Genomic DNA, 115,343 nt, shown 5'->3' on the forward strand with positions numbered 1-115,343 from the left:
TGTTGATCCTCATTAAAAGCTGTTATATAACTGTAACTTTTAATAAAGTTTTCAACGTTTTGATCAAAAATTTCCAACCCTATTGCTCGCTCAGCTTCGTAAATTTTATAAAGCATCTTGCTCTGAAAGTTCATAAATTCAAATGCTCTTTTATAAAAATCAATTTTCTCTCCCTCTGATCTTTTCAAAAATTGATGCTCAGCAAATCTTCCAATTATTGATTGTAACTTAATAAAACCCTTGTTGATTTCAATTAACGATTTGTTCTCTAGTGAGTTAATTTCACGATCAGTGATCTTTTTCGAATCCAGTTTATAATAAGTTTGCGAGAAAAACTTTTTTATATTATTCATGTGGATACCATCAGGAAATAAACATAGCAACTCGAACAATAGCTTTTCATTAACTTTCAATCTTTTATAGGAATATGCTATCGACTGGTAAAGTGATTTAGAACGTTCAATGTTAACATCAGTTTCGTCATCAAAAATATCCTCGTAGCCGTCCTTCGTGATATTGAAGAAATCCTCCTCCAAATCAGTTTTAAGAATGAACATGTTCTTGGACTTAGGAAGATTCCTTGCTGTAATTTTGATTGCTAGAGGATTATTATTTAATAAGTTCCCCAGTATGTCTTCTTTGAGGATTTTGATTTCTTCTGATTTTAATACAGATTTATAATATTTTCCAAAAAGTTGAAAAGCCTCTTCGTTCGTAAAAGCCCTCATCTCATGACGCTCCTCAAATTCCAACTGTACCCACTCTCTAGAGGTTATAACAACATTTACTTGATCACACATAAAAGTCACGAGAGACTTTATTTCATCTATTTCATCGATATAAAGTAATGTCTCAAAATTATCTAAAATAATAATAGCATTGAGTTCAATGTTATTTTGCAAAATATGTTCCTTCAGATTAATTGTGCTCTCAACGCCAAAGCATTGCGCGACCTTGTACTCAAAAGATTTATAGTTTGTAATGAATTCACAATCAATAAAGTAAATTCCATCTATGTAGTATCCTCTCTCGAATAGCTCCACCGCAACTTTTTTTACTGTGGTAGTTTTGCCAATACCCCCTGAGCCTTTTATGGTTAAAACTCGTTTATTTGTATCAATAATTTTCCTAGTAATATCCTCTAAATCTGTTTTGCGACCAACGAAATTGACAAGATTCTTAACATCAATACTCTCTGATAGCCATTGTTTAGAATCGTCATTTCGCGTTACATTTTTAGAAATCCCCTTCTCCACTTGGTTTAAGTCAAACATTTCCTGATTTAAAATGAGTCCGTTTTCGAAATTATCTAATGCTTTCTTTTGGAACAACTTGAAAAACACGCCATTTAAATCTTTTTCCCAAAAGACTGCAAGTGGAATAGAAATGGACGATGATGATATTCGAATTAGCTTGTCTGTAAAAATAAATATCCCATTGAGATTGTCTGTAATTAAATTTTCTTCTATCTCCTGCGGTGTAATTAATTTACTCTTTAGATATTGATCCTCAATGATCAATTTATCCTTCACCGTGTGAGTGAGAATGAAAATATAATTAAACCCCTCTAGACTTCTTAAAACTTCAGTAGAGAAGTAGAAACACTTAATGGTGACCTTGAATTTAGCAAGGTGTTTAGTCACCTTATCAAAATATGGATTATTCTCTTGGTCAATAGGGGCAGCTATTAACAACGCAATTGATACCTCTTTGACTATTGAAGGTGAACGCACTGGAGTTACATTGACTATATTTTTTGATGCTTTTCCACTATTTTGGTCTGAATCTTCTTTAATTTCAATTAGACTATCTAGAAAAGGGCTAAGTTCATTCCAATCCTTCAAATGGATAGGATAAACCCCATGTTGCTCACTTGCTGAGCTTTCTACCGTCAAATAATAATGTTGTTTAGAGAAACCTTTATAAATTGTATGAATATATTCAAGCTGCTTATTGACATAATCGTCAGACATACTGAATCCAATGAAAAGAATTGTATGATCTGCTATTAAATTTTTAAGCTTTTCAATCGCAGCGGTCTCCTTGTACAATTGGTCATAATCGTCCTGAAACAAAATACATTTTTCTGGATTCTCTATACATCCATGTAACTTAAGAAGAAAATTATCTTTTTCATGTAAATTTGCGATATGGAAAGTATTATCAAAAACAACCTTTCTAAAATTTGTCGCTGTTTCAAGCAATCGGTCATAATTAGTTGTTATAATTTTAGCGGAGATTTTACCTACTTTTTGATGCAGGTCGAGATTTAGTCCTTCTAATGACTTATCAATTTCATGATATAATACCTCATATACCTGTTTCTTTTTGTCTTTGATTTTATCTAATACTTCTAAAGAGGTAAACAAACCAGTACTTAAAACCTCTTCTAATCTCTTATATTTGTCGTCCTCTAATGCTAACTCATTCAGTACTAAGCTTATAAGTCCATTCCAACTCGGAAAATCTAATGGCTGGGAAAATCCTGCACCTATGAACAATAATAATTTATTTTCTTTAATGGCTTCAATAATTTGCTGGTTCATAATGCCCCCTGTAAATTGAAGATAAATTAATTTTATGCTTTCCTTATACTATCCTATTTATTATCTTATGAACAAAAAAATTATAAAACAACACCCAAAACCTTTTCCTGTGTACAACTCAATTGATGAAGTCTTTATACTGGTCTTATGTATTGATTGAATTATGGATTCACTCTGCACTGGGTAGTCCCCCTCAAACTGTAACATGACTGATAACTGATCTATCCTATAAAAACAACAGCATCTTTGCGCTGAAATGCCAGTGGTAATTTATTTTGAATACTCGTTATTCTTTCGAACATTTTATTTCTTTGTTCCTCAGTTAAGTTTTTTACCGCCCAATCTTTGATTTGAATTAGTTCCTCAATAATTGACGGTACATCTTCCTCCTCTACATCAACACCTGATGAGAAGAGGTCTGTCCATTGTAACCCTAGTGCTTCGATCGCAGGTTGCCAACATTCTTTAAAAAACGATTCCGTAGCAATGGGAACAAAGAAACTCTGTTCAAAATCATTTTGTGGTTCATATATTACAGCACTGATTGACATGCACTTATTCACCTCCAAAAGCAGCACTAAATTTGTAGTCTGGAAACTCTTCTTTTAATTTATTAATGCTTTTTCTAAAGTAAAAAAACTGGAGAGACGCACCCCTTCAAGGTCAATTCCAAATAATAATTAAGACACAATGAAATCTTCTATTGGAACTATATTCCCATTATCATCATCAATATAGATGCCACGCGGAAAATTCTCTTGGGACAATATTTGTCTCATCAATTTTTCATTCGTATACGTCATCATTATAAATTGAGGGTTTGAAAAAGGAATTCGTTTTATATCATTTTCTTCATAATCATTAATGATATCTGCTGCACTTTCATAAAAAACATGATCGTAACCGTAATCTACAACAAATCTATTCTCAGTAAGATTAGTAGATTTATTTTCACCGTAATGTTTCAGATTACGAATACGGTTCAGAGTGAAACTTTCATTGCCAATAAGAATTATCCATTGCATGCAGCATTCTCCCCTTTTTATTACCTACCAACATAATTAATTAAGTCCGTTTCACTTGTAAACACTTGGAACCCTTCTTTTTGAAGCCCTTTTACAACAGCAGAATTTGAAATTTGATTAGGTAAATATACAATAACTTCTTTATTTGTACTTGAGGCAGTATTTATTGCTTGTCGCGTCGCACCTTTTCCACCACCTTGTTTAACTTGAATTATTGCGTTATCAAGTTCAATATCATAATCTGTCAATGGTGTTCCATCTGCTCTATATACTTTTTTATTTACATCTACCACTTTACCTGGATATCTTGCTTCAATAGCATTAGCAGTTTCACCTACATATTTATCGGTTGAAATAAACGTCCTGACGTTAATCGTGCGCTCAGTACTCCTAGTTTTCCCCGCTTCAGCCGCTTCCAAATTCTTTTTAATCTTCGCCACCGCCGGATCAGAAGCAGGCAAGCGAAACGGCCCTTTGCGACCAGGCATACTTCCGCGAACCATCTGGAATGCCATAAAGATCTGGCTGAACTTCAGAGAAGTCAGCATCATCTGAGCATACTTATCGGATACAGGCTCGCCTGTGAAGGGATGGATTCTATTTTCCAAAGATTTAACCTGCATTTTGAAAATATCTTCCTCTGGCGCTTCCACATGAACTCCTTGCATCCGGTCGATATTCACATTCCCCTGATCCTTCGCATAAGCCTGTACGGCCGTATAATCCAGCTCACCATTCTCGTTCACCGGTACCCACACATACCTACCATAGACATCGACTTTCTTCATCCGGTAGCCCTTATTACCCGAACCCGCATCACTTGCTGAACTCTTCATCATTGCTGCCGCACCAACAGCACCAATAACACTACCCAGACTCCCTTTCTCCGCATCTGCATTCTCAAACCGAATCGCAATATCCTTTAACTCTTTCGTAGTATACACCATACTCTCCAGTGCTTTCTGTAGTACGGGGCGTGACCGCGCAAAATCATCATAAAAGCGCTCCTGTGTCACACCCATCCACATGGCTTGAAGGAACATAATCTGCCTGGAGAGATTATCTTGGATATGCTCCAATTGTTGCCTCGCCTGATCCACCTGATTCGATACGTGATGTAACTGCTCAGGGGTAACTTTAATTGTACTCATCCGTTTTCACCGCTCATTTAATATGGGATAAAACTATGTTAGCAGAAGTTTAATGGCAATTTCATCCGGCTAACCTCCTGATTTCAATTCATTAATCCACTCTCTCAATGTTGAGCTTCCATACTATGGTCCTACAGTTTAATGGGAACACTGTTTCCGTCCAGATTAATGCTAATGATCCCCGGATTTTCTAGTCCCTGGCATGTTCGATTCGTCTTAGTTTCTCCGTATCTCGAGCTGGAGATAAACCGAAGAAGCGGGAATATTCGCGATTAAACTGCGAGGCACTCTGATAGCCAACCTGATATGCAGCACTGGCTACTGCATAACCCTCAAATGCAATGAGATTTCTAGCCTCCAAAAGCCTTAATTGCTTTTGAAATTGAATAGGACTTAATCCCGTTGCACTTTTAAACTGACGGTGAAAGGTATTTATAGCCATACCCGATTTGGATGCCATCTCACCGATGTCTATGGGCCTCATAAAATTATCGCGAATCCATTTTACAATTTGAGAAATCTTGGAAAAATTACTTTCCCTCATACCCAGTTGTTTCAGATACCATCCTTGCGGTCCCATCAAAACGCGATAAAGAATTTCACGTTCATAAGCCGGTGCAAGAGCCGGAATATCTCTGGTTGACTTAGTTAATCGCAATAAGCGTAGCCATGCCTCCATGAATTCAAGATCCATCTCACAAGCTGCGAACTGTGCAGAAGAAGTTGGGATTAGATTTTCAGGCAGATCTCTTAATAAGCGTTGGAGAACATTCTGATTTATCGCAAGACCAAGAGACATATAAGGGCCGCCATTCCTATCTGGATGCACACTCGCCGTTGCAGGAACATGTACCGGCAGAACATAATATGAGGGGCCTCCCAGTGTAGTTCTGCGCTCCCCGATTGAAAGCATTTTTGTACCTTGAACCGTAAAACCAATCATCGGCTCGTAGAGTGCTGCAAGCTGATGAGCAGGAATATCTCCCTTAATCATGCTCAGCCCTGGAACTTCGGTTTCAATCGGTCGAGTGCCTGCACATTTCATTAATTCGATAATTTCATCCATAATTTTTTTCATGCACCTATTTTATCAGATGAATGTGTATCCCTCAACACAGCTCTGAAATGAAGCAGCATTTTTAGGCTCTTCTGATTTTATAAAATAACGATATTCTCTGCTCATTACAATTACATGTGGTGGTTTTAGGCAATTTAAAGGTGTGATTAGATCTATATAATTTCCGCAGAGAAGACTAAAATAAAGTCCAGATCGATCACAAGAAAGGGTGGATATGATGAAAATTGCAATCGTAACAGGTGGAAGTAATGGCATTGGAAAAGCGACGGCCCTGGAGCTAGGCAAGCGCGGAATTAGCGTGATTCTCACATACAATTCCTATAAGGACAGAGCAGAAGCGGTCGTTAAGGAAGTGGAGCAAAATACAGGAGTTCGGGCTGTAGCACTGAAGTTAAATCTGACCCAAATATCAACATTCGAAGGTTTCGCCTTAGAAGTCAAACAGTACCTAAACGATATCTGGGACAGAACGACTTTTGATTACTTAGTTAATAATGGTGGTATTGGCGGACCTATGATGTTCAATGAGATGACCGAAGAATATTTCGACAACATTCTTAATACGAACTTTAAAGGACCCGTTTTTTTAACACAACACCTTGTGCGATTTATGGATGATCATGGAGCCATCGTTAATACTACGAGTTCTTCCAAGAACCAATCATTCCCAGGTTACTCTGCCTACGGCTCGTTAAAAGCAGCCTTCTCCACATGGACTCGTTATATCGCCAAAGAACTTGCACCTCGCAACATACGGGTCAACGCCGTTTCTCCCGGCCCTACGCACAGCAATTTCGGCGATGGCGTATTCGATAAACATCCCGAATTCATCAAACCACTGGCTGAGCAATCTGTATTTGGCAGAATAGGCCAACCTGAAGATCTTGCGAAGGTCATTGTGAACGTATTGTCCGATGATTTCGGCTGGGTCACTGCCCAAGACATCGAAGTGTCTGGCGGACACTTGCTCTAAGGTGTGAGTACAACATGGGGGTCGGTAGCTTAAAGAAATGACAGATGCTGAGCACTGACCCCTAACCAGATATGGATTAGCCAATAGCTTTTCAATATAGCCTTTTTCTGTTCATCTGCACTTGCAGATTTACTCATAAACGCACTAATGTCTGAAAAACTCTACGTCCCCCAGTATATGCATATCCTGTTGGCATGTCCCATAGCATTTCGAAGCATATCTTACTCAGATCATCTTTTTAAAATACATAAATCTCTAATCTACAATCAATTATCGGGCTTTACCTAATATATAATTCTGAACCTGCTAGAGCGCTCCAGCCTGCAGCTTTCTTCCCTCTTCGTGCTATCAACAGAAACAGAAAATATGGGAAGGATCATTCTCACAACAGTACTTATACTTAACGAAGAATTCCATTTCCTTATTATAATGCCTATTGAAATCATATTAATTATGATAGATGGAATACCACAAATAAGCATGATCGGCATGCCGACCAAATCGAGTGATTTTTGAAAATTAGAAGTAGCACCAACTAAAAACCAAATAAATACGGCTAGATTAACGAGAACCGTTGTACCCCAAATCCATTTGATCCACTTCGACACACGCTCACCTCCATACTCAGCAGAATTCTATTCCTTTCGTTTGCCTCACTTTCATGAAAAATACTTTCCTGTGTGCAAATCTTCTATTTCTACTGAGAGCTTTTTAGTACGGTGCCCCATATATTGGTACACTTTATGTAAAACATCAATATCCCCTCCAAGGTTGTACAATATCGTTGTAGATAACACTTGTACAATGTAAAGGTCCGAGTGTAATGCCATCCATTCAAAAAAACGGAAGAACTTTTCTATTTGTTCAAAATCACTTTGCTCCTGAAGCAATCTTTCCACATGAGTAGACACTTCATCTCCGAAGAATACATGTCCTAGAAACTCTTGATTGAATTCCACATGCTCGATATATCGATCATTGAATTCCGGAAACAGTTTTAGAAATTGACTTATTAAGATGTCTTTCTCCATTCTATTTCTCTCCTCTGATTGATAAAAGATCATGCTTCCACCACATCGTTTATATATCACCTACATAATATATAAATCCAAATCAAACTCTGCATTCAACTCATATGCTGTATGTATAGCTTTTTGCTCAATAGTAATCGCCGGAGTTTCATTATCTAATACTCTGATCGAGAAGCTGAATAGAAAATTTAGATGATGCTTGATTTTTAAAGTCTTTAGAGTTTCAATATGGGGTTCCAACAGCAGCAATACTTCATTTAATTGATGATTAATATCATATGACTCCTGATAACCCGTATCCCAGAACCAGCAGGTTTCTTTTCGATATAACTCTTTATGACCGACCTTTTCTCCTTTTACATACCATCCTGTTGGATTGAATCCAAGACGTTCCGTAATTAAACTTGGTTCAAAGTGATCTCCTGTGATAATAAACTCTACCATAATATTGGTTTTTTCCATTTACCATTCTCGCTCCTTCTTTTAGTAGACTTCTTCAGACTCAAGGATTATTCTAAAAATGTCTAACCGCTCAACAAGGCTAATGATTCATCTAACAATTCATTAGTGTGCATATTTTTACACTTCAATAAGGCCTCTTTGCAAACCTGTTTCTGCTGCTCGCTTAATTTCTCCGCCACCTTTTCAAATAATAGAAATGACTGCAGCCTCACTTCCAAACTCGCATCTCCGATCAATGCCACAATGATCTCGATATAAGGCTCATAATGCATTTCTTCCATTGCGTATAGCAGAGTGCCCCTGCTCCTTCTCAACTGAGCGTTGGAAAGAGCCTCAATTAGCGGATAAACCGCTCTATTGTCTCCAATATCCCTTAGTGCGATGGCGACTTCATTTCTGACAAGAGTATTCTGGGTTCCGGTCAAAATTCCAATGAGGAACTCAACTGAAGATTGATCTCTTTTTTCTCCTAACTCAGCAATCAGAGTCATCGCTTCCTCGAACCTCTCTGCATCTAATAAATCCTTGATGGTAGTGTGTATTGGATGCAACCTCCCTTATATAAATTCTATTACGAATCGAATCCATTTATAGTAGTTCAATGTTATGATTCCAATGGTCTAAATAAAAGGTAATATTGGATCTGATATTTAACTTGTTCCAATCCTTTTTATCAATCGGAAAGGTTTCTTTGCCAAAAACAGGAGATATAACGTGAATATAAAATCTCCCATCATGTTCAATCATTTTAGTGATCACTCCTGTCAAAGGGTCTTTTGTCGATTCTTTATTAATTGAAACGATGTATAGATATTTCCCCTCGTTAAGATACCTATAGGTTAGTTCATCCTCTCCTTTTAATTTGCTGCATGATGGGCTTTCAAAGGTTTCTGTCTTCGTTCTGTTGTGCCCTTTTGACGAATCGCTAACAGTTACCTTACATGATGAATCACCCTCTAGTTCAACTGAAATAATGTGCGTGGTCGATGATATAGGTGTAAGGTCATTCATTGAATACCATATCCAACCTATTGTTGCAATGATCAAGAAGCTACCGGTGAATACTGCTTTTTTCAAATAATCACACCTTCTATAACCTTAATAAAGTAACGAATGCACAACTTTCTTTAATATTGTAACCATCTGTAAATAGTATGTTAAAACACTTTATTAAAAAAATGAATAAACCAGCCTTTTGACGGGCTGGCTAACATTTAAACATTGTTCACAATTCTCACTTAATTTCCTGTGATTGTCCTTTTACAACATCAATCATATAGACTTTATGCATGCCCAACTTTTCAGTGGTAGTGAGTTTGTATTTTTCAGGTGTTTCTGTAGGTTGCAAGACAGCCCACTGCCAGTCAGATCCTGGACCAGTAGTTAATGCAACGATTTCTTTAGCATCCAGATCTAGGGGAATCGTTCTCTTCTGAGTTTGACCAGAAACCTCTTTTATAATTAAATTTACCTGATTATTTCTATGAGACATGTTGATTAATTCGAGATTATACTCGTACTTCTGATCAGATGTGCGGCTGACTGGATCACTTTCAACTCGCTCGGGTACCACTGTATTATCTATGGCGTTAAGAAATGCCGGTATACAGAAGAGTAATATGAGAATAAACACTCCTCCTACAATCATGGTACTTACACTTAACTGGGAATTCCATTTTCTGATAAGAATTACTATTGAAATAATACTAATCACTAGAGAAGGTATACCACAGAGAAGCATAATCGGCATACCGACTAAATCCAGAGATCTTTGAAAATTAGACGTTGCCCCAATTAAAAACCAAATAAATACTGATAAATTAATTAATGTAGTAGCAATCCAGATAAATTTCATCAAAGTTGACATTCTCTCACCTCCAAATCAGGTATGAATCTACAACTATCACAATAGTTTTAATTTAGTCTCATCTCAATATATTTCTTCCATACATTTACATTACTATGCATTGAAGAATGATTTGTAACTCCTTGAAGCTTCCAGTAAAACTCTCTATCCTTTTTGGGAAGAATAACCTCAATATTCAGAGCACCTTCAAACGTTCTTCTTGCTTTCCCACTTTTTTTCATTTGACCACCATTATTCTGAATAATGTCGTAATTATTATATACTTGTATATGTTGACCCACTTCTGTTGTAAGTTTATATTCACGTACTGGAGTAGCAATTGTTATCAGTGTTTCTACATGAACCCCTAACTTAGCCAAATTGTTGGCTACCATTATGGCCACATTCCCTCCATGGCTATGACCTACTAATCGGATTGGTTCTTTTGAATTAGATAAATAATATTTATATATTCTTTCTGTTATATCTTTCGCTGCTTCTTCCCGAGCAGGAACCTTATTCTTACCGCTCCAACTAAGTCTTGTAATCGATTCATCTAGAACACCTTCAAGATAACTTCGAAAATCTTTTGTCCATGTCTCCTTGTCACTCCAAGTTCCATGAATTAACCAAGCCACATGCCCACTCGGATCCACATATTTCAACGGATTGTTATGAACATAAGAATACAGATTCAAACTCAGTGGATCGTTGAGTTCCCCTTCATACGTATCCTCACCGATGAAACGGGCCATGCCTGGGTCGTACCAGCGAGCTCTCAAGTATTGCAGACCTACGGTGTCATCCCAGTATTCTCCTGCGTATCGAAGTACATTCGGTACCGTTTCTTCTTTGGTTAACGGTCCGCCCCAGATATCGTATGTGTAACTGTTTAGAACTTCGCCTGCATCGTCCACAAGGCCAACAACGTCACCATGTCCGTTCAACTGGTAGTACTCCAGTTTGCCCGTCTTTTTATCCTGCCGGGCCCATAGCTGCCCATACAAGTCATAGATATAAACGTAAGTAAGCTCTGCTTTTCCTGATGTTACTATAGCCTCAGCCATCAATTTAGCTTCTTCGTCATAGTAATAACGGATCGTTTGCTCGCCTTCGGTACGTTCGTACAACAATCCATCGCCATTATAGCTATAGTTTACGGTTTTACCTTCTCCAGTAGCTTTAACCATACGATTCTGGCTGTCATACGTATACTGTGCATCCTTCAGACCGTATATTTTTCCGCTTCCGGTACTGTATCGGTTACCGTTCTGGTCGTAGGTGTACGTTTCTTTTTGCGTGCCCGTTTCAGTCTGAATCCGGCTCAATTCATCGTACGTGTACTGATCCGTTTTTCCGTTCTGTGTACGGGTCGTAATGTTTTTGTTACCGTCGTACTCATAGCTAAACTGCTGGACTGCGGAAGTTCCTTGAGAGATCGTAACCCCCGAAAGGTCATATCCGTTAAATTGGTAGCTTGTACTGAGCCCTTTACCAAAAGATAATTTTTCGAGTGAACTATTCGGTTTGTAACTAAATGTCATACGATCTACCGGTGTTGTTCCCGATGAAGCAAGAGCAGAAGCTCCTCCTGTACCCGAGGTAATATCCATGGAAGTGACCCGATTCATCACATCGAGCTCTCCGTGAATACGAAGGGCTTGTCCCTTTACATCAGTCAACGTGTATCCCAGACGTTGCTGTGTATTATTTTCATAACTCAACTGTGTTCCATCTGGAAATGTTAATCCGTCCAATATTCCATCTGATTGCTGATAGCTGTACGTCGTTTTGCCATGGTCGTCGGTCATGGATGTTCTGCGCCCAACAGCATCATACGTATACGATACGCTCGTATCTGGTGCCTTCATGTTTGTGAGCATGTCGTCACTGTTGTACGTGTATTCGGTGACTTTTCCAAGTCGATCCTGCTTTTTGATCAGATTGCTTCGTTTATCATAGTAGTAGCTGGTTGCCGAGCCATCCTGAATAGGGGGTGTCTGTTTAATCAGCCTGCCCAGTTCATCATACTGTTTGGTTACCGTCTGACCATTCGCTGATACGACCTGAGTCGTCTGACCTTGATAGCTGTAGAAATAACGGCTTGTCTCTTGCTTCGGTGTGGTGGCCGTTGCAATCTGACCAATAGCATCATACGTATACGTTGTCCGTTCGCCGTTACCATCAATAGATGCCGTCACATTGCCATCCAGATCATACTCCTTCTGCTGCAATGGAACGTAAGAACCGTTCTTATATTCCTCTAACAATGTCACGCGACCCAATACATCTCTTTTTTCTCGGGTTTTGTTGCCAGCGGCATCTTCATACATTACCGTACGATCTACAGCGCTATAAGCTGTGTTGGCTGTAGTCGTATCAGGGTATTGAGTCTTTGTCGTTCGGCCCAACGCATCTACGACAAAACGGGTTACATTTCCTTCAGCATCTTCAACCGCAGTGACATTCCCTTCACCATCGTAGGCATACTTATAGGTAGCCTCTGCCGTCTGTTCTTCTGCCAAAAGACCTAACGGATTATACCGCTCTTTGGTAACCATACCGTCCGGGGCGGTGTTGGTAATTATATTTTTTACATCATCATATGCAGTGATTGATTTGGTGCCATCCGCATGGGTGACTTGAAGAACCCGTCCGGCTTGGTCATACTGATACGTTTCTTCTTCACCGGAAGCATCGGTTACTTTTTTCAGTTCACTAGCACCATTATATTCGTATGAATCAACGTAAGGAATTGCCTTCCCGGCAATATCATTGACAATGGTTGATTTCGATTGAACCAAATGTCCTGCATTCGCATCATAACTCAGCGTCACAACGCGGTCTTTAGCCAGATAACCGCCTTTATCCGTTGTCGTGACAACTCTGCCTTTCGCGTCGAGTTTGATTTCGGAGTCAGATAATATCTGTCCTCCGTATCCGTTTTTGGTTACACTTCGTAATACAGATCCTTGTCCATTATAAGTCGTTTCTGTGTATCTTTCTAACCTGTCATTAATCTTAGTCGTTGTACGAATGGGTTGGATCCAAAAGTACGGAGACTTCCCGGTTTCATAGGCATAAGTGGATTCTTGTCCCGTACTTTGCTTCTCGGAAGTAACCATTCCATTCGTATCATAGATCACCGTAGTGGTCAGTTTATCTCCTGTGCGACCGTTCTCACTAGTCCATTCGGATTGTTCTGTAGGCAGATTCCGTTTATTTTGGCTATCGTACTTGTACTCCGTGTTATAGACGACACCATCTCCACTTAATTCATGCTTATCCACCCGGATTAAATCCGGCTGTGCAGCTGCACCGAATGATTTGGAGAACTTCCACGTATCCACTGTATTTCCTGATTTCACTTTGGTCGTCCATGAAGCGGATTGACCGTATGACTCCAGATCCTCTCCAGAGTATTCGAAATTAACTTTGTCCAGATTACCTTCGGCATCTGTTGAACTAAAATGACTTTTGCGCTCTCTGACTTTGTATACAAAATGTACGGAAGACGTTCCAACCTGCTTCAAAGCCGGTATGTAGGCATAATCTGTTATCGCTGAGGATGGGCTTGTAATACGCGACAGCAATGCCGTATGCATCACACCATGTGCACTCTGATTTTGTTGAAGCTCTGGTAAAAAGTTGAATTTGGATTCTGGATAATAGTACGTATAGGTCGTTGTTCGATCCAGCGCATCCGTAAACTCTCTCAGAATACGAATATCTCCGTCCTCACGCTGAGTATAGGTCACTTTCCGATCCGTTCCAGCAAGCTGAACAGTCATTTTCAGATCGCTATACGTAAATGTCAGCGCTTGACCTTCGCTGTTTTCAATCCGAGAGATAACACGGTTACCGTTTGAATTCGTATATTTGAAATTCACCGCGTTTCGGTAGGCATCCGTAATCTGCAACAATTCTCCTGTTTGTGTAAACAAATACTCGTACCCGTTGCGGATGGACAAACGATAACTGCTGGCTGCTCCATCCACCGTTACAGTTGCATCTTTTTTAAGTGAAATATCATTCCATACATAACCTTCTAGTTCCAAATTTGCGTTTAAACGATAATAACCCACACCTGGAACATAAATGTACTGGTTCTCTCCACGTTGTTCCATAAAAGGTAGATCCCAACGCCAGCCCTGTCCAAGGCCTGCAGCTGTTTCTTTACGCGGTGTTACCGCATTAGAATACGTTTGAGTCGCTTCGTCATACTCCACACCAAGTTGTCCATTGGCTCTAGCTGTATCATAAATACGTGTCAGATCGAAGGGAATCAAACCCGGAAGTGACAGGTCGGCACTTTGAATCGTCATCTCTCCTGTAGCAGTTGAGATGGACTCAGCTCCATAAGACGTCATATACCGGGATGCTTCATCCCGAAGATCGACATGATCAAGCCCTGTTTGATCCACGGTTGTTCCTGTACCTGGAACTTCATCGTCAGCTGCAAGGATTGAAAAGGGTTTGAGCTGAGATGAATCAGACGGTGTGGATGAGGAAGGGCGTAGCCCCTCCATTGTAATCGGTTCGCTGACTTCCTGGGTTTGAAGCCAGTTCTCAGCAGCCGCACCGCCTGAGCGATCTGTCTGTAACGCCTTATACAACTGATACAAGGAGTAACCTTGATCGAGTTTCGCTCTGATCCATTTCTCTTGAATACCAAACTGCTCTTGTAAACTATGAATTGTAATATAGGTAGCAGAAGGAAGAGAATCTCTTCCTTCTGACGACGATGCCGCCGCAGCCTGCCCTTCATACGCAAAAGAGCCAAGCCCACTAAAAACTAATATCGCACATAACCATATCAATGTTATTTTCCTAAACACTTCATCACCTCAACCTAGTTTTAACAATCATTAATTAAATGGGAAAATTTTCTTTGTTCTTTTCGTTAAATTACCGTTACGGTCATACTCAAAAACAATCTGATCTCCTGTATACAGCACTACTTTAAGCAATTGATTGGCATAACCGTATTCGTAGCTGTTATCGTTGCGAATGTTCATCCAGGCCGCTTTAATGGCTCCTTTTATCGGTTTGCCTTCCTTTTCACTCAGTTTGAGATAGTACGTTTTTCCACCCTGCAGATCCCATTCAAGCACGGTATATTGCTCGCCGTACACCTGCTCCTGATCTACGGAAGACACCAGAGGCATACTGAGTTCCTTGTCTTCATACAACTCCATTCGAGGTTCGATGGAAAAATCTCCTGATTCTTTGATCGCAATTCGATATTTATCAGAGCTATAGGGACTGAAACGGTAGTAGATATTACCTTTTTGCTCTTTCGGAAGTTCGGTTTCCGTATTCTCATACAACGTCAAAAACTCAACTTCCACTTGTTTGACCGTAAAATTACGGTATGGAGCTACGAATTTCAACGTTTGGTCTGACACATTATGCACCTGAATATCAGATCTTCCAGGTACATGTTGCGGTCCTACTGCATCTTTCCCTTCCTTAACAATGACTTGGTTCTGATTACGGATTACGTAATCGTAGACCAATCCTTCTACTTGAGATGTAAAGAGCACGGATGAGAAAGAAGATGTATTAGAGAATATCGCCGTGGTGTTCGGCTCCAAATTTCGTTTAAGGAGTGCAGGCTCCTGACTAGGGCTAGCTGTCACAGGTGCACTATATTGAATCGTTACCGGCTCAGCAGATATTGCAGTCATAACGAGTGTTCCGCCAGCAGGTATTTCCCAAGCATCCAAGTCTGAACCTGCCGTTAGATGCAAGAATTTATCGGTTCCTTCGTAAACTACAAAATCAACAATGGAACTGTTTGTTCCTACCCGATTGATTAGAGCCGTTGTTGCACCCGGATTCGTGAAGACTGCACTCTGTCCCTGCTTCACCGTAATTTCCGTTTCAGGTGATGGGACTTCGTCGTCTTGTCCACGGAAAATACGATAAATTCCTCCATACGTTATCGCTTGCTCGGAAATATTCGTAACGACAATTTTTTTACTCCCCAAGACAAGTGGATCAAATGCTACTGCCGTTCTCTTGGATGATTCCGTTCCATCTGAATTGAAGATGATATAATCAAAAAATTTCTGTTGATTACTAGAGGCATCCGTCCTGATTCTCTTGGAATCGGAGCTTATATTTGTAAAGGCATAACTCTCTCCTTTGTTTAACGTTACACGCAGATATGCCGGTTCCTTGCTATCTACTACAGAAAAATCATCTGTGTATTCAAACAGGATAGGTGTGCTTCCTACTACAGTAACAATGGCTTCACCGCCAGATGGAATATTAGCGAGACTACCATAATTATTGAATTTGTCACTATATGCTTTGCCATCTGATTTATATACAACTACGTCATAAAGTGAACCTACCGATTTCGCATTACTCCGAATTGGATTCCAAAGTGAACCTCCGTTTTGAAATTTCACGGATTGACCCGGTTCAACAGTAATTTTACTCAAGGCTTCATTAGGTCGATCCTCTACATCAAAAATGGTATAGATAGCCCCCATCGTAACAGGTTGTGCAGATACGCTTGTAATTACAGCTTTATTTCCGTAATACACAACTGGAGCAGTCGCTGTTGATTTTTTAGTACTGCGTTCTGTACCATCCGGGTAATAGGTTACATAATCAAATAAACGAGCTTTGTTAGTCGATGAAGCATCACTGTCGAGATATTCTCGACTGCTACCATAGTTCCAGAAAGTCACACTCTCTCCTTGGTTCAAGGTTACACGGTGATGGGAAGGTTCCATGCTGTATTCAAAGGAAAAATCATCCGTGTAACTAAATTCAATCGGAACTTGCCCTACAACGGATACAATGGCGTAACCTTGGGATCGGATCATCGGATTGACATTTTTGTTAAAGCCGTCAGAATGCACAACATTTTCCGAGGTATACAAGGTGTAATCAAAAACAGCTCCGTTGGCGCTGCTCGCATTGTTTTTAATTGGGTTGGCTAATGATCCATTATTCCGAAAAATAACGGATTCTCCAGGATATACAGTCACTCTTGTTATCGCATCCCCGCCAGCTTTCTGAACATCGAAAGTTCTGTATGGCACACCGTATGTCACAGGTGTTGAGGTTACCAGTGTCACCACAGCTGTTCTACCCGCAGCGATAGTCGGCTTTGTGGTTGAATTGGTCCCGGTCGTACTTTCTGTACCATCGGGAAGATAAACAACGTAATCATGTTTATCTTTAGAGGTTCCATCACTCTGAAGCGCATCCGATTTGGAACTAATATTCGTAAACTGATAACTCTCTCCTTGATTCAAAGTTACTCGTGTATACGCCGGCTCGTCACTCCAGTCACCCGTGTATACTTCATAGGGAAAACCAACACTAACAGGCTGTGAACCTGCACCTGTAATAATAACTTCATTTCCTCCAGCAACTGAAGGCTTGCCTGTAGTTTGGAAATTTGAACTTACAAGACTCCCATCCTCTTTGTAAACAGCATAGTCTATCTTCTTATCTTGAGCTGTGGAAGTACCCGCACTTAAAACTCTTGACTGTGATCCTTCATTGAAGAAGCGGTAACTTTCTCCTTTGGATAAAGTCACACGGTGCATCGCAGGGTTTGTGGACACACCATAGGAAAACTCCGGTCGAACCGTAACGGTGAAAGGATTTTCCCCGCTTGATGTAATGACGATCGTGTAGCCTGAATTTACCGTTATACTTCCGGTAAAGTCTAAATTATCACCTGAAATACTTCCGTCCGGTCTATAATTGGCATAATCATATGCACTGCCTCTTGAGGTTGATGCATTGATACTTAAACTCCTGGCAACGGTCCCGGTATTGGTGAATGTATATGATTCTCCCGGATTCATGACTAGTGTTTCGTTCGCCAAAGCCGCTGCTTGGGTAGTGAACATGTGCTCTCCGTATGTATCATCCGTCACCGTAAACGGGTCTGATTCCTTCATATGTTCTTCACCTTCATTTACATCCTCAGGTTCTTCATAGAAATCAGGGTCCCAACCCTCTACATCCACCTGCCCTATCAGCACTGCATCCTCCGCAGAACGGTTAACATCAACACCCGTGCTTTCGGACGTTATTATTGAAGCTGATGGATCTGAAAGTGCATAACCGCTAGTTGGAAGCATGGTTCCAATAGCAAGCCAGAAAACTAGAAAAATAATAAAGCCTCTTCGTAAATTCATGAAATTTCTTTTCCTCCTTTATATTCATCTTCCAGTTCATCCCTTAAAAGAGATAAAGATGGTCGAATTATAAGTATCGTCATTTTCCTTAATTTAGGTAATAGTTAATTAGTCCTTTATTTTAGGGACTTTTTTCCTTTTAAGGGTGTGGATAAAACAAAAAAGCCGCCAGATGGCGACTCTTTAATGGAATAAAACAGCTTGTTATTCTCTTACATATTAAATAAGCTTCACTACTACTTTTCCTCTGAATAGATAAACACATAAGTACTCTCATCTGACTGTTCTTCCGAGAAAACAAAATCTAACCGATCGAATCCCTTAATATCGTGCACATCCGAAATCTTCCGCTCTGCCATATAACGTACCATCTCACCTCTGGCCATTTTGGCGCGGGTTGCCTTTTCAACCAGCTTCCCACCAACCATCTGTCCGAATACACATGTGATAAAGCGGGTCTCCTCTTTTAGAAAAGGGGTGATGTTCTTGCTATACTCTTTGGAAGCCAGATTGAGTACGCAGTTGCTTTCCGCCTGAAGCTGATCAGCCAGCTTGCTGCCCCAGAACTGATAAAGGGATTTGAATCCCGGCCCTTGCAACTTGCCCTGCATTTCTAACCGATAAGGGGTTACTCCATCCAAAGGACGTAAGATGCCATAAAATCCGGATAATATGCGCAAATGTTGCTCCAGATACGCCAGCTCTTCCTGCTGAAAAACGCCAGGCGCCATATATTGATACTGAATGCCTTCATACGAATAGATGGCTGGCGTCAGATTATTCTTTATATTCATGTTCTGAATCCGCTGCACATTCTGTTCGGCAATGGCATCGTTACACTTCCAGAGCGCTTTAAGCTCGTCATAGGATAAGGTTTGAAGCAGACTTAATAACTGTTCTGATTCATTTATAAATTGCGGTATCGCGGCGCTAGCCATCAGATCGGTGTCGACCTTCATCTTCTTGGCTGGTGATATAATAATCCTCATCGTTCTAATCCATCCTTAATCTACCGTTGTTATGTCGTTATTCATTGTACAGGATTAGGCAGATGAATCCAATCGTGAGGCGTATTAAGCTTGCGTCTTCAATAGTTTACGAATTCGGATCAGGCGCAAGCTGAATCCATTCATCTTCTCTATAGTAGTAGATATGCTCCTCCGGATTGTCCTTAAATCGGACAACAACAGGATACATCGGCATTTTACTACGGCGAGCTGTGATACTTGTGATCGTCTGCTCATCTATTCCTTTTTCAACCGTTAAATACGTCCTCAACTCATCCTCAAGTTGCTTCATATCACTCTTATAGGACCCATACCATGCCAAAGAAGCAATGATCACGAGTGTTACTAGAACCAATGAGGTCTTTAGTAATTTCATCTCTATTCACCCGACTCTTTTAATTTTTCTTCTTTTAATTCTCGAATTCATCCATTTCAAAGCGATCATATAATCTGTACGGATTCCATTAATCCTTACCGCTCGCTGATACAAGACACATGGAATATATTTTACCGGAAAGAACCATTTCAACTATCCGTCTATGGACCTGATTCAAATGCATGCCATTGATATTAAACATATTTGTAGCACACAGTATGCCTCGAACTCAACTTTAGCAATCCGGAACACCAGACTTTATATCAATGGGTCTTTGCTACCAATCCGAATCAATCACTCGTCAATATGTTATTATCTGAATTTAGTCCGATATTCTCATGGTCTCCCTAAATTGTTTTGTTATGATGATTAATAAAAGTATTTACATCAATGGATCAAGAGAAAGGGTGTCGCTTCTTCATGTTTATTATTCAATTACTGGTTACGCTCGTACTTTTGAGTGGTTCAGGCAATGCAGATTATGCCTCATCTACAAACCTAGAGAACACATCATTACACACGCGAACTGCTTCGCCTGAACTTGTATTAGAATCCGGTTTGAAGCCTTTCCGGTCGGAATTAACATACAAAGATCTTAAGCCAGATTACAATGCATTCGAGCAGGCCGCGAGCAATCTTAGTGATAAACTTTTTGAAAACACATCATCACCGATCTTATCTAAAGCTGGGGATACGGGCATATTCGAATACGGTGGACAGCTGAAATTGTTAAAAACAGTTTCTCTAGATCAAAGTATTGCAGTTGGACCATTAACTATTCATCTGATGGATGTCCAATTACTAGAGGCTAATGATATTCCCGAGGACACCCGCAAAAACATTTCGGTTCTCAATCAACAGGATATCGCTTCTAAAATGACTTATATCAAAATCCTATACAGTGTCGAAAATACAACGGATCAAAATATCGGATTTTACGGTCTGAATTCTGTTCATCTGAACACGGGCAACCCTACTTCAGCAGATCGTAATTTCATGAGGAAACCTTATATCTATCATCAATATAATGGTGTAGTCATGGATAATATAGCGGCTGGTTTCGTGTACACTGGTGATCCCGACAAACTGGAATCCATCGAACTGGTTTTTAACAAGATCTATGACTATGACACGGGAAAAACAATTGTAGAGCCGACTTCATTGACGATCCCATTCGAAACTAAAGATTAACATTGAATCTGCGCTGTCCCACTACTCCATATATTCCTTATCCGCAATAACAACATATAAATAAAACAAGCCCCGGTGAAATATCTGCGAATCATCTGCAGCGTTCAACCAGGGTTTGTTGTTGGATCAAAAAATTAGTTACCACTCTTTCCGCCTAATTAGCTGGCTTCTTGCAATCCTACCTCATCTCGTAAAATCATGCTGCCCAATGGTCAGCAGTGTGGGCCTGCTCTTACTCCACTCGGACGTGGCAATCTTCGGATTGTAATAAAATAGCGCACCATGCGTTGGGTCGGCACCATTGAGAGCTTGACGGGCAGCCTTGAACGAGGTTGCGGTTGGCTTCAGATTAAACTGACCATCGTCTACAGCTGTGAACTGACCTTTTTGGAAAATGACTTCGGAGATGGATGACGGGAATTCTCCCGATTGCACCCGATTTAAGACAACTGCCCCTACAGCGACCTGTCCTTCAAAAGATTCCCCGCGCGCTTCCCCATGGATCAACTTCGCCAGTTGACGCAGCGTTTCACCTTCGGCTTTAACCTTTTGGTTCAGCCTGTTCAGCGTCACAGGCCCTGCTACACCATCGGCGCTCAGCCCCTGCGCTTGTTGGAACTCGCGAACAGCGCTTTGGGTAATCGAACCATAATAACCTGTTACTCCAGCGTCAAAATACCCGAGCTCACTTAATTGCTCCTGCAATTGCACCACGTGTTCACTGCGAATGCCCTGCTCCAGCTTCTGGGCTCCAGCCGAAGGCGCGGCAACAGTAAGTCCAAGCGTCATTGCACAGGCGCCAAGAAGCATACTCACTCGTCCTGCTCTCTTGCCATTTTTTCTGCCCCTGCGATGGGTGACTTTACGACTCACGGTGATAGGCTCCATATCTTCTGCACTCGGGCGCTGATCATGAAGTTCAACCTTTCTTCCATTGATCTCCAACTTAGCTTCTTTATCGGAGATGCCGATGGCGCTTGTCATCTTAAGTTCATATACATCTTGCCTCTCTTTTGCAGGAGTAAGATCGATCACGCTCCATCCACCGTAAGCACGTTCCATCTCACTCACTTTCACGTTGCCATTATAACTGTTGTGCACCTCTCTTATCCCTGCCTCTTCATCAACTCGCACCATTTCGTACACGCTATGCTGTTCACTCGTCATATGCATTTCGCTCATTGTATTCTTCTTATTCGTCATTTCCTTAACCTCCATTTTTCTGAATCCAGTTATACGGCTTCCCCCTGAATCCTCTCGGATGGACATCCCGAGTGTCATTATAGGATATCAAAAATTGCCCGTCTATCGGACCGATGGAGCATGAAAAAATGAGTCCTGCACATATCAAAAAGAGGCATGAGCCCATGGTCGTATCAGGGTCACACCTCTTCTTATATCAACCTTGTACCGCTAATTCAGCCTCCACTTCCGTAGGCAAACAGACCCGCACAAAAGTTGCGCTAAAATTTTCTCACCATTACTCGGCGAGTTCCTGCCCTTTCGTTTCCCGGCCCCAGAACAGCACAGCAGCTGCTCCAATGAGAATTGTCACGAAGAAAATGGTGAAAATCAGGCTGATTGGAACTGCCTTCTGAACAAGCATACCTACCATAAATGGTGCAAGTACGCCGCCGATCCGGCCTACCGATGTAGCCAGTCCAACGCCTGTGGAACGCACGGATGTTGGATACAATTCCGGGCTGTACGCGTAGAGTCCGCCCCACGCGCCCAGATTGAAGAACGATAGGCAGATTCCGGCAGCCAAAATCGTTGCTTCCGTCGTAGCCAGTCCAAAGGCGATCGCGCTAATCGCGGTCAGTGTCAGATATACGACAAGTACGAACTTCCGGCCAAAGCGTTCAATGAAATACGCCGCGGTGAAGTAACCTGGCAGCTGTGCAATCGTCATGATTAGCACGTATTGAAAGCTTTTCACCAATGTAAAACCTTTCGCCATCACAACCGAAGGCAGCCACAAGAACATACCATAATAAGAGAAAATAACGGTAAACCACAAAATCCACAGCATTAATGTTGTTCGGCGATGCGGTGCAGACCAGACCGTGGCAACCTTCTCGCGGAACGTGATTTTTTGCAATTTCGTGTGGTTCTTATACCTTGGAGGATCTTGAATGGCACGACGTAGATACAGCGCGTAGAACGCCGGAAGCGCACCGATCGCAAAGGCAATTCTCCACCCATACTCGGGGATAACAAAATTGGCAATGAGCGCCGATACGATCCAGCCCCCTGCCCAGAAGCTTTCTAACAAAACAACTGCACGTCCACGTTCCGCTGTAGGCATCGATTCCGATACCAGCGTAGATGCCACGGGCAACTCACCGCCAAGACCAATACCCGCAACCAGACGCAGTGCACACAATACCGCAAACCCGGTAGCGAGTGCAGATAGACCGCTTGCAATGGTGAAGATCAACAGTGTCCACATCAGAATAGCTTTTCGTCCAAAACGGTCTGCAAGTGCACCTGCGAGCAAGGCACCGAGGGCCATACCGATCGAGTTTATACTCGTCAGCACACCGACTTGTCCGGGACTAAGACTCCACTCCTTCGCGAGTGCAGCTACGATGAATGAGATCATGCCGACCTCCATTGCATCAAACAGCCAGCTCATACCGGCACTGAACAGCAGCTTGCGCTGCTTGGGATTCCGCAACACTTCCAATTTACTCATCAGATTATAGCTCCCTTGATCTCTATGTAGTCATCCTGACACTAAACCATTATTATGCAGAATGAACCAGAAATCAATGTAAAATACGAGGTGACGTCAATTTACAACGAATATAAAACGAATTCGATTTTGCGAACAATCTTTCAGTCTCCTTCTCGCCCCTCAACCCTTAAGCGAACCTGCGGTTAGACCTGCGACAAAATAACGCTGAAGCAACAAGAACAGCACAATCATCGGGATCGCTGTCACAAGAACGCCGGTCAGCATCATCGGATAATTCGTCACGTACTCCCCGCGGAATTGCATCAGGGCAAGTGGCAAGGTCAGTTTGGACTTACTGGTAAGCATAAGCATCGGAATGAGCAAGTCATTCCACACCATCACCAGCAGGAACGTTGCGGTTGCCGCCAGTGAAGGTGCCGCCAGAGGCAGAGCGATCCGGGTAAAGAGTCTCCACTCGTTTGCCCCATCCATACTACCTGCTTCCAAAATTTCCGAATTCAACATACGCATGAAACCCGTCAGCATAAACACGGAGACCGGCATCAACATCGCAGCTGATACGATAATCAAACCCGTCAGACTATCCGACCATCCGAGCGTACGTGTGAGGGAATAGATCGGCAACATGCTGACCTGAGACGGCACGATCAAACCTGCTACAAATAGGGCAAACACAATTTTGCCTACGCTGCCGCCCCAGCGGACAATGGCATAAGCAATCATGCTGCTGAGCAGCAGCTCAATCGCTACTGTACCCAGTGTCACAATCAGACTGTTTCCGAAGTATTGCCACATCGGCTGATTACGGAACAAACCCGTCACATTATCCCACGTAAACGGGTCCGGCCAGCTGAATGGACTGGTGAAGAAGTTGCTGCTTGTTTTGAACGAAGATACAAATACAAAATACAGCGGCACGAGGATCAGCAGTGCGTACACAAACAGAATCAGCCGATTGAACCATTTGAAAACCATATAATTTCCCTCCTTCCTCTCAACCTCACACTTAAAATTCATCCTTCACATTCAAAAATCAAATTACTTCGCATTCCTCGAACACGCTCTCGATACTTAACCGTGACTCTTTCTCATACTCTTGTATACATTCTTGACTTGCCATTCTCGCCGCTAACGATTACGAAAAGAAGCCATCATCTATCCGTTAATAGCTCACCCGGTCGGCACGTAGCGCCTTGAACTGTAATAGCGTCAGCAGCGCGAGCAGCACCAGGAAGATCATCGAACCCGCAGATGCCAGACCAAATGAATAACTGCCGAAAGCCGTATGATAAATATAGGTGGTCAAAATTTCAGTGGCGTAGTTCGGGCCTCCGTCCGTCATCGTGAAAATGAGGTCAAAGGCCTTGAACGACTGTATAGTCGTATAGGCTACCACAATCGTTGCGGATGGAGCCAGCAGCGGCCAGGTCACGGTACGGAATACCTGCCATTTGCTGCCGCCGTCCATGCGTGCCGCTTCGTACAGTTCTACTGGAATGCCTTGCAGACCGGCGATAAACACAATCATCATCTGTCCTGCGTGAGCCCAAACCTGCACCGCAGCGATGGAGAAGATCGCAATCTTCGGATCACCGATCCAATTACGAGCAATACTGCCCATGCCCGCCTCGTTTAATCCGTAATTGATCAGTCCAATGGACGGGTCATACATGAACGCCCAGATCAGACCAACGGATACCGACGACAGAATCGCGGGCAGGAAATACAACGCGCGAAGCACCACTTTGGTCTTGGTATTACGAACCAAAAGCAGAGCTAGAACAAGTGAAATAAAGGTTTGTGCGATGACAACCGTTAACATAAACTCCACGTTGTTCCCAAAAGCTTTGCGAAATACGATGCTGCTGAGACTGTCCTTGTAATTATCCAGCCCTACAAATGCATACGACGGGGATACCCCGTCCCAATCCGTAAAGGAGTAGAACAGCCCCGTCAATGTAGGAAATACGAACAATCCAACGTACAGCAGCAATCCAGGTAACAGAAACAGGGATAGCTGAATACGGTTTTTCATCGTTTATTTCCCGATATGCTGATCAATGATCGCTTGTGCTTGCTGTGCGGCTTCTTCTGGAGAAGTACCGCTTAGCACGGCCTGAATGGAGTTGGTTACCGCCTTCTGGTTGTCTCCGTTCAGGATGGTGAACCGTGGCTGGAACACGGTCTTTTTGTTCGCCCATTCTCCCGCAACCTGAAGCTCAGGTGTATCATACTTCACGTCATTCACCGTTACATTTTGTCCTGTCTGGTTGGCGTATGCGCCAGCTACATCCGGTTTGCTCAGGAATTCAAGGAATTTCTTCGCTTCTTCCGGGTGTTTCGATTTGCTGTTTACCGCAAGCATGAATGTGGTCGTGTGCACCCCTTCATACTTGGCTTGGTCCGCACTTACCGTAATCGGTGCGAGCAACTTTTGCTCCAGATTCGGGTTTTGCTGTTTGTTCTGAGCAAGTTGATACGATCCACTTGCAAGCATCGCTGCTTTTTCCTGAATAAACAGTGCGCCTGCTGCCGGGTCTTTCGTACCCAGTGCATCTTGCTGGAAGTACCCTTTATCGTTCAGTTCCTTGATTTGCGTCAACGTTTTCACCCAGAATTCATCTGTCAGTTTGGCTTCGCCCGCTTCGACTTTGGTAAAAATGTCGTCACTCGGCGCATTGTTCATTACCATCGTATTCATGAATTGGCCCGGACCAATGTCCGCACCGGCAAAGGCAATCGGAATGATGCCATTATCTTTCAGCTTCTGGCACAATGCCAGGAAGCCTTCCCAATCCTTCGGTGGTGTCAGACCGTACTTTTCAAACAGTTTGACGTTATAGATTGGATCGTTATATACGAGTTGGTACGGAATGGCATATTGTTTGCCATCATGCTGCCCAGCTTCGATCAGCTTCGGATTGTAGGCCGACAGGAACGATGATCCCGTCAGATCGGTAAACAATCCAGCTTTGCTGAACGCTTGGAACTGAGCACCCGGGAAAGACGCAAACACATCCCCTGTGGAGCCGTCGCTGATTTTGGATTGCACGGTGGATTGGTATTGATCCGATGGGAGCGTCTGCATCTCCACATGAATGTTCGGATTTTCTTTTTCAAATGCGTCAATCGTCTTGTTGAATGCTTCGGAATCCTCGCCGCGCCAGTGCATGAAGCTAATGGTCACTTTACCTGAACCTGAGGAGCCGTTCTCGCCGGATGATGCGCTATCTCCACCGCCGCAAGCGGACAGCAGGATGGACATCACCAGCATACTGACAAGCGGCAGGATCATTTTTTTACTTTTTCTCATGAAAGACGACCTCCTAAGGATAATAAACGTAAGTTAAACGACTAAATTTACACTGAACACTACGTATTCATAACAATCTTCCAATCGCTGTTACCCCCGGATTTTTTCAATTTTAATATAAGGAGAAATCCGGGGATAAAGGCGAGCGCTACGCTTTTCCAGATTTGTTTTGAATACTTCGTTATCGTGTAAAAACACGTTTAACTTATTTAGTGGGCAGTAAAATTGAATGCTGTTTCTGTCTTGTTTTCCATTTTTCGCGGATGATCGGCATTACCGTTTTGCCGAAGATTTCGGCCTCTTCCAAGTGCGGATAACCGGACAAAATGAAAGTCGTTACGCCCAGGTCTCCGTATTCCATCAACCGTTCTGCCACCTGCTCTGCTGTACCCACGATGAGGATGGCTCCCCCGGAGCGTACGACCGACAAACCTGTCCACAGGTTCGGCCCAACCACAAACTGCTGTTTCTCGGACAATTCACGGAGCTCATTCTGTCTGCGCTGGTTGGTGGCATCCGTCTCGGCAAATGCAACTTTGGCCTTTTCAATCGCTTCTGGCGGCACTTTGCTGATGATCTCCCATGCTGCAGCCCATGCCTCTTCTTCGGTATCCCGAATGAGCACCTGTGCACGCATGCCATAACGGAGCTGACGATCTTGTCCCGTCTCCTCTTTCACCTGCTCCCGAATGACTTCGATCTCTTCGATCTGCTCCTGAATCCAGTCATGCGGCTCACCCCACATCAGGAACGTATCCGCATGTTCAACCGCCACTCGCTTCGCAATCGGAGAACTTCCTCCAAGATAGAATGGTGGATATGGCTTCTGTACCGTCTCAGGCATACCTACCGGACCTTTGAAGTTGTAATATTGGCCGTTGAATTCGGGATTCGATTCGCTGGATGCATCTGCACCTGATTGTGCACCACTTCCGGCGAATTCCGTCAGATTCAAGCCTGTCGACTGTGTCCACGAACGCTTCATGACTTCCATATACTCGCTTGCGCGAACATACCGTTCATCATGCGCATGTGCCAGCGGATCACCGAGTTCTTCCAGATCTCGAACCGAACTGCCTGTAACTACGTTAATCATGGCACGACCACCAGAGAGCTGATCCAGTGCCGCACCCATGCGAGCCGCGAGTACGGGTGTCACCAGACCTGGGCGAATCGCTACAAGGGGACGCAATGTCTTGGTGTGACTCATTACCGCCGAGCCGACCACCCATGCGTCCAGACAGGCTCCCCCTGTCGGAATCAGTACAAATTCGAATCCGGCCGTCTCTGCCGTCTGTGCCACCTGCACCAGATAATCCAGACTTGGCTCACGTTCCGGCTCTACACCTACATACTTCCCATCTCCAGCCGTTGGTAAAAACCATCCAAACTTCATGTCTTCTTGTTCGCTCACCATCGTCATTCCCTTCTATGGATAAATAAAGTCTCATGTTAAAAATAAGATTGGTGTCGTGCAACATGGCCGTTCTGGGTGCGAATCGTTCTTTCGCCCGCTGTTATCTCCAGATTTTTTTTGATTCCCTTTTCCAAAGGGAAAATCCGGAGATAAAGGCGAACACTACGTTTCTTCAGAATCGATTTCGTCCCCTCCACTACGTTCGCACTCGTTAAACCCCACTTTTAAAGTGCGCCTAATTTCTAATTATTTTGTAAAGTATACATCCAAATGCCGATTAATTAACTTGGTTTAATAGGTATGGACATCATATCAATTGATTTGTCTGTGATCAATGTCATTTCGCGGCAATTTATTTTTATCATTTTGTGGTCGTTTTTCGAATTCAGGTTTACCTGATCTTGAATTTATATAAAACCCACCTGTATAATGGGTTATAAATGAACCTTTTAGATGCCATCGACGATACTTATATAATAAAGAGGTGTTCCTGGTGACCGAGCTTGAGCGCATGAAGGAGGACCACCACGAGTTTTTGGATATTCTATTCTTCACTCCGTCTGAATTTGAGAGAGCCAGCGGTGCCTGGCCGTTACGCATTGGTCGTAACATTGCTAAAAGTAACTATCACATTGGTCCTCGTACTACGCCTTATCATTATTTGTTATTTGTACTGGAGGGTGAGGGTACCTTCATTCAGAACGGACAGCGGTATTCCCTGCGAGCCAGAGATGCCTTCTGTTTGTTTCCGCATGTGACGCATGAGTACTGGACTGATCCAGAGCAACCATTGCAAAAAATATTTATTGCCTTTGACGGAGCATATGCCGCTGAACTGCTCTCCCGAATTGGCTTAAGTTCTGACAACCCGTACCGTTCAGGTGTACTCACACCCGAAACAGCTAGCAACATGCGTTCATTTATGGAAGACGTTCGTAAACCGCAGGACAGTGCCAGTGATTTGGGGCGACTGATCCGGTTTCTCGGCCTTTTCGACCGCATTGCGCGTTCTCCGGCGACCAAAGACTTGCAACCGGATGTAGCCACCCCCTGGCTTCAGAAAGGTAAAGAGTACATTGAACTTCATTTCGCAGGCGGCATTTCGGTGGAGGGTGTGTCTGCCCATGCAGGCGTGGATCGAACCCACTTTGCCAAACAGTTTCGCAAAGCCTACGGCTTGTCCCCAGTGCAATATATTCAGCAACTCAAAATGAATCAAGCCAAGCTTCTGCTCGTGCAGACCACGCTCAGCTTAACGGAGGTGGCTCATTCCGTAGGTTATCCGGATTTATTTTCGTTCTCCAAAGCTTTTAAAAAGCAAGTCGGTCTACCTCCCAACCGTTACCGAACAACATCAACGGAACAGAAGAGAGATTAATTGAGCTGGTTAAGAGAACCGGCGCTAACGAAGCGCTTTCCTGTTCTCAAGCACTAAAATAACCTGAATAAGGCAAGCCCCTCGCTCAGCGAACGGGACTTGCCTTATTCAGGTTTCCATATTAAATGAGTTAGAATCAGCATCTGCTGTCTCTGACGAATCGAATTTTTTTCATATATCACAAGTTAAAGTACCAAAAAAAAGATCTTGCGCTTCTTAAAACTTACTCCCAACATATGTAACTTATGTACCGGTTCTTACGTTAATCCTAATGAATATATCAAAGGAGTGGTTGATCATGCGTCTTTCCAAGTTTCTAGTGGTGACTGTACTAACTTTGGCTATGGCTGGTTTTGGTTCCTCCATAAACGCTGCTTCTTCCCCCGCCTCAGGCTCAACTGTGAACATCAAATCCAATGTGTTGGATGAAAAATCATTTACAGGTCTGATTATTAAAGGGCACACCTACGTTGATCTCGACGGATTTGTGAGTTGCCTTCCGTTCCAGATCAATTCCAAAGCGTTATCTTTCCAATCGGAGACTAAAACGTTCAGAGTTCTCAATGAAGATTTTGCAATTCCTACCCCACTATTGCAGTTCAAAGTTGGAAGTGATACGTTCCAGCACAATGACGAGCCGTTTCAAATGAACAGCTCTGTTCTTTTGATTCAAAACCGCATTTATTTTCCGCTAAAAGATATCGTTTCGATTTACGACATTAACGTTTCTTATGACTCGCAGACGAAAACGGTTCAAGTTAGTAAAGAATAGAGGCAGACTAAACCTTTTTTAGAAAGGTAGGATATTGCCAATACGAGAACAACGGGAACAAGTGGAGACTCCTTTTATCTAATCGGAGACTCCAGATGTATAGGATTATCGCTCGTGTAACTGTACTGTTCAATGTGCCCGCCCTTGAAAAGACCGTAATGATACTTATCATTAGGCTGGTCAGCGAATGTTACGGAAGCACCGTAAGGAGCCTCTGAGCTTGTGAAGGAATAGTTACCTGTTATATCTATAATTTCCTCAGGTGAATACCCTTTTTGTTGAATTAAGTAGGCCCTTACTTTCTCTTCAGCATCATTCATTTTGATCGGATTACCAAATAAACTCAAGTAGCCCCATCCTGATAGGATTACAACAAGCGCAAGGATAGAAAACAAACTGATTTTTACTTTTTTTGTCATAAAACAACCTCCATTACACTTCTACATTCTGTATGTAATATAAAAATCCCTTCTGAGCTGCAAAGCAGCAGGAACCAAAGCCTGCTGCTTTGCTCAGAAGGGATCATTAACTTAACGTTGAAACTTGTACTATTTCGTATGTGATTCCTCTTTCTTCTCCTCGGTCTTGCGGGCAAGCGGAATGCCGTTTTGCTTCGCATACCACGCCTCATAATGGTGCACAGCCACACCTGCAAACGATGAATGTGAGGCACCGAGTTCAAACACCTTCTGCATCTCTTCGTCCATGTTGCTGATTGGTTTGCGGAAAAAGGTCAGGTGATCTCCCTCGTGTGTATCCGCGAGTTCTGCTCCAATCCAGACCTTCTTGCCCAGATCATCGGCTTCAGCCAGCTCTTCCTTGGACAGATCGTACATCTGCTGCCCGCTGTCCCGATATGCCATAATGGCCACCGCATCAAAACGGGAGATGACCCAGCGACTGAACGTCTCCTTGCCTCCAGCAGACTGCCGGGCATCCAGCCAGAATGGAATCGCTGCACTCATATACAGTCCTGCAGCCTTTCCGGCTTCCGTCCAGACCTCCATATTGTTCTGCCATTCGGCAATGACACTACTCTCCTCGTTCTCCCAGCGTTTTAACTGGTATGGCTCGACATCGAGCTGAATGCCCGTAAAACGTTCATTCTTCGCCGAGGAAGAATTGTATGTCCGCACGCGTTCAATAAAAGCAAGTCCTTCTGCCCGCTTTTCCCGATACGCCCAGTCGGCATGACCATTCAGCGCGTGTACTTCGATCTCGGCATTGGTCGCAGCCGCAATGAACTTGCGATAAGCCGCATCGGGCACCTCATCCTGAACTTGCAGGAAAATGGTATCCACGCCCTGTTCCTTGGAGAACGCGATAATCTCAGGTGTCTGCTTCGTAATGATCGACGTATCCCACAGCCAGGTCGCCTTGTGTTCCTCATGCGAAAACCATTTGAACAGCCAGGACAGGAGCAGCAGGCAGAACACCACAGCCACAATAGCCCATTTAGCCTTACCTGCCCACTTGCCCTGTATCCTCATCAGTCGCCTCAGACGAGAACCGCTTCACTTGGCTCCAGCACGGGATGCTGTACCGAATGACCGATCTTGTAGATGTGGGAGTGATTGTACGTACGGAATGCATTACGTGTATCCAGAATCGGTACACCCAGTTCCGCAATATCATAATAAGGCAAGTCGCTGTGGTTGGTGATCAGCACGATGCAATCATACGTTTTGAACTGCTCCAGGTTAAAGGCTTGGCTATGCACAGTTACGCCATGTTTGTCCTTGAAGGATTCGGCATGCGGGTCATAATAGTTAACGTTGGCGCCGCTTTCCTTGAACAGCTCGTATACTTCCAGTCCTGGTGATTCACGCAGATCAGCAATGTTCGGTTTGTACGACATGCCGAGCAGGAGAATGTTTGATTTGCGAACAGACTTTGCGTATTCATTCAGGATCGTTGACGTTTTATTCAGTACATAGTACGGCATATTGTCATTGGTGGATTGCGCCAGTTCAATAAATTTGCTGTAAAAACGGAATCCTTTGGCCTTCCACGACAGATACATCGGGTCGAGCGGGATGCAGTGTCCGCCAATGCCTGGTCCTGGATAGAATGGCATGAAGCCAAACGGTTTTGTTGCAGCCGCGTCAATAACCTCCCAAATATCGATGCCCATGCGGTCACACATCATTGCCATTTCATTCACGAAGGCAATGTTGACACTGCGGAATGTGTTTTCCAGCAATTTGGACATTTCCGCTACTTTAGGTGAAGATACCGGAACTACAGTCTCTACATATTTGCTGTACAGCGCCGTGCCTAGTTTCAGACAAGCTTCAGTTGTACCGCCGATGACTTTCGGTGTATTAAATGTAGTGAAACGACCGTTGGATGGGTCCACTCGCTCAGGTGAGAAGCACAGGAAATAGTCTTTGCCCGCTTCATGCCCAATCTTGTCCAGCTCTTGCTCGATTAACTCTTCCGTTGTACCTGGATACGTCGTGCTTTCCAGTGTGATTAACATGCCTGGTTTCATATGCAGCTTAATCTGATCAACAACCGTCTCGATGTAAGAGGTATCCGGGTCCTGGTTTTCGCTGAGCGGCGTCGGTACGCAAATACTCAGTGCATCAATGACACGCAGCATGCTGTAGTCTGTTGTTGGCTGAAAACGGCCGCTTTGCATCACTTTTTTCAATTCGTCGGACGAAATATCGTGAATATAGGAATCTCCATTGTAGATGCTGTCGACTTTGGAAGCATCCAGGTCGATGCCAATGACGGTAAACCCTTGGTTGACCATCTCCACCGCAAGGGGAAGGCCGACGTAACCGAGGCCGACAACGCCCAGTACTGCTTCTTTATTTTCGATCGCGTTCAGTAAAGTGTGAAATTGTTGATTCTCCATGATATTCCCTCCGCGCAATATATTTGATGTTTAAGTGTAAAAAATAGTCCAAATCATATAGATGTGGTTGTAACTGTACTCGTTGTTACTTTAATTCTGCTCATCTGTTAGTGCAGGCAGCGTCTGATCCGGGCGTCCAGCTCCACAGGAGAGAACGGCTTGGTCATATAGTCGTCTACCCCGCTGCTAAAGCATTGGCTGATCGTCTGCTCCACCCGCTGTTCCGTCAACACGACGATTTTAGGCGGCTGCTCCATCTCCAACTTCTGGATGTGGTGAATGAATGGGAGCCCATCGATGCCATACAGATTCAGCTCGGTCAGCACCAGGTCAGGTGTCACTTTCTCGATTAGGTCTAGTGCAGCGAGTCCATCCACCGCTTCGTAGGTTTCGTATCCTTGCATTTTTAAACGCAGCTGCAAAAATTCACGAACCGTCGGATCATTATCTACGATCAAAATCCGTTCCGGGTCATCCGCTGTGTGTTCCAGCGTATAGATATGAATTTCTGATGAATCCACAAGCTTCGAAGATTCGGCCATATGCTGAATCGTTGCCTTCGAAGGGCGCTCCCCTGGTGGGAAACTGGCCAGTGTGATCTGCGGATCAGCACCAGGAGCACGCTCTTGCAACTCATGCTTGATGCGAAGTCCTTCATAGTGAACCTCATCGAGCGTAAGTCCTGGAAGCAGGACAGCAATGGTCTGTGTATGACTATCTTGCCATACCTGGAACGACGTATATCCCGCCTGCTCCAGATGTGTCCTGACCTGTTGCTCCGGCTGAACCTGACCTGCACAGTGAATGAACATTAAGCCACAAGCTTCGGCACCCGTTTCCTTCAATCCCTGTTCTACATTGCGGTACACATTAACGGCAGCCTCACGCTGCAATGTCGCCGTATTTGGCATGTTCTTTTCCACCCTTCTCCTTCATGATCTATACAAGTTCAACAAGTCGTTTACACGAATGCTAAGGTGACAGAACAATCTTCCAATCACTGTTATCCCCGGATTTTTTTGATCCCCTTTTCTCAAGGGGAAAATCCGGTGATAAAGGTGAAGATTATGCTTCCGATGCAGCTTTCTTTCAGAAAGCTTTTAGCTTCGCTTTTTCAGATTTTTTCTGTCCTCTCCGTCATCGTGTAAAAATGGAGTTGAACATCTATACTGTTTTTACTGTACTACTTAAGCCGCTTTGCTCGTGTCCTTGGACTCCTCAGACCAGCTTTGGCGGGTCATCGTGCCCCATGAATTGTTGTTTTGCAAAAACTGAATGTGTCCCTGCAATCTCCACAGCACGCCGAGTTGATGATATCCCACAAATTTCAGGACAGAGTAGACAAGCATTTTGACTAAATCGGACAGCTTGTTATACCGTTTGAACGCAATCTCCTCTAGAATCAATGCCCCTACACTCAGCAAATATCCACTCACAAAGTTCAGCAATCCAAAGAGAACGAGGATCGGCCACTGGGTCATGTCCAGAAACACATAACCAGCCAAAGCGATCAGTCCGGTAATGCGGAAGTACGGATTCAGTGCTTCAAAAATGACGTTATACGGCATGGTAATCATACCCATCACCTTATATTTCGGGTTGAACAGCATGCCGCGATTCTCCAGCATGTTTTTCAGATTCCCGCGGCCCCAGCGCTTGCGCTGACTGGACAAAATGCGGTAGGAATCTGGTGCTTGCGTCCAGCACACCGCTTCAGGACAGAAGGCGACGCGGTATTTGAGTTTATTTTCTAACATATAACGGTGAAGTTTGATAATGATGTTCATATCCTCACCTGGATAACCATCGCGGTATCCACCTACCGCAATGACCGCATCCTTACGGAACATACCGAATGCGCCTGAGACGATAATCAGACCGTTCATGTGGCTCCAGCCGATCCGCCCGCCGAGGAAAGCTTTCAAATACTCGATAGATTGGAACATCGGCCAAATCTTGCGCGGCAAAGATACGTCCTGGACCGCACCGTTTTCGATTTTGCAGCCGTTGGCAATCCGCACATCCCCACCAATCGCAACAGTCTCTTCCGGATTCTCCATATACATGCGTGCCATGCGGATCAAAGCGTCTTTCTCCAAAAGTGAATCCGCATCAATGGAAGAGATCAGTGGATAGTGGGACAAATTGATCCCTGCATTGAGGGAATCGGCCTTACCCCCATTTTCCTTGTCGATGACATAAAGATCTGGGAAATCCGGGTTATGATAGATGCCGCGAATCTTCTGACAGGAGATTTTTCCGCGAATCTGCGTATTCGGCACCGGCTTCAGCCGGTATTCTTCCAATAACACCTTCAAGGTGGAGTCGCTCGAACCATCATTAATGACAATGACTTCATATGTTGGATAGTTCAGTGTCATGAGACAGTTTACATTTTCAATAATCGTCAATTCCTCATTGTACGCGGGCACCAGCAGGGAAACCGAAGGAACCAGTTCAGAGCCGGATAACGTGTTGTACTTGGAGTAATGTGACCTCCGGAAGATCGTCCAGATGTTACGAAATGATAAGGCCAGTATGGAAAAATAAAGCGTATTAACAAAAACCACATAATAGATGGCGACCATACCGTAGATGAGTAATAAATCTCTAAGCAGTGTAATCCCCTCCTACTGTTGCAACGCCTGTGCGTTTCTTGGTTGTACGGTTTTCGCCGCCGTGAACCGGGCCAAAATAACGTTCGTACAGCAGTCTTTTTTTGTTATGCGCAATCATCTGCTCTACCGCCTTGTCGTCAGCTCTCGATTGCTGCATCGTGCTCTCAATCTGCTGCATGGCAATCTCGCGCTCCGCACCCGTTCCTTGCACCGCTGCTTGGCACAAAGCTTCAAAACCGGGTTCGCCCAGCTTACTCAAGCTTTCTGCACTGTTGTAGCGGACTCTCCAGTCTTCGTCACGGAGTGCCTTACGCAGCAACGGAATGCTACCAGATGCATGCTTCGAGCCAAGCGCTTGTACCACTTCCGCCCGGACTTCCGGATCGGTATCCTGAATCAGCTTCAGAATCGTCTCATCCTTGAGCGCCGGACTTGCACTGAGATACAGCTTCACCGCTTCGGCACGTACATCCTGATGCTCTGCTCCAACAAGTCTATGGAGTGCAGGCATGACTTCTGGCACCGCTTGTCCCCACATCGCCACAAGTCCGACTTTGACAAAATCAGGATTGCGATCCTCCAGCAGCTCAAGCAGAATGCGGCTTGTATCCAGATTAGCTTCCAGCAGAATATCCGCGGCCAGATGATGAATCGATTTTCCTTTGGTCAAAAGCAGTGCAAGCATGTCTTTCAGCTCGCCATGCCGGGTTGTGCATCTCGCAATCGAACGGCCAATCATGATGGCCATCGGTCCCGGCTTCTCATCCTTTAGAAGTTCCATTAAACCCGGAACCGCTTCGGGACAGCGCATGCCTCCGAGGCGATATGCTGCATCGATCTGACGTCCGTAACGCAGACGGCCCAGCTCTTTCAGATCGTGTTCGACGAATCCGGCCTCGCGGCACAGTTCGATCAGCTTGTCACGATACTCTCCCTTGAACTGGTCAATCCATTCAATCAGCTTGTCCTGAACAACCCGGCGTTCTAGCGGGGCCAACTTGCCTGGCGGCAGCTTGAGCGGACTATTCTCCGTCAACGCGGTCTGCAAATACGTGAAATAGTCTCGTTGCTTCATTTCATACATAGCGGTTTTGCGTCGTTTGCCGTTGTGGGACATTTTCATGGCAAACAGAACGATGACGCCTACAATCACAAGTGCAATGCAGGCGATCAAAAACCAATAGGCCAAAGCTAAACTCTGGAACATGTGAAAAAGTCCTCCTTTTATACTCGCTTATGATGTTCTATGCTGTTGGTTCCATCAAGGGATTGGCTAATTTAGCCCACCTATATCCCTTGCTAAATCTTATTTATTCAATCTGAAAACTAGGCATTTTTTCGTAACTCTGCCGCATTTTCTCATAACTTAACTTTAGTCTTTCGCTATATTCGACCTGCTCCCAAGGTTTCCAGCGGTAGACGGGTAAAGTTTTCAAATCCAGCGTGGATTGCTCGCCTCCAGGCCAGGATATCTGTTTCGTGGAACGATCCGTCAACCACGGAACCAGCGTGATACCTTCAACGGTAGTTGTAGAAAACTTCCTGCCGTTTTTCAGTGGTCCGTATTCGATCGCCTGCAAGGAGCTCGGATCGCCGAAACCAAGCAACATCCACGGAATTCGCATCTCCACCTGATTGCCGTTATACTGCCAAGCTGTTAACGAATCGCTGTCTGCCTGTCCTGGAGCTGTCGTGCCTCGCTTTAACGTTCCCACGTTCTCAGCCATGAATGGATGCGCTGAGCGGGTATCCGGCGGGGTCATCTTCAGACTGACAGCCAGTTCCCACGGATGGAACGGATCGGTCGACTTGAGTTGCTCCTCTGGAATCATGTTATATCCGTCCTTGCCGTACAGACGCTGGTTAAAATCATAATCCTTGGCAATCCGTACCTGGGACTCGTTATCCTTACCCAATGTGATGACCGTTTCCAGTCCATCACTTAGCGTTTTTCCTGGCAACATGCTGCTTGGTTGACTGCCTCCGGCAAGGGTATCTGTTCCAAAGCGAAGTACAGTCTTTTCCGGGTCAAATGGCTGATCCAGCGTCAGTCCTACATACAGATAAGCTTCATCATGGGTCATCTTCATCTCCTGAATACCATTCACTTGTCCCTGCCAGACCGTGACTTCTTCATCCTGCAGCTTGTCCCAATCATCCAGCTTGCCATCAATCGTCAGCTGTTCCTGTTTCCCTGGATCCATGGCTAGCAAACCAAACATCTTTTCGTTGGTTAACACGTTTAGCCAGTAGGCTCGGCGATCGGCCGGAATTTCCAGCGGCATCGTGTTCCAGGTCTTTTTAAACCACTCATCCTGCCACATAAACAGAATTGCTCCTGCGTAGCCTTCATCATAGATATCCTGCGTAAGCGAAGCATCGATGTCCCCCTGCTGTACCTCGTTATGCCCGCCTTGATTTCGACCGCCCATGCCCAGATGAGAAATACCAAGCGAGGACGGCACACCATACTCTGTAATCATTACAGGCATATCGGAAAACTCGGCTTTTAGCTTTTGCAGATAGCTTTTGTACGTGTTGTACTCGCCCTTTTCATCCTTGATGGTTTGCAGTGTCTTATCAATGTGGAACAGATCCGGGTAATACGGGTACACGTGGTAGGCAGCAAAATAACCTCCATCCCATGCTTCCGGCTTAATATGCCGTGCATCCACACTAACCAGATCCTCTTCATAGAGCGGCTCGCCTGGATGATCCAGCACATCGGTTGTGACCCAGTTGGTAAACGTCATTGGATGTTCCCATCCATACTTTTTCTCCTGAACCGCCGTGTAGTCCAGCAGCTCTGCTAACCAATTTTCAAACGGTGATGCTTCTGCACTCCCGGAAAAGTGAACGCCTTTGTACTGCGGCACGTCCGCATGCACCTTGTTGGTGTTATCCACCATCCCCGGATCCCACTCGGTACCTACATGCCAAGCCATCAAGTATTTCCCGGCATTGGTTCTGTACTTGCCGCTGGACTCCCCATTCTTGGCAGGAATGTCTGCATCGCCATATACGGCGGATACCGCTTTTTCAATCTCCTGCTTGAACCTCTGTTCAATATGATCGGCATAGGCATCCTGCTTCTCAATCAATTCTTCCTCAGGTGACCATATGCCTTGTATAAAATATAACGGTTGCTCCCGGCCACGATTATAATCGACCAGTGCGGAGTAAAAAATGGGCTGGTGGACGGTATAGACCCGAATCACATTCGCGCCCAAATCCTGAATCTGCTTAAACCAGCGCAGGTAATCCTCCTCCGTGAGCGGAAACTCTCCGGGATAATGTCCCGGCGAAGTTGCCCCCAGGTTCACCCCTTTGACGAACATTTCCTTCCATGTTCCATCTGGCCCGTATTGCATGAACCGCTCTCCATCGGTCTTGAATTTCATTTCTGTGCCGTTCTCCGCTGTATACGTAACAAGCTTTGGCTGCATGTAATGCCATCCGGCAAATATTCCGCCAGTCACCACCAAAGCGCCTGTCAAAGCTGTCAGTAACCAGCGTCTTCGTCGTTGTCTGCTCATGACTTCTGATTGCTCACCTCTCTAGTATGCATCCTGCTTCCCTATAGATCAGGTTCATGCACTGCACAAACCCATGCAGGAAACATACGATCATTCCGCTTCGGATGTCCGCTTGGTAGAGATGTCAGCGGTGTAGTTCTCACTATAGCGCTAAGCCTCTGCATTGTAACTAGGCTGATGGAAGCAAACATGATATGGAACGTTCTGCCCATACTCAGCCAGTTGCGCCATCCGCCAGCACACCAAGGCAACGATTCCGTTTGCGGTCTTTTTACATTCATGATCTGCCGAAAAGCACAGATGAATGCACTGCTTATCCTGCACATCTTCACGTAATATTGTTATGTGCAACGCGGATGCAGGCACTCTTCCCCCGAAAAACATATACCCCATTAAACGCGAGTAACATTTTAAAGTTGCGCGTTTTTTACAGTATTAACCATAAAGATTACAAAATTGATACTATAGTCCGATAACGCATCACTGACAATCCGCGTCCTATCAAGGTTTTCTGAAAAGTGCTGAAAATGAAAAAAGGACATCAGTCCCCCTATCTAGGACTCTGTCCATTAACGACCCTTTTACAAAAATCAAAATGAACTACCGGTCATCACCCGGAGGTCACAGATCTCTCACATTAAATGTAAAAAGCCACATCTTATTTCCTATTTCAAGCCTCTAGTCTGCCCAGCGTATAATTGTGTCCAATTTGCAAAATAATTCCGGTTGCCGCATTTTGAATTGTCCTTTATGCTTATAAAACAAGAACACTTGTTCCATACTGTAAATAAACTGTAAATAAACAGCTCTCTGCACGGATTAGACGACAGGAGCAACATCAAGAATTGCAGATAAGGAGAGGAAACATCATGCCCCGCCAAGACAGACGCGTCATCATGCTGGCAGACTGCCAGTCATTCTATGCCAGTGTGGAGAAGTCTGCACATCCCGAGTACAAGGATCGCCCTCTCGTTGTAGCTGGTGATCCGGCGAGGCGCTCGGGTATCATTCTGGCAGCGTGTCCTCTCGCCAAGTCCTATGGTATTACAACTGCAGAACGACTGGGAGAGGCGCTTGCCAAATGTCCAGATGTTGTCGTTATTCGCCCAAGAATGGCCGAATACATCCGCGTATCCCTTCATATTACACGTATTCTTCAGTCCTATACCGATCTGGTGGAGCCCTACAGCATCGACGAGCAATTTCTCGATGTCACGGGAAGCCTCGATCTGTTCGGCAGTCCCGAAACGATTGCACGCAGCATTCAATCCAAAGTGATGGAAGAAACAGGCGTTTACATCCGGATCGGCATTAGCGATACCAAGGTCGTCAGCAAAATGGCTTGTGACCTGTATGCCAAAAAGGTTCCCGGAGGCATTTACACCCTGCCACGTAAGGATATGCCCTCCACGATCTGGGAAAAACCTGTACGCGATATGTTCATGGTTGGTTCACGCATGGCACAGCATCTCTACAAAATGGGCGTTCATACGATTGGGGATTTGGCGAATACACCGCTATCCCGGCTCAAGGAGCGCTGGGGTATAAATGGTGAAGTGTTATGGCGTATCGCCCGTGGCATAGATGATTCTCCGGTAAAACCCGGAACCTACACGCACCAGCAACAGGGCATCGGACATCAGATGACGCTACCACGGGATTACGAGACTTGGGAAGAGATTAAGGTTGTGTTGCTGGAGCTTGCAGAACTAGTCAGCCGACGTTCCCGGGACAAATCACTCATGGGGCATGTCGTTTCGGTCGGGTGTCGAGGACAGGATTACGACCGGCCAACCGGTTTCTCCCGTCAGATGAAGGTGAATGAACCGACCAATATCACAGATGAAGTATATGATGCGGCGGCAGCTCTGTTCCTGCGCCATTGGGACGGATTACCCATAAGGCGCATCCATGTGTCGCTGAGCGGACTTGTACCCGATTCAGAAGTACAACTGTCCTGGTTTGACGACCGCGAACGCAAGAGAGAACTGGAGCGAGCCACGGATGATATCAAGCGCAAGTTCGGAGATACCGCCATTATGCGTGCATCGTCCCTTTGCTCGTCCGCTCAGGCGCAGGATCGTTCTCATAAAATTGGAGGTCACTATAAATGAGTAAAAAATTGCAGCAAAACGGACTTTTTGAATCCTCACGCATGATGCTTCCCGAACATCGGGAGGCCTATATTCTTCATCAGGAACAGCTCTCCCCTCGCACTCGTCCCTCCCTGGATGCCCAGGCCGCAGATGAAATGTCCCGTTTGCTGAGCAACTCCATGGTACTTGGCGACCGCATTACGATTACGCTGTTCCACGAGCATGATGACGTTTCTTATACCGGACGTGTGCTCAGATTGGATCTCCCTGCCCGTACACTCAGACTGCGAACCGATGACGGGAATCGGGATCTTCAGATGAATCTCATTACAGGCGTGACTCCAGCAGGTGAATGGATGGATGAATAGAAATGTGAGTCGTATAGCAAAATGAGCATTTCTTCACATATGGACATGGTGAGAACTCCTTGATAGATGTAGCAGCTTCACGTTGTGCAGGACTGTATCCCTACAATATTTTAATATCATTAAAAAAGCAGTCGATAAAACCGATGTCCATGCATCCTGCCTCGTTCGAAAGAAGCAAAATGCCCGGAATCCGAGTCATCCACTGCATGCAAGGATAAATATGATGTTGGCTTTTCAAGCCCGATTTGCACAATAATAAAACACTAGCATTTATATAAGTTGAACTTAGAAGAAACTCCAGTCAAACTCCTTGGACAGACGCTCAAGCAAATGTACACCAGCCAAGCTGTTGCCTTTACGATTAAGTGCCGGGCCAACTACACCGATGCCGAACTGTCCCGGAACCAGCGTCAGTATTCCACCGGAAACACCACTTTTGGCGGGCAAACCGACCTCGATGGCAAATTCACCAGAAGCATTGTACATCCCGCAGGTAGTCATAAAGGTCTTGGCAATCTGCACATAACGACGGGGAATGAGTTCTTCGCCAGTAATTGGATCGGTCCCATCATGAGCGAGAACAAGCGCCATGCGAGCTAGGTCAGCACAGGTGACTTCAATAGAACAATGACGGAAATAAACAGCCAGCACATCTTCTACATCATCTTTGATCACACCGTTATGTTTGAGAAAATAGGCGAGAGAGCGGTTCAGATGGCCACTTTCCGATTCGGAACGAAAAACGTCCTCGTTATAACCCAGTCGTTCATTTTGAGACAACTTGCGGAAAAATTCGAGAATACGGCGGGACTTCTCTTCCTTACAGTCCCCACCTACAAGAGAGGATACGGTAATCGCACCCGCATTAATAAGAGGATTAAACGGAATACCTGGTTCAACCAGTTCCAGCTTGATCATGGAGTCGTAATCATCACCAGTTGGTTCTTTTCCTACGTTAAAGAAGACCGCTTCTTCCCCGTGATCCATCAGGGCCAGAATGAGGGTGAACACTTTGGAGATACTTTGCATCGTAAAAGGAACACCGCAATCCCCGGCGGACACATGGTTTCCCTCCGCGTCCATAATATGTATACCCAGATCATCCTGCGATGCTTTGACCAGCTCCGGAATATAGGAAGCTACTTTCCCCTGTCCCGTATGCAGTCGGCTGGTCTCCAGCCACTCGGGCAACAGGGCATTCAGTCGTTCCATCGTTGAATCACTCATATATCGTCTCCTCCACGTTTATCTTTGGAAGCATCTTGCACGAGATACCAGCTTGCAATACTACACAACGCTGTACTCATGTAAAATACTTTATACTCCTTATTCTATCCTATGCATTACCCTGTGGCACGTGAAGTTACACGAATTTCTACCGAAAAAAAAGTCGCTAGAGTAAGTTGGACTAGAAATTTCACACAGTCCACTCCGATGACAGAATAACCTTACAATCGCTGTTATCCCCAGATTTTTTTGGATACTCTTTTCCCAAATCATATTTCAGTCTTATTTCCTCGCTGGTTAACAAAATCTTCTGCTCTTTCAGCCATAAGCTCCGAATCAATATTGTTAATGCCAATTCTGGCCAGTTTGTGCACGACCTGACTCGCGGATTGTGCATTTTCAATAATGATGTTTACGGCTTCATCAGCATCATCGACAACGCGAATATAACGTTTGAATTCCTCTTCTGTCATATTTTTCGTACCGACAAAAAGTTGATAAAGCAAACCCATCACCGGCATGTGCAGCCTTCCATCCGGGGTTTCTGAATTTGTCCAGAACTGGCTGTCAAGAAACAGCATTGAAGTAATTGGAGCCTTATTATACGCGTCATTCTCACGGTAATAGACTTGAGCAGCGTCCTGGAATACTTCCTGGATTGTGCCTCCCCGCCCCTCCGAAAAAATGATACCGCATGAAGCCAGTGTAAGAAGCACATCTTCCCGTATGCTGTTGAGGAAGTATTTCGCAACGTGGGTAGCAAACGGAGTAAACGGCTCGTGGCCATAATGCCAGGTCGGCAGTGCCAAACTGCAATTGAGTGGGCTGAGTTGATCCTTGAGTTCATTTGCTATTTCCCATGCGGGAAGCATCCATTTATGGAGCTTACTTAACAATTCTTCATTAAAGCTCTGCCCATCTTTACCGATAATATCGCTCATGTTTTGCGGGAATTCAACGAACGGTTCCTCTTCCAAACGATTGATTGCAGATTCAAGGCACTCTGCAGACCGTCCAGCGTGAAGAGCACCAAGATGTGTTGCTTCCATACAACCAGGTCCACCGCCGCTAACGACAATAAAACCAGATTCTGATAGCTTCTGGGCAATTCGTGCTACTTTACGATATGTTTCGCTTCCACGTTTCTCCCGATGTCCTCCCATAATTGCAACAGGACGACGGCCTGCCTGTAACTCCGTTGCCAGAAATCCGTTCATTTCGCGTACAACGGATGTATCATGTACAGCCTCCATCATCGCAGCATAAGGATCTGAGACGGTTGTACCCCCTTGTTGATGAAAATATGTAAAACACCGGAAATCTGGCGTGACTAATAGACTCCGTGCATCATCCGCATTAAAACCCTTAAGCAACTCAAACGGAGTATAAAGCTTGTCATGAATGGGGTTAAACGGAGGATGTGTAATGAATTCCAATGATTTGATCATTGTGCTCTCCTTATAAAGGTTATTTAGGACCGCTCTATCTTATATAGATTGCACAGAAAAAAGCCGCTTTATAAGCGGCTCCAGCATTTAAATGAAACTATATACTTTATCTCTGTAATGGTTAAGAATAGCCGTTAAATCATTTTCAAGCACATGTTTGACCATGTACTTTCATGTGTATCTAACGTCTTTATCTGTTGGGACGCAGATTCAGCTCCAATATCTCCCCAGGCAAACCGTCGTAATCTCCCGTCCACGTCGATTCAAAGTTTTGTCTCAGCAAAATCTGACGGGATGCCGCATTGGAAGGATCAATAACGGCATATAGAACCTCAATGCCTGCGGCTTGAGCCTGAATAATCAAGCGGGACGCGATAGCTGTACCCTGACCTTTGCCCCAATGCTCCGGCAGAATCATATACCCCATCTCTGCCCGGCTTGGATTATCTTCATCCAGAATCAATTTGGCGTAGGCCACACCTGCATCATCCTGCGTGGTCACAAGGTAGTGCCCGCATATCGAACGAAGATTGTAATCCAGCATGGCATCGAACTGTGTTCTCGCTTCCGCCTCGGGGATCGCACGCTCGGTAATCTGCTTCATGACGTCCTCATTGGAAACGAGTGCATAATAATGTTCAAAGTCCGGTTCTGTGTATTTTACAAAGTTCATGAGTATGCCTCCTTGGGATAGATCATTTCAATGTCATCGTGTCGCATCCGTATATCATTTTATATCGCGTCATCGAGTACAGTTTTCCTTTGATTCACCTTGAGTATAACAGAAGCAAAGGTATCAATGCACATATCGGGATTCACGTTAGCATGGTTACGGTATGTACTACACTCGGCAGCGAGGCTTGGGGGATTTGTGAAGCTTTCGAAAAAGGTAAAAACGGCCTCATCCGAGACCGCTTGTCATTCATCTGATATGACGGGATAACGATAACTTAACTTGCCCGCGAAGACGGGTTGAACTGCATCTGTTTTTTATGGGAATCACGTGCCCGCAGGCTTGTACCTGGAGGTGTGATGATCAGTGCCATCAGCAGTGATACTGCACAGAGTACCGCAATGACGATAAAGGTAAGATGGAAACCACCCAGCAACGCGCTGATGAATGATCCGGCCAGAGCACCAAATCCGAACCCTTGGTAGATCACGCCGTAGTTTTTGCTTTGATTTTTCAAACCAAAGTAATCGGCCACAATCGCTGGGAACACGGTAATGTTACCACCAAAGCAGAAAGCAATCGCTGCCACACAAGCGAAGAAAATCCCAAAGTTTAGCGGCACCAGACTGAGCGTCATGACAGCCACGGCTGTAACAAGCAGCGCTCCGGCGATGACCTTCATCCGCCCTACTTTATCCGACAACGCACCTAGAATAATACGACCTGCCGTGTTAAAAATAGCGACCATCGCAACCGCATTTGCAGCCGTTGTCACGTTAAGACCTGCGAGCTGTACGCCAATGTCTTTGACAATGCCGATCAGATACAGACCGCTCATACATGCTGTGAAGAAAATACCGAAAAGCATATACGCCTCTTTAGTACGAAGCATTTCTTTAACTGTATATTCATGACGAACTTCTGCCGGTTTCGCTCCCTCTTTGACACTCGCCGAAGACTGTTCACGAACCACCGCTTCACGGATTAGGAATGATCCGGCAACAACCAGCACAAGAACGATCATCCCCCAATACATAAAGGCTTGGGCTGGGCCAACCGCACTAATCAGGGCGGAGTTCACATATTTGAACAATAGACTGCCGGTACCAAAAGCACCTACCGAAATACCCGAAATCAGACCTTTACGTTCAGGGAACCATTTGATCAGATTGGATAGAGAAGTGATATACGCTGTGCCGTCCGCAAAACCGACCACAAACCCAGCCAATAGGTACAGCAGCGTTAACGAGCTCACCTGAGAACTCAGAATGAGTCCAAGCCCCAGCACAATCCCGGCTACACGGATTAAACGCCGAAGACCCCAGCGCTCCTGCAAGCGACCTGCAAACAACGTAGCAAATGCCAAAGCAAAACTCGTAATCGAAAAAGTTATCGCGACCGAGCTGACGTCCCATCCGAAACGGTCAGACAATGGTTGATTAAATAAACTCCAAGTGTAAATGGTGCCGAGCCCCATTTGTACAATAATCGTACCCAATACAATAAGCCAGCGATTCATGGATAAAGATGATGTCGTTGTTGAATTAGATGCTGATGAAGCGGATGAAATAGCTGCTTTCATCGTAATCTCCCCTTTGCCGATGTCTGTGACATGTTGAACATTCTCTGTACCATTCAAACATACTTGAATGCGTTCACAAGACCATCATACATGAAAGGGGATTCATAGAGCCGTTTTGAGCATGAGTTGCATCAGAAGCGGAATGAAATGCCGTTATATGCGCATGAGTTGCCTGAATTCTTTGACTTTGCCACGACTGACGGGCACTTCGGCTTCCAGATCACGCAAACGAAGCAGATACGTATTATTAAACCAAGGCACAATCTCACGAATTTGGGCAAGGTTCACGAGATAGGAACGATGGCACCGGAAGAAGGCATCTTGCGGCAAGCGGCTGTGAAAATCGGAAATGCTCACCGGCATGGTGAACTCTCCATTTTTGGTATATACCTTGGTGACCTTCTCCTGAGCCTCCGCATAATAGATATCTGCCGAATCGGTAACAATGATGTTGTCGTTACGCAGCAAGTTGATCCGTGTTCCTGTCAGATTATCCGTAGTGTGGGTTGGAGAACTAGAAGATACCGCTCGTTGCTCCAGCCCTTGCTGTGCCTGCCGTGTGCCAGAGCGAACCTGATCTTCTCTTGTGTCATATCCTCGCTGAGCCCCATGATCATTGGCTGATAGATGTCCCTCGGCACGTCGATATGCCTGATTCTCCATCTGCATTCGGTTGTCCATGTTCTCCGTTTGCTCCTGATCCCGCTTGAAGGTCAGCTCCAGCTTGTGCAGCATGGCTGCGATCCGTTTCTCATCGTAGGGTTTCAAAATATAATCAAATGCTTCCAGTTCAAAAGCCTCAGCCGCATGCTCCTTATACGCTGTCGTAAATACGATGTAAGGTTTTCGAGCAAACTTGCCAATATGATGTGCCAGCATCATACCGTCCAGCGAAGGAATGTTAATATCGAGAAATAGAACATCCACTTCCTGCTCCTGCAAAAACTTAAGCACATCCAAGCCATCTTCCAAACAATCTACGACCTCGATCCGGCTATGCTCCTGAATCAGATAACTCAGTTCCTCGCTTGCCGGAATTTCATCTTCTACAATTAATGCTCTCATCCTTCTTTTGTCTAACCCATTCAACATGCCTTCATCTAACGCTCTCATCGCTTCATCACCTTGGTATGACATCTCCTTTGGGTACATCAAATAAAATATCTGTTCCTTGCTCTAGCCTTCTAATTGTCAGGCCTTGTCCGTAAATCAACTTCACACGCCGATGAACGTTATATAGCCCGATCTGATTGCCCGGCATGCGATCATGGTAGACTTTTTCAATAATATCCGCGCTGATGCCTGCCCCGGTATCACTAACGCTGATTCGCACAAAATCCAGATGATCCTGTACCCGAATTCTCACGGTTCCCGGGCCTTTAACCTTCAGGATGCCGTGTATAATCGCGTTTTCCACGAGCGGCTGAATGACCAGGCTTGGAATATGCACCGCCACTTCATCAATCTCATAGATCACCGTGAGTCTGCTGCCAAAGCGCGCTTTTTCAATCTCGACATAATTACGGACTTGCTCCAGCTCTTTATGAATATCAATTAACTCATCCGACAGCTCCAAGTTGTAACGCATGTAACCTGAAAGGTTAACAATCAATTCGCGCGCACGATCCGGCTTGGTGCGTATGGACGAAGCGATAGCGTTCAGCGCATTGAACAAAAAATGAGGATGAATCGTTGTCTGCAAAGCGCGCAGTTCAGCCTTGTTCGCCGCTGCCTTAATCTCCTCTACACGTGAAACCTCCATCTGCGTGGAGATAATCTGAGAAAGTCCCACAGCCATCGTTTGCAGCGGATACGTTATTTTGTAGGCTTTCCGATAATAAATTTTAAGTGCGCCCGTCACATCGCTTCGTTCTTTCAAGGGAATGATCAGCAGCGAGTGGATATCAGGGGTTTTCTCATCCGTTACATCGTTACTAATCATAATTTCCCCGCTGGAGATCGTCTTCTTGGTCATTTCACTAATAATTTCATTGCCAATGTGATACCGTTCCTCACCAAAACCAACATAAGCCAAAACATTCCGTGTATCGGTGATCGCTACCGCGTCCGCTTGGATATCCTCTTGAATGATTTTGCATATTTTGCGCAGGGAATCCTCATCAATCGAGCGGAAATACGGCAATGTTTTATTCGCAATCTCCAAAGCCAGTTTGGCCTGACGACCTGCAATTAACTCCTTTTCCCCTTCCACACTTTGCACCAATAGCACGATTAGCCCAATGTTCACCTCACCCAGAATCATCGGCAGTGCAATCTTCGAAACAATATCTGCTCCAAGCGGGTCAGGATAAGAATACAGCAAGATTAACAGCATCGTGAGCGCTTCAATGATCATGCCCGCCCCAATACCGATGATCCAGTGTTTCGATTTCGGGGTGTATTTGTGAATGTAACCTGACACCACCCCTGCAAGAATACTTGTGATCAGGCACGGAATCGCGGTTATGCCATCCATATCGATCAGATAACGGTGCACCCCGGACACAAGTCCTGTAATAATGCCCACCGGTGCTCCAAACAAGATTCCACCCGATAGAATCGCGATGATCCGTACATTAACAAGCGAGCCTTCAACGTTGATGCCTGTATATGTACCAAAGATGGCAAACGCACAGAATAACAAAGTTACCGCAGCATACTCCTGCCATCTTAACTTGCCCTTTTGCAAAATCTGCCTGAACCGCGGCACCCGCGATAGAAAAAACAAAAATATAATCAACAGCGCCGCCCGCTCAAACAGCCCCAGTAACATCGTAAACATTTCCAACCCATCTTCCTCCACATCTATCTGAAAAAATAGCAATAACAGCGCCAGATCACCCTCATGCATCCCGCACTGCGACATTGTACCTGTACTACTCGTATGCAACAGTTTACCCTCCCCCTTGGAGGAAAGCAAAGGATATCCTGTGAATATCAAAAATGCTTGCCATTCTACTCTTTGGTTCGCTTCTGCTATTTAGTCTTATATTCTATATCTTAAAATGGGTCTTCAGACGATCCAGCAATGCTGAACGGTCCACAGGACGAGTACTTCAGGTCGTTTTATGTATTTCAATTCTGGTACTAGCCATACAAGATTACATACTCGCAGAGCTTCCTCATAATGGAATAATCATCGCCACATTCATCGCAATGTGGTTTGCAACTATGGCCCCGGAGCGTGCACCCGTATCCAGTAAGGCCAAAGAGGTCAACCGAAAATCCGGTTGACCTCGTTCTACTGCATTTGGATCAGCTAACAATTGAAGTGAAAATTCGTCTTATAAAATAACTTGGTGTACAACTCCAGGCATGGCAATAACTATTGATTAGATTACTGCCATACGGAGAATATGTCTTGTCGTCGGGATTATATAGCTCCCAGAACGTATCTGCTCCATCCTTTACCATGCCGCCCCAGTATGTGCGAATCTGCGCCAAAGCCTCTTCTTTTTGTCCACACTGTAGCAGCGACTCCACATAATGATGCATCATATAAGGCGTGTTCATTTGAATTGCTTCGTTATGCTTCATCAGTCGTTGCAACAATGGCCACGCCGCGTCTGCATCTATCACTTCAGCAAGAATCATCCAGACCTGCGATGCCCACGAAACCTGACGCTCCTTACCACTAATGAAGAAACCTTGTTCCTCATCCCATAAATATTGAAGGGCAGCCTGCTCCGCCTGCTGAACCTGCAGCTCAATTTGCTTCTCCTCCACGGACAGACCCAGTTCTCGGGCAATCCATTGCCCTCTTTTCATGCCATAGATCAGTATCGCCTGCGCACCTGCCTGTTTGTTCAACTGCTCATGCCAATCGAGGAAGCAATACCATGTGTCATCATCCTGCACAATGCCGCGTTCATCCAGCCTTTTCAAGGCAATGTCGATCTGCTCTTTGGCAACAGGCCACAACACCTCCAGTGTCTCTCGATCCTTCGTTGCCTCGTAATAGTCCCATAATGTAGTGATGAAAAATAGGGCATAGTCATACAAGTAGATATCATCTACATAAGGCTCCGGTTTTTCGTACAGACACGCACCTACCTGCCCACCTTCCAGCCTGGCTCCGGCAAATAGATATAAACAGCGCTTCACCAGATCATTACAGCCAAATGTCTCATAATTGACCAAGGCTTGCAAACGCAGATCGCCAATCCACAACCTTCGATCCCGCTTCGGTCCATCCTCAAATACCGTTTGCATACAATCCCGAAGAGTACGAATGGATACTAGATCAAGCTGGGCCAGTTCCTCATCGATATTTTCCGGTAATGGTGATACAGCATCCATCGATGCGGAAGTCACCGTTGTACAATAGATATCCTTGATTTGAATATCATACCGAATCGATGTTTCCAGTACTTCAATCTTCAGATAACGAAAGGCATATCGACGGTTCAACGTAACTGTGCCCGGCAACACATCCACATTAAACACCTCATCCTGCAACCATGAACGACTAAGCCAACCCTCATATGTGGAAAAGTCTTCCGCAACCTCACATGGCATCTCGCCAAATGTTAATTTTAATCTCAAAGGTGCATCTGCATTGCTTCGGACATTCAGTAGTGACAACGTTACATAGCCAACGAGATGCTGGCCAAAATCCAGTGTTATCTCGTCTCCCTTGCGCAGCGTTTGCTCAGACAAAACCGAAGCCGGGCCTATCGTCTCCATCCGCCAACCTTGAAATGCCTGTGAATCTGACATGGAACGAACGATCTGCTCCGGATATACCGTTTGCTCGTGGAGCTTTGGAATCCATTGTTGCGCTTGATCCATCCATGATGCGTTTATGATATGTTCACCCATCCTGCGTTCACTTATAATCTTTTCACTCATGCCAGGTTCTCCTCCTTAACCTTTAACTGCACCAACCGTCATACCGCCAACAAAGTATTTTTGTAAAAATAAAAAGACCAGCAGTAGCGGCAGTGCACACAGAAAGCAAGCTGCGAACAATACATTCCATTGTGTCGGGTTTTGCTGATCCCCCATAAATCCAAGCATCGCCAGAGGTAAAGGTGATTGTCCGGCTCCGGAAATAAAAATCATATTAAAAAAGTAATCGTTCCAGATCCATACTCCCTGCGTAATAATAACGGACACCGTGACTGGAATAAGCAGCGGAAAAACAACCGTCCAGAAACGCTGGAATAATCCGGCGCCATCCATATGTGCAGCTTCTTCTACCTCTTCAGGTACACCACTGCGAATAAATCCGGTATAAAGAAAGGTAGAAAACGGCAAGCTGCAGGTTATAAACATAAAGATCGGAGTATACTGGTTCGTCGGAATATGAAGCGCATTAATCATCTGTACAATAGGGATCAACACCATCTGAGCAGGCACCACGAGCCCGGACAGAAAAAACAAATACATAAACTTGCTGAGCTTTGTTTTCAGCCGAGCCATTGGATATGAAGCCATCGCCGCGAACAGAACAACAAAGATGACCGATACTCCAGTTAACACAACGCTGTTCCATAAGGCATCCAGAAAATGCATACGCTCGAAGGCAGCTGTATAACTTGCCAGAGACATACCTTGAAACAGGACAAGCGGATTGGTGTTATCTTTCGGATCCCGCAGTGAAGTCGAAAAAGCAATGATCAGTGGAATCAGATTCAGCGCCATAATCAGAATGACAGCGAGCTGGGTAAACCCTTTTCCCATCCATTTACGAGAAGTCATGCCGACACCTCCCGCTTGTTCATTTTCAGTACAAATACTGCCGTAATAACGATAATTACTGCAAAGGATACGACACCAAGCGCAGAAGCCTTGCCAAAGAGCTGCTCGGTAAATGCCATTTTATAGATCGAAAAGATTAACGTATTCGTCGCTGTACCCGGACCGCCATTGGTCATGATAAACGGAAAGTCAAACGCTTTAAGCCCATTGATCAAGCTAAGGGTTACATTAATGGTAATAGCCGTTGCCAGAAGAGGTATTTTCACATGTCGCAACAACCGCCAAGGACCACATCCGTCGATCCGACCAGCTTCTAACAGATCATTCGGAACGGTTTGCAGACCGGCTAGGAAAATAATCATCGTAGTCCCGATGGTTTTCCAGATTTCCACAAAGATGATGGAATACAAGGCTGTTGAGTAATCACCGAGGAAATTCAGTTCATTGGCAATACCCAGTTTATTCAAAAAAGAAGAGATCAGCCCGTAATCCGGCATGTACACGTAACTCCAGAGAAATCCCACAACGATTGCGCTGAATAACGTAGGAATATAAGCCAAAGAACGGTAGATTCCGGTTCCTCTTATTTTCATATTTAATAGCAAGGCCATCGCCAAACCAATTAGATTACCCACGACAACCGTAACAAACGTATAAATCAGTGTGTTTTTCAACGATACGCCGAGAACATCCCCGCGAAACAAATCTTGGTAATTGTCCAATCCAATATAGCTATACGCCTGAGCATATCCGTTATAGTCCGTTATACTGTACTGGAATAATCGCAGAATCGGGAAAATCCAGAACGTCAGGTAAAAAAGTAATGCAGGCACAGCAAACCAGTACATAGACTTTTTCATGACAGTCGAGTTCATCTTGCTCCATCCTCTCCAATCCTAGAAGACTGTAAGCCAGAGCAGTAGCTGAAATGCCCTTCCCTGGCAACAGACAGATCGTTTAATTCTAGTTTTTCCACAGCTCTCTAAATTTTCTTTCCATCGCAGCCGCGACCTCTTCAGGTGTTGTCTTTTGTCCAGCGATAACTTCTGCGAATTTGGCTTGCATGACATCCGATACTCCCGCAGGCCACATCTGATTGCTAAAATATACGGAGTTGCCTGTTTGCTGATAGTTGTCATTCACTTCCTTGAACAATTCCTTCTCTAATGTCACTCCCTTGTACACACTGATGGAACTGTTGGAAGCCACAAAAGCTTTGAATAATTCTGACTGTCCGTCAAACAGATAATTCAGCACTTGCTTCGCTGCATCCAGATTGGCTGATTTCGCATTGAGTGCATAACCTGCCGATGTTGCAGCAGATACATATACTGGTTTGCCAGAATCATTGCCTGGAAGGGAAGAGAATCCGCGAGTGAAATCGGCTGCACCTTTGGATGTCATGGAAGCGTAATCCCATGTGCCGGTCAATGTCATCGCTGCTTTGCCATCAATGAACAGCTGCGCAGATTGTGCACTGCCAATACCCAGTGAGTTTTTCACCACGTAACCTTTGTCGTACAGCTCTTTATACCTTGAGATCGTTTCAACCCACTTTGGATCAGTCAATGATTTCTCACCTTTTTGCAGCTTTACATCAAAGTCCATATCATCCGGGTATACCGTATTTGCGGCGATCTGGTACATTCCAAATTGGATCACCCAAGGATCTTTATCTCCCATAGCAATCGGTGTAATTCCTGCCTCTTTCAGCTTCTGGCACAATTCAAGAAAGGAAGGCCAGTCTTTCGGAAATTCGGAGTAACCGACCTGTTGTAGCAGTTCCTTATTGTAATAAGCCCCCAGAAATGCAATACCACCCGATACGCCGTAGGGCTTGCCGTCTATAGACATATCATCCTTCGCACCTTGAGTGATGTTATCCCAGAACTTCAAATCAGACAAATCAGCGGCAAACCCGGCTTTGGCAAAATCAACGACTCCACCTGCTGAATTTTTCGGAAAAATCCAGAAAATATCCGGTCCCTGTCCAGCTGCCAGTTTCGTTCGTACCGAGGTATTGTACTGGTCATCAGGAAGCTTCTGAACCTCAAGCGTGATGTCTGGGAACTTTTCTTTGACTAAACGAGGCAACGTTTCGAGTTCGAAGTCCTCCCCTTCCGACGCCTTGTTTCCTGAGAGCATCATCGTCAAGGTTATCGGTTTGGCAGAATCATTCGCTCCCCCACTACTGTCGGAACTTCCCTGTTCCTGACTTGCAGAACTACATGCGCTAAGGAACGTCATTAGCAGCACTAAAGTCAAAGGCCACAGTTGTTTTCTATTTTTCATCTTGTCATTCCCCCGATTCATGTTTATTCTTGCTTTGTGCACATTTTCATCATACGGCCTTCATCAGTACATTTACTTTAGCTTGTGTGGTGCACTATTTTTAGAATTGACATTCGCAGGGGGAGCACGTATGATTCTGTTCAACATCAAAACTAAACTATTTCTGATCCTCGTTCTTGTGTCGATCATACCTATTATCGTTGTATCCCTGAGTTCCTATCGAAGTTATACGAAGCTGGTGAATGAGCAGACTTCACTGATCACATCCACAACGATTGGCAATTCGGTCAAGAGCATGGAAGAGATTTTGCAAAATATTGATCGAATTTCGGTCACTCTTCTTCAGCAGTCTTCTAATGCAACCGCTTACAGCACGGTTAGTGATGAATTAACGAAGCTTAAAAATACGAATGATCAGTACGAAATTTTTATGATACGCAGCAAGCTCAAGCTGATCTTTGAAAACATTTTGCTCGGATACAATTACATTAATGGTCTGTATCTCTTCACACCGGATGGAAAATGGATTAGTTATGGAAGCAGTGGCACAGATCTGCGTTTAGACTACGTTGCTCTTCAGGATCAATGGTATCTCGACACCATTCAGCGCAAAGGCGATTTATATGTTGGTGAGGTGGGCGTTAAACCTTATATTATAAATGCTAAGCAGTCGATCAGTTTCTCCAGAGCCCTTTACGATCCGAACAATCATGAGTTTCTCGGCGTATTCATGCTGGATTGCGGTATGAACATTTTTGATGGACTGAAACGCAATCCTGCGCCTAGTCTATCCAACCTGTACTTGGCTGACGATCAGGGAAAAATACTCTACTCCACGGAAAGAGATCAGATCGGCCACCCGCTTCCTGCCAGCTTTAATGCGGCAATGGAGCAAGTGAACAGTAGCTCACAGTATAAAACTATTCAGGATAAGATCATGACCGTTATGCAAAAGGTGCCTGGACATAACTGGAATGTGATTGCCAACATTTCTCTTGAACGACTCTACGAGCAGTACAACATCTCACAAAAGCTATTTTTGTATGTTGCTGTAAGCTGTGCTCTCATCTTTCTGCTATTATCCTTTTTCTTGTCCAATCTGATTACCAAGCCAATCATTGAATTAACCAAAATGATGCGTAAGACCAAATCACATCAGTTTGTGAAAATCAGACCGCAAAAAAGCAAACATGTGGATGAAATCGGAATCCTCTATCATGAATTCAATAAAATGATGAAGGATATTGATACCCATATTCGAGAGAGCTATCAAAATAAAATCCTGACACTCGATTCACAGATGAAAGCACTCGAAGCACAGATCAATTCTCACTTCTTATACAATACTCTGGAGTCAATCAACAGTATTGCAGAGATTGAAGAGGTCGAAAGCATTGTCGTTATGACCAAGTCACTCGGCGATATGTTCCGCTACAGCATCAAAACAGATAGTGAGCGCGTCACCATCAACGAAGAGCTGCAACATGTTGAAAATTATATGGCCATCCAGCAAATCAGGTATGGTGATAAAATCAACTTTGAGCTTTACGTAGAGCCTAAGATCCAAAACCGCTATATGTTGAAACTGCTGTTGCAACCGCTCGTGGAAAATGCAATTTATCACGGCCTGGAGAACAAACGTGGCAACGGCACAATTTTGATTACCGGCAAAGTTCAAGATGAACGAATCATCTTTGAAGTATGCGATGACGGCGTAGGCATTCCACCCGAACAGGCAGATGAGCTGAGGCAGATGCTATCACAGCCGCCGGAATTCATTTCTGTCGGTCAAAGGCTCAAGCAGAGCATTGGCATCAAAAACGTACATTCACGAATTGTTCTGTATTATGGAGACGGGTACGGGTTGACTTTTCACAGTGAGGTTGATCGAGGAACCCGAATTATCGTAGAGATTCCAAGTCTTTGAGAGTAGAGGTGAACGCTATGTATACGTTTATCGTTGTGGATGACGAACATTTGATTCGTAAAGGTCTGTTAAAAAAACTGGAGGCATCGGAGCATAAGTTGACGCTGCTTGGTGAAGCTGACAATGGAGCCGATGCATTGGAATTGATCGAATCCTCTAGTCCTGATATTGTCTTCACCGATATGCGTATGCCCGAGATGGATGGGCAATGGTTGATTCGAACGGTGAGTCAGCGTTTTCCTCATATCAAACTGATTGTGATTAGTGGCCATACTGATTTTGATTATATGCAGGAGGCCATCTCGGCCAAGGTAGTCAACTACCTGCTTAAACCATTTAGCCGGGACGAAGTTCAACGTGCCTTGCAACAAGCGATTCTAACACTTGAACAGGAGCGCTCGCTGAAACAAGAGGTTGTTCAACTGACTGTAGAGACAGAACAAATGAAAATCGATGCTGACCAGCAAACTTTTCTCCATGTTGTGCTGAGTCCACATCTGCCCGCGAAGCGCCCTGTATTCCGTTCCCGCGAATTCGCGGTCCTTCTGGAAGCCGAGCTACTCCTGTTTATGATGATCTATAGTCCTAAACCCTGCATCGTAGAGCATCTTCCTTCTTTTCCGCAAAGTCTCTATATCCCGCATCCCCAATCAGAACAACTTGTTTTTCTGATGATGTATAATCAGGCTGGCACAGTTACTGAACTGCAGAAACATGCCGTCCTATATACGGAGCGTATCCTTGCAGAAACAACAACAACCGAATGTTGTATCGGAATCAGTCTTCCTCTATCCAATGTAAGTCGTATTCGTGATGCTCACCATCAAAGCATTCTGGCTCTCGATCAACGTTCCATTACCGATTTCGGTAAGTGTTACACCTATACAGAGGAGAACAGCACGTTGTCTTCCTTGCGCTGGAACCGGTCGCATGAATTGCTGTTTTCCATTGAAAGCGGTAGTGTATCCAAAGTTCAGGAGTTAATCGCTGATTTCTTTGCTTTCTTTCTCCAGCAGCCTGATGCATTACTTGCACACTTGAAAGAGCAATGCCGGGACATCGTGGCTGAAACGAAACGATTGTTGCAACATTATTTGCAAAGCGGTAGCAGCGGCAACGGAAATGCTTCCTCCAGTCTCGAAGCCGTGCTTGACATTTCATTTGATATGGAATCCATTCGTCAGTATATGGACAAGGTGTTGACAGGGACAGCACTACTGCTTCAAGAATATAATCCTTATCGATCCGATCAGGTTATCGACAACGTCAGGAAATATATCGATATTCATTATGCCAAAAATTTAACGCTGGAATGGGTCTCCTCCCTTTTTTACCTCAATCCAAGCTATCTCAGCTATCTGTTTAAAGAAAAACACGGCGAGAACTTCACAGATTACGTTAACCGCCTGCGTATCGAGCAAGCAAAGCGCGCCTTAACCTTGACCGAGGATAAAGTCTATCGTATTGCCAAGCAGCTCGGTTACGATAATCCAAAATACTTCTTCCGCGTATTCAAAAAAGTGACCGGACTGACACCCGAGGAATTCCGGAAACAGTACAAAGTTAGAACCACTCCAAATTCTAACGATCTCAGATAAGCTTATTTGGGCTAAATAGAGTCTTCTGAAATTGTAACGATCACCAGAGAGCTTATTGTAGGAAAAACAGAAGAAACAAGTGCATTTTAGCGCATACGACTCAAATAAGCTCTCCTGTGATCGTTAGAAAATGAAAAGGTGTGATATACCCTAAATAGCGTCTCTGGTGATCGTTAGAAAAACCAAGCTCCCTTGTGCCCTCTCAGCATCTTAAACATTTCCAATCTAACTTCCTCCACATTCTATCTAAAAATAACAGAGCCCGATAACCGTCACACATCTCGCATCAGGTACTGTGACGTTATGTCTACTTTACTTGATGTTGCAGTCTCCCTTTCCAATTGGAGGAAAGCAAAGGTTACCCTCTGTCAAAATTCAAAAAAAGGCATTTCATCAAGTCACACATGACTGATGAAACACCCTTCTTTACATTACTCTTTACATGACCATTCCACTTGAATGTAAAGTAGCCTTTCAAAAGAATGTTCGTTTACACATTAACCGAGAGGACAGAAATAGCCTAAAGAAGTGGAGCGTTCGCCTTTATCACCGGATTTCACCCTTATAGAGGGTAATTCACAAAAAATTCGGGGATAACAGCACTCGGAAGATGGTACTGCACTCGGAATGCCCCATGTAAACCCCCGTCTTTTTTGAAGTAACACCATCACATTCAACTTTACCTGAACATGCCCCACAGCTTAATCAAATGGAACGTATTGTTCGGATCAATCTTCTGCGCGATGACAAAATTGACAAACTGCTCTTCCTGTGCAGGTGAGAAGTTCTCATTCATAATGACTGCCGACGATTTGATCAGCCTGCGGACCTTCGCCTTATCCTGCAAATCTGCCTTGGTCACGCCATCAATCAGCTTTTTAATCCGCTCTTTGACCGCAGGATTTTTCATCTTTAGTTTGATCCGCTCGACCAGCTGCGGACTGATTCCATATTGTTGGTAACCCAAAACGTACAGCACCTCCCAAAAAATGAACTCACTTCTTATTCATATGTCGGGAGGGCTTGGTCACTTGTCACTTTTTACAAAACATGCTTTCAAACAAATCTAGTACATCTAAATTAAGCTTTGAAGTAACACATTCAGGTTTAGCATTTACTTTACGCTTCACTTTACGATATCACGTTATGATTTCAGGTTACTCATCTCATTACGCATTCAGGCCACGTATCTCAATTACGCAACCTTACGCTTCCAAACTGCTTGTCCACATTCCACATCCAGCGCTTAATCTATCAGATCGCCCTTGAACACCTGCTGTTGCTGAAGAAAATCACGTAGTGGTGTATAGTCAACTGAAGTCCAGAACGTAGCATCCGCAATCAGTGCGGATACATCATCCCGCGCCTGCTCCAGTACAGCAAAATCCGCCACCATATCGGCCAGTCGGAATTCAGGCAATCCGCTCTGTTTGGTGCCAAAGAAATCACCCGGCCCCCGGAGATCCAAATCACGCCGTGATACCTCGAATCCATCCTCGGTTTCGGTCATGACCTTCATCCGTTCCTGCCCAACCTCTGTCTTAGGATCAGCGATCAGTACACAATAGGATGCATGCGCACCACGTCCAACGCGACCCCGGAGCTGATGCAGCTGGGACAAACCAAAACGGTCTGCGTCCATAATCACCATCAGTGTGGCGTTAGGCACATCGACCCCCACTTCTACAACCGTGGTAGACACCAGCAACTGAATGTCATTGCTGTAGAATTCGCGCATCATTTCTTCTTTTTCCGCAGCCGTCATTCGCCCATGGAGCAGTCCTACTTTGTATTTCGGGAAATTTTGCTGCATCTGCACATGCAAATCAATCGCATTCTGCACATCCAGCTTTTCCGACTCTTCGATCAGCGGGCAAATCAGATAAGCCTGACGCCCCTGGTCTACCTCTCTCGAAATAAAACCAAGCACTCGCTCCATCATGTCATGCTTCACCCAATACGTGGATATCGGAATCCGTCCCTTCGGCCGCTCCGATATCGTCGATACCTCGATATCACCAAAAGCCGTAATCGCAAGTGTCCGGGGAATCGGCGTAGCGGTCATCGTTAATACGTCAGGATTATAGCCTTTACGTCTCAAAACGCTGCGCTGATTCACCCCGAAGCGATGCTGCTCGTCCGTAACCACAAGGCCCAGCTCCCGGAAAAAAACATCTTCCTGAATCAGGGCGTGTGTACCCACAACAATATCCAGCATCCCCATCTGCAATGAGGCGATCAAGTCCTTACGTTTGCGCCCGTTTACACTGCCCGTTAGCAGACCCACCGTCACGCCAAAAGGCTCAAACAGCTTCTGCAAAGAGCGCATATGCTGCTCTGCCAGAATCTCAGTCGGCACCATAAGTGCTCCTTGAAAACCGGAGCGCACCGTCGTATAAAGTGCAATGGCTGCAATCACCGTTTTACCAGAACCTACGTCACCTTGCAGCAATCGATTCATCGCATAGGGTGAACGCATGTCATGTAATATTTCAAGTTCCACCTTCTTCTGCGCATCCGTCAACTCAAACGGCAGGCTACGTACAAACTCTCGAATCGTCGTATTGTCCGTCGTATGTACCATGCCATCCATTCGGTTTCGATTTAACGCACGAAACGCCTGCATTTTAAGTTGGAACAAAAACAACTCCTCATAGACCATGCGCTGTCTGGCCCGCTGACCTTCCTGATTGTCTTGCGGACGATGAATGCCCGCAATAGCCTGCTTGCGTGGCATCAGATTATATTTTTTAATCAATGCTTGTGGCAAAATCTCGGGGATCATCTCACCGTACTGAACTAATCCCTGATTAATCGTCTTACGCATCCACTGCTGCGTGACCTTACCCGTGACGGAATAGACAGGCTGCAGTGTACCTGAACGTCCATCCCCTTTATCCGGAAATTCCGAATCAGATACGGTAAGCTGCATACGCTTTTGTTCCCATTTCCCTGTAAGCACAATTTCCCGGTTGGGCGTAAGCTGGTCTTTGAGAAAATGGCGGTTAAACCACGTTGCCGTAATCATCCACTCTTCCGTCATAATCTTGCAAGTCAGACGAGACTTTTTGCCGTAACGTTGCAACACTGGAACACCCATAACCTGACCTTGCACCGTGATTTTGTCTCCGTCCTTCACCTCGCTAAGCGAACGCAGACGATAATCTTCATAACGAAACGGATAATACTCCAGCAAGTCTTTCACACTAGAGATGCCAAAGGCGTGAAGCTCTCCCTCTTTGAGAGCACTCACGCCGTTAATTTGCTTGACTGATATTTCTTCCAAATTCATATCTAATCCCTCATTCCGGAACAGGCCACATAAAGATAGCAATAACACCGGGTCCGACATGACTACCGATAACGGCACCGATATTCGTATAAATCACTTCATTCAGTGTAAAATGACCTCGCAACTGTTCCGCACAAGCCACTGCTGACGCGGGATCGGCCGTATGACCTACAGCCAGGTTGACTCGCTTCCCAGCCAGATCCTTCTGAAACAGTTCAATAATACGTGCCATGGCCTTTTTATGACCTCTGACTTTCTCTACGGCGTAGATTACGCCTTCTTCATCGATAGATAGGATCGGTTTGATGTTTAGCAGCGTTCCCAAGATCGCTGAGGCCTTGCCAATCCGTCCGCCTTTCTGCAAATACTCCAGCGTATCCACCAGAAAAAACAGCTTGCGGGACTGCTGCATCGCCTGAGCGGCAGCTGCAATCTCCGCTACAGACTTGCCTTGTTCTGCAAGCTCGGCAGCATGCACAACCATTAAACCATACCCGTAGGAAGCCGATTTTGAATCAATGACCGTAAGATCGGCTTCGCGTTCCAGAAGCGACTTGCCGAGCATCGCCGATTGATACGTACCACTCATGCCTGAAGACAAGTGTATAGATACGATAGGTCTGTCCGGGTTTTCGTCCAGCAAACGCTGGTACACGTTCATAAAATCGGTAGGAGAAGGCTGTGAAGTGGTAGGCAGGACTGCGCTCTGCCTTAACTTGTCGTAAAACTGCTCCGACGTCAGCTCCACTCCATCCGCATAGTTTTCTTCCCCGAACAACACACGCAAGGGAACCACATGTATACCGTATTTACGAACCAGTTCCTCAGGAATATCCGCCGTACTGTCCGTTACAATCGCAACCTTGTGGCTCACAGGCTCTCCTCCTCTTCACATCAAGTGCTATCGTGCTTGTTTAACAAGTCATTCGTTCAGCGTCTAGAATCGATAGTGATTGGCTTGTGAAACAACCGCAATTAGGACTCTACCGAGAACAGATAATAGTAAACCGGCTGTCCTCCCTGATGTACCTCGACTTCAGCATCAGGATACTGTTCTTCCAACCAGGATACAAGAGAAGCCGTAATTTCAGCGTCAGCCTCTTCTCCTTCAAGAACCGTTACCACTTCATCGCCGCTCTCCATCATCTGTCCAAGCAGACCCTCACAAGCATGAAGCATGCTCTCATCTGTCGCAACAATTTTGGAGTTATAAATACCGATATAATTACCCGCTTTGATATCCAGTTCATCATACTGTGTATCCCGAACGGCATGTGTCACTTGTCCAGACTGCACCCGGCTAATGGCTTCCAGCATCTGTTCACGATTCGTTTCTGCAGACTCATCCTCCTGGAAAGCAAATGCCGCTGCCATCCCTTGTGGAATGGTCTTGCTTGGAATAACCGTAATCCGGCGCTCATTCTCCAGCAATTCACGAGCCTGTTCTGCTGCAAGCACGATGTTGGAGTTATTCGGCAAAATAAAGATTTGATCCGCCGCAATCGAACGAACGGCTTTTACAAAATCTTCTGTGCTTGGGTTCATCGTCTGACCACCAGACATCACCACATCTACACCCAGACTTTTGAAAATTTCCGCAATGCCGTCACCGGAAGAAACCGCAATAAAGCCATAAGGTGCCATTTCATCAGCCGGAAGCACCGCTTCTTCCAATGTGCTTGTCTTCTCTTGCGGAATTTCAGCAAAGAGATCAGGTGAAGCTGCGATATCCATGCCCGCGCTCAGCAGGTCCCGGTGCTGTTCACGCATATTCAGAATATGAATTTGTGTAATCTCTCCATATTTCAAAGCCAGATTCAATACATCACCAGGTGTCTTGGAATGCACATGAACCTTGATCACTTCATCGTCTGCAATGATGATGATCGAATCTCCATTTTTTGACAACGCTTTCCGGAACAACTCTTCATCAAATGCTGCTCCTGCATTCTCGCCAAGCTCACGATTGATGAAAAACTCCATGTCGTACAGGAATTCAATATCTTCTGTTTCCAATCTGGCCTGAGCTGATAAGGGCATCTCAGGCGTAATTACCTGTGCTGCCTTCGTTGCAACTGGTTCTATTGCAGGCGTTTTCACCGTTGCCGCTACTGAAGAAGCAGACTCCTTTTGCATGGAGACAAGTGAACTACCGTCCGTTTTCAATAGCACTTCCATAAATCCTTCGTAAATATATACAAGACCCTGACCACCCGAATCCACCACACCAACCTGCTTTAAAACAGGCAGCATCTCTGGAGTCATCGCCAGTGCTTCTTTTGCTTTTAATAGAACTTCATTCATTAATTCAGTGATATCATTCGTCCGTCTTGCATAGTAGCTGGCATGTTTAGCCGCTTCTTTCGCTACGGTAAGAATGGTTCCCTCCACAGGTTTAACTACAGCTTTGTATGCTGCGTCAACACCATTTTGCAGGGCGGCTGCGAATTGAATCGTATTCAATTCTTCATAAGGAGCTGCTGAACGGCTGAATCCACGGAACAACTGGGATAAAATAACCCCTGAATTTCCGCGCGCACCCATAAGCAAGCCCTTGGATAATATTGCAGCAGCTTCTCCGATGGAAGCAGAACTCTTTCTTTTGATCTCTGCAACACCAGCAGTCATTGTCAAATTCATATTTGTTCCCGTGTCACCATCCGGCACAGGGAAAACATTCAGGGAATTGACATGTTCTGCGTGCTGCCCTAGTTGTTCCGCTCCGGCGAGAACCATTGCGGTGAAATCTGTTCCATTTAAAGAACGTATACTCAAGTGAGAATTCCCCTTCCTAGCTTGATACACGAACAACTTGCACCAAGAATCAATTTGGTCTGTTCATGCGCTAACGCGGCTGCGTTATTCTTCGTCCATACCTTGTCCGGCACAGGCATACAATACAACATGTCAGCCGGATTAACGGTCTGGGCGGCCGGGCTACCAATTCCTGCATTCTCTGCAACCCGTTGTGAGGGCATAGGGATATGCACCGGTATCAGAAGCCGACATGAATGCCGCATGGAGACTGGTGCCAATGATGGAATGCCGCATCTCACAGCGTTGCCAAAAAAGCAAACCTCCAACCTCTACGTACGGTTTTTTCTCCGGCTTCCCGCGGCAACAGCCTGTTCATGGCTGTACTATGGACTATTCAACATTGTACTATATTAGACAAGAGAAATAAATAAAGTTTTTGGATCAGTTGACGAAGCTTTTTTGATTATGATATTATATTTAAGTATTGTTTTATGCAGGTTAAGTAATGGAAATGATCCGGCCACGCCGGCTTGAACAACCCATTAGCTACTGAAGCCTGGTCTTTAGGATCAGGAAAGAACAATTAAGTCCTTATGGAATGACGTTTGTCTCTCCCAAAGGCACTGGTTATTTTAGGATAGGAGGTGTAATCTATGTCTCGCAAATGTTATGTGACAGGTAAGAAACCGGGCACCGGTAACCACGTATCCCACGCTAACAACCGTAACCGTCGTTCTTGGGGCGTAAACGTTCAGAAGGTTCGTATTCTCGTGAACGGCAAACCAAAACGTGTATACGTAAGCACCCGTGCACTGAAAGCCGGTAAAGTGACTCGCGTATAATCACGCAAAGCTACTATAAATCGGGTAAGCAAAAAGCACCTTGTTCCTTGCAGGTGCTTTTTTGGTGTTCAAAAAAAGCACATGTCCCACACACAGGAATGGCCGCCGCATGGCACATCATACAGATCTGGTTCTCCAGATGAGCGTGGAGCCAAAACGGCGGTATTCGACTAACTGTGCTGTTAATCAGATCAGTTCTTTTGAAACGTATTCAGGATCGCCTTTACAAACCCTCCCAAAAACTTCGGCAGTTTGAATGTGTAAAATTTCATACTTCACCCTCCCCATCATGCTCATGCATCCGCCGTATCCTATGCTTCAGGCCTTTTTCACCCAAACACGACAAAAAAGGCTACATGAGAAACCTGCTCATGTAACCATATTTATGCGGAACCTGCTGTCCCTATTCCACAATGACAAGCCTGAGATCAGCCCATTTACGTTTGAGTAGGGATGTACTGATAAACAGCGATCATAAAAACACTCATGAGATAATACAGTATGCTGAAAATGACAAAAGTAATCCGATGTCCCTTCCGATCAAACTTTCGGAAATACATGATAACTACAGCAACCCCAATTAACGACGTGAGCGCATTGAATGGAGCCTGGAGAACTGAAAACAGTGCAAGCACCAGGCCCGTAATCATGCTCCCCGCCATTGTCAGCAACGTCTCTTTGAAAGTCATGAATTAACCCTCGTAACTGCTACGAATCTCGGCAATTGCAGCGGCGCGGTCTTCTCGTCCGAATACAGCACTGCCCGCGACCAGAACGTCGGCGCCTGCTTCCACAACGAGTGGAGCTGTATCTGCAGCAATACCGCCGTCTACCTCGATATGTACGTCATGACGCCCTCTCTCGTTCAGCCATGTGCGAATTTGCCTGATTTTGTTCATCGTACCGGAAATAAATGCTTGTCCGCCAAAACCAGGATTCACAGTCATGACAAGAACCATATCTACATCATCCAATACTTCCTGAATGGCACTTGCTGGAGTGCCAGGATTAAGAGCAACCCCGGCCATAATTCCCTGCTCTTTAATGAGATGAATGACACGGTGCAGATGCACGCACGCCTCAGCATGAACTGTAATCACCGCTGCGCCGGCTTTAGCGAACTCTTCCACGTACCGTTCCGGATTCTCAATCATCAGATGAACGTCAAGCGGCAGCGTTGTATGAGGTGCAATGGCCTTTACAATAGCAGGACCGAGTGTAATATTAGGGACGAAGTGCCCGTCCATAACGTCAACATGAATCCAATCTCCACCTGCCGCTTGTGCTTCGGCAACCTCTGCACCCAGCTTGGCAAAGTCAGCTGATAATATCGATGGGGCAATTTTAATCATATTAATACCTCCGCTTTTTATCTTTCATTTCAGTCAGAAACTGCTCATAATGCTGATATCGACTTTCAGAGATCAGACCTTCCTCCTTGGCCGCCAGCACCTTGCAGCCTGGTTCATGCGTATGCGTACATCCACGGAACTTGCACTGGTCAGCAAACTGGGCAAACTCACGGAAGCAAGTGGATAATTCCTCCACGCCAATCTCCAAAAAGTCCAGCTGGCTGAATCCTGGTGTATCCGCGACAAATCCGCCATTATCGAGTGGAATGAGTTCCACATGTCTGGTTGTATGTTTCCCGCGCCCAAGACGCATGCTGATTGCACTCGTCTCCAGGGTAAGTCCTGGCATCAGTGCGTTTAGCATGGAAGACTTGCCAACACCGGATTGACCAGAGAATACGCTGATCTTGCCCGCGAGGCGTTCTCTGAGCAACTCACTGCCTTCTCCAGTTCGAGAACTGGTCGATATTACCTCATAACCAATCTGCTCATACATCGCCTTCACTTCAGCCACGATGTCACGGTCCTCAGCTTCTGGATCAATCAGATCCTGTTTCGTCAGCACGATAAGGGCATCAAGTCCAGCCTGCTCGATGTGCACGAGAAACTTATCCAGCAGATTCAGATTCATATCAGGCTCTTTGACCGAAAACAGCAGAACAGCCAAGCTTACGTTTGCCACCGGCGGACGAATTAACTCGGTCTCTCGCTTGTGGATCTCATCAACGGTTCCTTCTCCATTCTCCGTGAGCATGTAACTCACACGATCGCCAACAAGCGGAGAAGTACCTCTTTTCCGAAAAATGCCTCTGGCTCTGCATTGAACGGCGGAACCTTCAACCGAAGGAACCCCGTTGTCTTCCACTGGCATGACATAGTAGTAACCACTTAATGCTTTAACGATGATACCTTCTGGCACAGCTCCGTCGCCCTCCTTCAGATTAAATTATATTCTTTCCTTACGCCAGCATAAGCCGTCCTTATGGACGGCCTGATGCGTTGATAACTCCTTTTTTCTTATCCTCTTTATGCTTGCCCGGACCATTATCCGTCTTCATGGCCGAGGTGTCACCTTCCTGATTATCTCCTTCCCCCTCAACGGGAGTAGAGCCAGGGTCCGTTTCCCCGCCATTGTCCACATTACCATCACCATTGCCATTGTCACCATTCCCCGGATCAGGGGTGTTCGCTGGTGGAGCTTGTGTGCTCTGCTCCGGATCAATGGAAGGTACGTTAACCGTACCGTTCTTCGCTTCACTATAAGATACAACATACGTATCCAGGAATTTTCCATCACGATAAACAGACACCGCACCGTTTTCATTTGGTGCAAGCACAAGCGGTATCGTCAACACTTGAGCAGAATTGATCGTACGTGTGCCCCACTCCTGATTTTTGCCGCGTGCATCTTCATAGGTAATCCTGATTTTACTGTTTTTGCCCACTTCTTTGGGTGATACGTTGATGTTAAACGGATACTCCAATGCCTGATCCGGATAACCTGTGCTGATAAAGATTGTAATTTTGTCGCCAGGGCTAACATCCGTCCCCGCTTCCACAGGCCATTGCTGGGTTACTTTGCCCTGTTCAACCGTATAACTGGACTCTTCCTGTACCTGTCCGAGCACAAGTCCTTTTTCTTTCAGCATTTGCTCTGCTTCACTGCGGGTATGGTTTTTAAGATCAGGCATTTTAACCGTTTCAGTTCCCTTGCTTACGGTTAACTCAATCTCAACAGTTTCAGGATCAAATTCTTCATTTACACCAGGCGTTTGAGCAATGACAGAACCGGAATTCACGTCATTGGAGAATTCGTCCTTACGCTTGATTTGGTCTTCCTTAAGACCGAGCGCTGTCAATTTTTTGACCGCCTCTGTATATGGAATATCTTTAACATCAATCATTTTTTCTTTTGTTTTTTCCATACCAACACTTAGCTGAACTTCAGTGCCTTTTTTGACCACATCGCCTTCATTCCTGCTCTGATCAAAGACAATGCCTGGATCTACATTTTCTTTGTACTGTCGAATGACTTCGTTGCTCACCACCAAGCCCTGTTCCTCCAGCATTTGGCGGGCTTTTTCTTCTGTCTGATTGACTACGTTAGGCACCGTTACCTCAGGTACAACAAGCATTCCTTTGACATACCATACCACCCCAACCATGGCGACCAGAAGAAGAACAGTCAAGGATATAATGAGCGTTGGTTTTTTCCAGTTTTTCTGCTTCGGTTTACCTGCGCTTTGTTCCTGATCTGTTTCCATCACAGGCACCGCTCCAGTAGACTTCATTCCACGAGGCTCCGGTTTGATGGCCGGCATTACCCGGGTCTGATCGATATCATCCTCATCCGGAAAATCCACCTTGGACTCATTGCGGCGCTCTGGCATAAGACATGTTTCCAGATCATGCTGCATTTCTTTGGCCGACTGATATCGCTCCTGCGGATTTTTACGCATGGATTTCAGAATGACGTTTTCCACACTTTGCGGAATGAGCGGATTGAATTTGCGCGGTTCATCAAACTCTTCCTGCAGATGTTTCAAGGCTACACTAATCGGACTTTCCCCAAGAAAAGGAAGCTGTCCTGTAAGCATTTGATAGAGTACAATTCCAAGAGAATATAAGTCCGACTTCTCCCCAGTCACAATACCCTTGGCATGCTCTGGCGAGAAATAATGCACTGAACCCACAACAGAGCCAGTCTGCGTGATCGTTGTAGAGGTAACAGCACGAGCGATCCCGAAATCCGTTACTTTTACACGGCCATTCCGGCCAATTAATATGTTATGCGGTTTAATGTCCCGGTGAATAATCTGATTATGATGCGCGTGATCCAGTGCATCCGCGATCTGGGAAGCAATGTGCACCGCTTCGTCGACCTGCAAAGGCGCACGTTCCTTAATAATTTCATTTAAATTTTTGCCTTCAACGTATTCCATAACAATATAATGAACGTCATCTTCCTGACCCACATCATAGATGCTGACTACATTCGGATGAGACAACGATGCCGCTGATTGTGCCTCTCTCCGAAAACGGCGGATAAACTCTTCATCATGAACAAACTGTTGTCTGAGTACTTTAATTGCTACATTTCGGTTTAAGAGCAAATCTTGAGCTTTGTAAACCAGAGCCATGCCGCCACCACCGACACGCTCAATGACTTCATAGCGTCCGCCTAGCTGGTGCCCAATCATGACTCACACCCCGTTTCCGCTTGTAGGGCGTCTTGCTGCTGAGGTTCAAATAAAGCGAGAGTGATATTATCGTCTCCTCCAGCAAGCAATGCCAGCTGTAGCAGTCGATCTGCACGATCTTCCAATGGAAGTTCAAGATTACCTGCAACCTGAATAATCTGCTCATTGCTGACCAGGTTACTGAGTCCGTCACTGCAGAGAAGCAGTACTTCCCCTTCGTCCAATCGCACAGCGTCCATATCCACCTTCACTTCAGCATCTGTGCCAAGTGCACGGGTAAGCACATTGCGACGTGGATGATGAGACACGTCCTCCTTGCTAATCTGACCATTTTTGTACAATTCATTCACCAGTGTGTGGTCTTCGGTCAGCTGAAATACTTCCTTGCCTGCAATTTTGTATGCACGGCTGTCTCCGATATGCCCAATCACACCTTCCGCATCATTTAACAGAGCGGCGACAACTGTCGTCCCCATATTATGATACTTATCGTCCGTAGATGCGGTGCGGAATATGACTTCATTCGCATGAAGAATCGCATCGCTAAGCGCAGCTGACAGGGATGCATGGGACAAACCTGGCTCAAGTGTTGCCAGATCCTGTACCAGCGTTTCCACTGCAAGGCGGCTTGCCGTATCTCCTGCAAGATGTCCACCCATGCCGTCCGCAACGATTCCCAGAATATATCCTGTATCCAGATTCCGAATCCAGGCTGAATCTTCATTCACCGAACGTACTCGTCCGATATGGCTCACATGAACTGTTTTGATCAAAACGCTCTCACCTCAACTCCATATGCTTTGCACGAAGCTGGCCGCAAGCGGCAGCAATATCATGTCCCTGTTCACGGCGAATCGTTACATTCACTCCCTGTTCCGAGAGAATTCTCTGGAAGTTAAAAATATCACTTCTTGATGTTCTAACATATTTGCGCTCAGGCACATGGTTAACCGGGATCAGGTTGACATGGCATAACATGTTTTTGAGCACACTTGCCAGTTCAGCCGCATGCTCTGGCTGGTCATTAACACCGCCGATCAATGCGTACTCAAACGTAATTCTTCTGCCTGTCTTAGCCAGATAATAGCGGAGAGACTCCATCACATCATCAAATGGGAATCGACGGTTCACCGGCATTAGTTTCGAACGCAGGGCGTCATTCGGTGCGTGAATCGAAATGGCAAGATTGATTTGCGTGTCTTCATCTGCAAACTTGTAGATGTTTGGCACGATTCCACTTGTAGACACAGTGATATGGCGCTGACCAATGTTCAGACCTTTTTCGTGAATCATAATCCGCAAGAACGTCATCGTTGCTTCATAGTTTTCAAAAGGTTCACCCGAACCCATGATCACGATGCTGCTGACCCGTTCGCCGCGCTCATCCAAAATTTTCTGAGCCTGTACAACCTGAGCAACGATCTCTCCGGCTGTCAGGTTACGTTTCAGACCCCCGAGCGTAGATGCACAGAATGTACAACCGATCCGGCAGCCCACCTGTGTTGTTACACAGATGCTGTTCCCGTAGTTATGTTTCATAATAACCGTTTCAATCGCATGATCATCATGCAGACCAAAGAGGAATTTCACCGTGCCATCCTTGGACTCAAACTTCGTAATTTCCTTAAGGGTTACGAATTCGAACTGCTCTGCCAGCTTCTCACGCAACGCCTTGGAGAGATTGGTCATTTCACTAAAATCATTAACACGTTTCACATAAATCCAGTCAAAGATCTGACCGCCGCGAAACGCAGGTTCCCCGTTTTCCACAGCCCATTGCTGCAGTTGCTCCAAGGAAAAATCGTATATAAAAGGTTTCATTTTGTTTTCAACACCTATTCCTTTTTTCTTTTCATTTGCATTTCTTTTGCTTTCCATCGTTTTACTGTCCTATTCTATCACAAACGGCACTTTACATCCATGTATACCCTGGAGAGCCGTTCTTCATGCATTATAACATCTCACTGTTACCATCGCACCCTGACATCGTTTTATACACTAGTAATAACCAAGTCGCCTCTCACAAAGAAATCCGCCGAGGGTTTTCCTCGGCGGCCTTCCTTTAGTGCTCTATTAAACGTTTAATTAGCCGTTCTTGTCAACCTTGCGATGTAAAAACCGTCACTGTGAGCGTATTGTGGCAAAATCTGAACACCACCATTTACAGTCCTCCAGTCCCTGCTTCCCGGCTGTGACCATGCGGAGGTTTCGATAGCCTTATACTCTGGATGACGATCCAAAAAGTCCGCCACCATATGCTCGTTCTCTGCCGATTCAATGGTACAAGTGCTGTATACCAAAATGCCACCTGGTTTGAGCAATGGCGCAACGCAATCCAGAAGCTCTCGCTGCAAACTGGAGATGTCTTCAATGTCGGATGCGGATTTAGTCCACTTTACATCCGGCTTGCGACGAATGACCCCTAGACCTGAGCAAGGTGCATCCAGCAAAATCCGGTCAAACGAAGACTCGGCATAGCGCCTGTTTAAATCAAGCGCATCCCCGGTTACCGCATCTATGCAGCTTAATCCAAGACGTTCAGCCTGATCCAGAATAAGCTCGCGTTTATGGGCATGAACATCATTAGCTACGATGCGTCCCCGGTCCCGCATTTTCTCTGCGATATGAGCTGTTTTGCCACCAGGAGCTGCACAACAGTCCAGCACGTTTTGTCCCTCTTCCGGCGCTACAGCTTCAGCGACCAGCATAGAACTTTCGTCCTGAACCGAGAAAAGCCCATCCCGATACCATGACGTTAGAGCCATGTTGCCACCGCTACGAACCAGAATGCCATCTGGGCTAAGATGCGAGGGTTCCACCACTGCCCCTGTGCTTGCTATTTCCTCCATCAGTTTGTCTCGTGTTGTCATCGTCGTGTTCACACGAATACTCACTGCTGGAGGTTCATTATTCGCACGGCAGATGGCTTCTGTTGTTTCTTCCCCATATTGAGCAATCCACCGCTCCACCATCCAGAGCGGATGAGAATGCTCCAGTGAGATGCGTTCAGCAACCGGCAGATGTGAGGGAACGTGCAACTGCTCCTTGTTTCGAATCATATTCCGCAGCACACCGTTAACCATGCCCGAGATTCCCTGATGACCAAGCTTCTTGGCCAGGTTCACTGCTTCGCTGACGACGGCATGTTCCGGAATTCGATCCAGGTAAATGAATTGATAGGCACTAATCCGAAGCAAACTGCGCACCCAAGGCTGTAATTTTGCCATCCCCTTGGCAACAAAACGCTCCAGATAATAATCCAGCGTGTTCAGTCTTGCAATCGTTCCATACACCAGTTCCGTAGCGAGTCCTGCATCTGCAGAACTAAGTTCTGCCTCTTTAAGGCGGCGGTTCAGTTCCAGATTGCTATATGCTCCGTCCTGCTCTACCGCACTCAGTACCTTGACTGCGAGTGCACGAGCGGATGTCTTCGGTTTTTGCACACGATCATGAGTCCGGCTTCCCTTAGCAGAAGAAGCCGGTACCGTATTATTTCCTGCACGCCGACCCTGGCTGCCAGAAGAACCCTTGTTAGTCTGACGATGATTGGCGGGTCCTCCTGCGTTTCCGTTGCCTGCTCCTTTGCGTTCTTTTCCTGAAGAATGTCCTAATCTTGAAGTACTCATCGCAGCACCACACCAGGTTTCAATGTTCCACCGCGTGCAAAGTCAGCAGCTTGCATTACTTTTTTGCCAGCAGGTTGGACTTCCGTCAGCCACAAAGAACCATTACCTGTCTTGATTTCAATACCTGATTTGTTCAATTGCAACACGGTTCCCGGCTCGGCTTGTCCAGCGTTTGAAACAGATGAAGCTTCATTTGTAACCTGATCTGGATTGGCCGCTGCCCAAACTTTGAATACCTGCTCATCCCACATCGTGAATGCACCTGAAAAAGGGACAAGCCCACGAATCTGATTGAACAATTCACGGGATGTACGAGTCCAATCCATCTTTTCGTCTTCACGAGTCAGATTACGAGCATAGGAAGCCTCATCATCATTCTGTGGAACAGCTGTCGTTTCGCCTGCGATTAGACGCGGCATCTCCGCCTGAAGCAGCTTAGAACCAGCCTCACTCAATTTGGCAAACATCGTGCCGGATGTATCTTCATCCGTGATCGGCACTTCCACACGAGAGATCATATCCCCGGTATCCAGCCCTTCTGCCATGTACATCAACGTGACCCCTGTGACTGATTCTCCGTTAATAATAGAACGTTGTATCGGAGCTCCTCCGCGATATTTAGGCAGAAGAGATCCATGCACATTTACACAGCCGCGAACCGGCATATCCAACACCGCTTTGGGAAGAATCTGTCCAAATGCGGCTGTCACGATCAAATCCGGTTTCCATTCCGCAAGGCGGGCTACCGCTTCCGGATCACGAAGTTTGACAGGCTGAAACACCGGCAGACCGTGGCGTTCAGCTGCGGCCTTGACCGGTGTAGGTGTAAGCACTTTTTTTCGTCCCTGCGGTTTATCCGGCTGCGTTACCACGCCTACCACATGGTATCCTTCCGCCATCAACATATCCAGAGAAGGAACGGCAAATTCAGGTGTTCCCATAAAGACAATATTCAAATCGATCACTCCTTAATTACGACGCGGTCCAGTTTGCTCCGGGGTAATTTCATATACTTTTTCAGCAATATCTGTGAAGAGCACGCCATCCAAATGGTCAATTTCGTGCTGGAACGCACGGGACAACAGACCGCTGCCTGTAATAATTAATTCATTGCCTTCCCGATCCAAACCTTTAACGGTAACCGTCTCAAAACGGCGGACATCACCATTAATCCCTGGAATACTTAGGCAACCTTCGGGTCCAAACTGTTCTCCTTCACTGGAAATGATCTCCGGGTTAATCATTTTGATCAGCCCTTGCTCATCTCCTGCATCAATCACAATCAAACGTTTCAGAATGCCGACTTGCGGAGCTGCAAGACCTACCCCTTCTGCGTCGTACATCGTATCTGCCATATCATCAAGCAGTTTTTGCACGTTAGGTGTAACTTTGGTTACTTCCTTAGCTCTTTTGTGAAGCACCTCATCTGGTTCTTTAACGATAATACGAATCGACATGTTGTAAGCACCTTCCTAATTCTCATCATAGTTTCACGACAATAATCTCTATTTCGTTGTTCATATTAATCTATGTTTATACCGCTTGTTCACATCCACATTTTCCGCATCAAAATGCTGTAAAATGTCTACATTAACATCTGCGGATCTACATCAAGGCTAATAAGCAGCTTCTGGGCCTGAACATCATCGTCCATGTGCCGGGCCGTTGCCAGAGCCAGACCGATAGCATCCACATCCCCACGCCATTTTATCATACATTGGAATCGGTATCTATTCTTGATCCTTGGAATTGGAGAAGCTACAGGCCCAAGCACATCAAAGGCTTCGTTACTGAAACGATCCAGACTGCCCAGCCATCCAGCAGCATTCGCCTTCTCTTTCAGCAATCGGGTATAGTTTTCAGCTAGTCGAATCAGAACAGGAAGCTGTTCATGGGAGAAGGTCACCAGAATCAGACGACAGTATGGCGGATACTGTAAATTTCTCCGATGCAGCAACTCCTCTTTCACAAAGGATACGTAGTCATGCTGACTTGCATGTCCAATGGAGTAGTGTTCTGGCGTGTAAGACTGTACAAACACTTCACCCGGTAGTTGATGACGGCCCGCCCGGCCTGCCACTTGTGTCAACAGTTGGAAGGTTTTCTCGGCAGCACGGAAATCAGGCAAGTTAAGAGCCGAATCCGCGGTGATGACTCCAACGAGCGTCACATCAGGGAAATCGAGACCCTTGGCAACCATCTGGGTTCCAAGCAACACATCGGCTTTTTTCTCCCGAAACTGTTTTAAAAGCTTCTCATGCGCGCCTTTCTCCGTCGTTGTATCCACATCCATACGGATTACCCGAATCCCTGGGAACAACTTGGCGAGTTCCTCTTCAACCCGTTGTGTTCCTGTACCGAAGTAGCGAATATGCTCACTTCCACAATCCGGGCACGTTTCGGGCGCCGCTTCTGCATACCCGCAATAGTGACAGCGTAAATTATTGGAACGCTGATGATATGTCAAAGAGATGTCGCATTCAGGACAGCCCGCCACATATCCGCAGCTCCGGCACATCACAAAGGTTGAATATCCGCGCCGATTCAGTAGCAACACCGTCTGTTCCCCGCGCTCCAATCGTTCTTCCAACCCTTTGTGCAGCGCTCTGCTGAACATGGAACGATTGCCATCCTTCAGTTCTTCACGCATATCGATGATCCGTACAGTCGGTAGATTGTTGCCAAGCGCCCTTGTAGGCATTTCGAGCAAGAGCGGGGCAAAATCATCATTGCTTTGGGAACGCGCAGCATAATAACTTTCCAGCGAAGGCGTGGCCGAACCCAGAACCACCACGGCCTGATGCTGTTGTGCTCTTTTGACAGCCACATCACGCGCATGGTATTTCGGCGTTTCTTCCTGTTTATAGGAAGTCTCGTGTTCTTCATCCATAATAATCAGTCCCAGACGGCTGAATGGAGCGAACACCGCAGAGCGGGCACCAATCGCCACCTTCACCTGACCTTCCCTGATTTTACGCCATTCATCATAACGTTCACCGCCGGAAAGACGACTGTGCATGACCGCAACCTGATCACCAAAACGTCCTTTGAAGCGCTCCACCATCTGTGGAGTAAGAGCAATCTCCGGCACCAGCACGATGGCCTGCCTGTCTTGATTGATACACTGCTGAATGGTCTGCAGATAAACTTCGGTTTTGCCACTTCCGGTAACGCCATGCAAAAGAAATACGCCATGACGCTGTTCCTGCAACCGACCGTGGATACTGCCAAAAACGCCTTGTTGCTCCTCTGTCAATGCCAGCGGCTCTGTCGGTTTAAAACGTCTGCCTTGATACGGATCACGGAATACTTCCACGTCCTCTGTCACAACCAAGCCTTTTTCCTCAAGCCCCTTAATCGTTGCCGCCGAAACTTGCAGCGTAGACAACACTTCCTTCAAAGGCATGGGCAGCAAATCCTTCATCTCCAGCAAAAAAGAAAGAATCTCCTTCTGCCGCTGTGCCTTTGCCGGGAACGAGGACAACGCTTCTTCCGCAGCAGCGATATCCACCGCCAGATTCACCGATTTCACCGTTTTTTTATTCAGCTTGTCCTTGATCGCCTGACTTTCCAATAGTACACCGCTCAGCAACAGCTTTTTAATCAAGGCTGCATGATTCGGGTACTTGCGGCTTAATTGCTGCAGGGGCACCTGTCCTCGGCTTTTGACAAAACGAATAATGTCCTGCTGCACCTTCTCGCTTGTCGATTCCTCTCCCCACACAAACAGAACGTCCTCGTTTGAAGATTCACCTCCAGCATGTCCATCCAGTGCATCTCCTAGCGAAATGTAGCGCTCCGCTTTTCCTTTCAGCGCTGTTGGCACCATCACTTGCAAGGACAAAATCCGATTGCTCGCATATCGCTCGCTCATCCACTCTGCCAGCTCCACCAGATCCTTGGATAGTGGCGGCACGATATCCAGCAACTCCTGAATAGGCTTTAGTTTAAAAGATTCCTCTCCTGTACGGGGAACCAGATCAACAACGAACCCTTGCACGGTACGATGTCCAAAAGGTACACCTACCCTGCTCCCCACCTCAATCCACTCTTTCATAGAGTCGGGAACCAGATAATCAAAAGGCCGGTCGGTCTGCTTCACAGGCACATCGACAATGACCTTGGCAATCTCCATCTTTTAATTCCTCCCGGCAATGCGCTCCGCCGCAATTCGGAGCAAACGATGTGCCACATCTTCCTTGGACATCAGCTCAAGCTCCTCTACTAACCCATCACGGTCATAAATATGCACCGCGTTGGTGTCTGTTCCAAATCCTGCTCCCGAACGGGTGACATCATTGGCTACGATCAGATCACAATTTTTCCGTTCCAGTTTCTCACGTGCATACATCTCGAGCGACTGGGTCTCGGCGGCAAAACCAATCAAATACTGATGGGTCTTCCGTTTACCCAGCGTCTCCAAAATATCTATATTTTTCACAAGTTCGAGCGACAACGTGTCGCCTTTTTTCTTGATTTTTTCCATGTAAACTTCTTTCGGGCGATAATCCGCCACAGCGGCTGCCTTAATGACGATATCCGCACCATCCCACTCCTGGGATACCGCCTCATACATGTCCTGTGCAGACTGTACGGGGATGATTTGTACATTTTCTGGCGGCTGTGCCTGTGTACTACCCATAACAAGCTTCACATCAGCCCCAAGATCACGCGCAGCAGCGGCGATGGCAAACCCCATTTTCCCAGATGAATCATTCGTAATATAACGAACTGGATCAATGCGCTCGATCGTACCGCCAGCGGTAACCACAACCTTTTTGCCTTTTAAAAGCGTATTCTGCACCGAAACCCCGCTTTGCATAGACTCCTGAATCCCTTCCTGTGCACCACCTAGTGCAAAAGCTTCAACTAGAGCCGGTTCTGAACGTTTCCATGATACCTCATCACGCTGTGCAAAAAAACGCTCCACCACATCCACAATGGTTTCCGGTTCTTCCAAACGCCCCTTGCCTACATAGCCGCAGGCCAGAAGTCCTTCACCCGGTTCAATCATTAATGTACCCCGTTCAGCCAGCAGATTCATGTTGTGTTTCACCGCCGGATGATCATACATATGCACATTCATGGCAGGAGCAATCATCACTGGTGCAGTAGTAGCAAGCAGGGTCGTAGTGAGCATATCGTCAGCCATCCCGTGTGCCATTTTGGCAATGACATTCGCTGTTGCCGGAGCGACCAGCACCAAATCAGCCATGTCTGCGAGATTGATATGAGAAACCACCGCTGGCTCACGTTCATCAAATGTATCTGTATATACTGCGTTTCGGGTCAACGTTTGCAGCGTTAATTCGGTAATAAACTGTGTCGCCGAAGCGGTCATAATGACATGAACATCCGCTCCCTTTTGCACCAGTTTGCTGCATAATGTTGCTGCTTTATAAGCTGCTATGCCCCCTGTTACGCCAAGCACGATTTTTTTACCGTTCAACATGTTCAATATCCCCCGATAATGTTAAGACATCAATACAAGTATAAATACGAGGGCGTGTCTGAAAACGCTGAGGGGAGCAGATTTTGCTGAATTTTCGTTCCAAGCCAGGAAGTTTTCCGCAGGCGTGCCGGGGCACGTCAAGGGAAACTGACGCAGCAGGGGGCGAAAAGGCGGTAAAAGATGCACTTCAGTAGGTTTCAAGACACGTCCTAGTTCATCAATCTGATCAAGGCTTATTCGTAAAAAAATAACAACCTTTCGGTTGTCAAAATGATTCGGCTATCGCCGTATGCAGTTGAAGAGCAGCCCTGGGGCCTACTCTTCTTCTTCGTCCTGCCCTTTGATCACAACAAGAAGATCACCATAAATCTCTTCCAAAGCAACGCCAACCTGTTTATGGGACTTTGCGTTTCTCAGCTCTGTTTTTTCGCCTTCGCGAAGCTGTCTCGCACGGCGGGAAGCAGCAACAACCAGGGAATACTTGCTGTCAACTTTGTTCATCATTTCATCAATTGAAGGATACAGCATATTAACAAAACACCTCTTTGCTTTAATATAATCACAAGTTGCCGCCGGACAGAACCTTTATGTTGCGTGTCCTCACGTACAAGCAGTAGTCCGGAATGAACCTCAACCTTAACATGATATGACAACTGCCCCATGAATATCGCTGTATGCGGCGGCAAAAGGAATTATTTATTGATCTTACAATGTTCGGCGATAATGATGCTTTCTATTCGTTTGCAAGCCGAATCGATCTCATCATTGACCACAGCATAGTCATAATGCTCGAGCAGATTGATCTCATCGACTGCTACAGACATCCGGTGATCAATCGTCGCTTGACTTTCCGTGCCCCGTCCTTGAATACGATCCTTCAACTCGTCCAAAGAAGGAGGAAGCAGGAAGACGAAAATCCCCTCAGGGAATTTCTCCTTCACTTTAAGTGCACCCTGAACCTCAATCTCCAGAATAATATCTCTGCCTTCGTTGATCGTTCTCTCCACAAAATCACGCGGAGTACCGTAATAATTGCCCACATACTCTGCATGTTCCAGCAGTTGATCCTCGGCTATCATTCTCAGAAACTCATCATGAGAGTGAAAAAAATAGTTCACTCCATGCTCTTCACCCAAACGTGGCTGACGAGTGGTTGCTGAGACCGAATAAGTCAAATTCGGCACCCGTTGGCGCAACGCACTGCATACTGTACCCTTCCCGACCCCGGATGGGCCGGACAACACTATCAGTAATCCCTTAGACATATTACACTCCATTTTATTCGTCGTTATCATCATCTTTCGAGGAAAGACGATGGGCGACCGTTTCAGGCTGAACAGCAGACAGAATAACATGATCACTATCCGTAATAATTACGGCACGTGTACGTCTTCCATACGTTGCATCGATCAGCATGTGACGATCTCTAGCCTCTTGTATAATTCTCTTGATCGGCGCCGATTCCGGACTCACGATGGATATAATCCGGTTCGCCGATACGATGTTACCGAATCCAATGTTAATGAGTTTGATTGCCATAATCAGGTTCTTCCCCCTATACATGCGACTCTTTTGCCGAAATTCAGCCGTTCATTCGATGTTCGCCGCTTGCTCACGAATCTTCTCCAGCTCCGCTTTCATCTCGACAACACGGTTCACCAGAGCCAAGTGGTTGGCTTTTGATCCAATCGTATTAACCTCACGATTCATCTCCTGAATCAGAAAGTCCAACTTGCGGCCTACCGCTTCCTCGCTCTTTAACAACTCTCTGCATTGTCCAAAGTGGCTAAGTAAACGCGTAAGCTCCTCTTCAATGTTGGAACGATCAGCAAAGACTGCGATTTCCATACCCAATTTATGCTCATCAAAAGGGAAAGAGCCGTCTTCCTGCAACTCCGTCAGACGCTGTTTCAACTTGTTGCGGTAATCGCTCACCACAGTGGGTGCAAGTGCAAGCATCTCGGTGTGCAGTAACTCCAGACGGGTGATCCGCCGCTCCAGATCATTGGCCAGATGAAGACCTTCACGAGCGCGCATCTGCTCCAAGCTGGACAGAGCTTCGTTCAATCCGGCCTGCAGAACCTGCTCCCACTCGTCTTTTTGTTCCTCCTGAACGGGACTTGTCCCATCCGGATGAACCATGACATCCGGCAGACCCAGCATATCCACAATACTCGGCTTACCCTGCATTCCAAATTGAGACTCAAGTTGCTCTGCAGCCTGCAGATAGGCCCTGACCGCCTGCTCATTCAGAACAGCGGGGAGAGCCTGGTCTTCCTCTTTTTCTTTCATTACATAAACATCAATCCGCCCACGTTTCAAGCGGCTCTGTACGATCTTTCTCAAACCATCTTCATAATACGTCCACTCTCTTGGCAGACGCATCATCACTTCGCAATAACGATGATTGACTGATTTGATCTCCAATTGTACCTTGTAGCCGCCAAAATGAAAGGCGGATTGACCGTATCCGGTCATACTGAATGACATCGGCATCACATCCGTTTTACTATTGTAATTGATTATTAGGGTTGAAACAAGTAGGACATTGATGCTCCGACTTCTCCCAGACGTATTGAGTCAGTTCAGCTGTCATGCCATAGAACATAAACGGAGTCATCAGATAGATGCCTTTGAAGTGCTCTGTAGCTACATCCAGCAGCTCTTTCGCAATCGTTACCCCCATGGCACGCCCTTCTTCACCTTCCAGCCCTGCCATCCGTGAACGCACTTCATCGGAAAGCTGGATACCTGGAACCTCATTGTGCAGATACTCTGCATTTCGGCCGCTTGCGAGTGGCATAATACCGACAAAAATAGGAATATCAAGATGTTTGGTTGCCTCACGCATCGCAACGATCAATTGCGGATCATATACTGGCTGAGTCATAATATAGTCTGCCCCGGAGGCAATTTTCTTCTCAAGCCTTTGTACCGCTTTGTCCAGATGTTTCACGTTCGGGTTGAAGGCCGCTCCAATAACAAAGCCGGCTTTCTGTTTCAACGGTTTACCCGAAAAGGCTACACCATCATTGAGCTGTTTAATCATTCGTATGATTTCAAACGACGTCAGATCGTACACAGAGCTTGAACCAGGCAAGTCACCAAACCTCGCAGGGTCCCCTGTAACGGCAAGCACATGGTTAATGCCGAGTGCGTCAAATCCCATCATATGGGACTGAGTTCCGATCAAGTTACGGTCACGGCAGGCGATATGCACAAGCGCACGAAGTCCTGTGCGATCCTGCACCAGATGTCCGAGTGCCATATTACTCATACGTGTTACAGCAAGGGAGTTGTCTGCAAGCGTCAGGGCATCCGCTCCAGCCGCCTTCAGCGTTTCGGCCCCCTTCATAAATTTAGCAATATCCAGATCACGCGGGGGATCAAGCTCTACAATGACCGTGTGGCGTTGTTTGACCAGATCAACAATCGTCGGCTGGCCTCCTCGTCCTGCGCGTTCGTCCACATTCTCATGAAGTACAATGCGTGACGTAATCTCGGCAGGATCAGGTTCAGCAATCGGCTGAGGTACGTAATCCGCAAGCGCTTGTTTAATCGCAGTGATATGATCCGGCGTTGTACCGCAGCAACCGCCGATGATGCGAGCACCAAGATCTGCGAACTGAACTGCCGTTTGCCCAAAGTACTCTGGAGTTGCACCGTATCGGAATTGACCATCTACATAGTCCGCTGCACCCGCATTCGGATATACGGACATCGGAACACCGACGCGTCCAGCAACGGTTTCCATTGCGCGCATGATCCCGTTCGGACCGGACCTGCAATTGAAACCGATGACGTCAGCACCCTGTTCGCGCATGATACGAAATGCTTCGGGCATCGTGTAACCGTCCAGCGTATGGCCTACATCCTCTACCGCGAATTGTCCAATCACAGGCAGGTCGCTCAACTTGCGTGCCTGCAAAAGAGCGATATCCATCTCTTCAATATCATAGAACGTTTCAAGCAGAATGCCGTCAACACCTTCGTCTAGTAACGCAAAAATCTGCTGTTGATAGAAGCGTTTCAATTCACTAGTAGACACGTTTGTCCGTTTTCCACCGCGAATCGAACCTACTGCACCAAGAACGTAGTTCTCTGTCCCTGCCACTTCTTTCGCGATGCGTACGCCCGCACGGTTCACGTCCTCCACCTTGGACTCTAGTCCAAATTTGGACAATTTGTCAAAGTTGGCCGAGTACGTATTTGTCTCGAATATATCCGTGCCTGCATCACGGTAACGGCGATGTACATCAGCCACAACTTCAGGTGAAATCAAGTTCAACTCTTCATAAGATATCCCTACCGGAAATCCCATTTGATATAGAAATGTCCCCATCGCCCCATCCCCAACAAGAACACGTTGCTTCATCGCTGTACGTAAATCTGCCTTCATCCCATTTCCCCCCGCCTGACTGTGATCGTTTTCATACTAATGTAACACAAAAAATGCTTAAAAACGAAGAAAAACACAGGTAGTTACTGTATGTCCGACTCCAGTGGACATTCCTCCGAAATATGTACTGAATTTGTCCTTAATGACCGGACAGCTTGTAAAAACAACTTGTCTACTTTGGATAAAAAAGAGGCCCGTAGGCCTCTTTCGTGTAATCTTCTACTTTTCATGAAATTATGAGGTGACTCCTTTGAAAACAACTTCGGCCGGTCCCGTCATATAAACGTGGTTATCCGCCTCATTCCACTCAATGTTCAGATCCCCGCCTTTAAGGCTGATCACAGCTGTACGATCGGTATGACCATTTAGCACAGAAGATACCAGTGTTGCACAAGCTCCTGTTCCGCAGGCCAGTGTCGGGCCAGCCCCGCGCTCCCATACACGCATGTCTACATATCCGCGGTCACGTACCGTCGCGAATTCAACATTGATTTTTTTTGGAAACATCGGATGCACCTCAAGTAATGGCCCCCATGTTGTAAGATCAAAGTTCACCGCATCATCGACATAGATGACCGCGTGAGGGTTGCCCATAGACACCGCTGTAAATTTGAATGCATGTCCATTCGCTTCAATGTTATGATTGACCACCGGATTCGCATCTACTGTTGTAGGTACTTGAAGGCCATCCAGAATCGGCTCGCCCATGTCTACCCGAACCGTCTCCACTTTGCCATCCCGGATATTAAGAGTTACAGGTTGAACACCTGCACCAATCGTCTCAATCGTAATCTGTTCGCGGTCAACATGCCCATGGTCATACACATACTTGGACACACAACGGATCGCGTTGCCGCATTGCTCCGCTTCCGAACCGTCCGAGTTCATGATACGCATCTGAAAATCCGCCTTCTCTGAAGGCAGTATATAAACCAGACCGTCTGCGCCGATGCCGAAGAATCGATTGCACCATTTTACCGCAAGTTCAGCAGCATCCGCCGGAAGCTGTTTTTCACCAAATACAACGATAAAGTCGTTGCCTAGTCCGTGCATTTTCGTAAATTCCATAATCTAGCCCACTCCTTTTGGCAGTCCGCGGCCAAGCTTTATAGTTTATTTATAGCTAATCTTCATATCATGCGTACAAAGCATACAAAAAAAGCTATCCTGCAAAATATCAAAGCCTTCGCTTTGAATCATTTTGAGGATAGCATATCGAAACGGGATATTAAAAGGTATTGATTTTATGCTGAAAACTTTGTACTTTTCGGTACGAAGCGTCCAGAACCGCCCATGCGGCGGCGATTCCGGCGACCACCCCAGACACTGCCAGCGCCCATAAGGAATGTTGGAATGCCTGCGGCTACGATACAAATGGCCCATTCGCGCAGACCGAGAGGTACCGTTTTGAAGATGGGTTGCAACGGCTCTACATACATTACCACCAGCATCAGCACAACCGATGAAATGACAGCCAGAACGAGATATTTATTTTGCAACGGATTGCGGTGGAAGATCGAACGGGAACTACGGCAGTCAAACACATGAATCAACTGGGCAAGCACCAATGTAGCAAAAGCGACGGACTGAGCTTTGATCAGCTGACCAGGATGATCCGGGGCGGCCTGAAGTGTCAACCAGAAGGCACCGAGCGTACATAGTCCGATCAGTACACCGCGGCTAATGATTTTCCAGCCCAGCCTGCGGGCGAAAATATTTTCCTTTGCGCCGCGAGGTTTGTGCTCCATCAAATCTTTTTCCGCCTGATCCACCCCGAGCGCCATCGCTGGCAAACCATCGGTTACCAGGTTTACCCATAGAATCTGGATCGGCACGAGCGGCAACGGCAAGCCCATCATCATGGCAAAGAACATCGTTAAAATCTCGCCAACATTGGAAGCCAGCAAATAACGGATAAACTTGCGAATGTTCTCATAGATGTTACGCCCTTCTTCAATAGCCGCCACAATGGTGGAGAAATTATCGTCACTCAAAATGAGAGATGAAGCTTCCTTCGTCACATCGGTTCCCGTGATGCCCATGGCAATCCCGATATCTGCAGCCTTGATCGCAGGTGCATCGTTCACACCATCTCCGGTCATCGCGACAACGTGTCCTTTGCGCTGCAACGATTTGACAATACGCAATTTGTGCTCAGGCGAGACTCTGGAAAACACATAGATATCATTGACCGTTTTATCCAATTGTTCATCCGTCATACCTGCCAGCTGCTGCCCGCTTAACGATGCTCCCCCGCGCGGGAGGATACCAAGCTGATGAGCGATCGCTTCCGCCGTTGTTCCATGATCTCCCGTGATCATCACTGTTCGGATGCCCGCTTTGCGGCATGTCGCAATGGCATCACGAACTTCACGGCGAGGCGGATCGATCATGCCAGCAAGCCCAACAAATACAAGCTGGCTTTCAGCTGCATGCTCGTCAGCAACATGTTCCTTCGGCTTGACTTCACGGTAGGCCATACCAAGAACTCGCAGGGCATTACCAGCCATACTTTCGTTGGCAGCCATCACTTTCTGGCGCAGTGTACCGGTGAACGGAACCACTTTGCCTTCCCACAAAATATAACTGCAATGCTCAATCAGTACATCAGGTGCCCCTTTGGTATACACCATACGCCCACCTTGATGCTTGATCATAACCGACATCCGCTTTCGCTCGGAGTCGAACGGGAATTCCTGCTCCCGGTCATACAATTCCTTGAGTCCTGCTGGAGCAAGGCCCATTTTAGAAGCCATGGCTACCAGTGCACCCTCTGTCGGGTCCCCTTTTAACTCCCAGAGCACTTGGTTAGCACTAACTTGTTCCTCCTCCTGCTGGCCGTTCTTCCGGCCCTTCTTGCTCTCTTTTTTGGACTCCTTGCTCTTTTTCTTGCTGGCTGGATCGTTTACAATCGTCTCGACAATACTGGCATTGTTACAAAGTGCACTGATCTGTAGCATTCTTCGTAAGGACTGGTCATTTTTCAACTCAATTATTCGATCATTTTCCAACATGTGACCTTCTGGTGCATAACCATCTCCTGTGACCTTAATACTGCGCCCTTCAAGCCACACGTTCGTTACTGTCATTTTGTTCTGTGTCAGTGTACCTGTCTTATCCGAACAGATCACCGAAGCGCAGCCTAATGTTTCTACGGATGGCAGTTTACGTACGATGGCCTTACGTTTGATCATCCGCTGTACACCTAACGCCAGCGCAATCGTAACGATAGCGGGTAATCCTTCCGGTATGGCTGCCACGGCGAGACTGACACCTGCCAGGAACATGCCTACTGCGGGTTGTCCATGCAGGATACCTGCGACTACGACCATCACTGTTAATCCCAGTGCAACAAAGATTAAAATTTTGCCTAACTGCTCCAGTCTGTGCTGTAGGGGGGTCTCCTGCTCCTCCGTATTTTGGATCAGATCAGCGATTTTGCCCATCTCGGTATCCATACCCGTCCGAATGACAACACCTTTGGCTGTCCCCCTGGTGACCATAGTGCCCATAAAACCGATATTTTTCTGATCTCCTAAAGGAACATCGTCACTGGCAATAGGTCTGCAATGTTTGCTGACAGGCACCGATTCCCCGGTGAGTGCCGACTCCTCTACATCGAGGCTATTGGTTTCCAGCCAGCGCACATCAGCAGGAATGCGGTCACCACTTTCCACCATGATAATATCTCCCGGCACCAATTGCTTGGCCGCAAGGTGTACCTCCTGTCCCGACCTGAGCACTTTGGCGGCAGGAGCCGACAACTGCTTCAGTGCCCGAAGAGAACGTTCCGCCCGGAACTCCTGCACAAATCCCAAAATAGCATTCAGAACAATAATTGCCACAATCGTTACCGCATCCAGATACTCTCCAAGTAAACCGGATACCAGCGTCGCTCCCATGAGAACTAACACCATGAAGTCCTTAAACTGATTCAGCAACAGGGTGATCGGGGATATTCGCTGTCCTTCACTCAGTTCATTTGAACCAGCAATTTTCCGTTTCTCTGCTGCCGCTTCGTCCGTCAACCCTTCCTGCGGGCTCACGCCGAGAGTTTCACGAAGCTCTTCGTCGTTTAGTTGATGCCACTTGGTATGTTCCATGCTCCAAAATTCCCTCCCAGTTCTATTTCATCTGCAATGCAAGCTCACATGTTTCACCGGCATGTTGCTAGGGCAGGCTGTACACTATGCCGGACAAACTACCTGCTCTATATGTATTCGGACAGGTCCGTGAATAGCACCCGGAAGCTGAATCCTTTCCCTCATGGGCAGAATAAGCTAAAATAAAGGTCTGCGATGATTACTGCGCAACTCCGTATTTGGAAAAATGCAGTCAGCCATCGTTATAACAAATGTTATTACATATGCTGCGGTTGCCTGTGAACCGTTATAGATGAAGCATTCTGCATGAATTCATGGAGATGCTAGATAGAGAGGAAGTGGACAATATGGCACTTGACGGTATTGTGACCCGAGCCATCGTACATGAGCTGCAAGGCTGTATCGGAGGACGTATTAGCAAAATTCATCAGCCTAACGGCCATGATGTGGTGCTCACCCTGCGCGCTCAGCGCGGCAACAGCAAGTTGCTTGTCTCGGCAAGTCCGACGTATCCGCGTGTACATTTTACTGAGAAAACATTTTTGAATCCTACAGAAGCTCCTATGTTCTGTATGCTCATGCGCAAGCACTGCGAAGGGGCTATCATTGAGAATATCCGTCAGATCGGGATGGAACGGATTATTCATATCGATGTGCGGCAGCGGGACGAGCTTGGTGATGTTTCGGTCAAACGAATCATTATCGAACTGATGGGACGTCACAGTAATATCATTTTGCTGGACCCTGCGACGGACACTATATTGGACGGTATCCACCATGTTACGCCTTCCATCAGTAGTTACCGTGTGATCATGCCGGGCTTTTCCTACACTGCACCGCCAGAGCAACATAAAATCAATCCGCTAGAGGTATCCAAAAACGAGTTTGAGCAGAAGGTTGCTGCTGCAGTAAGTGTAGATGCAAACGAAAATGAAGCTGAATCACAAACAGAACCAATAAAAACGGCTATTGAAACAAAAGCAGACGCCTCACGCTGGCTGGTCCAGGCATTTAGTGGGATGAGTCCGCTGATTGCAGGTGAAATTGCAACTCGAACCGTTTCCGATTCAGATCATATGGAGGCAGGAGAACTTTGGACTGCTTTTGAGTCAGTCATCGAATCTGTAAAAGAACACCAGTACACCCCTGTAACAGGGCTGAACGCCAAAGGCAAAATGATCTTTTCTGCTGTTCGACTGCAGAGCATTCAGGATCAGGAAAAGACGTACGATACAATGAGCAAATGTATGGAGGATTACTACGGGGACAAGGCCGAGCGGGATACAGTTAAACAAAGAGTAAGCGATCTGCTTCGGTTCCTGCAGAATGAGCGCAGCAAAAACATTAAAAAGCTCGATAACCTCAATAAAGACTTGCTTGAAGCCGACGATGCGGACAAATACAGACTTTGGGGCGAGCTGTTATTCGCATCCCTGCACTTGGTCAACAAAGGTGATAAGAGTGTAGAGTTGGTTAACTTTTACGATGAAGATCAGAGCAACATTACGATTCAGCTTGATCCACTGCTTACACCATCGGATAATGCACAGCGTTACTTCAAGCGTTATAACAAATACAAAAACAGTCTGGCTGTCATTCACGAGCAACTTGGCAAGACGAAGGATGAAATTGCCTATCTGGATAATCTGCTGCAGCAGTTGTCCATCGCCTCCATGAACGATATCGAAGAAATTCGAGACGAACTTGTACAGCAAGGTTATCTGCGTGATCGCAACAAAAAAGGCAAGAAAAAGAAAAAAAATGATCGTCCAACTGTGCATCGGTTCACTTCATCAGAGGGGATTGACATTTTGGTCGGCAAAAACAATCTACAGAACGAGTATGTGACCAATCGTCTGGCATCAGCGAATGACACTTGGCTGCATACCAAGGACATTCCAGGTTCCCATGTCGTTATTCGCAGCACTGATTTTGGTGAAGCTACACTGGAGGAAGCCGCACAGCTTGCAGCCTACTTCAGCCAAGCGAAGGAATCAAGCAGCGTGCCTGTGGATTACACGTATATTCGTCACGTTCGCAAACCAAGTGGTGCGAAGCCTGGCTTTGTCATATACGACCATCAGAAAACTCTGTTTGTAACACCAAATGATGAATTAATTAAAAGCTTACCGTCCACGATAAAAAATGGATAAGCCACGTAGTTCATCGAATGAGATGTAACGATAACCTGAAAATCCCCTGCCAGCAAGGCTGAGGGGATTTTTCAGGTTATCATATATGTTTAGAAAAGCACTACATGTCACTCAATTTATTAATTCCTGATTGTATATTTATTCATCAAAATGTATACTAATACCTTATTGATTCAATGAATACATAAATAAAGGATGTGTATTATGCCGATTCATATTAGAGAAACTCGCTCAGATGATCTGAAACCACTGACAGCATTGATGCATGACTATGTCGTAGGTTTCTACAATAATCCGTGGCCCGGTGACCAAGCAATCCAACTTTTGATTAACAACTTGCTGGAGCAGCAGATCGGCGCTCAATTTGTAGCAGAAAAGGACGGAAAGTTGATCGGATTCGCCACTTTGTTCTTCACCTACAGTACGATGAAAGCAGAACGTGTAACGATTATGAACGACCTTTTTGTCACGGAAGCATTCAGAGAAGGAGAAACCGAATCCCATTTATTCGCACGCTGTCAGCAATATACGCATGAACATGGATGTGCGTATATGTCATGGATTACAGCCGTGACTAACGAGCGTGCGCAACAATTATTTGATCGGCTTGGAGCTAAACGTGGCAATTGGGTTAACTATTCAATTCAAGGATAAACACCTACTAATGATGTTACCTCTTGCTGTGTGCAGCCGCCCGCAGTTTTTCGAGCACATCAAAAGGTACCGTCTTGCTACCCAGATCTCCATGAAAAACAACACCTTGTCGTTCGCCATGGTAATCTGAACCACCTGTCACAATGAGATCATATTCCCTGGCCATCTCAGCATATCTGCATTCCTCTTCCGGTCCATGGTCTGAATGAAATACCTCTATGCCATCCGGAAGGGATGCTGCGATAATTCGGCGTACTAATTCATCATCATTATAAAGACCTGGATGTGCAATTACCGCAGCACCTCCCGCTGCTCTAATCCACTTGCAGGCATCCTCGGGGGTAACTCGGGGGACGGATACGAATCCAGGCTTGCCTTCAGCAAGATATTGATCAAATGCATCTCGCATGTCGGTAGCGTATCCCTTTTTCACCAGTACATCAGCCATATGAGGTCTACCAATACTTTCATCCGGCTCTAATGCCCGCCCCAGTCCATCCAATACTTCTTGCCAGGTTATATCCACGCCAAGTTGCTGGAGCTTGCCAATAATCAGATGATTGCGTTCCTCCCGCGCTTCTCTCAATCCCCGCAACCGTTGCAGAAATAACTCATCCTCCGTGTTCACGTAATAACCGAGCACATGAATATCTTTACCACCCGCCCGCGTGCTGATCTCAACTCCAGCTATAACATCAATATCGTACTCTTTTCCTGCTCGCTGCGCTTCGGCTACACCAGCTACCGTATCATGATCCGTTAAGGCTACTGCAGTCAGTCCTCTCTTTTTTGCAAGCTTCACGTTATCAGCCGGTGGTTGCATCCCATCTGAAGCCTGACTATGCGTATGAAGATCACAGCGTCCTTGATGATGATTCATTGGCTACCCTTCCTCTCCGATTGATGTTTTACAGCGCCTGATCCTTAAGGCTGTTCTCCCTGCTCGTGCTCCTGTTGACGCAAATACCCCAAAAAGGCAACAGCCGACAAGGGCAACAAAGACGACTTAAGGTGAATGGCATAAAACTGCCGTTTGAATTCAAGCCCGCGAATATCCACAATATGTACAAGCCCCAGTGCCAGCTCATGCTGCACGGACGAAGGAGACAACATCGTAATACCCACGCCAGCCTCTACAGCCGATTTGACCGCACCTGTACTCCCAAGCTCCATGACCACATTCATGTCACTCGGATCTATTTTTTTCTTTTGCAGTTGACCTTCCATCACCTGGCGAGTACCTGAACCTTCCTCACGCAGCACGAAGGGGTAGTTCATAACCTCTTCCAGGTTGACTTTCCCGCGTCCTGCCAGATCATGCCCTGCTGGTACAATGAGTTTCAGTTCGTCCTGCATCACAGGTTCGACGATCATATCCGGGTGATTTACCGGTGCTTCAATTAATCCAAAATTCAACTGGTGCTTCAAAATTTCATCCATGATCTGGGTGGTATTCATCACTTTCATCACAATCGAGATATCGGGATACTGCTTTGCAAAAGGCCCAAGCATACGTGGCAACACATATTCACCAATGGTCAGGCTTGCTCCAAGTTGCAATCTTCCCTGCAATTTCTGCGTAAAAGCAGACATAGCTTCATCTGTCTGACGAACCAGTTCTACACTTCGCTTGGCGTGAGGCAGTAACGTCCTTCCTGCCTCCGACAATTCTATTTTTTTGGTAGAACGAAGCAGCAGTTTAGTTCCAAAATAGTCCTCGAGCGATTGGATCTGCATCGTCACGGCCGGTTGTGTCATATGTAACGCCTGAGCAGCTGCGGAAAAACTCCCCTTTTCCGCTACCGTATAAAAAATGTGCAACTGATGAAAATTCATATCTTCGCCCCTCTTCTATTACACTTACTATATTGTATCCGATTTCCAGTCTTGCAACAAAAAAAAGCATGCAGCTTGTCTGCATGCGTTAGTACAAATCATTCTTCACATCTCATCCATAAATTTTTATGATTGCAATTTCAAATCTGTTTCATCATCTATGCTTCCGGCTATTTTTGACCAGCGTCATTCTTCTGGAATGCCTCAGCCAAGAATAATATGACTTCAGATCTCTCAGTTCAATCGTCTCCGACATACGTCCCAAAAACGTCACTACAATCATTTTGTGCAGCGGATTGCCTGTAATGTCATATTCTCCTTCAAGCTCGGAAAACTCAGCAACCACCACCAGATCATCGTCAATCAGGTAAACATCCTGCTCATTGCGGTAATATGGTGTTACCCTGTCCTGCTTCAGACACTCCCATAACCAAGCCGCAATATGGTCATCATCACTACGTGCAGGCTCAATACGGTCTGCATACCGCATCTTTGCATGATGGGTAATGACGATGTCAGCTACTTTCTTGTCTCCGAGAGCCACAAAAAACGGCTCGTAGGTGCTCCAACGTTGCATCACCTTATCACGCATGGGAATCACTCTCCACCAGATAGGACTTTCTATCTATTTATTACCCAATATATTACAACATTAGTCCCGTAACAACAAGGCGTAAGTTTAACTTTTTTCGCAAAAGGCCATTTATTCTTATTTTAGAAAAGAGCGACCCCGCGGGTCCCTCCTATGTTCCCTGCTATATTCCGTAAAAACTTGTTTTGTCCGCTGTTTTGCTAGCATACTCGGTTTTAATTTCGTTTCGATAGGAGCGCTCGATTTTGCGTACATAGGAAAGCCGCTTTACGTTTTTCATCGTATCGTCAGCCCGTTCTGCATTAACATACATAACAACATAATGCATACGGCGGGAGATATAATGCACGGTACCATATTTTTCGAGATTGCGGGCCGCTTTCAAATCACTGACCCAAATAATAAATCCTGTTCTTTCCGCAAACACCATCGTTCCCCGCCCTTCTATAAATGGAGACCGGCCCTCGAAAGGCCCGGTCTGTTCAACGTCTAAAATACTATGATGTAAATGTCTTCGGGTTTAACTGCACCCACATTTGCCGCCGCTGCCACAGCCGCCTTTAGGATTCGGGTCGTTACTTGGCACCTTAATGGTGGTCGATACAGCAAAAGCAATGGTCTCGGACATTTGGAACAACATCTCATCCAATGCTTGCTCAGCCTGCTTGAAACGAATCACGGCTTCAAAGGATTCCAGTTCTTTCTCCAGCGCTTTCACCTGATCCTTCGCTGCGTGGTAGTCTGGATGAAAGTGACCAAAGCGCTGTGTTTCTTCGAAAAGCTCTTTCTTGGCATTTAATCTCCGGATACCCTCTTGAATCTCAGAACTTGTTTCGACTTGCTGCTTCCAATATAAATAATCCGATACTTCGGCAGATTGGTTAATCATGTCGCCCAGTTCATATGCGCCCGTTAACACTTGGGCCATATCGACCGTGTTTATTTCCGCTACGCTCATGAATTATTCATCCTATCTATATATAAAGTTCTACTTAACGTAGACTACTTCATCATAGCATATCCAAGAAAGGTTAAGAAGAGTTTTTCCTCTACACTAGACATCATCCGGTAGAATAAGACGTATTGAATCCCAGCCTTCCGGGGAAAATGTTCGCCATTCCGTACGTGATTCAGCTTCGCTCGAATCCAGAATACGCCATCCTTCCAGCATCCACCGCTCATGTCCTTCCACCTGATGTGGAATCAGAACAAACGTATCCTCACCCTTTTGAATTCCTAATTTTACTTGCCAGTCAATGGCTTGGATTGCAATTTGGCGCGCTGTCGAATGGTGATACTTTCTCCATTCCCTGTGCCAAGTCTCAGGTACATTAGCCTTCCTCTCGTTCCATGCCAATTTTTCGTTCATTTCATGGCCCAAGTCATTCTCTGCGTCATCGTGGTTCGCCGTTATGCCAGACATAAACGGTATTTGCAGTAATCCTTGAGTCTCACCGTTGTAAAAGAAGGGGAAATGATGCTTCGATCCTCTGTTACTTTCACTTTCCCGCTGTTCAGGGTGACCAGGATTCTCACCACCTACCAGAATATCTTGCATCTGTATGCGCTCAGAGGTTCCGAGGACTCCTATAGTCTCTACTTCTACGACCTGTTCTTGCTCCTCTGGATGGGAACCTTCGCTATCCAAGAGTAAAGTAAAGAGTGACTGCTTATCTTGAACAAGCTCGCCGACTGTTGCCCAGTCCTTCAAGGTAGCAAATACGTGGTCGGGGAGTTCACCCTGTCCATGTCTCTGTAAAAAATCAGCGATGTCCACCCACTTCAATCCACTCGCAGCAGCGATTTCCATTCGTTCTTTGGTTAAACGATAGATTGACATGTGGTCGCGTGTGATCCGTTCACAGTATTGCTCAAGTCTCCAGCAGACTTCAGCTGGCACATCGGGCGGCACCATAACTTCAAAATCTGGCTGTACATAAAACTTGCCTGATTGTATCTCCTCCTGCTTGTGTAAACTATCTATAAGATGAACACCACAATCCGCTCCCCTATTCAAGAATTCGATTGGATGGATCAACCAGCGAAATACCACCTCTTCATTCTCATTCTTACCGATCTCACCAAACCCCCAGCCAGCTAAAGCATGTAACCAGCCTTGAAACGCTGCATTACTTCCACATAGTACACGGCACCATTGATTCACTCCAGGAGCAAGTACCGCGAGCTGATATCGAAAATGCTGCATCTCTGATCCAGACACCCCGTATCGCTCCATGCATACTCTAAACACTTCACCATGCATCTCGAACCAGGACAACTTGATCCACTGTTGCAATTTATTTTGCCTGATTTCGAAACCTCGATCGGTTTGTTGCACCAAATTTAAGCAAAGCAGCATATCCAGCAGAATAACCACATGCACCGGATATCGCCCCTTATGTTCGTAGATCATCTCCAATGGTTCAAAATCCTCTTGTGACATGATCGTTAATGTGCTTAACTTTTGTACCGTTCTCTTATGTATCGTACCTTTGCCAGTGACAGGCAGGCCTTCTTTATCAATCCAAGCAAGAAGATGAAGTAATTCCCCTGCGATATGCGGTTTACCTTCCTTTATAACACCTCGAACAGAACCGGCCATCGGTTCAACGGTGCAGTCTACACGGCCTGTATACGCTAAGGTCAACATGGCCAGATGACATTCAGGGATATGAAAAGAGCATTCTCCCCAGCTTTTATATACGGATTTAATCCATTGTTTACGCCGCAACATGGCAAAAGCTAGCTTCGCTTCAGCTCCACTTAATCCTTCCTTAGCCCACACGTCCGAAGGCAGAAGAGAAGAGAACGTTTGACCCGCATATTTGTGAAAAAGAGCACCAAGCACCCGTTGCTCTGCTGACGTAAGTTCAGACCAACTTGCCAGATCAAACAACTTTTTCGATTGCATCGATTTCTCCACTTCAAACTCCAGATCAGACATCCGCATTTTCCTTCCCCTTCTGCAACATGTTAATGAATCTGTTCCTGCTCATGTACAATGTCATATTCGTACCCCTGCTCTACCAAAAACATCTGGCGATTTAACGCAAAATCCTGTTCCTTGCTATTTTCGGAAACCAGTGCATAGAAATAAGCTTTGTTCTCACCTGCTTTGGGACGTAAAATCCTTCCAAGCCGCTGGGCCTCTTCCTGCCTTGAACCAAAGCTGCCAGAGATTTCGAGGGCTACCGCAGCATCCGGCAAGTCAATCGCAAAATTGGCAACCTTGGACACAACAATCGTACGAATTTCGCCCTTTCTAAAAGCAGAAAACCAGTGAATGCGCTCCTGTTGTGACATCGATCCAGAGATTAGTGGTGCATCAATTTCCCGGGCAATCATCTCAAGCTGGTCAAGATATTGCCCAATGACAAGTGTCGGTAAATTTTGATGTCGTTCCAGTAAACGTTTTACAACCTTTAATTTCGCCGGATTTTCAGCTGCCAGCCGAAATTGATGTTTACCCTCGGCCTGCACATAAGTTGATCTTAATTCAGGCGACAAGGGTACCCTCACTTCCTTACACTCCACTTCAGCAATCCAGCCTTGCTGCTCCAGCTCTTTCCATGGCATATCATATAATTTGGGGCCGATCAGCGAGAACACATCCTGTTCACATCCATCTTCACGAACAAGCGTGGCGGTCAAACCCAGACGACGAGTGGCCTGAATGTCCGCAGTAGCCCGAAAAACCGGAGCTGGCAACAAATGCACTTCATCATAGATGATCAGCCCCCACTTTCTCTCATGTAAAAGATGAATGTGGGTGAAATCCGCATCTTTCGATTTGCGATGAGTCAAAATTTGATACGTTGCTACCGTCACCGGTTTCACCTGTTTTTTCTGCCCCGAATACTCTCCGATCTGTTCCGCAGTTATCGTTGTTTTATCCTGAATCTCCTGTATCCACTGCCGGACAGACGTTGTATTGGACGTTAAAATAAGACATTCACATTGCAACCGTTCCAGCACAGCCATGCCAATAATCGTTTTGCCCGCTCCGCAGGGTAGTACCAGAAGTCCGCTCCCCCCGATGCCTTCGCCCTCTTGAAAAGCATCCACTGCCTTCTGCTGATAAGGACGTAGCGCAAATGTAGGTCGTCCTCCCTCTCCGCATCTGCTAGACATACTCGTCGTTGAATCATTAATATTAGACCTCCAGCCAAATGAAAGTTCGCTCCCTTTCCGATAACCGGCGTAATCCAATACAGGGTAACCAAGACGTGTCAGTTCTCTCTTCAATAAACCGCGCTTTTCCCCCGATAACACAAGCTCATGTTTGCTCATTCGCTCCATACGGAAAGCAGATATCGATTTGATGCCACTCAAATCATCCAGCAATTGTTCGTCTTCGCTAATTAGGCGCATTTTGGCATGGTCCGGCTCGGCATGCAGCTTTAATTTGCCGTATTGCTCCATTATTCTGAACACATCCTGAGTGAGAGCCGCGGGCACATTCCAGCGTGACACCTTCTCAAGACTCTTAATCACCCATTCTGGATTCCAGCCTAGTGCCGCTGCATTCCACAGCGATAAAGGGGTGATCCGATAGGTATGAAACGTTGCAGGTGTCTTTACGAGTTCGGCGTACATACCGAGCTCCGCTCTGGCTGTTTCAAACCCGGGATGCCCCACTTCGAGCAACACTGTGAAATCACGCTGTACAATGCACGCTCCCTGCGGATTGAACATCTCCATCTTTCCCACATCCCCATTCCTGATCTAGATCGTTCGAACAAAGATCTGACTCGTACACTCCGATCGCAAACTTCATTTTATTCACAACAAAAAAAGCATCCTGTCCATACCTTGGTATGTTCAGGATGCCCAACTACAGTTCTCAGCATTCAGCTGCGTAACCCTTCGCCATTGCCACAAACAGTTTTACCCCCGTCTGCATGGCGTCCTCGTCAAAATCAAACATCGGATGGTGATGTGGATACACCGCATTTTTCTCTGGATTACCTGCACCGACAAACATGAAACACCCCGGGACCATTTGCAAATAATACGCAAAGTCCTCTGCGGGCATCAGCATCGGAGAGTTTTGCACCCGATCCGGGCCAAATATCGCTGTTGCTTCATTGAAGAAACGTTCCGTCTCCTGCGCATCATTGATCACGGGCGGATATCCCATGATGTATTTCACCTGGGTTTCCGCACCATATGCAGCTCCTGTCTGAGCCACCATGGTAAGAACACGTTCTTTCATTCCTGTCCGCGTCTCTTCATCAAACGTTCGTACCGTGCCGCTGAGCTTGCACTGCTCTGCAATCACATTTTGCGCAGAACCGGCCTGCATCGTGCCAATCGTTAGTACTGCCGGACGCAACGGGTCGACGGACCGGCTAACGATAGTCTGAAGCTGCATCACAAGGGCGGAGCCCGCAACGACACTATCAACGGTAGCTTGTGGCATGCCGCCGTGACCACCTTTTCCCTTAATATCGATGTAAAAGTCATCTGCCGCAGCCATCATCGGTCCTGCTGTGCTTGCAACGACGCCAACGGGAATCGGCGTCCATAGATGAATGCCGTAGATAACGTCTACACCTTCCAGCGCTCCGTCTGCAATGACCTGAACAGCACCACCTGGCAACAACTCTTCCGCAGGCTGGAACAGAAAACGGATTTCGCCCCGCACTTCCTGCTTATGACGGCTGAAATAAAGCGCGGTTCCCAGCAACATCGAAATATGACCGTCGTGACCGCAAGCATGCATCGCCCCAGGTTGCTGTGAGGCATACTCCACATCTTTCTCGTCCTGAATCGGCAGCGCATCCATGTCAGCACGAAGCATGACGACAGGCCCTGGCCGTTCACCGCGAAGTATTCCAATCACCCCATGGCCGCCGATATGACGTTTCACCTCAATACCAAAGCTCTCCAGCATATCTGCTACAAAAGAAGATGTTTTCTCTTCATGAAAGGAAACTTCAGGATTGCGATGAAGGTGACGCCGCCATTCCACCATGTGGATCTGCAGATCTTCCCACCATATATTATTTGTCATGTAATCCCATCCTTTCGATCATCAGCAGGGCTTGTTCACAGCCCCCAACCTTCCTCTTCAAACCTATTGCTGTATATTGTAACAGAATTACATGAAAACCGATACGAAAGGCCTTTAGAAAGCTTGCACGGGAAGGGGAAACATACTATCATGAACTAGAGAAACACACGAGAATTATACTCGGAAGCTTATGAGGAGGATCAAACGCTTATGATTTTTGAGAATACAGGCTTGGATGGCTTGAAGAGCGACTTGGCATACCTGGATGAGAGCGCCGAGAAAGTCGGATTTGTCCGGTGGCAATGGGAATATTACCGTGCTACATATGACTACAAAATCGAAGATGAACAAACCAACTCAGAATACTTTGTACGCATTAATACGCGCGCGGTAGAAGGCAAACTGGAGAAACCCGATACGGTTCTGGCCGTTGAAGCCGTTTATCTGGGCAAAGCTACTTTTCCGCATGGACTTGATTACGACTCTTCCGTTCCGCAGCCAGTCGTGAAGCTGGCCACCCAAAAACTGCAGCAGCTCAAAGAACTGCTCGAAGCTTAGGCGGGCCAGATTATGAAACAACAAACGGCCCAGACGAGAACGAAGAGAGGCACGCCGGATTTTCAACTGCTAATCCTCACTTTATTGTTGGTGGGCTTTGGACTGGTGATGGTATTTAGCTCCAGTTCCAGCATCGCAATCGCAAGCGAAAGTTTTAAAAACGATGCCCTTTACTTCACGAAAAAACAACTTATGTGGGCGATGATCGGTCTGGTTGGCATGTTTTTTGCCATGAATATCCGCTTTAACAAGTACAAAAAGCTCTATGCACCCTTTTTCCTGTTTACCACAGCACTGCTCTTGATTGTATTGGTAACGGGTGCCGTTCTGAATGGTGCAAGAAGCTGGATTCGTATATTTGGATTCAGTCTTCAGCCCGCAGAGTTTGCCAAGATTGCAATTATTTTATATTTGTCTGCACTCATTACCAAAAAAGGCGAACGTTTCCGTGATTTCAAGACCGGATATTTCCCTGTCCTGTTCATCGTCGGATTTATTGCAGGATTGATCATGTTGCAGCCAGACTTCGGTACCTGTTTCATTCTGGTATCTACCTGCGGTCTTGTCATTTATGCTGGTGGAGCTAACATGAAGCACATCCTGGGTTCTATTTTATTGGTTGCGCTTGGTGGCGCACTTGCCTTTGGAGCTAGCGCCCTCTTTTCCTCCATGTCTCCGGACACTCCTGCGCTGGACAGCACAACAACGGTGACAGCGGAGCAGAACTACAAAATTGGACGTATTCAAGCCTTCCTCGATCCAGAGTCTGATATTAATGGCGGAAGTCTCAACCTCTACCGTTCTCTGGTTGCCATCGGTGACGGTGGCATTACAGGTTCGGGAATTGGACAAGGCACCATGAAGTTGCATTATTTGCCTAATGCCTATAATGACTTTATTTTTTCCGTCATCGGAGAAGAGCTCGGTTTCATCGGGAGTGCATTGTTCCTGCTCGTTTATCTGTACTTTATCTGGAGAGGCATTATCGTCTCGCTCCGTTGCCCTGATCCTTTTGGAACGCTGGTGGGTATAGGCATCATGGGACTTATCGCAATCCAGGCCTTCATCAACATTGGTGGGGTGACTCAGACGATACCGGTAACAGGAGTTACACTTCCGTTTATCAGTTATGGGGGGACTTCGCTCTTTGTCATGATGGTGGCGATGGGTATTGTACTGAGTATTTCACGGACCAACAACCTTGAAGCAATCAAGGAAGAAAAAACGAAATCGGTAACGGTGCAGACACGTACCTCCCCTGCACTTCGTTCACGGGATTCGATTCGCCGAGTTCGTTAAGGAATGAAAAAAGACTTTGCATCTGTACGATGCAAAGTCTTTTTTTCGTTTCTTTGTATAAAGATAAGGAACAAAATAGATTTGTTCATTCCCATCGCGTAGTCTAAAGATTTACAGATCGTCGCCTTTGAAAGAGACTCCCTCAACCTTTACATTCACTTCGACTACACGTAATCCGGTCATCGTTTCTACTGCTTCTCTTACATTCTGCTGAAGCATACGGGAAACTTCATGAATCGGGGTTTCGTACAGGACGATGATGCGCAGATCAATGGCTGCTTCCAGCTGGCCGACCTCTACGCCTACGCCCTTCTGTACGTTTTTACCACTGAGACGTTTCGCCCAGCCCTCTGACAAACCTCCAGACATTGCGGCGATTCCAGGTGTTTCCATTGCAGCCATTCCGGCAATTTTCGCAACCACGTCATCGGCAATCCGGATGTTTCCGCTCTCCATTTGAAGTTGTTCTGCCATGCCACATCCTCCTTCACTTCGTTACTCGTATTTTAAATCCTTTCCACCCTAAAAAGCAAATTTAACTGTAAAAGATGCGTTTACAACCTGCCCCTCTTTGGTTATATTGAAATATGAAATTAATCGCATAGGTACATAACGTGAATTTCAAAACAAAATAAGTAAATAACCGAGGTGTTTTTTGTGAGAAACCGGATTTCATCTTTTTTGCTGATTGCATTTTTTGCACTCAGTGCCATCGCCCACTTCTTGAAATGGGATTCGATTCTACAGTTCGTCATATCTGCCATTTCGGTTATTTTTGTGGCCGGATTTTTAGGTAAAGCGACCGAAAGTGTAGCTCACTATGCAGGTCAACGACTAGGAGGATTCCTAAATGCCACCTTTGGCAATGCAGCCGAACTAATTATCGCGATTTTTCTCGTTAAAGAGGGCTTGTTCGACATGGTCAAGGCCAGTCTGACCGGATCCATCATCGGCAACCTGCTACTCGTGCTGGGACTCAGCATTTTTGCCGGCGGGCTAAAGTATAAAACGCAAAATTACAACGTTTCGCTTGCAGGGCTGAACGGCTCCCTGATGATCGTTGCCATTATTGCTCTGTTCGTCCCGGCCGTATTCCTGAACACCCACTCTATCACACAGCGGGATACGAATACACTCAGTCTCATTGTGGCCGGCTTGCTCATTCTAGCTTATATCGCGTGGCTCATCTTCTCAATGGTCACACATAAAAGCTATCTTGCCGATGTAACAGATGACCAGGACGAAGAACTGCCTCATGAGCATGCTCCGGCGTGGTCGAAGAAAAAGTCGATCCTCTATCTCGTGATCGCTACGGTCATGGTCGCTTTTGTCAGTGAATGGCTGGTCGGCACACTTGAAGTATTCACTTCAGAGTTTGGACTAAGTGAGCTGTTTGTTGGTGCGTTCCTTGTGGCCATTATCGGTAATGCAGCCGAACACAGTGCAGCCATCATGCTTGCGATGAAAAACAAAATCGGTGCCGCTGTTGAAATTGCAGTAGGCAGCAGTTTGCAGATCGCACTATTTGTAGCTCCAGTGCTGATCTTTGTAAGTTACTTTACGGGTCGTACGATGGATATCGTATTTACCACCATTGAACTGGTCGCCATCGGTGTGTCTGTTTTTATCGCCAAATCGATCACACAGGATGGCTCCACCAACTGGTATGAAGGTTTGCTTCTGCTTGTTGTTTATGTCATTCTAGGCGTCTCATTCTTCTTGGTATAAAGAACTGTAGATTGACCGTCATACCACTCCTGCATACATCAAGAGACAGCCGAGGGATTTCTTTCCCGCGGCTGTCTCTTTACTCCTACTGCAACAATAGACGATACATCGACACATACAAAAAAAGCATGCAACGGAATGTGCATGCCTTCTATTCTGACCCGCGCGATAGCAGGCTATTGCTCATTCTTTTTGTTCAAAGCTTCATATAAAATCGCCAAGTTCCGCTCAAGCGCGCTAACCATCTGCTTACCTGTACCTTCTGGAAGGAGTCCTGCACGAACAGCAAAATCAACTTCCTTGGAGAACCCATACATCTGTGTATCCAATACTTCCTCATAGAGAGGGCAGTAGCGGGTAGCCAGATTCTCCATCTGTACTTCAATAAGCTTCTGTATTTTATCTGCATCTTCTTGAAGAAGATTGATTGCTTTCAGGTTCAGCTGGTCCTGCAGATCAGATGAAGTCATGCATCATTTCCCCCCTATGTCCCAAAATCGCGTAAAGACGTTCTACCTCTAATATTAGACGAAATGAAGAGCTAATACAAGAACCTGACCAAAATAACCGCATGAGTTGTGAGCTCTGTTACAGCCTTTTCTCCCTTTCTCTAATTCACTCTAAGGGACATCGTGTTCCGCTATGACTAAAAACACCCCTGCCCGAAGGCAGAGGTGTTCTTAAATGATGTTATTCAGATGCGATGTTTACATTCAGGCCATGCTTTGCAAATACTTCTGACATCGCTGCCTTCGCTTCGTCTGCATCCGGGCCATGAACATGCAGTTCATAACTGTGCGTGCTAATCAGCGTTGTAAACAACCCAAGAATACTTTTTACGTCGATATACTTGTTTTCCGAATGAAGCACGATTGAAGAAGTAAACTTGCCTGCTGTTTGAGCAATTTCCACTACAGCCGCGTTATTACTCGACATAGGAATCCCTCCGTCTTTTCACTTTTGGTATCATCTATTAATTACCACTACATGATACCGTGAATCCGCTTTCCTAGCAACTGCAAAATGCAGTTCCTATTTTAACTGGTCAGGATTCAGGCACTCCAACTCAGGAATGACAAAGATGCCGTCTTTACGAATCAGCACATCATCGAAATAGATTTCCCCGCCGCCGTAGTCTGGACGCTGAATCAATACGAGATCCCAGTGAATGGATGAGCGGTTTCCGTTATCTGTTTCTTCATATGCCTGACCTGGCGTAAAGTGCAGGCTGCCTGCAATTTTTTCATCAAACAAAATATCTTTCATCGGGTGCAGAATGTGCGGGTTGAAACCAATCGCAAACTCACCGATATGACGCGCGCCTTCATCTGAGTCTAGAATTTCATTCAGACGTTTCGTATCATTGCTGGATGCTTCCACGATTTTACCGTCTTTGAATGTAAACTTGATATTCTCAAATGTAATTCCGTTATACAGCGTCGGTGTATTATAACTAATCGTTCCATTAACAGAGTTGCGTACGGGTGCACTGTACACTTCACCATCCGGAATATTTTTTTGCCCGGAACACTTCTCTGCACCGATATCTTTAATGGAGAAGCTCAGATCCGTGCCTGGTCCCGTAATCCGTACTTTATCTGTACGTTTCATGAGACTCGCGAGTGAGTCTTGCGCTTTGTCCATTTTCGCATAATCCAGGTTGCATACGTCAAAATAGAAATCTTCAAATGCTTCCGTGCTCGTGTTCGCGAGTTGTGCCATGCTTGCGTTAGGATAACGAAGCACCACCCATTTGGTATGTTTGACACGCTGTTCACTATGTACCGGATGGGAATACAGAGAGTTGTACAGTTTCATTTTTTCTTCTGGCACATCGGACAGATCATTCACGTTCTCTCCCGCACGAATGCCGATATAACAATCCATTTGTTTCATACGGTTCAGATCAATCTCTGCCCACGTTTTCATCATCTCTTCCGTAGCATTTCGAAGCATTGCACGCTGAACAGTTCGATCCGTCAACTGTACAAATACGTTACCGCCTTTTTTGCCCACTTCTTCAATAATGGCATTGATCAAATCACGCTCTGATCCAATCATCTCAACCAATACATTTTCGCCGGGCTGTACATCAACAGAATAACCTACCAGGTTCGCTGCAAGCTTCTGAATTCTTGGGTCCTTCATTCGATAAATCCTCCTGTCATCTGCCATTCAATGAATTGAACAACGGTAAATTACGTTACTATTGTAGCACGCACCAGACATCCCGTCAGCAGGCAGTCACAGGTTTTATTTATTGATATGATTTAAAGTTCACATCGGTTACCAGTGCTTCTATATTACTTCGGCTACTGTTATCGGTATATTTCACTTGACTTTCGGAGGAAAGTCGCATCGGTAAGCTGGTTTTGCGATCGACCGTCAGATGATAGACGGTATGTACCTCGGCCTTTTGAATCAACTTCTGCATCGTATCCTCGCCCTGTTGCCATACCTTTTGCAATTCCTGCTCAAGTTTCTGCTTACTTGCACCTTTCACTTGGCTCGCCTTGTGCATGTACTCTGCGCGAATGGAAGCCATCTCATCTGTCAGTTGTTCTGTAGCCCAAGTTTTGGCGTCCTCTGGCGCAAGCTCTATCCGCAAAATACGTGTTTGGCGGCCTGAGCCATATTCGGATTGAATTGTTTTTTTCATACCGTCAATCTTCTCTAATTGCGCAATGGGGTTAAAACGGGATAAGGACCCACGTAATGGTTCATGCTGCGCCGTTAAAGCATTCCATTGTCCTTTTTTACGTTGAAAAGAGGCACTGAACCCGCTCGGTTGGCCATTACTTTTCACCGCATTCAAACTTACTCCTGAGTCCGCTGCAGTCACGGCACCTGGTAATCGGGTCTGCAACGTCAGCCGGTCATGGTCTTCCAGCTTACCTTCAAATTTGAATTGATTTTCAAACATTCCACTGTTTTCCCGTCTTAATCCAGCCTGTCCCTCAAACGTCAACGTCTCTTTCCCGGCTATGCCGGATAATGCCAGAGAAAATATTTCTTCCGGCGTCCGATCATGCTGGAGCATCCCGCACCCCGGAACAATGGCCATCACAAAGCAAAGGATTAGCGATAAAGCATACGTAGACTGGCGGTTCAGCATATCTATTCCACCTTTCAGTCATATTTCCCTTAGATTGCCCTCACAATATGTGGTTATACTTTCTTCTTTGCGGCCAGACGAATCACGCGGATTTTCATCCACACATACCCGCTCCGAAAAAAAACAAAAAAAAGAGAGAAACGACCCCATAACCGGAATGTTTCTCCCTTATCGTGTAACTTCCTGTTCCTCTATAACAATCCGATTCCGACCCCCGTTCTTTGCACAGTATAGAGCCATATCTGCACGGTAAAACAGGGACTCTACACTTACTTTCTCATCCATCCAGTTCCATTCGGCAATGCCACTTGACACCGTGACAGACGGCCTCGTCTCGGCTTCAACTCGGGTACGGATCAGTTCTGCGTAAACAAGCGCTTGCTGAATTCCGATCTGAGGCATGTAAATAGCCAATTCTTCACCGCCCCACCTTGCGCAAATATCCTCGGCTCGAACCGAACTTGTAACAATATCACTGACTTGTTTCAATACTTGATCCCCAGTTTGATGACCGAAGGTATCATTCACCTGTTTAAACTGATCGATATCGACGACAACTAATGAACCGCAGTAGTCATGAGCCTGACGTTCGTGAATAATATTATCCAAGTAATGCCTTACGTACAGTCCTGTCAACATGTCCAGATTAGCCAGCCGGCGCACCTCCGCATGCAGGGTGGCATTGGTTAGAGCAAGACCAAGATGAATCGATAACATTTGCAGCAACCTGTAGTTCTCATAGGAGAAAAAATGCTCCCGCACATGGGCAAGCAAAATAGCACTCTTTACCTGTCCGTCCACTCGAATTGGTGTTGCAATCAGAGACATCGCGCCTGTCAGTTCCATGAAACTGGAAGTTACCTTATCAAACTGCGTATAGTCAGATATAATTAATGGCTCTTCTGTCTGATACATGTAACCCGCAATGCCAGAATCCATAGGATACGTTCTTTGACGAATCTCTTTTACATTGGACGCCATTACCTCAAACCTGTTCGTACTCTCATTTAATTGCAAAATGCAGCAAAAATCGGCCTGAAAGATGTTTTTAAACTCTTGCTCGGAAAACTGATAAATTTCCATCAATTGCAGGCTTTTATTCAGGCGCTGTGTCAGATCGTTGATTACACGTAGTTCCTGAATCAACATATGGGATTGCTCATGAAGTTTGGCATTTTCGAAGGCTGTCCCTGCTGTATCTGCCATCATGGCAATCAGTTGAAGATCCGACTCTTCCATCAATTCCTCATTCATTTCGATATGAAACACACCGTATATCCCCTGCTTGCCCTTGAGTGGCAACCCCACCTCAATGATTCGTCTGTCCAACTCGTCAGACCGGGAGACAATCAATCTGCCCTCCATAAATGAGCGAACACAGATATCTTCTCCACGTTCCTGAATAAGGAGCGGTTTAATCCGAGGATTAAAGCTTCTCTGGTCCTGAGACATATAGAGCATAATGTGTGTAGAAGGATAGAGATAGTCCATGCTGACAAATACTTCGTCCAATATCGTCACAACATCCATTTTGTCATGCATACGCTGTACGATCTGAAAAAGAATGGATCTTCGGTGTTCCTCCCGAGCTGTTTGTTCATGTGTATGCAGCAAGTCCGTCATAAATATGTATTCAAATCTTCGGTAAAAGCAGGTGCGGTAATGCAATGCCTCAGATCGAACTACAGCTTCTGACGTTTCGGATCGGTGGGATTCAAAGACCAGAGCAACAAACACAGCAAACATATCTTTATTGATTCTTGAAAACAGGGGCTCAGCAATCAGCAGATACTCCCCATGCTTACTTATTCCGCGTCTAGATAAAGTCTGTTCCTTTTCATTACACTCCAAAACCATCGAACGTACATTGATATCCGAATCCGTAATCTGGCCGGAGTCCTCTTCTATGCACTCTCCTTCTGTATTCCAAACACTGTATACAGCAAATGGCCCACCTGACACAGAATCTTTCTGGTTTGTCCAATCGTTGAAGGCTTGTCCTAACAAACTGCTTAAATATGAGAAGTCAAAAGGTGTGATATCCATTTTTTGCATCCACAACGCATGGTCATCATGAGATGGAAGCACAGTAAACGATGTGGAATCGCCCGCACTTCGCGATTTCAGACTGGCAGGTAAACTTCTTAGATGTTCCAACATGTCAGGCGCTCCTTTGCACCGTTTTTGCATCCCCAAGGATGCATTAATCTGCATCAATTATCGCAAATCTGCAAAATATTAACGGAAACCTTGATACATAAGATTGTTTAAAGTTAAGATACCATCTATTTTACTCTGTTTGAAGCTTTTTTGCACTCATATTTCAGAAAATCGTCCCATTTTTTTGGGCCTAATGACCTATCGACAAATTTAGACGTTTTTCTGACTTTATGTATCACTTGACTTTGCTCCTTTCAGGATGTAGAATAAATTGTTGATGAAGACTACTAAAACGGTCTTTAAATTTGGGCGTTACCGGTTGTGTCACCCTCATTCTTTTTGTTGCTTTCAGGACAGCGGCTGAACTTCCTGATCGTTCTATGCGAGGCCAAGCCCGCATCAACAAATTGGAGCGCAAACAGAGCCCTATATGAACTTTAACTAAAAAGGAGCTACTTTAAACATGGCACGTTACACTGGTCCTAAATTTAAATTGAGCCGTCGCCTCGGCATTTCCCTGAGCGGAACAGGCAAAGAATTGAAACGTCCTTTCCCTCCAGGTCAGCACGGAGCTAACCAACGCAGAAAAATGAGCAACTACGGTATGCAGTTGCAAGAAAAACAAAAATTGCGCCACATGTACGGTTTGGGCGAAAAACAATTCCGCACATTGTTCTCCAAAGCGCAAAAAATGCAAGGTATTGCCGGTGAGAACTTCATGTTCTTGCTTGAGTGCCGCCTTGACAACCTCGTTTACCGTCTTGGCTTTGCTAACTCCCGCGCTGGAGCGCGTCAATTGGTAGCACACGGTCACGTAACAGTAAACGGTAAAAAAGTCGATATCGCTTCTTACCAAGTAAGCACTGGCGATGTAATCGGCTTGCGTGAAAGAAGTCGCGGTCTGGCTTCCGTTAAGGAAGCTTTGGAAAACCGCAATCATCTTCCAGCATACGTTGAGTACAACGAAGCAGCTGTAGAAGGTAAATTCATCCGCTTGCCTGAGCGTGCTGAATTGTCCCAAGACATCGATGAAAAACAAATCGTCGAGTTCTACAACCGTTAATCGTTGGATCACAACAAAAAATCAACTGTTCGAGATTTTCTCGGCAGTTGTTTTTTTGTTGTTTTTTTTATTCCTCCCTCAGACCATCTTCATTACTAGCCTCTACATAACGATAATATATTTATCTTCCTTTTTTTTGGAGAGAAATCACCAACATAAAGAGACACGCATCAGTAGAAAGACAACTTAGGGGGGCTACACATGTCATTTTTTCGAAATACCAAGCTCGCCGTAAAGCTAGGATTACTGCTCGGATTAGTACTCCTCTGCTCGATCGGCGCATTAATCGCCTTTAACACCAAAGCCATATATGATAAAAGCCTGCAATATGGTGAAGCTGTAGCGGAACGCTCAGCAAATGCAGCTACAAGCGAATTCATGACTGACATCAACCAGGTAAAAAATACGCTCGACAGCTTGAGTACCACCCTGCTGGACGCTTCAAGAAATGGGACGCTGAGCCGTCAAGATATCGTAAGGCTTTTGGAAGAATACTTGAAGAAGGACGAGAAGGTTTTTGGATTTTATACCGGATGGGAGCCCAATGCCTTTGACGGCAAGGATGCCGAACATGTGAATAAGGATAAGTATGATGATGAAACAGGCCGGTTTATCCCTTACGTTATCCGAGATGGAAGCGCATTGCATTTTGAACCGCTCACTACTTATGAAGGAAACAGTGAAACCAGTAAATACTATCAACAGCCGAAGGCGACCAAAAGCATTTATTGGTCCGAGCCAACCACATACAAAGTTGCTGGTAAAGAGACCTTGCTCGTGTCCATCGTTCTGCCTTTGCTTGACGAAAACAATGCCTTCCTTGGCATCGTTGGAGCTGATTTTACGATTGAGGGTTTCCAGCAAAATATTGCATCACTGAATCCCGATCAAGGTTATGCCATGCTAGTCACAAGTGAAGGGCACATTGCTGCGCACGGTTCAAGACCGGAACTGACCAAAGAGAATGCCGAGCTCTCTGCCAGTACCCAAACCCTTATTCAGCGCATCCAGTCGAATGATACAGGGTTCTACACTACGGTTGACGATGGCAAACCAGAATTATTTATTGCCGAACCCGCCAAGCTTCAAGGCTCCGATTCTAGCTGGCATCTGGTATCCGCATTACCCAAAAATGTGATACTTCAGCCTTTTTACGATAGCTTAAAATGGTCTGTACTCATCGCTATATTGGCGGTACTTCTACTGGCAAGCGTGGTCGCATACACCATCGTATCCATTGTAAAACAATTGAACCGTGTAAATGTTGTCGCAGGACAACTCGCCCATGGCGATCTGACACAAAAGTTGCCTGTTAAATCGAAGGATGAATTCGGAGTCATGGCCCTTCACATGAATGAAATGATGAATACATTGCGCCATACAATCTCTGTTATATCTGAACATGCCTTATCTGTCGGTTCAACTTCGCAACAATTAACCGCCGGGGCAGAGGATACAAGCAAAGCCGCCGAACAGATGGCACTTACCGGAATGGAAGTAGCAAACAAGGCGGAGAAGCAGGTTCAGGAGTTACTTCATTCCTCCCGTTCGATGAACGAAATATCCACGGGCATTGGAAGAATAGCGGAAGCTGCTTCCGAAGTAAGCAACGCATCAAAATCAGTGACGGAACGAACTTCATACGGAACAGACAAGATGCAGGCAGCTATCCATATGGTGGAGCGTGCAAATACATCTGTCCAATCTTCCATGACCGCACTGGAACAATTTAAAAAGCGCTCGGAAGAGATTGGTCATATAACGGGTATGATTGCTGAAGTAAGCCGCCAAACCAATCTTCTCGCCCTCAATGCTTCAATTGAAGCTTCGCGAGCGGGGGAACACGGACGTGGCTTTGGCGTTGTAGCTACAGAGATTCGCAATTTGGCTGAGCAATCCAGACAATCGGCTGCTGACATTGCCGCGTTGATCCAATCGGTTCAACAAGAAGTTCAGGATATCGTTGAAAATATGGAAAAGGGAAGCGCCGAGGTGAATCACATTGCCGAGGTGATGAACGAGAGTGGCGATCTGTTCACATCCATCTCATCACAGATCGCCGACGTGAATCAACAAATTGCACAAGTCTCCACCATTGCCAAACAAATGTCAGGTGAATCGCAGCAGGTCGATTCATCGCTTGAGCAGCTTAAGACGATTGGTCTTGAAACAGCAGCGCACGCCAGCGAGGTTGCTTCAGCTTCTGAGAAGCAGCTTGCTTCTATGGAAGAAATCACTGCTGCATCTGCTTCTCTGGCACACCTCACACAAGAACTGTTGGAACTTATCCAGCGTTTCAGAACCTAATGAGAATAAGGATATAATTTTTTTTCAAATACTTTTCCTATATAGACCTCAAGGCTGGCCTGCTTACATGCAGTTCCAGCCTTTTTCCTTACTTTTGCAACTCATGAAATGTCGTCCGATATCACATGCTATATATCATAATCCATTCCAGTTTGGCAAATTTCGACCATTACTTGTATTTCTCAGGCATGCAAACGGGTCTTTTTATGCTATAATTAGTGCTGTTAAAAGGAGGAAGACACTGAATGGTTGATGTTACTAAGAAAAAGCCTGAAGATCCGCCTGTACGCAAGCGTAGCTTTGCACGCAGACTAGGTAGCTTCGTTATGTGGATGGTTGTCCTTGGATTTATGGGCGTACTATTCGTTGGCGGTGCTTTAATGGGTTACGTCAGTTCGATCGTTAAGGACGAACCTGTCCGGTCAAGGGCCCTGATTGAACAAAAAGTCAGCGAAAACTCCATCACAGGCTTTGCTTACTTTTCTGACGGCAGTCCGATTGGTCAACTTCGCACAGAAGAAGACAGACGTCCGGTCACCTTTGACCAGATCCCCAAAAAGGTTATTGATGCCGTGATTTCGATTGAAGACAATCATTTTTACGAACATAAAGGTGTAGACATGAGCGGAACACTGCGTGCCGTGAAACAAAAAGTGCTGAAAGAATCAGTACAGACGGGTGGCAGTACGCTTACACAGCAATTAGCTAGACGTGTATTTTTGAATTTGGACCGTACGGAAGATCGTAAAGTAAAGGAAATCTTGCTTTCCCTTCGACTGGAGCGTTTTCTGACCAAAGACGAGATTATGACCGCCTACCTGAACAAGGTTCCTTTCGGCAATGGTTCCAGCGGATACAACGTTTATGGAATCAAAGCAGCGGCTAAGGGATTGTTCAATATCAATGATCTCGAAAAAATAAACACAGCTCAGGCCGCTTATCTGGTTGGATTACCCCAGTCGCCCTCTTCCTACTCTGCCTTTAATGGTAAGGGCGATTTTGTAGAGGATAAATTTGATCGCGCCATCAATCGTCAGAAACTGGTGCTGCGTCGCATGCTGGAACTTGGTAAAATCACGCAACCGGAATACAACAATGCACTTGCCTTTGATATCAAAAGCTCGCTTGCTCCGAAAACCGTTAAAGCCTATAACACTTATCCATACCTTATGATGGAAACGGAACGTCAAGCAGCACAGATCATCATGAAGCAACTAAATGCGGACAAAGCAGAGGCTACAGGCAAAAGTACAGATGCTGAGGCATCGCAAAAAGAAAACAGCGCCCTGCTGGAAGAAGCTCAATCGCAGCTTCGCACAGGCGGATATCGCATCTATACAACAATTAACAAAAGCATCTACAAAACAATGCGTACGATTGCCGAAGATAACAGCAATTTCTCTGCTGATGATCCCGTCAAAGGAAAAGAACAGACAGCAGCAATGCTGATCAATCATAAAACAGGAGCAATCCTTGGCATGATTGAAGGCCGAAGCTTCCAGGATGAACAGATGAACTATGCGACTCAAATGGTTCGTCAGCCAGGTTCCACGATGAAACCTATTGCGGCTTATCTGCCAGCTCTGGAGGAAGGTCTTATTCAACCGGCCTCCATCATCGATGATGCGCCAATTATTCTGAAAGACGGCCCTAGCGGCTACCATATCGCGAAGAATGCGAACAACCGTTATCAAGGTTTGGTAACCGCTCGTAGAGCATTGAATTACTCATTGAACATACCGGCTCTGAAGCTTTTTAATGAGGAAGTTGGCATCGATAAAGCCTGGACTTTTGCGAAAAAGCTTGGCATTACGACGATCCAGAAGCAGGATTATCAGGCCCAGACCGGTGTTCTCGGCGGACTTCAATACGGTGTAACTGTGGAGGAACTGACAAGCGCCTACGGTGCAATTGCTAACAAAGGGATCTACAACGATTCCTATATGATCAGCAAAATTGTGGATTCCAAAGGCAATATCGTATACAAACACGACAGCGAGCCTGTACAGGCATTCTCGGAGCAAACGGCCTATCTTATGACGGACATGTTACGTACCGTTATAACAGAAGGTACAGCCGATAAAGTACGGGAAAACTACAAGTACAGATCAAGTGTGCCGATTGTAGGTAAAACAGGTTCAACCCAAAACTACGCCGATGTCTGGTTTGAAGGATATACACCCGATGTTACGCTCGGTGTGTGGGTTGGTTACAAACAACCGATCAATACACTCGAAAACAAATCTCAACGCAAACGTGCTCAGCAGCTTTGGGCCAAAATCATGAATGAAGTCATCGAAACACAGAAGGATCTGTTTGTTACTAATTCATTCAAGAAACCTTCTGGTATTGAAACCAGAACAGTTTCAGCATACAGTGGCAAGCTACCCACATCCCTGACTGATAAATTTGTTACTGACATTTTCAATAGCAAATTTATTCCCAAGGAACGTGATGATGCTGTCGCTAAAGCGAAGTATATTACCTACAACGGTGTAAATTACATTCCACGTGATCAAACACCTGCGGATATGTTGAAGGAAAAGACCGTTGTCAAACGTAAGAAACCAATCTCCGATCTCATCAAAGAATTGCAAAATGCATTTAAACGGATGAGTCGTCATGAGTCGCTTGCATACTATCTGCCTGAGGATGCCGGTGCTGATCTGCCAACTGAGGTTGATCCACGCACGGATAACGGCAAAGCACCAGATGCACCTGGCAATGTTCGCATCTCCATCTCGGGAGAACGAGCATCCGTCACATTCAATGCTACACCTGAAAGCGATGTTGTTGGATATCGTCTCTATCGTTCAGTCGGTGGTGCCGGATTCCAGAATCAAGGTCAGGTTGTACTGACAGGTGAGTCCAGATCGTTCTCAGCTTACGCAACAGCTGGTGGCAACTTCGCATTCTATGTTACTGCCGTAGACGTTGCTGGCAAGGAATCTGCGCCAAGTGCGATTGTGAGCAGTGCAGGCGCTGGTGCGCCTGAACCAGAGGTCAAAGAGCCTATTAATGTGCCAGGTACAGTTGTAACGCCTGGAGAGACAGCAACGGACAATGCACCTACAGCACCTACAGCAGCTCCAAACACACCAGGCCAAGTGAGCGTCTCTGCGCTCTCACAAGGGCTTCGCATTCAGTGGGCACCGAACTCGGAAGCGGACGGCGTACAAAGCTACGCTGTTTTCTATAGCGAGACGGGTTCGGAACCCTTCACCAAGATTGGCACCACTTCAGGTACTAGTATGGTATATGGTGTACCGTCATCAACGGGGGGCTGGTTCAAAGTATCCGCCAGCAACAGTGTCGGAGAGTCTGCATCCTCGGAAGCGATACACTATCAGCCTTAATCCTGTTGACTAACAGATCTCATAAAATGAATGAAGAAGCCGCATGTCAGTGTGAATACACTGACATGCGGCTTTGTTTATGTTCATATCCGGTCGCCAAAACGAATGGCGACCTATTCGAAAAATTAGGCACAAAAAAAGCCTGGTTCACGCCCTGCATTGTAGATGCATGAACCAGGCTTTCTAGCTCTCAACTAAGCGTTGCAAGCTTTCCATTTCCAACCCTACATGATGCTCAGTCCTCAATGGTGGATAAGTCACCTGTTGGCAGATCAAGTTCCCACGCCTTCAACACACGGCGCATAATCTTACCTGAACGAGTTTTTGGCAGTCTTTCTTTGAACTCGATCTCACGCGGTGCTGCGTGAGCGGACAGGCCCTCTTTTACAAAGCGATAGATCTCTTCCTTCAGCTCCGGCGTCGCCTCATACCCTTCACGAAGCGCCACAAACGCTTTGATGATCTCTCCACGTGTCACATCCGGTTTACCAATCACGCCAGCCTCAGCAACCGCTGGGTGCTCTACCAGTTTACTTTCCACTTCAAACGGTCCAATGCGCTCTCCAGAGGAGTTGATGACATCATCGATGCGTCCCTGGAACCAGAAGTATCCGTCTTCGTCCATGTACGCCGAATCCCCGGATACATACCAGCCTGTAAGTCTGAAATATTCCTCATACTTCGCTGGATTATTCCAGATTTTTGCCATCATCGACGGCCAAGGTGTACGTATCGCCAGGTTCCCCATGCTGTATGGCGGCAACTCTTGTCCACGATCATCGATAATCGCTGCCTCAATACCCGGTAGCGGACGTCCCATGGAACCCGGTTTAATCGGCATACCCGGGTAGTTACAGATTAACTGTGCTCCCGTCTCGGTCATCCACCACGTATCATGAATTCGTTGACCGTACGCCTTCCAGCCCCAACGTACGACCTCCGGATTCAGCGGTTCCCCTACCGACATGACATGACGCAAGCTGCTCAAATCATGCTGGGCAATCGTCTCGTCCCCTGCGCCCATAAGCATACGGAATGCCGTAGGGGCACTGTACCATACACTTACCTTGTTTTTCTCAATTGTGCTATACCAGTCCTGCGGACTAAA

Annotated in this window: 94 protein-coding genes (2 of these 94 running past the window's edge); 17 read left to right on the forward strand and 77 right to left on the reverse strand. The window is 45.8% G+C overall.

The window, feature by feature from the left end; translation table 11 throughout:
- The 5 genes from EC604_RS00700 to EC604_RS00720 all read right to left on the reverse strand — a co-directional run.
- On the reverse strand, positions 1 to 2,546 hold the 5' portion of the coding sequence (locus EC604_RS00700) for an SIR2 family protein (protein WP_123062312.1). Its footprint begins 949 nt before the window's first position; only the first 2,546 of its 3,495 coding nucleotides appear in the window; its start codon is at positions 2,544 to 2,546; its stop codon lies off the left edge, out of view.
- Between the two features lie 221 nt (positions 2,547 to 2,767).
- Positions 2,768 to 3,097 carry a hypothetical protein gene (locus EC604_RS00705; protein ID WP_123062313.1) on the reverse strand — a complete coding sequence of 110 codons (330 nt, stop codon included), beginning with the start codon at positions 3,095 to 3,097 and terminating at the stop codon, positions 2,768 to 2,770.
- Positions 3,098 to 3,226: 129 nt separating this feature from the next.
- Positions 3,227 to 3,571 carry a hypothetical protein gene (locus tag EC604_RS00710; RefSeq protein WP_123062314.1) on the reverse strand — a complete coding sequence of 115 codons (345 nt, stop codon included), beginning with the start codon at positions 3,569 to 3,571 and terminating at the stop codon, positions 3,227 to 3,229.
- A 20-nt stretch (positions 3,572 to 3,591) separates the two neighbouring features.
- Positions 3,592 to 4,722, reverse strand: a complete 1,131-nt coding sequence (locus tag EC604_RS00715; protein ID WP_123062315.1) for a WXG100 family type VII secretion target — start codon at positions 4,720 to 4,722, stop codon at positions 3,592 to 3,594.
- Positions 4,723 to 4,912: 190 nt separating this feature from the next.
- Positions 4,913 to 5,800, reverse strand: a complete 888-nt coding sequence (locus EC604_RS00720; RefSeq protein ID WP_123062316.1) for an AraC family transcriptional regulator — start codon at positions 5,798 to 5,800, stop codon at positions 4,913 to 4,915.
- Between the two features lie 217 nt (positions 5,801 to 6,017).
- Between EC604_RS00720 and EC604_RS00725 the strand changes: the two genes are divergently transcribed.
- On the forward strand, positions 6,018 to 6,773 hold the full coding sequence (locus EC604_RS00725) for an SDR family NAD(P)-dependent oxidoreductase (RefSeq protein WP_109998587.1): 756 nt from the start codon (positions 6,018 to 6,020) through the stop codon (positions 6,771 to 6,773).
- A gap of 659 nt (positions 6,774 to 7,432) precedes the next feature.
- On the opposite strand, the gene EC604_RS00735 is transcribed toward EC604_RS00725, so the two are convergent.
- From EC604_RS00735 to EC604_RS00775, 9 genes are all read right to left on the reverse strand, one after another.
- On the reverse strand, positions 7,433 to 7,804 hold the full coding sequence (locus tag EC604_RS00735) for a DUF7674 family protein (RefSeq protein WP_123062318.1): 372 nt from the start codon (positions 7,802 to 7,804) through the stop codon (positions 7,433 to 7,435).
- A 60-nt stretch (positions 7,805 to 7,864) separates the two neighbouring features.
- Positions 7,865 to 8,266 carry a DUF4279 domain-containing protein gene (locus EC604_RS00740; protein ID WP_240036590.1) on the reverse strand — a complete coding sequence of 134 codons (402 nt, stop codon included), beginning with the start codon at positions 8,264 to 8,266 and terminating at the stop codon, positions 7,865 to 7,867.
- 62 nt (positions 8,267 to 8,328) lie between these two features.
- Entirely contained in the window at positions 8,329 to 8,817 is a 489-nt protein-coding gene (locus tag EC604_RS00745) for a HEAT repeat domain-containing protein (RefSeq protein WP_123062319.1), read from the reverse strand.
- Between the two features lie 37 nt (positions 8,818 to 8,854).
- A complete protein-coding gene (locus tag EC604_RS00750) occupies positions 8,855 to 9,343 on the reverse strand; it encodes a hypothetical protein (RefSeq protein ID WP_123062320.1) in 489 nt (162 codons plus the stop codon).
- 157 nt (positions 9,344 to 9,500) lie between these two features.
- Entirely contained in the window at positions 9,501 to 10,133 is a 633-nt protein-coding gene (locus tag EC604_RS00755) for a hypothetical protein (RefSeq protein ID WP_123062321.1), read from the reverse strand.
- 47 nt (positions 10,134 to 10,180) lie between these two features.
- Positions 10,181 to 14,932, reverse strand: coding sequence for an RHS repeat-associated core domain-containing protein (locus EC604_RS00760; RefSeq protein WP_123062322.1), 4,752 nt, complete (start codon positions 14,930 to 14,932; stop codon positions 10,181 to 10,183).
- 48 nt (positions 14,933 to 14,980) lie between these two features.
- Positions 14,981 to 18,286 (reverse strand): hypothetical protein, encoded by a 3,306-nt coding sequence (locus tag EC604_RS00765; protein WP_123062323.1) that lies wholly within the window; start codon positions 18,284 to 18,286, stop codon positions 14,981 to 14,983.
- Positions 18,287 to 18,522: 236 nt separating this feature from the next.
- Positions 18,523 to 19,275 carry a peroxide stress protein YaaA gene (yaaA, locus tag EC604_RS00770; RefSeq protein WP_123062324.1) on the reverse strand — a complete coding sequence of 251 codons (753 nt, stop codon included), beginning with the start codon at positions 19,273 to 19,275 and terminating at the stop codon, positions 18,523 to 18,525.
- 106 nt (positions 19,276 to 19,381) lie between these two features.
- A complete protein-coding gene (locus tag EC604_RS00775; RefSeq protein WP_123062325.1) occupies positions 19,382 to 19,669 on the reverse strand; it encodes a DUF3139 domain-containing protein in 288 nt (95 codons plus the stop codon).
- Between the two features lie 420 nt (positions 19,670 to 20,089).
- On the opposite strand from EC604_RS00775, the gene EC604_RS00780 reads away from it, so the two are divergent.
- Positions 20,090 to 20,860: a hypothetical protein gene (locus EC604_RS00780; protein WP_123062326.1), complete on the forward strand. Its 771-nt coding sequence runs from the start codon at positions 20,090 to 20,092 to the stop codon at positions 20,858 to 20,860.
- A gap of 183 nt (positions 20,861 to 21,043) precedes the next feature.
- Here EC604_RS00780 and EC604_RS30940 read toward each other — a convergent pair whose 3' ends face one another.
- The 6 genes from EC604_RS30940 to EC604_RS00810 all read right to left on the reverse strand — a co-directional run bounded on the left by EC604_RS30940 (position 21,044) and on the right by EC604_RS00810 (position 28,291).
- On the reverse strand, positions 21,044 to 21,670 hold the full coding sequence (locus EC604_RS30940; RefSeq protein WP_123062824.1) for a cell wall hydrolase: 627 nt from the start codon (positions 21,668 to 21,670) through the stop codon (positions 21,044 to 21,046).
- A 670-nt stretch (positions 21,671 to 22,340) separates the two neighbouring features.
- Positions 22,341 to 23,558: an MFS transporter gene (locus EC604_RS00790; protein WP_123062327.1), complete on the reverse strand. Its 1,218-nt coding sequence runs from the start codon at positions 23,556 to 23,558 to the stop codon at positions 22,341 to 22,343.
- 162 nt (positions 23,559 to 23,720) lie between these two features.
- Positions 23,721 to 24,536, reverse strand: a complete 816-nt coding sequence (locus tag EC604_RS00795) for a carbohydrate ABC transporter permease (RefSeq protein WP_123062328.1) — start codon at positions 24,534 to 24,536, stop codon at positions 23,721 to 23,723.
- A gap of 187 nt (positions 24,537 to 24,723) precedes the next feature.
- On the reverse strand, positions 24,724 to 25,596 hold the full coding sequence (locus tag EC604_RS00800) for a carbohydrate ABC transporter permease (protein ID WP_192895037.1): 873 nt from the start codon (positions 25,594 to 25,596) through the stop codon (positions 24,724 to 24,726).
- Between the two features lie 3 nt (positions 25,597 to 25,599).
- The gene (locus tag EC604_RS00805; protein ID WP_123062329.1) at positions 25,600 to 26,874 is read right to left on the reverse strand and encodes an ABC transporter substrate-binding protein; all 1,275 of its coding nucleotides are present in this window, start codon (positions 26,872 to 26,874) and stop codon (positions 25,600 to 25,602) included.
- 205 nt (positions 26,875 to 27,079) lie between these two features.
- Positions 27,080 to 28,291, reverse strand: a complete 1,212-nt coding sequence (locus EC604_RS00810) for an LLM class flavin-dependent oxidoreductase (protein WP_429349918.1) — start codon at positions 28,289 to 28,291, stop codon at positions 27,080 to 27,082.
- 493 nt (positions 28,292 to 28,784) lie between these two features.
- Between EC604_RS00810 and EC604_RS00815 the strand changes: the two genes are divergently transcribed.
- Together EC604_RS00815 and EC604_RS00820 are read left to right on the forward strand one after the other, a co-directional pair.
- A complete protein-coding gene (locus EC604_RS00815; protein ID WP_240036592.1) occupies positions 28,785 to 29,669 on the forward strand; it encodes an AraC family transcriptional regulator in 885 nt (294 codons plus the stop codon).
- Between the two features lie 298 nt (positions 29,670 to 29,967).
- Complete coding sequence (locus tag EC604_RS00820; protein ID WP_161556825.1) at positions 29,968 to 30,441, forward strand: stalk domain-containing protein; 474 nt, start codon at positions 29,968 to 29,970, stop codon at positions 30,439 to 30,441.
- A 74-nt stretch (positions 30,442 to 30,515) separates the two neighbouring features.
- Here the strand turns inward: EC604_RS00820 and EC604_RS00825 are convergent, their stop codons facing one another.
- The 8 genes from EC604_RS00825 to EC604_RS29685 all read right to left on the reverse strand — a co-directional run bounded on the left by EC604_RS00825 (position 30,516) and on the right by EC604_RS29685 (position 39,742).
- On the reverse strand, positions 30,516 to 30,860 hold the full coding sequence (locus EC604_RS00825; protein WP_123062332.1) for a DUF3139 domain-containing protein: 345 nt from the start codon (positions 30,858 to 30,860) through the stop codon (positions 30,516 to 30,518).
- Positions 30,861 to 30,989: 129 nt separating this feature from the next.
- Positions 30,990 to 31,931: a hypothetical protein gene (locus tag EC604_RS00830; protein ID WP_123062333.1), complete on the reverse strand. Its 942-nt coding sequence runs from the start codon at positions 31,929 to 31,931 to the stop codon at positions 30,990 to 30,992.
- A gap of 8 nt (positions 31,932 to 31,939) precedes the next feature.
- Positions 31,940 to 33,307 (reverse strand): nucleotide sugar dehydrogenase, encoded by a 1,368-nt coding sequence (locus EC604_RS00835; protein ID WP_123062334.1) that lies wholly within the window; start codon positions 33,305 to 33,307, stop codon positions 31,940 to 31,942.
- 107 nt (positions 33,308 to 33,414) lie between these two features.
- A complete protein-coding gene (locus EC604_RS00840) occupies positions 33,415 to 34,218 on the reverse strand; it encodes a response regulator transcription factor (RefSeq protein WP_123062335.1) in 804 nt (267 codons plus the stop codon).
- A 276-nt stretch (positions 34,219 to 34,494) separates the two neighbouring features.
- Positions 34,495 to 35,895: a glycosyltransferase family 2 protein gene (locus tag EC604_RS00845; RefSeq protein ID WP_192895038.1), complete on the reverse strand. Its 1,401-nt coding sequence runs from the start codon at positions 35,893 to 35,895 to the stop codon at positions 34,495 to 34,497.
- Between the two features lie 22 nt (positions 35,896 to 35,917).
- Positions 35,918 to 37,132, reverse strand: coding sequence for a HEAT repeat domain-containing protein (locus EC604_RS00850; RefSeq protein WP_123062336.1), 1,215 nt, complete (start codon positions 37,130 to 37,132; stop codon positions 35,918 to 35,920).
- 103 nt (positions 37,133 to 37,235) lie between these two features.
- On the reverse strand, positions 37,236 to 39,461 hold the full coding sequence (locus tag EC604_RS00855; RefSeq protein WP_123062337.1) for a hypothetical protein: 2,226 nt from the start codon (positions 39,459 to 39,461) through the stop codon (positions 37,236 to 37,238).
- 41 nt (positions 39,462 to 39,502) lie between these two features.
- Positions 39,503 to 39,742, reverse strand: coding sequence for a hypothetical protein (locus tag EC604_RS29685; protein ID WP_151458029.1), 240 nt, complete (start codon positions 39,740 to 39,742; stop codon positions 39,503 to 39,505).
- Positions 39,743 to 40,330: 588 nt separating this feature from the next.
- Here EC604_RS29685 and EC604_RS00860 point away from each other — a divergent pair.
- Complete coding sequence (locus EC604_RS00860) at positions 40,331 to 41,575, forward strand: DNA polymerase IV (RefSeq protein WP_123062338.1); 1,245 nt, start codon at positions 40,331 to 40,333, stop codon at positions 41,573 to 41,575.
- Entirely contained in the window at positions 41,572 to 41,925 is a 354-nt protein-coding gene (locus tag EC604_RS00865; protein ID WP_123062339.1) for a YolD-like family protein, read from the forward strand. Before EC604_RS00860 ends, EC604_RS00865 begins: the two co-directional genes overlap by 4 nt.
- A 285-nt stretch (positions 41,926 to 42,210) precedes the next feature.
- On the opposite strand, the gene glsA is transcribed toward EC604_RS00865, so the two are convergent.
- The 10 genes from glsA to EC604_RS00920 form a co-directional block, all read right to left on the reverse strand.
- Positions 42,211 to 43,152 (reverse strand): glutaminase A, encoded by a 942-nt coding sequence (glsA, locus tag EC604_RS00870; protein WP_123062340.1) that lies wholly within the window; start codon positions 43,150 to 43,152, stop codon positions 42,211 to 42,213.
- A gap of 269 nt (positions 43,153 to 43,421) precedes the next feature.
- The gene (locus tag EC604_RS00875; RefSeq protein WP_123062341.1) at positions 43,422 to 44,600 is read right to left on the reverse strand and encodes an LOG family protein; all 1,179 of its coding nucleotides are present in this window, start codon (positions 44,598 to 44,600) and stop codon (positions 43,422 to 43,424) included.
- A 190-nt stretch (positions 44,601 to 44,790) separates the two neighbouring features.
- Complete coding sequence (locus tag EC604_RS00880) at positions 44,791 to 45,273, reverse strand: GNAT family N-acetyltransferase (protein ID WP_123062342.1); 483 nt, start codon at positions 45,271 to 45,273, stop codon at positions 44,791 to 44,793.
- 277 nt (positions 45,274 to 45,550) lie between these two features.
- Complete coding sequence (locus tag EC604_RS00885; RefSeq protein ID WP_430538723.1) at positions 45,551 to 46,855, reverse strand: L-lactate MFS transporter; 1,305 nt, start codon at positions 46,853 to 46,855, stop codon at positions 45,551 to 45,553.
- Between the two features lie 153 nt (positions 46,856 to 47,008).
- On the reverse strand, positions 47,009 to 47,920 hold the full coding sequence (locus EC604_RS00890; RefSeq protein ID WP_123062829.1) for a LytR/AlgR family response regulator transcription factor: 912 nt from the start codon (positions 47,918 to 47,920) through the stop codon (positions 47,009 to 47,011).
- Positions 47,921 to 47,975: 55 nt separating this feature from the next.
- Positions 47,976 to 49,628 (reverse strand): sensor histidine kinase, encoded by a 1,653-nt coding sequence (locus EC604_RS00895; protein WP_123062830.1) that lies wholly within the window; start codon positions 49,626 to 49,628, stop codon positions 47,976 to 47,978.
- A 482-nt stretch (positions 49,629 to 50,110) separates the two neighbouring features.
- Positions 50,111 to 51,706: a sugar hydrolase gene (locus EC604_RS00905; RefSeq protein ID WP_240036593.1), complete on the reverse strand. Its 1,596-nt coding sequence runs from the start codon at positions 51,704 to 51,706 to the stop codon at positions 50,111 to 50,113.
- A gap of 15 nt (positions 51,707 to 51,721) precedes the next feature.
- Entirely contained in the window at positions 51,722 to 52,558 is an 837-nt protein-coding gene (locus EC604_RS00910; RefSeq protein ID WP_123062344.1) for a carbohydrate ABC transporter permease, read from the reverse strand.
- Positions 52,555 to 53,433 (reverse strand): carbohydrate ABC transporter permease, encoded by an 879-nt coding sequence (locus EC604_RS00915; protein ID WP_123062345.1) that lies wholly within the window; start codon positions 53,431 to 53,433, stop codon positions 52,555 to 52,557. Before EC604_RS00915 ends, EC604_RS00910 begins: the two co-directional genes overlap by 4 nt.
- Positions 53,434 to 53,521: 88 nt before the next feature.
- Positions 53,522 to 54,850 (reverse strand): ABC transporter substrate-binding protein, encoded by a 1,329-nt coding sequence (locus tag EC604_RS00920; protein WP_123062346.1) that lies wholly within the window; start codon positions 54,848 to 54,850, stop codon positions 53,522 to 53,524.
- 130 nt (positions 54,851 to 54,980) lie between these two features.
- On the opposite strand from EC604_RS00920, the gene EC604_RS00925 reads away from it, so the two are divergent.
- Positions 54,981 to 56,777 carry a sensor histidine kinase gene (locus tag EC604_RS00925; RefSeq protein WP_123062347.1) on the forward strand — a complete coding sequence of 599 codons (1,797 nt, stop codon included), beginning with the start codon at positions 54,981 to 54,983 and terminating at the stop codon, positions 56,775 to 56,777.
- A gap of 17 nt (positions 56,778 to 56,794) precedes the next feature.
- On the forward strand, positions 56,795 to 58,375 hold the full coding sequence (locus EC604_RS00930) for a response regulator transcription factor (RefSeq protein WP_123062348.1): 1,581 nt from the start codon (positions 56,795 to 56,797) through the stop codon (positions 58,373 to 58,375).
- A gap of 679 nt (positions 58,376 to 59,054) precedes the next feature.
- Here EC604_RS00930 and EC604_RS00935 read toward each other — a convergent pair.
- The 5 genes from EC604_RS00935 to EC604_RS00955 all read right to left on the reverse strand — a co-directional run bounded on the left by EC604_RS00935 (position 59,055) and on the right by EC604_RS00955 (position 64,645).
- Positions 59,055 to 59,342 (reverse strand): stage VI sporulation protein F, encoded by a 288-nt coding sequence (locus EC604_RS00935; RefSeq protein ID WP_123062349.1) that lies wholly within the window; start codon positions 59,340 to 59,342, stop codon positions 59,055 to 59,057.
- Positions 59,343 to 59,621: 279 nt separating this feature from the next.
- The gene (gene recG / locus EC604_RS00940; protein WP_123062350.1) at positions 59,622 to 61,667 is read right to left on the reverse strand and encodes an ATP-dependent DNA helicase RecG; all 2,046 of its coding nucleotides are present in this window, start codon (positions 61,665 to 61,667) and stop codon (positions 59,622 to 59,624) included.
- A 10-nt stretch (positions 61,668 to 61,677) separates the two neighbouring features.
- The gene (locus EC604_RS00945; protein WP_123062351.1) at positions 61,678 to 62,541 is read right to left on the reverse strand and encodes a DegV family protein; all 864 of its coding nucleotides are present in this window, start codon (positions 62,539 to 62,541) and stop codon (positions 61,678 to 61,680) included.
- Between the two features lie 101 nt (positions 62,542 to 62,642).
- The gene (locus tag EC604_RS00950; protein ID WP_123062352.1) at positions 62,643 to 64,442 is read right to left on the reverse strand and encodes a DAK2 domain-containing protein; all 1,800 of its coding nucleotides are present in this window, start codon (positions 64,440 to 64,442) and stop codon (positions 62,643 to 62,645) included.
- Positions 64,439 to 64,645: a hypothetical protein gene (locus EC604_RS00955; RefSeq protein ID WP_123062353.1), complete on the reverse strand. Its 207-nt coding sequence runs from the start codon at positions 64,643 to 64,645 to the stop codon at positions 64,439 to 64,441. The genes EC604_RS00950 and EC604_RS00955 overlap by 4 nt, the downstream gene beginning before the upstream one ends.
- Positions 64,646 to 65,077: 432 nt before the next feature.
- Between EC604_RS00955 and rpmB the strand changes: the two genes are divergently transcribed.
- Entirely contained in the window at positions 65,078 to 65,266 is a 189-nt protein-coding gene (gene rpmB / locus EC604_RS00960) for a 50S ribosomal protein L28 (RefSeq protein ID WP_024631107.1), read from the forward strand.
- A gap of 191 nt (positions 65,267 to 65,457) precedes the next feature.
- Here rpmB and spoVM read toward each other — a convergent pair whose 3' ends face one another.
- From spoVM to EC604_RS01055, 19 genes are all read right to left on the reverse strand, one after another.
- Positions 65,458 to 65,538 carry a stage V sporulation protein SpoVM gene (spoVM, locus tag EC604_RS00965; RefSeq protein ID WP_019424875.1) on the reverse strand — a complete coding sequence of 27 codons (81 nt, stop codon included), beginning with the start codon at positions 65,536 to 65,538 and terminating at the stop codon, positions 65,458 to 65,460.
- A gap of 165 nt (positions 65,539 to 65,703) precedes the next feature.
- Positions 65,704 to 65,955 (reverse strand): hypothetical protein, encoded by a 252-nt coding sequence (locus EC604_RS00970; protein WP_090923633.1) that lies wholly within the window; start codon positions 65,953 to 65,955, stop codon positions 65,704 to 65,706.
- A 3-nt stretch (positions 65,956 to 65,958) separates the two neighbouring features.
- Positions 65,959 to 66,618: a ribulose-phosphate 3-epimerase gene (gene rpe, locus EC604_RS00975; protein WP_123062354.1), complete on the reverse strand. Its 660-nt coding sequence runs from the start codon at positions 66,616 to 66,618 to the stop codon at positions 65,959 to 65,961.
- Position 66,619: 1 nt separating this feature from the next.
- On the reverse strand, positions 66,620 to 67,537 hold the full coding sequence (rsgA, locus tag EC604_RS00980) for a ribosome small subunit-dependent GTPase A (protein ID WP_123062355.1): 918 nt from the start codon (positions 67,535 to 67,537) through the stop codon (positions 66,620 to 66,622).
- Between the two features lie 61 nt (positions 67,538 to 67,598).
- A complete protein-coding gene (gene pknB, locus EC604_RS00985; protein WP_123062356.1) occupies positions 67,599 to 69,818 on the reverse strand; it encodes a Stk1 family PASTA domain-containing Ser/Thr kinase in 2,220 nt (739 codons plus the stop codon).
- Positions 69,815 to 70,591, reverse strand: a complete 777-nt coding sequence (locus EC604_RS00990; RefSeq protein ID WP_123062357.1) for a Stp1/IreP family PP2C-type Ser/Thr phosphatase — start codon at positions 70,589 to 70,591, stop codon at positions 69,815 to 69,817. The genes pknB and EC604_RS00990 overlap by 4 nt, the downstream gene beginning before the upstream one ends.
- A 7-nt stretch (positions 70,592 to 70,598) precedes the next feature.
- On the reverse strand, positions 70,599 to 71,639 hold the full coding sequence (gene rlmN, locus EC604_RS00995; protein ID WP_123062832.1) for a 23S rRNA (adenine(2503)-C(2))-methyltransferase RlmN: 1,041 nt from the start codon (positions 71,637 to 71,639) through the stop codon (positions 70,599 to 70,601).
- Positions 71,640 to 71,899: 260 nt separating this feature from the next.
- Positions 71,900 to 73,444, reverse strand: a complete 1,545-nt coding sequence (rsmB, locus tag EC604_RS01000) for a 16S rRNA (cytosine(967)-C(5))-methyltransferase RsmB (protein ID WP_240036594.1) — start codon at positions 73,442 to 73,444, stop codon at positions 71,900 to 71,902.
- The gene (gene fmt / locus EC604_RS01005) at positions 73,441 to 74,400 is read right to left on the reverse strand and encodes a methionyl-tRNA formyltransferase (RefSeq protein ID WP_123062358.1); all 960 of its coding nucleotides are present in this window, start codon (positions 74,398 to 74,400) and stop codon (positions 73,441 to 73,443) included. The genes rsmB and fmt overlap by 4 nt, the downstream gene beginning before the upstream one ends.
- 12 nt (positions 74,401 to 74,412) lie before the next feature.
- On the reverse strand, positions 74,413 to 74,901 hold the full coding sequence (gene def / locus EC604_RS01010; RefSeq protein ID WP_123062359.1) for a peptide deformylase: 489 nt from the start codon (positions 74,899 to 74,901) through the stop codon (positions 74,413 to 74,415).
- Positions 74,902 to 75,029: 128 nt separating this feature from the next.
- Positions 75,030 to 77,579 carry a primosomal protein N' gene (gene priA, locus EC604_RS01015; RefSeq protein ID WP_123062360.1) on the reverse strand — a complete coding sequence of 850 codons (2,550 nt, stop codon included), beginning with the start codon at positions 77,577 to 77,579 and terminating at the stop codon, positions 75,030 to 75,032.
- A 3-nt stretch (positions 77,580 to 77,582) separates the two neighbouring features.
- Positions 77,583 to 78,896, reverse strand: a complete 1,314-nt coding sequence (gene coaBC, locus EC604_RS01020) for a bifunctional phosphopantothenoylcysteine decarboxylase/phosphopantothenate--cysteine ligase CoaBC (RefSeq protein WP_123062361.1) — start codon at positions 78,894 to 78,896, stop codon at positions 77,583 to 77,585.
- A 315-nt stretch (positions 78,897 to 79,211) separates the two neighbouring features.
- On the reverse strand, positions 79,212 to 79,424 hold the full coding sequence (gene rpoZ / locus EC604_RS01025) for a DNA-directed RNA polymerase subunit omega (RefSeq protein WP_123062362.1): 213 nt from the start codon (positions 79,422 to 79,424) through the stop codon (positions 79,212 to 79,214).
- A gap of 164 nt (positions 79,425 to 79,588) precedes the next feature.
- Complete coding sequence (gmk, locus tag EC604_RS01030; protein WP_123062363.1) at positions 79,589 to 80,161, reverse strand: guanylate kinase; 573 nt, start codon at positions 80,159 to 80,161, stop codon at positions 79,589 to 79,591.
- A gap of 13 nt (positions 80,162 to 80,174) precedes the next feature.
- Positions 80,175 to 80,435 (reverse strand): extracellular matrix/biofilm regulator RemA, encoded by a 261-nt coding sequence (gene remA / locus EC604_RS01035; protein WP_006209218.1) that lies wholly within the window; start codon positions 80,433 to 80,435, stop codon positions 80,175 to 80,177.
- Between the two features lie 51 nt (positions 80,436 to 80,486).
- Complete coding sequence (locus EC604_RS01040; protein WP_123062364.1) at positions 80,487 to 81,386, reverse strand: YicC/YloC family endoribonuclease; 900 nt, start codon at positions 81,384 to 81,386, stop codon at positions 80,487 to 80,489.
- Positions 81,387 to 81,405: 19 nt separating this feature from the next.
- On the reverse strand, positions 81,406 to 83,295 hold the full coding sequence (locus tag EC604_RS01045; protein ID WP_123062365.1) for a bifunctional homocysteine S-methyltransferase/methylenetetrahydrofolate reductase: 1,890 nt from the start codon (positions 83,293 to 83,295) through the stop codon (positions 81,406 to 81,408).
- A 234-nt stretch (positions 83,296 to 83,529) separates the two neighbouring features.
- Positions 83,530 to 84,363 carry a diaminopimelate epimerase gene (gene dapF / locus EC604_RS01050; protein WP_123062366.1) on the reverse strand — a complete coding sequence of 278 codons (834 nt, stop codon included), beginning with the start codon at positions 84,361 to 84,363 and terminating at the stop codon, positions 83,530 to 83,532.
- 176 nt (positions 84,364 to 84,539) lie between these two features.
- Positions 84,540 to 87,398: a calcium-translocating P-type ATPase, SERCA-type gene (locus EC604_RS01055; protein ID WP_123062367.1), complete on the reverse strand. Its 2,859-nt coding sequence runs from the start codon at positions 87,396 to 87,398 to the stop codon at positions 84,540 to 84,542.
- Between the two features lie 347 nt (positions 87,399 to 87,745).
- Between EC604_RS01055 and EC604_RS01060 the strand changes: the two genes are divergently transcribed.
- Together EC604_RS01060 and EC604_RS01065 are read left to right on the forward strand one after the other, a co-directional pair.
- Positions 87,746 to 89,551 carry an Rqc2 family fibronectin-binding protein gene (locus tag EC604_RS01060; RefSeq protein ID WP_123062368.1) on the forward strand — a complete coding sequence of 602 codons (1,806 nt, stop codon included), beginning with the start codon at positions 87,746 to 87,748 and terminating at the stop codon, positions 89,549 to 89,551.
- Between the two features lie 204 nt (positions 89,552 to 89,755).
- A complete protein-coding gene (locus tag EC604_RS01065) occupies positions 89,756 to 90,205 on the forward strand; it encodes a GNAT family N-acetyltransferase (RefSeq protein WP_123062369.1) in 450 nt (149 codons plus the stop codon).
- Between the two features lie 16 nt (positions 90,206 to 90,221).
- On the opposite strand, the gene EC604_RS01070 is transcribed toward EC604_RS01065, so the two are convergent.
- From EC604_RS01070 to EC604_RS01105, 8 genes are all read right to left on the reverse strand, one after another.
- Positions 90,222 to 91,085: a PHP domain-containing protein gene (locus tag EC604_RS01070; RefSeq protein WP_123062370.1), complete on the reverse strand. Its 864-nt coding sequence runs from the start codon at positions 91,083 to 91,085 to the stop codon at positions 90,222 to 90,224.
- 44 nt (positions 91,086 to 91,129) lie between these two features.
- Positions 91,130 to 92,041, reverse strand: a complete 912-nt coding sequence (locus EC604_RS01075) for a selenium metabolism-associated LysR family transcriptional regulator (RefSeq protein WP_123062371.1) — start codon at positions 92,039 to 92,041, stop codon at positions 91,130 to 91,132.
- Positions 92,042 to 92,195: 154 nt separating this feature from the next.
- Complete coding sequence (locus EC604_RS01080; RefSeq protein ID WP_090923653.1) at positions 92,196 to 92,633, reverse strand: hypothetical protein; 438 nt, start codon at positions 92,631 to 92,633, stop codon at positions 92,196 to 92,198.
- A gap of 163 nt (positions 92,634 to 92,796) precedes the next feature.
- Complete coding sequence (locus EC604_RS01085; protein ID WP_123062834.1) at positions 92,797 to 93,060, reverse strand: YlbG family protein; 264 nt, start codon at positions 93,058 to 93,060, stop codon at positions 92,797 to 92,799.
- Between the two features lie 93 nt (positions 93,061 to 93,153).
- The gene (locus EC604_RS01090) at positions 93,154 to 93,591 is read right to left on the reverse strand and encodes a YlbF family regulator (protein WP_123062372.1); all 438 of its coding nucleotides are present in this window, start codon (positions 93,589 to 93,591) and stop codon (positions 93,154 to 93,156) included.
- A 96-nt stretch (positions 93,592 to 93,687) separates the two neighbouring features.
- Positions 93,688 to 95,577 carry a helicase-associated domain-containing protein gene (locus EC604_RS01095; protein ID WP_161556826.1) on the reverse strand — a complete coding sequence of 630 codons (1,890 nt, stop codon included), beginning with the start codon at positions 95,575 to 95,577 and terminating at the stop codon, positions 93,688 to 93,690.
- Between the two features lie 29 nt (positions 95,578 to 95,606).
- Positions 95,607 to 97,334, reverse strand: coding sequence for a DNA repair helicase XPB (locus EC604_RS01100; protein ID WP_430538726.1), 1,728 nt, complete (start codon positions 97,332 to 97,334; stop codon positions 95,607 to 95,609).
- Positions 97,335 to 97,476: 142 nt separating this feature from the next.
- Complete coding sequence (locus EC604_RS01105; protein ID WP_123062374.1) at positions 97,477 to 98,649, reverse strand: M20 metallopeptidase family protein; 1,173 nt, start codon at positions 98,647 to 98,649, stop codon at positions 97,477 to 97,479.
- Between the two features lie 210 nt (positions 98,650 to 98,859).
- Here EC604_RS01105 and EC604_RS01110 point away from each other — a divergent pair, with 210 nt between their 5' ends.
- Both EC604_RS01110 and ftsW read left to right on the forward strand, forming a co-directional pair.
- Complete coding sequence (locus EC604_RS01110; RefSeq protein ID WP_090923657.1) at positions 98,860 to 99,207, forward strand: YugN family protein; 348 nt, start codon at positions 98,860 to 98,862, stop codon at positions 99,205 to 99,207.
- Between the two features lie 12 nt (positions 99,208 to 99,219).
- The gene (gene ftsW, locus EC604_RS01115; RefSeq protein WP_123062375.1) at positions 99,220 to 100,506 is read left to right on the forward strand and encodes a putative lipid II flippase FtsW; all 1,287 of its coding nucleotides are present in this window, start codon (positions 99,220 to 99,222) and stop codon (positions 100,504 to 100,506) included.
- 111 nt (positions 100,507 to 100,617) lie between these two features.
- On the opposite strand, the gene EC604_RS01120 is transcribed toward ftsW, so the two are convergent.
- Positions 100,618 to 100,980, reverse strand: coding sequence for an Asp23/Gls24 family envelope stress response protein (locus EC604_RS01120; RefSeq protein WP_090923659.1), 363 nt, complete (start codon positions 100,978 to 100,980; stop codon positions 100,618 to 100,620).
- A 183-nt stretch (positions 100,981 to 101,163) separates the two neighbouring features.
- Here EC604_RS01120 and cax point away from each other — a divergent pair, with 183 nt between their 5' ends.
- A complete protein-coding gene (gene cax, locus EC604_RS01125) occupies positions 101,164 to 102,234 on the forward strand; it encodes a calcium/proton exchanger (RefSeq protein ID WP_090923660.1) in 1,071 nt (356 codons plus the stop codon).
- 176 nt (positions 102,235 to 102,410) lie between these two features.
- Here the strand turns inward: cax and EC604_RS01130 are convergent, their stop codons facing one another.
- The 5 genes from EC604_RS01130 to EC604_RS01150 all read right to left on the reverse strand — a co-directional run bounded on the left by EC604_RS01130 (position 102,411) and on the right by EC604_RS01150 (position 107,509).
- Positions 102,411 to 102,704 carry a YlaN family protein gene (locus EC604_RS01130; protein ID WP_090923661.1) on the reverse strand — a complete coding sequence of 98 codons (294 nt, stop codon included), beginning with the start codon at positions 102,702 to 102,704 and terminating at the stop codon, positions 102,411 to 102,413.
- Between the two features lie 220 nt (positions 102,705 to 102,924).
- Positions 102,925 to 103,170 (reverse strand): HPr family phosphocarrier protein, encoded by a 246-nt coding sequence (locus EC604_RS01135; protein ID WP_090923662.1) that lies wholly within the window; start codon positions 103,168 to 103,170, stop codon positions 102,925 to 102,927.
- 96 nt (positions 103,171 to 103,266) lie between these two features.
- The gene (locus tag EC604_RS01140) at positions 103,267 to 104,382 is read right to left on the reverse strand and encodes an aminopeptidase (protein WP_123062376.1); all 1,116 of its coding nucleotides are present in this window, start codon (positions 104,380 to 104,382) and stop codon (positions 103,267 to 103,269) included.
- 109 nt (positions 104,383 to 104,491) lie between these two features.
- Positions 104,492 to 105,349 (reverse strand): hypothetical protein, encoded by an 858-nt coding sequence (locus EC604_RS01145; RefSeq protein WP_123062377.1) that lies wholly within the window; start codon positions 105,347 to 105,349, stop codon positions 104,492 to 104,494.
- A gap of 168 nt (positions 105,350 to 105,517) precedes the next feature.
- Positions 105,518 to 107,509, reverse strand: a complete 1,992-nt coding sequence (locus EC604_RS01150) for a sensor domain-containing diguanylate cyclase (RefSeq protein ID WP_123062378.1) — start codon at positions 107,507 to 107,509, stop codon at positions 105,518 to 105,520.
- A gap of 463 nt (positions 107,510 to 107,972) precedes the next feature.
- Between EC604_RS01150 and rpsD the strand changes: the two genes are divergently transcribed.
- The 3 genes from rpsD to EC604_RS01165 all read left to right on the forward strand — a co-directional run bounded on the left by rpsD (position 107,973) and on the right by EC604_RS01165 (position 114,235).
- On the forward strand, positions 107,973 to 108,572 hold the full coding sequence (rpsD, locus tag EC604_RS01155; RefSeq protein WP_123062379.1) for a 30S ribosomal protein S4: 600 nt from the start codon (positions 107,973 to 107,975) through the stop codon (positions 108,570 to 108,572).
- Positions 108,573 to 108,773: 201 nt separating this feature from the next.
- Positions 108,774 to 110,879, forward strand: a complete 2,106-nt coding sequence (locus tag EC604_RS01160) for a methyl-accepting chemotaxis protein (protein WP_123062380.1) — start codon at positions 108,774 to 108,776, stop codon at positions 110,877 to 110,879.
- A 245-nt stretch (positions 110,880 to 111,124) separates the two neighbouring features.
- Positions 111,125 to 114,235 (forward strand): transglycosylase domain-containing protein, encoded by a 3,111-nt coding sequence (locus EC604_RS01165; protein ID WP_123062381.1) that lies wholly within the window; start codon positions 111,125 to 111,127, stop codon positions 114,233 to 114,235.
- 235 nt (positions 114,236 to 114,470) lie between these two features.
- Here the strand turns inward: EC604_RS01165 and acsA are convergent, their stop codons facing one another.
- A protein-coding gene (gene acsA / locus EC604_RS01170; protein WP_123062382.1) for an acetate--CoA ligase crosses the window boundary here: on the reverse strand, positions 114,471 to 115,343 show its 3' portion. 852 nt of this gene lie beyond the right edge of the window; the window shows 873 of its 1,725 coding nt (coding positions 853–1,725); its start codon lies beyond the right edge, outside the window — the gene reads right to left on this strand; the stop codon is at positions 114,471 to 114,473.

The sequence above is a fragment of the Paenibacillus amylolyticus genome (assembly GCF_003719335.1).
GTDB lineage: Bacteria > Bacillota > Bacilli > Paenibacillales > Paenibacillaceae > Paenibacillus > Paenibacillus amylolyticus_D.

Coding starts and splice junctions, on each gene's coding strand:
- EC604_RS00800 (WP_192895037.1), bottom strand. CDS start 25,596: ATGAAAAACCGTATTCAGCTATCCCTGTTTCTGTTACCTGGATTGCTG.
- EC604_RS00865 (WP_123062339.1), top strand. CDS start 41,572: ATGAGTAAAAAATTGCAGCAAAACGGACTTTTTGAATCCTCACGCATG.
- EC604_RS01140 (WP_123062376.1), bottom strand. CDS start 104,382: ATGAAGGACCCAAGAATTCAGAAGCTTGCAGCGAACCTGGTAGGTTAT.
- EC604_RS01065 (WP_123062369.1), top strand. CDS start 89,756: ATGCCGATTCATATTAGAGAAACTCGCTCAGATGATCTGAAACCACTG.
- def (WP_123062359.1), bottom strand. CDS start 74,901: ATGTCGATTCGTATTATCGTTAAAGAACCAGATGAGGTGCTTCACAAA.
- remA (WP_006209218.1), bottom strand. CDS start 80,435: ATGGCAATCAAACTCATTAACATTGGATTCGGTAACATCGTATCGGCG.
- EC604_RS00720 (WP_123062316.1), bottom strand. CDS start 5,800: ATGAAAAAAATTATGGATGAAATTATCGAATTAATGAAATGTGCAGGC.
- EC604_RS00790 (WP_123062327.1), bottom strand. CDS start 23,558: ATGAGTAAATTGGAAGTGTTGCGGAATCCCAAGCAGCGCAAGCTGCTG.
- EC604_RS00825 (WP_123062332.1), bottom strand. CDS start 30,860: ATGACAAAAAAAGTAAAAATCAGTTTGTTTTCTATCCTTGCGCTTGTT.
- EC604_RS00915 (WP_123062345.1), bottom strand. CDS start 53,433: ATGAACTCGACTGTCATGAAAAAGTCTATGTACTGGTTTGCTGTGCCT.
- EC604_RS00910 (WP_123062344.1), bottom strand. CDS start 52,558: ATGACTTCTCGTAAATGGATGGGAAAAGGGTTTACCCAGCTCGCTGTC.
- EC604_RS00795 (WP_123062328.1), bottom strand. CDS start 24,536: ATGGTTTTCAAATGGTTCAATCGGCTGATTCTGTTTGTGTACGCACTG.
- dapF (WP_123062366.1), bottom strand. CDS start 84,363: ATGGAATTTACGAAAATGCACGGACTAGGCAACGACTTTATCGTTGTA.
- EC604_RS00735 (WP_123062318.1), bottom strand. CDS start 7,804: ATGGAGAAAGACATCTTAATAAGTCAATTTCTAAAACTGTTTCCGGAA.
- EC604_RS00805 (WP_123062329.1), bottom strand. CDS start 26,874: ATGAGAAAAAGTAAAAAAATGATCCTGCCGCTTGTCAGTATGCTGGTG.
- EC604_RS00925 (WP_123062347.1), top strand. CDS start 54,981: ATGATTCTGTTCAACATCAAAACTAAACTATTTCTGATCCTCGTTCTT.
- EC604_RS00765 (WP_123062323.1), bottom strand. CDS start 18,286: ATGAATTTACGAAGAGGCTTTATTATTTTTCTAGTTTTCTGGCTTGCT.
- EC604_RS01165 (WP_123062381.1), top strand. CDS start 111,125: ATGGTTGATGTTACTAAGAAAAAGCCTGAAGATCCGCCTGTACGCAAG.
- EC604_RS01090 (WP_123062372.1), bottom strand. CDS start 93,591: ATGAGCGTAGCGGAAATAAACACGGTCGATATGGCCCAAGTGTTAACG.
- EC604_RS00905 (WP_240036593.1), bottom strand. CDS start 51,706: ATGAGTGAAAAGATTATAAGTGAACGCAGGATGGGTGAACATATCATA.
- EC604_RS00810 (WP_429349918.1), bottom strand. CDS start 28,291: ATGGTGAGCGAACAAGAAGACATGAAGTTTGGATGGTTTTTACCAACG.
- EC604_RS01045 (WP_123062365.1), bottom strand. CDS start 83,295: ATGAAGGCAGATTTACGTACAGCGATGAAGCAACGTGTTCTTGTTGGG.
- EC604_RS01120 (WP_090923659.1), bottom strand. CDS start 100,980: ATGGCAGAACAACTTCAAATGGAGAGCGGAAACATCCGGATTGCCGAT.
- EC604_RS01160 (WP_123062380.1), top strand. CDS start 108,774: ATGTCATTTTTTCGAAATACCAAGCTCGCCGTAAAGCTAGGATTACTG.
- EC604_RS30940 (WP_123062824.1), bottom strand. CDS start 21,670: ATGCTTCTTGGCGCCTGTGCAATGACGCTTGGACTTACTGTTGCCGCG.
- EC604_RS01070 (WP_123062370.1), bottom strand. CDS start 91,085: ATGAATCATCATCAAGGACGCTGTGATCTTCATACGCATAGTCAGGCT.
- EC604_RS00820 (WP_161556825.1), top strand. CDS start 29,968: ATGCGTCTTTCCAAGTTTCTAGTGGTGACTGTACTAACTTTGGCTATG.
- rsmB (WP_240036594.1), bottom strand. CDS start 73,444: ATGAGTACTTCAAGATTAGGACATTCTTCAGGAAAAGAACGCAAAGGA.
- rpsD (WP_123062379.1), top strand. CDS start 107,973: ATGGCACGTTACACTGGTCCTAAATTTAAATTGAGCCGTCGCCTCGGC.
- yaaA (WP_123062324.1), bottom strand. CDS start 19,275: ATGAGGATTATTATATCACCAGCCAAGAAGATGAAGGTCGACACCGAT.
- EC604_RS29685 (WP_151458029.1), bottom strand. CDS start 39,742: ATGAATGTAAAAAGACCGCAAACGGAATCGTTGCCTTGGTGTGCTGGC.
- EC604_RS01130 (WP_090923661.1), bottom strand. CDS start 102,704: ATGACTTCATCTGATCTGCAGGACCAGCTGAACCTGAAAGCAATCAAT.
- EC604_RS00890 (WP_123062829.1), bottom strand. CDS start 47,920: ATGAGAGCATTAATTGTAGAAGATGAAATTCCGGCAAGCGAGGAACTG.
- EC604_RS00880 (WP_123062342.1), bottom strand. CDS start 45,273: ATGAACTTTGTAAAATACACAGAACCGGACTTTGAACATTATTATGCA.
- EC604_RS01110 (WP_090923657.1), top strand. CDS start 98,860: ATGATTTTTGAGAATACAGGCTTGGATGGCTTGAAGAGCGACTTGGCA.
- ftsW (WP_123062375.1), top strand. CDS start 99,220: ATGAAACAACAAACGGCCCAGACGAGAACGAAGAGAGGCACGCCGGAT.
- EC604_RS00710 (WP_123062314.1), bottom strand. CDS start 3,571: ATGCAATGGATAATTCTTATTGGCAATGAAAGTTTCACTCTGAACCGT.
- EC604_RS01150 (WP_123062378.1), bottom strand. CDS start 107,509: ATGTTGGAACATCTAAGAAGTTTACCTGCCAGTCTGAAATCGCGAAGT.
- EC604_RS00920 (WP_123062346.1), bottom strand. CDS start 54,850: ATGAAAAATAGAAAACAACTGTGGCCTTTGACTTTAGTGCTGCTAATG.
- EC604_RS00835 (WP_123062334.1), bottom strand. CDS start 33,307: ATGGAGAATCAACAATTTCACACTTTACTGAACGCGATCGAAAATAAA.
- EC604_RS00840 (WP_123062335.1), bottom strand. CDS start 34,218: ATGCCAAATACGGCGACATTGCAGCGTGAGGCTGCCGTTAATGTGTAC.
- recG (WP_123062350.1), bottom strand. CDS start 61,667: ATGAATTTGGAAGAAATATCAGTCAAGCAAATTAACGGCGTGAGTGCT.
- EC604_RS00850 (WP_123062336.1), bottom strand. CDS start 37,132: ATGTTCCAGAGTTTAGCTTTGGCCTATTGGTTTTTGATCGCCTGCATT.
- EC604_RS00725 (WP_109998587.1), top strand. CDS start 6,018: ATGAAAATTGCAATCGTAACAGGTGGAAGTAATGGCATTGGAAAAGCG.
- EC604_RS01055 (WP_123062367.1), bottom strand. CDS start 87,398: ATGGAACATACCAAGTGGCATCAACTAAACGACGAAGAGCTTCGTGAA.
- gmk (WP_123062363.1), bottom strand. CDS start 80,161: ATGTCTAAGGGATTACTGATAGTGTTGTCCGGCCCATCCGGGGTCGGG.
- EC604_RS01100 (WP_430538726.1), bottom strand. CDS start 97,334: ATGGAGATGTTCAATCCGCAGGGAGCGTGCATTGTACAGCGTGATTTC.
- rpmB (WP_024631107.1), top strand. CDS start 65,078: ATGTCTCGCAAATGTTATGTGACAGGTAAGAAACCGGGCACCGGTAAC.
- rpe (WP_123062354.1), bottom strand. CDS start 66,618: ATGATTAAAATTGCCCCATCGATATTATCAGCTGACTTTGCCAAGCTG.
- EC604_RS00930 (WP_123062348.1), top strand. CDS start 56,795: ATGTATACGTTTATCGTTGTGGATGACGAACATTTGATTCGTAAAGGT.
- EC604_RS00895 (WP_123062830.1), bottom strand. CDS start 49,628: ATGTTACTGGGGCTGTTTGAGCGGGCGGCGCTGTTGATTATATTTTTG.
- EC604_RS00955 (WP_123062353.1), bottom strand. CDS start 64,645: ATGCCCTCACAACGGGTTGCAGAGAATGCAGGAATTGGTAGCCCGGCC.
- EC604_RS00775 (WP_123062325.1), bottom strand. CDS start 19,669: ATGAAATTACTAAAGACCTCATTGGTTCTAGTAACACTCGTGATCATT.
- EC604_RS00885 (WP_430538723.1), bottom strand. CDS start 46,855: ATGAAAGCAGCTATTTCATCCGCTTCATCAGCATCTAATTCAACAACG.
- EC604_RS00755 (WP_123062321.1), bottom strand. CDS start 10,133: ATGTCAACTTTGATGAAATTTATCTGGATTGCTACTACATTAATTAAT.
- rlmN (WP_123062832.1), bottom strand. CDS start 71,639: ATGAAACCTTTTATATACGATTTTTCCTTGGAGCAACTGCAGCAATGG.
- coaBC (WP_123062361.1), bottom strand. CDS start 78,896: ATGTTGAACGGTAAAAAAATCGTGCTTGGCGTAACAGGGGGCATAGCA.
- EC604_RS01075 (WP_123062371.1), bottom strand. CDS start 92,041: ATGAATTTTCATCAGTTGCACATTTTTTATACGGTAGCGGAAAAGGGG.
- EC604_RS00860 (WP_123062338.1), top strand. CDS start 40,331: ATGCCCCGCCAAGACAGACGCGTCATCATGCTGGCAGACTGCCAGTCA.
- rpoZ (WP_123062362.1), bottom strand. CDS start 79,424: ATGCTGTATCCTTCAATTGATGAAATGATGAACAAAGTTGACAGCAAG.
- EC604_RS00705 (WP_123062313.1), bottom strand. CDS start 3,097: ATGTCAATCAGTGCTGTAATATATGAACCACAAAATGATTTTGAACAG.
- glsA (WP_123062340.1), bottom strand. CDS start 43,152: ATGAGTGATTCAACGATGGAACGACTGAATGCCCTGTTGCCCGAGTGG.
- pknB (WP_123062356.1), bottom strand. CDS start 69,818: ATGATTGGGCACCAGCTAGGCGGACGCTATGAAGTCATTGAGCGTGTC.
- EC604_RS01060 (WP_123062368.1), top strand. CDS start 87,746: ATGGCACTTGACGGTATTGTGACCCGAGCCATCGTACATGAGCTGCAA.
- EC604_RS00715 (WP_123062315.1), bottom strand. CDS start 4,722: ATGAGTACAATTAAAGTTACCCCTGAGCAGTTACATCACGTATCGAAT.
- EC604_RS00740 (WP_240036590.1), bottom strand. CDS start 8,266: ATGGAAAAAACCAATATTATGGTAGAGTTTATTATCACAGGAGATCAC.
- EC604_RS01105 (WP_123062374.1), bottom strand. CDS start 98,649: ATGACAAATAATATATGGTGGGAAGATCTGCAGATCCACATGGTGGAA.
- EC604_RS00875 (WP_123062341.1), bottom strand. CDS start 44,600: ATGATCAAATCATTGGAATTCATTACACATCCTCCGTTTAACCCCATT.
- EC604_RS00845 (WP_192895038.1), bottom strand. CDS start 35,895: ATGGTCGCCATCTATTATGTGGTTTTTGTTAATACGCTTTATTTTTCC.
- EC604_RS00970 (WP_090923633.1), bottom strand. CDS start 65,955: ATGACTTTCAAAGAGACGTTGCTGACAATGGCGGGGAGCATGATTACG.
- spoVM (WP_019424875.1), bottom strand. CDS start 65,538: ATGAAATTTTACACATTCAAACTGCCGAAGTTTTTGGGAGGGTTTGTA.
- EC604_RS00780 (WP_123062326.1), top strand. CDS start 20,090: ATGTTTATTATTCAATTACTGGTTACGCTCGTACTTTTGAGTGGTTCA.
- EC604_RS00830 (WP_123062333.1), bottom strand. CDS start 31,931: ATGAGGATACAGGGCAAGTGGGCAGGTAAGGCTAAATGGGCTATTGTG.
- EC604_RS01135 (WP_090923662.1), bottom strand. CDS start 103,170: ATGTCGAGTAATAACGCGGCTGTAGTGGAAATTGCTCAAACAGCAGGC.
- EC604_RS00855 (WP_123062337.1), bottom strand. CDS start 39,461: ATGAGCAGACAACGACGAAGACGCTGGTTACTGACAGCTTTGACAGGC.
- EC604_RS01095 (WP_161556826.1), bottom strand. CDS start 95,577: ATGTCTGATCTGGAGTTTGAAGTGGAGAAATCGATGCAATCGAAAAAG.
- EC604_RS01080 (WP_090923653.1), bottom strand. CDS start 92,633: ATGCGTGATAAGGTGATGCAACGTTGGAGCACCTACGAGCCGTTTTTT.
- EC604_RS01040 (WP_123062364.1), bottom strand. CDS start 81,386: ATGTCATTCAGTATGACCGGATACGGTCAATCCGCCTTTCATTTTGGC.
- priA (WP_123062360.1), bottom strand. CDS start 77,579: ATGGAGATTGCCAAGGTCATTGTCGATGTGCCTGTGAAGCAGACCGAC.
- EC604_RS01145 (WP_123062377.1), bottom strand. CDS start 105,349: ATGCTGAACCGCCAGTCTACGTATGCTTTATCGCTAATCCTTTGCTTT.